This is a genomic window from Streptomyces huiliensis, from assembly GCF_020037025.1.
Lineage (GTDB): Bacteria > Actinomycetota > Actinomycetes > Streptomycetales > Streptomycetaceae > Streptomyces > Streptomyces huiliensis.
The window spans coordinates 1-83,075 of the sequence record NZ_JAIQLH010000006.1 but is presented as its reverse complement, the minus strand read 5'-3'; the positions used below and the strand labels follow the sequence as shown (position 1 = coordinate 83,075).

The window sequence follows — 83,075 nt, the reverse complement described above, 5'->3', positions numbered from 1 at the left end:
GACGGCGGAGCGGGTGGAGGGGCTGCTGAAGAGCCCGTCTGGGGGTACCCCCTCTGGGGGAGTTTGAGGACAACCGCGCGGAGCGCGGTTTCGGGGGGTGCGGGGGCCCTCCCCTGCAAGAAACGGTGAAGGGGCGGGACCGGGGCACCCCCCGCCCCGCCCAGCGCGCAGCGTCAGCGCTTCGCGCCCCGCCCCCGCAGCCCCACCGCCACCAGAACGGCCACTCCCGCCACGACCGCCGCGTCGACCCCGAGCCCCAGCCTGATCCCGCCGAGCGCGGCCCCGACGCCGTCCTCGCCGTCCGCCCGCAGCGCGGCCGTGTGCGCCGAGGCGAGGGCGCTGAGCAGCGGGATGCCGACGGTGATCCCGACCTGCTGGGAGCTGGTGACCAGGCCGGTGGCCAGGCCCTGTTCGCCGTCCGGGAGGCCCGAGGTGGCGGTGACGCCGTAGGCGACGATCGCCCACAGGTGGCCGATGACGCCGAGCGAGATGCCCACCAGCGTCAGCCAGGCGCCCGACGAGCGGCCGACGCCGAGGAGCAGCGCGGTGCAGGCCGCCTGGATCAGCAGGCCGGTGACGAGGGTGGTGCGGGTGCCGAAGCGGGCGATCACCTTGGGCGCCACCGTGCCGGCGAGGACCGCGACGACGCCCTCGACGCCGAAGATGAGGCCGGTGCGGAACGCCGAGAGGTGCAGGACGTCCTGGAGGTAGAGGGTGAGCAGGAAGATCGCCGCGCTCATCGTCGCGAAGGTCGTCAGGCCGGCGAGGTTGCCGAAGGCGACCGTCGGCCGGCGCAGCATCGGCAGGGAGACCAGCGGTTCGGCGGCCCGGGACTCGACGACGGCGAACGCGGCGAGCAGGACGAGTCCGGTGACGAGGGTGACGACGACGTCCGTCCGGCCGAGGCCGCTCTCGGCCGCGGTCGACAGGGCGTAGATCAGGGCCAGCAGCCCGCCGGTGACGGTCACCGCGCCGGGGAGGTCGAGCCGGGGGCGGTCCTTGCGCCGAGACTCGGTGAGCAGGCCGGGGGCGAGCAGCAGCACGCCGACGCCGGCGACGCCGAGCAGGCCCATGGTGGAGCGCCAGCCGAGGCCGTCCGTCATGACGCCGCCGAGCACCATGCCGATGGTGAAGCCGAGTGACAGCAGGGTGCTGCTGATGCCAAGGGCGCGTTCGCGCTGCGGGCCCTCGGGAAAGGTGGTGGTCAGCAGGGACATGCCGGTCGGCACGATGACGGCCGCGCCGAGGCCCTGGAGGGCCCGGCCGGTGAGGAAGGACGCGGGGTCCCAGGCGAGGGTGGCCAGGACCGAGGACGCCGTGAAGAGGGTCAGTCCGGCGAGGAAGAGGCGGCGTCGGCCGTAGAGGTCGGCGATCCGTCCGAAGAGGAGCAGGAAGCCGCCGGAGGGCAGGGCGAACGCGGTGACGGCCCACTGGAGGTCGGAGCGGCCCATGCCGAGGTCGTCGCCGAGGACGGGGAGGGCCACGTTCAGGATGGAGAAGTCGAGCGCGACCATGAACTGCGCGGCACACAGCACCAGCAGGACCAGCTTCGCGCGGGCGGTCATCCGGGAGTCCGCCGGATCGGGGGCGGGGGAGGAGACAGAGGGGGTAGGGGCGGAAGTGACGGTGGGGGAGGGGGACGTTTCGAGCGCCATGTGTCCACCCTCGGGCTTCCGGAATAAGGCCGGGGAGTCGGCACTTATGGTGGTGGCCGCACCACCAGACACAGGGGAATGCGACGAGGGGGAACCGTGACGACACGCACGCGCGCCGCCGGGCCGAACCGCCGCCCGGAACTGCGCGACTTCCTGATGAGCCGGCGGGCCCGGGTGAGCCCGGCGGAGGCGGGCCTGCCGGACGGCGGCGGCCGGCGTCGCACGCCGGGGCTGCGGCGGGAGGAGGTCGCCGTGCTCGCGGGGGTGGGCGCGTCCTGGTACCAGTGGCTGGAGCAGGGGCGGGACATCACCGTCTCCCCGCAGGTGCTCGACGCGGTGGCCCGCGTCCTCCGGCTGACCGGGAGCGAGCGCCGCCACCTGTACGTCCTCGCCGGTCTCAACCCGCCGCTGCCCGACTCCGTCGTCGAGGACCCGGACCATCTGTGCGACGGCCTGATGCGGCTGATCGACGGCTGGCTGCCCAACCCCGCGCACATCATGGACCCCTACTGGAACACGGTCGCCTACAACGAGTCGGCCGCCGTCGTCATGGGCTTCCGCCCGGAGATCCGGCAGAACTGCCTGATCTCCTACTTCACCGACCCCGTCTACCGCTCGCGCGCGGCGAACTGGGAGCGGAACGCCGGGCACGTCGTCGCCCAGTACCGCGCCGCCTGGGCGCAGCGCCCGGACGACGAGGGGTTCGCGTTGATCGTCGAGGAACTGGCGGCGGGGTGCCCGGAGTTCGCCGCGCTGTGGGCGCGCAACGACGTGCAGCCGGCCGGGCAGCTCGGCAAGGAGTACGAGCACCCGGTCGTCGGCACCCTCTCCTTCGAGGTCACGGCGCTCCAGGTGCCGGCCCGGCCGGACCTCACGATCGTGATGCACAACCCGGTGCCGGGCACGAACACGGCCGAGCGGGTGGCCTGGCTGAACTCGCCGGAGGCGCGGCGGGGCGGCCTGCACTCCGTCCCGGTGGCGAGCTGACGGGCGGCGGGCCGAGTGCCGGCGAGCTGAGGGCCGGCGAGCCGACCGGTGGCGGACGCGGGCGGGCGCCTCACTATCCTCGGCCCATGACGGAGATCACCGAGCTCGACCCCGAGGACCGCAAGCTCATCACGCTCGCCCGCGCCACCCGCGCCCGCAACGCCGTGCCGGAGGGCGCGGCCGTACGGGACGAGACCGGCCGTACGTACGTGGCCGGCACCGTCGCCCTCGACTCGCTGCGGCTGAGCGCCCTGGCCACGGCGGTGGCCATGGCCGTGGCCAGTGGTGCGAGGTCCCTGGAGGCGGCGGCGGTCGTCTCCGAGGCGGCGGCCGTTCCGGACGCCGACCGCGCGGCTGTCCGCGACCTCGGCGGACCGGACACCCCGGTCCTGCTCGCGGGCCCGGACGGCGTACCGTCGGTGATCGTGACGGCGGGCTGACGGGCTCCCGGCGGCGGGCCGACCGGCTTCACGCAGCCGCCGACCGGCTCCCCGCGCCCGCTGGTCGGCGAAGGACGGGGGATCGGGGAGAATGAATCCCATGGACAAGGCTTCATCCCCCTCCCAGGCGCCCCACCGCGCGGGCTTCGCGTGCTTCGTCGGCCGCCCCAACGCGGGCAAGTCGACCCTGACCAACGCACTGGTGGGGACGAAGGTCGCCATCACCTCCAACCGGCCGCAGACCACGCGCCACACCGTGCGCGGCATCGTGCACCGCCCCGACGCCCAGCTCGTGCTGGTCGACACCCCGGGCCTGCACAAGCCGCGCACCCTGCTCGGCGAGCGGCTGAACGACGTCGTCCGGACCACCTGGGCCGAGGTCGACGTGATCGGCTTCTGCCTGCCGGCCGACCAGAAGCTCGGCCCCGGCGACCGCTTCATCGCCGGCGAACTGGCCGGGATCAAGAAGACCCCCAAGATCGCCATCGTCACCAAGACGGACCTGGTCGACTCCAAGACGCTCGCCGAGCAGCTGATCGCCATCCAGCGGCTGGGCGAGGAGCTGGGCATCCAGTGGGCGGAGATCGTCCCGGTCTCGGCGGTGGGCGACACTCAGGTCTCCCTGCTGGCGGACCTGATCGCGCCCATGCTGCCGGAGAGCCCGCCGCTCTACCCCGAGGGCGACCTCACCGACGAGCCCGAGCAGGTCATGGTCGCGGAGCTGATCCGCGAGGCCGCTCTGGAGGGCGTCCGCGACGAGCTGCCGCACTCCATCGCCGTCGTCGTCGAGGAGATGCTGCCCCGCGAGGACCGGTCGGCCGACAAGCCGCTGCTCGACATCCACGCCAACGTCTACATCGAGCGCCCCAGCCAGAAGGGCATCATCATCGGCCCCAAGGGCGCCCGCCTGAAGCAGGTCGGCATGAAGTCCCGCAAGCACATCGAGGCCCTGCTCGGCACGCCCGTCTACCTCGACCTGCACGTCAAGGTCGCCAAGGACTGGCAGCGCGACCCGAAGCAGCTCCGCAAGCTCGGCTTCTAGGCCGCCGGGCCGGACGGGGGGCGGGGCCTCAGCCCCCGTCATAACTCACGACCCTGCCGCGCAGCCCCCGCGCGACGGTCCCGCCCAGCCCGTAGTCGCAGAGGTTGACGGTCCAGTTCCCGGCGGCGACGAGGGTCGCCGGGACGCCCTTGTACGCGATGGCCTCCCGCAGCGTGCGGTCGCGGTCCGCGGGGGTGGCGTGCAGCGCGAGGGTGGCGCAGTTGGGGGTGCCGGTCCGCTTCCCGGTGGTACACGTCATCGTCCCTCCGAGCTCCTCCGACCGCTCATCGCACCCGACGACCTCGCCGAGCGCGTCGGCCAGCGCGCCGAGGCTCTTGTACCGGGGCTCGGCGGGAAGGCTCGGCAACGGATAGTCGGGGATCTTCACCTTCTCCGGCGGGAGCACGACGCCGTGCAGGGCCTTGGCGACCCGGGACGCGAAGCGGGGCTCGGTGACGTTGATGTACCAGTTGCCCGCGGCGACGATGGTCTGGCTGAACGGGGCCTTGTGGCGCGCGGCGATCGAGTCGCCGTTCCGGTCCCGGTAGTTCTTCTGCCGCGTGTTGATGACGTCGATCTGATTCTCGAACTTGATGCCGTTCAGTACGGACACGCAGTCCAGCCCGGTACCAAAGTCCGGGTCCGTCCTGCCCCTGCGTACGATCCGGCAGGGGAGCCCGGCCTTGTCCAGGGCGGCCACCACGGCGTCGGCGTCGGCGAAGAGGGGCCCGTCCGGGACCCCACTGGGCATGGGCGTCAGCGCCGGCCGCTTCTCCTCGTCCAGGACCCCACATGAGGTGAGCAGCACGACGCCCAGCGCCGCACTGGCGAACCGTCGCGGTTTCCGCTTCATGAGCGCGCCCGTCACTTGGGGGGCGTGGGCGCGGGACCGGGGGACGGCGAGGGGACGGCGGGAGGCGGGGGTACGTGGAATTTCGGTTTGCCTGTACCGGTCCCCGACGAGGGGCCACCCGTGTCGTAGAGGGGACTGAGGTCGATGTACCGCCCCTTGGGGGCCTGGCTCTCCAACTGCTTGATCGCTCGTTCCCGCTGCGCATCGGAAAGCCCGTCCCAGCGCTGGGCATCCTCGAGGTGGGGTTTCAGCTGGTCCCAGTTGGCCGCGCGGCGGCCGATCGCTCCATCACGTCCCTCGGTGGCGTCGCCGTAGCGCTCGTTGTACTCCCGCACCTGCTGCGTGTCCGCCGCGTACAGCATGAACAAGTGCTTGTCGCTCCGGGCTCCATAGGGGTTCTTTTTGAGGTCTTTGAGGTAGTAGGCGCTCAGCCGGATGTCCTCGTTGGGGTTCTCCTCGATGTACTTGGTGAGTTGGCGGTCGCTGAGTTCGTTCAGGGAGCGGCCCTCAGCCGTGAAACGGTCCGTGTGCGCGGCGATGACTGCACGGGCCGTTTTGAGCTTCATGTGCGCGATGCCGAGCGACTTGTCCGGCTTGATCGTCTCCTCCAGCATGAAGTCCCGCAGCCGTCCGTACGCGGTCCGGGGGCCGCCGTCCGTCTTCTCCTGGTTCTGGTACGCCTGTTGTTCCTGCCAGAGGATCGCCAGGAGCAGTGTCCTGCTCATGCCCGTCTCCTTGGCGGCCCGCTCCATCGCGGCGATCTGTGCGGGCGAGACATTGACCGGGTGCAGACCGTCCTTCTTCACCCGGCCGGCGAGCCGGAGGGCGATGTTGAGCGGGCTGTTCTCGGTCAGACCTTCTTTCACCAGCGCCGGGTCCCTGATCTCGGCCAGCCCCTTGACCGTGCGCATCGCGGCCGCCGCCACCGCGTCGGCCTTGGTCGCCTTGTCCAGGGCGTCCCGGACGATGCCCTCCACGTGCCTGATCCGGTCGGTGTACGTCGTGTCACCCGGGGCGGTGACCACTTGCTTTGCGAGTTGCACGCGGCCGCTCTCGTCCACGTGTAGATCATGCGAACTCGCCCACTCGAGAGCGCTCAACAGATCCCGTTGGGAGCCCTCAACCACCTCGGCGAGATGGTCGTACGCCTTGGTGAGCGCGCGCAGGGACAGGCTCGCGGCCTCGTACTCGTTCGCGTGGTCGACGAAGACGCGGCGGGCCTTTTCACCCGTGTCACCTATCCAGCACTGTTGCAGCGTAGGGGCGACGTGGTCGCGGGCCAGACCGCCGATCTCCTCGCAGTGTTTGGCCGCCCGCAGGACATCGTCGGCGGCGTCGCGCCAGAGCTTCGGCTTGGCGTTCTTGAGTTCGGGTACTGACACCATCAGGCATCCTCCAGAGAACCGCCGGCCTTGCGCAGGCCGTCGGCGATGGAGTGGTCTGTGCCTGAGTAGGCATCCATGGACTCGGTTACCGCCGCGGCGGCGGAGCGGGCGGAATGGCCTAGCTCGTGCAGGCGGCTGCGCCAGGAAGCCACGCACTCGTCACTCGCCGTAGCGGCGGCCCACCCATGGTGAGCGGCGCTCGCGCGTGGGGGGTCGTCGAGCTTGCCGGAGTCCCGGCCGTCGCTGCTCGCGGAGTGGAACTCGGCCGCGGCGGATTTGGGCCGGTGGGCCTGGACTCCCAAGTCCGGACTCGACGGGAACACGGTCTCCCCCCCCTGTTCGATGACGTATTCGAGCAGGGTAACGCCCTGATCCGTTCACACAGGCGGTTTCACGCCCCTTCCCGTAGCACCGTCCTGATCAGTTCGCGCTGGTCCTCGGTGAGGTGGGGGTCGGCGAGGTGGACCTTGCGGTTGTCGACCGTGATTTCGTAGTGGAAGCCGTCGGGGACGCCGCGGGCGGGGGCGTCGCGGCCGGGGGTCAGGGCGCGGTGGGCGAGGGCTTCGAGGTGGGTGGCGTCGGGCCGTCCTGTGGTGTCCAGTTCGGCCCGGCGCTCGATCCCGGCGAAGCCGCCGGTTCGTGTGATGACGATCCGCATGGCGCCATTGTGGCCCGCCGGGCACCGCCTTACGAGGTGGGGACACCCACCTGGGACCAGGCCTTGAGGACCGCGCGGGTCTCGTCGCCCTCGCCGAAGAGGGTGCGGGACGCGGCGGCGCTCAGGCGGGCGAACGTGGCGAAGTCGGCGTCGGAGGCGAGTTCGCCGCCGGTGAGGGTGGCGTACCAGATCTTGCCGGCGCGCTCCCAGGCGTTGCCGCCGAGTGCGGTGGCCAGCAGGTAGAAGGCGTGGTTGGGGATGCCGGAGTTGATGTGCACGCCGCCGTTGTCACGGGAGGTGCGGACGTAGTCGTCCATGACGGCGGGCTGGGGGTCCTTGCCCAGCCTGGGGTCGTCGTAGGCGGTGCCCGGGGCCTTCATGGAGCGCAGGGCGGTGCCGTGGACTTTCGGAGCGAGGAGGCCCTCCCCGATGAGCCAGTCCGCCTGGGCGGTGGTCTGGCCGAGGGCGTACTGCTTGATCAGTGAGCCGAAGACGTCCGACAGGGACTCGTTGAGCGCGCCGGACTGGCCGTAGTACTCCAGGTTGGCGGTGTGCTGGGTGACGCCGTGGGTCAGTTCGTGGCCGATGACGTCGACGGGGAGGGTGAAGTCGAGGAAGATCTCGCCGTCGCCGTCGCCGAAGACCATCTGGTCGCCGTCCCAGAAGGCGTTGTTGTACTCCTGGCCGTAGTGGACGGTCGCGTTCAGCGGCAGGCCGCGGTCGTCGATGGAGCGGCGGCCGTAGACCTTGAAGAAGAGGTCGTAGGTGGCGCCGAGGCCCGCGTGGGCCCGGTTGACGGTGGCGTCCTGGCAGGGGGCGCCGCCCTCGTCGTGCACTTTCTCGCCGGGCAGCCGGGTGCGGTGGCCCGCGTCGTAGATCGTGCGGTTCGGGGTGTCGGTTGTGGCCGCGGCCTCGGCTTCGGCCTCGACGGTGATGCCGCGGATGGCGGTGACACGGCGGCGGGTGCGCAGGGCGCCGTCGTGTTCGAGGGTGCGGCGGGCGGGCTCGAAGTGCCGGGGGTCGTCGGACGTGGCCAGTCGGTCGAGGACGTGTGGGGGGATGATCGTGCAGAAGGGACGGCGCGCGGGCACGGTCCCGGTGGGGTCGCCATTCATGGCCGGAATGTCGCACAGGGTTATGTCGTTGTCACTCCCCGCCGTCATGATTTAACGAAAAAGGGTGCTTGGAGATTCTTTGCCCGGCCGGGGACGTACGGCATCTGGTAACGCATGGTGCCTGCCGCCGCCGACGTTCCGCATGCTGATACGGGCAGCCGCATTCCGCCGCGTTCCGCTACTGTGCGACGCATCATGCGTTGTGGGCTGCTTCTCCTTAGCTGCCGCGGCGAGGGTCTGTAGTCGTCGGCCGACCCCCTCCCCGCGGAGATCGGTGCTGCGGTGCACGGCCCGGAGGACTCCGGGGACACCGCGCGCCCCGTCGGCCCCCCCGGCTCCGTGACGGAGCCCGGGAACCCCGCGTGGAGCACCCGAGGAGACCTGCGCAGATGTCCCAGACGATCCGCACGCCCGAGTCCGTCGAAGTCACCGTCGCCCCCGATTCCGCCCCCGGTCCCGTAGGCCGCCCCACCCCCCTCACCGCGGCCACCCTCACCCAGCGCCCCTCCGGGATGCCGGTGCACAAGTACGGCCGGTACGAGGCCGTGGACCTGCCCGACCGCACCTGGCCGGACCGCCGGATCACCAAGGCCCCGCGCTGGCTCTCCACCGACCTGCGCGACGGCAACCAGGCCCTGATCGACCCCATGTCGCCGGCCCGCAAGCGGGAGATGTTCGACCTGCTGGTCCGCATGGGCTACAAGGAGATCGAGGTCGGCTTCCCCTCCTCCGGCGCCACCGACTTCGCGTTCGTCCGCTCGATCATCGAGGAGAGCGCGATCCCCGAGGACGTGACGATCTCCGTCCTCACCCAGGCCCGCGAGGAACTGATCGAACGGACCGTGGAGTCGCTGCGCGGCGCGCACCGGGCCACCGTGCACCTCTACAACGCCACCGCGCCGGTCTTCCGCCGCGTCGTCTTCCGCGGCTCGCGCGAGCAGGTCAAGCAGATCGCGGTGGACGGGACGCGGCTGGTCATGGAGTACGCCGACAAGATCCTCGGCGACGAGACCGTGTTCGGGTACCAGTACAGCCCGGAGATCTTCACCGACACCGAGCTGGACTTCGCCCTGGAGGTCTGCGAGGGCGTCATGGACGTCTGGCAGCCGGAGGAGGGCCGGGAGATCATCCTCAACCTGCCCGCCACGGTCGAGCGTTCGACCCCCTCCACCCACGCCGACCGCTTCGAGTGGATGGGCCGCCACCTGTCCCGCCGCGAGTTCGTCTGCCTCTCCGCGCACCCGCACAACGACCGAGGCACCGCCGTCGCCGCCGCCGAGCTGGCCGTGATGGCCGGCGCCGACCGCGTCGAGGGCTGCCTGTTCGGCCAGGGCGAGCGGACGGGCAACGTCGACCTGGTCACCCTGGGCATGAACCTGTTCTCCCAGGGCGTCGACCCCGAGATCGACTTCTCCCGGATCGACGACGTCCGCCGCACCGCCGAGTACTGCAACCAGATGGAGGTCCACCCGCGCCACCCCTACGCGGGCGACCTGGTCTACACCGCCTTCTCCGGCTCCCACCAGGACGCCATCAAGAAGGGCTTCGAGGCGATGGAGGCCACCGCCGCCGCCGAGGGCCGCGGCGTGGACGAGATCGAGTGGGCGGTCCCGTACCTGCCCATCGACCCCAAGGACGTCGGACGCTCGTACGAGGCGGTCATTCGCGTCAACTCGCAGTCCGGCAAGGGCGGGATCGCCTACGTCCTGAAGAACGACCACAAGCTGGACCTGCCGCGCCGCATGCAGATCGAGTTCTCGAAGATCATTCAGGCCCGGACCGACGCGGGCGGCGGCGAGGTCACCCCGCAGGAGATCTGGTCCGTCTTCCGCGACGAGTACCTGCCCACCGCCGACAACCCGTGGGGCCGCGTCGAACTGCGCGCCGCCCAGACCACCACCGCCGGCGAGGGCACCGACGTGCTCACCGTCGAGGCCGTCGTGGACGGGACGGAGACGGTCCTGACCGGTACGGGCAACGGCCCGATCTCCGCCTTCTTCGACGCGCTCGCCGCCACCGGCATCGACGCCCGCCTGCTGGACTACACCGAACACACCATGAGCGAGGGCGCCAGCGCCCAGGCCGCCTCGTACATCGAGTGCGTGATCGACGGCAAGGTGCTGTGGGGCATCGGCATCGACCCCAACACCACGCGCGCCTCCATCAAGGCGGTCGTGTCCGCGGTGAACCGGGCATACCGGCCCTGAGTCTCCGCGATCGGCTTTCCCGATCGTCAAGGCGCCCCGATAGTCAAGGGCGCGCCTCCCAAACCACCGCATCCGGTGGGGTCGGGGGCGCGCCCGCCTCCCGGTCACCTCAGACCGGCCCGAGTCTGCGCACGGGGTGCTGACGGCACGTCGACGATGTGGCTAACATCACGTCAACGCGGCGACGAGGCCGTGGCGTTAGGAGGTGTGCGCCGTGAAGCACGCGCAAGGCCGACGGAGCTCCGACCGGTGTGTGCTGGGTGTGCGCACCGTATGGCGCACCATCGGCGACGGCGAGTTCTTCTGCCCCGGCTGCGGCGGCGACCGCAACTACCACCGGCGCACCGGGCGCCGCCGCCTCGTCGTCCTGGGGCTGCCGCTGCTGCCGCGCGGGCCGGTGGGGCCGGTCGTCGAGTGCACGGCCTGCCGCGAGCGGTACCCGATGGACGTCCTCGACCACCCCACGACCACCCGGTTCTCCGCGATGCTGCGGGACGCGGTGCACACGGTCGCGCTCGCCGTGCTCGCGGCGGGCGGCACGGAGGCGCGTACGGTGCGGCGGGCGGCGGTGGGCGCGGTACGGGCGGCCGGCTTCGCCGACTGCAGCGAGGAGCAGCTCGTCACGCTGATCGAGGCGCTGGCCGCCGACACGGGCCGGCTGCCCGGGCCCGGCAGATTCCCCGCCGGGCCTGCCGTGTCCGGGCGTGACGGCTTCGACCCGTGCGGTACGGCGCTCGCCATCGAGCTGCACGAGGCGCTGGAGCCGCTGGCTCCGCATCTCGCGCCCGCCGGGCGGGAGTCCATCCTGCTGCAGGGGGCGCGGATCGCGCTCGCGGACGGGCCTTATCGGCCGGCCGAGCGGGAGGTGCTCGCTACGGTGGGGAGGGCGTTGATGATCTGTCCGGAGGATACGGACCGGTTGTTGGCGGCGGCGGCGCGGATGCCGTCGTAGGACGGCGGGGGTTTCGCCCCAGCCCCGCCCCTTCGCCGTTTCCTGGGGGCGAGCCCCCAGACCCCCTGATCGCGGCTTCGCCGCTCGTCCTCAAACGCCGGACGGGCTGAACCGGTCCCACGCGTGCGGGACAATGGCCCCATGACCCTCTTCCGCGACGACGGCATCGTGCTCCGCACGCAAAAGCTGGGCGAAGCGGACCGCATCATCACCCTCCTCACCCGCACCCACGGCCGCGTCCGCGCCGTGGCCCGGGGCGTGCGCCGGACGAAGTCGAAGTTCGGGGCGCGTCTCGAACCGTTCTCGCACGTGGACGTGCAGTTCTTCGCCCGCGGTGGGGAGCTGGTGGGGCGGAGCCTGCCGCTGTGCACGCAGAGCGAGACGATCGCGGCGTACGGCGGGCCGATCGTCATGGACTACGCGCGGTACACCGCCGGGACGGCCATGCTGGAGACGGCGGAGCGGTTCACGGACCACGAGGGGGAGCCGGCCGTCCAGCAGTACCTGCTGCTGGTGGGCGGGCTGCGGACGCTCGCCGCGGGGGAGCACGCCCCGCACCTGATCCTCGACGCGTTCCTGCTGCGCTCGCTGGCCGTCAACGGGTACGCGCCGAGCTTCGACGCGTGCGCGCGCTGCGGGATGCCGGGCCCCAACCGGTTCTTCTCGACGGCGGCCGGCGGCGTGGTCTGCGGTGACTGCCGGGTGCCCGGAAGCGTCGTACCCTCCTCGGAGGCGATCGGGCTCCTCGCCGCCCTGCTGTCCGGGGACTGGGGCACGGCGGACGCGTGCGAGGCGCGGTACGTCCGGGAGGGCAGCGGGCTCGTCGCCGCATATCTGCACTGGCACCTCGAGCGGGGGCTTCGTTCGCTCCGCTACGTCGAGAAGTAGAGAAGTACATAGGAGTAGTGGCAGCCATGGCACGACGCGGGCTTCTGGGCCGTTCCCGTCGCGAGTACCGCACCCCCGACCCGCACCCCTCGGGCGCGCGGCCGCCGAAGATCCCCGGTGAGCTCGTACCCGAGCACGTCGCGATCGTCATGGACGGCAACGGCCGCTGGGCCAAGGAGCGCGGACTGCCGCGCACCGAGGGGCACAAGGTGGGCGCCGAGCGGGTGCTGGACGTGCTCCAGGGCGCGATCGAGATGGGCGTCGGGAGCATCTCCCTGTACGCCTTCTCCACCGAGAACTGGCGGCGCTCCCCGGACGAGGTGCGCTTCCTGATGAACTTCAACCGGGACTTCATCCGCAAGACCCGCGATCAGCTCGATGAACTCGGCATCCGGGTGCGCTGGGTGGGCCGGATGCCGAAGCTGTGGCGTTCGGTGGCCAAGGAGCTTCAGATCGCCCAGGAGCAGACCAAGGGCAACGACAAGCTGACGCTGTACTTCTGCATGAACTACGGCGGCCGCGCCGAGATCGCGGATGCGGCGCAGGCGCTGGCGGAGGACGTGAAGGCGGGCCGGCTCGACCCGTCGAAGGTCACCGAGAAGACACTCGCGAAGTACCTCTACTACCCGGACATGCCGGACGTGGACCTGTTCCTTCGCCCGTCCGGCGAGCAGCGCACGTCCAACTACCTGCTCTGGCAGAGCGCCTACGCGGAGATGGTGTTCCAGGACGTGCTCTGGCCGGACTTCGACCGCCGCGACCTGTGGCGCGCCTGCCTGGAGTACGCGCAGCGGGACCGGCGGTTCGGCGGGGCGATCCCCAACGCGGTCGAGGAGGGCGCGGCGGAGGGCTGAGCCGGCGCACGCGTGACGAACGCCCGGTCCCCGAGGGGCCGGGCGTTCGTCACGCGGCAGGACTGTTCAGGCGCCCGCCGCGCGGGCGCAGTCGCCGCAGGTGCCGAAGACCTCGACGGTGTGGGCGACGTCCACGAAGCCGTGTTCGGCGGCGATGGAGTCCGCCCACGTCTCCACGGCCGGGCCCTCGACCTCGACCGCCTTGCCGCACATCCGGCACACCAGGTGGTGGTGGTGCCCGCTGGAGCAGCGGCGGTAGACCGCCTCGCCCTCGCTGGTGCGCAGCACGTCGACCTCGCCGGCGTCGGCGAGGGACTGGAGGGTGCGGTAGACCGTGGTCAGCCCCACGGAGGCGCCGCGGTGCCTGAGCATGTCGTGGAGTTCCTGGGCACTGCGGAACTCGTCCACCTCGTCCAGCGCCGCCGCGACGGCGGCGCGCTGCTTGGTGGCTCGGCCGCGTACCGGGGGACCGGCGGTCGCCACAGTTGCCTCCTCAAGCTCGGCTGACACACCCACGCACGGGTTTGTCCGGCGTGCCGGGCCAATTGTGCCAGGCCCCGCGCACCGGCCGGACGCCATGATCCATGCGTTCCGGACGTCCTGCGGAGTACAGGTTTGGTTAGCCTAACCTGCACCCCGCCGTCGCCGCAGTAGTGGTGATCGGTGATGTGATCGCCGTCGCGGAGGGGTGGTGGGGGGTCAGACGCGTACGTCGTCCGGGGCGCCCGGAGCGCCGGGCTCCGCCAGGGTGCAGCGCTCCTCGTCGAGGGCCTTCTGCCGGGCGCGGGATCTGGCCAGCGGCGTGGCGATCAGCGTCAGGGCGACGAAGACGCCGATCGCCATCAGGACGATGGTGGCGCCCGGCGGGACGTCCACGTAGTACGAGGTCGTGGTGCCGGAGAGGGTGACCAGCACCCCGATGCCCACGGACAGCGCCAGCGTGGTGGCGAAGCTGCGGGCGATCTGCTGCGAGGCGGCCACCGGGATCACCATCAGGGCGCTGACCAGCAGCAGTCCGACCACCCGCATGGCGACGGTGACCGTCAGCGCGGCCGTGACGGCGATCAGCAGGTTGAGCAGGCGCACCGGGAGGCCGGTGACGCGGGCGAACTCCTCGTCCTGGCAGATGGCGAAAAGCTGCCGTCGCAGGCCCAGTGTGGCGAGGATCACAAAGGCGGCCAGGATGCAGATCGCGGTGATGTCCTGCTCCGAGACCGTGGTCAGCGAGCCGAAGAGGTAGGTGACCAGGTTGGCGTTGGAGCCGTTGTCCGAGAGGTTGATCAGCATCACGCCGCCGGCCATGCCGCCGTAGAAGAGCATGGCGAGGGCGATGTCGCCGCGGGCCTTGCCGTAGGAGCGGATCAGCTCCATCACGACGGCGCCCACCACGCACACCGTCGCGGCCACCCACACCGGGCTGGTGTTGAGCAGGAAGCCGAGGCCCACGCCGGTGAGGGCGACGTGGCCGATGCCGTCGCCCATCAGCGCCTGGTGGCGCTGGACGAGGTAGATGCCGATCGCGGGGGCGGTGATGCCCACGAGGAGCGCGGCGAGCAGTGCGCGCTGCATGAACGCGGCGTCGAGGATCTCCATCAGCTGAGCAGCCCTGTCCGAGTCGGTTCCGCGGCCGGGTCGGCGTGCGGGTGTACGTGGTCGTGGCCGGGGAGCGCGTGCTGGCCCACGGCCTCGGGCGGCGGCCCGTCGTGGACGACGCAGCCGTCGCGGAGGACGATCGCCCGGTCGATGAGGGGCTCCAGCGGCCCCAGTTCGTGCAGGACGAGGAGGACGGTGGTGCCCCGGGCGACCTCCTCGCGGAGGGCGTTGGCCAGGACTTCCTGGCTGGCGAGGTCCACGCCGGCCATCGGCTCGTCCATGATCAGCAGTTCGGGTTCGACGGCGAGCGCGCGGGCGATCAGCACCCGCTGGTGCTGGCCGCCGGAGAGCGCGTTCACCGAGTCCTTGAGCCGGTCCGCCATGCCGACCAGCTCCAGCGCCTTCACCACGGCGTCGCGGTCGGCGCGGCGGCTGAACCCCAGCTTCGTCCGGGCCAGCCGGCCGGCCGAGACCACCTCGCGCACGGTCGCCGGGACGCCGGCCGCGGCGGTGGTGCGCTGCGGTACGTACCCGATCCGCGCCCAGTCGCGGAACCGGCGCTTCGGCGTGCCGAACAGCTCCAGTTCGCCACCGGTCAGCGGGACCTGGCCGACGATCGCCCGGACCGCCGTGGACTTGCCGGAGCCGTTGGCGCCGAGCAGCGCGACGACCTCACCGCGCCGGACCTCCAGGTCGACGCCGCGCAGCACGGGCCGCGCGCCGAGCGACGCCGTCGCCCCGCGCAGGGATATGACGGGCTGCTCGTCCTCTTTCGCCCGCTCGGGCTGGTTCATGTCCGCCTCCTCAGGCGCGCGCTCGTCCGTGGTCGTTCGCGTGCTCGTCCGCGTGCTCGTCCGCGTGCTCACTTCGCACCGAGCGCTTTCCGCAGGGCCGTCAGATTGGACTCCATGACCTCGAAGTAGTCGTGTCCCTTGGAGTGGTCCGTGATGCCCTCCAGCGGGTCCAGGACGTCGGTCCGCAGGTTGAGGTCGCCCGCGATGGTCTTCGCGGTGGCCGGGCTGGCGATGGTCTCGAAGAAGACCGTGTTGACGTGGTGGTCCTTCGCCAGCTTGTGCAGGTCCTTGATCCGCGCGGCGCTGGGCTCGGCCTCCGGGTCGACGCCGCTGACGGCCTCCTCGGTGAGCCCGTAGCGCTCGGCGAGGTAGCCGAAGGCGGCGTGGGTGGTGATGAAGGTGTCGGAGGCGCGGTTCCGCAGGCCGTCCGCGAACTTGGTGTTCAGCTCCTTGAGGCGGCCCACCAGGATGTCGGTGTTCTTCTGGAAGATCTCCCGGTGGTCCGGGGCGGCCTTGGCGAGGGTCCTGTTGACGCCCTGCGCGACCTCGGCGTACTTCACGGGGTCGAGCCAGATGTGGGGGTCGGCGGCGCCCTCGTGGCCGTGGCCGCCGTGCTCGTCATGGTCCCCGTGATCGCCGTGCTCGTGGCCGTCGACCTCGTCGCCGTGGGTCTCCAGGTGGGTGAGGGAGGCGGCGTCGGCGACGTTCTTCGCGCCGGACTGCTCGATCGCCTCGTCCACGGCGGGCTGGAGCCCCTTGAGGTAGACGATGGCGTCCGCCTTCTCCAGGGAGGCGACCTGCCGGGGCTTGAGCTCCAGGTCGTGCGGTTCCTGTCCGGGCTTGGTGAGGCCGGTGACGTGGACGTGGTCCCCGCCGATCTGCCGGACGAGGAACTCCATCGGATAGAACGACGCCACGACGTCCAGCTTGCCGTCCCCGGCCGTCGACCGCTCGTCGGAACCGCAGGCGGTGAGCGTGCCGAGGCCGAGCGCCGCCGCCAGGGCGACGGCGATCCCGGTTATTCGGGGGGACCGGGAGGCGGGGCGGAGAGGGTTGCCGTTCATGACACTCATTTTCAACAAAAATGGAAACGATTGTCAACAAGAGCGGATGTCGGACGGTCCGAGAGAAAGCGGGGCGACCCGGTGGCCGATCGGCAGCCGGCCGGTGCGGGACCGATTTGATGAGAGGGGGTGTCGCGCCGGTAACCTGAAGCATTCGCTGTTCATCGTCGCAATGAAGAGAGCACCGTGGCCGCCGACAAGATCGACACCATCGTCAGCCTGAGCAAGCGCCGTGGCTTCGTCTATCCGTGCAGTGAGATCTACGGCGGTCAGCGTGCCGCCTGGGACTACGGACCGCTCGGTGTGGAGCTCAAGGAGAACATCAAGCGCCAGTGGTGGCGTTCCATGGTCACCTCGCGCGACGACGTGGTCGGTCTCGACTCGTCGGTGATCCTGGCCCGCGAGGTGTGGGAGGCGTCCGGTCACGTCGCCACCTTCACCGACCCGCTGACCGAGTGCACCTCCTGCCACAAGCGCTTCCGCGCGGACCACCTGGAGGAGGCGTACGAGGCCAAGCACGGCAAGCTCCCCGAGAACGGCCTCGCCGACCTCAACTGCCCGCACTGCGGCAACAAGGGCGGCTTCACCGAGCCCAAGCAGTTCTCCGGCCTGCTCTCCACCCACCTCGGCCCGACGCAGGACAGCGGCTCCGTGAGCTACCTGCGCCCCGAGACCGCGCAGGGCATCTTCACCAACTTCGCCCAGGTGCAGCAGACCTCGCGCCGCAAGCCGCCGTTCGGCATCGCCCAGACCGGCAAGTCGTTCCGCAACGAGATCACGCCGGGCAACTTCATCTTCCGGACCCGCGAGTTCGAGCAGATGGAGATGGAGTTCTTCGTCAAGCCGGGCGAGGACGAGCAGTGGCACGAGTACTGGATGGAGCAGCGCTGGAGCTGGTACACCGGCCTCGGCATGCGCGAGGAGAACATGCGGTGGTACGAGCACGCCGCCGAGAAGCTCTCGCACTACTCCAAGCGCACCGTCGACATCGAGTACCGCTTCAACTTCGGCGGCACCGAGTACTCGGAGCTCGAGGGCCTCGCCAACCGCACGGACTATGACCTGAAGGCGCACTCCGCCGCCTCCGGCCAGGACCTGTCGTACTTCGACCAGGAGGCCGGCGAGCGCTACTTCCCGTACGTCATCGAGCCGGCGGCCGGTCTGAACCGCGCCATGCTCGCCTTCATGCTCGACGCGTACAACGAGGACGAGGCGCCCAACGCCAAGGGCGTCATGGAGAAGCGCGTCGTCATGCGCCTCGACCCGCGCCTGGCCCCGGTCAAGGTCGCCGTCCTGCCGCTGTCCCGCAACCCGCAGCTCTCCCCGAAGGCCAAGGGCCTCGCGGCGGACCTGCGCAAGCACTGGAACATCGACTTCGACGACGCCGGCGCCATCGGCCGCCGCTACCGCCGCCAGGACGAGATCGGCACGCCGTTCTGCGTCACCGTCGACTTCGACACCCTGGACGACAACGCGGTGACCGTGCGCGAGCGCGACACGATGAAGCAGGAGCGCGTCTCCCTCGACCAGATCCAGAGCTACCTGGGCGGCCGCCTGCTCGGCTGCTGAGTCGCTCGTTCCGCATCGGAGGCCCCGGTCCCGCGCTCGGCGCGGGGGCGGGGCCTCCGGGCTGTCCGGGCTCTGTCCTGCTCTGTTCGTGCTCTGTTCTTGCTCTGTCAGAGCTTGGACCGTGCTCTATCGGAGCTTGCGGCGGAGCGTCCCGCGCCAGGTCCAGCCCGCCGCGAGGACGACGTCGCGGAGGGGGTTCTTGAGGACCGAGGTGTCGAAGTCGAACGTCTCGGTCGCCTCCAGGCGACCCGTGGGCCCCCTCCCGAAGGTCCACTGCCGGGAGAGCGTGTTGACGTTGCCCCACGAGTGCGAGGTTTCCGTCGTCAGACGCCCCAGGCGGCCACCGGGCCGCGTGACCTCCCACAGCAGGTCGAGAGCGCGGACCTCGCGGTCGGCCGGGACCAGCTTCATCCGGACCTGGAAGCGGCGGTCGATGTGGCCGTTCCCGCCCGCGCCGACGACGGGTTCCCGGGCGCGCCACTCCGCCACCAGGTGCACGCCTTCCGGCGTGCCGTCGCGTACGACGTACGGGGTGCCGGCCGTGGCGACGGCGAGCAGCGCGGCGCGGACGTCGGCGGCGGGACGCGGGGTGGTGCCCGGGGCGGGGTACCGGGTGCCGTTGAGTCGGTCGAGGAGGCCCATCGGGTCACCGTACGCCGGAACGGATCGCGCCTACTCCGCGCGCCTACTCCGCGGCCAGTTCCTCGTGGAGGCCGGCGAGGGCGGTGCGGTCGTCCTCGGTGCCGGTGTGCGGGGCGGAGAACCAGCGGGCGTACTCGTCGATCTCGGAGAGGCGCCAGTCGAGGGCGAAGAGTTCGAGCATGGCGGGGTCGGCGCCTCCAGGCCCCGCCATGCTCGCGTCGGCGGCCGGCAGATCCGCGTAGTCCCGCTCACGCGGGGCGAGGGCCAGGGATTCCCAGTCGACCAGGCGGAGGCCGAACGCGCCGACGAGCTGGTTGTCGTTGTGCGGCTCGCCGTGGGTCGGCACCCAGCTGTCCCGGCGGGAGCGGGCGAGGTCCGCCAGCGCGTGGTAGCGGTCCGTCCAGCGCGCGATCGCGGCGGCGCGCGCGGCGATCGCGTTCCTGGCCTCCTCCGCGAGCGGCCCGGACGCCCAGGGACGGGCCGTGCGCGCCCGCAGGGCGTCGGCGAACCCGGGCGCCACCCGCGGCGTCCAGGGCCGCAGGCCCTCCGGCGGCGCGGCGGCGTGCAGCGCGGCGAGCGCGTCGACGACCCGTGCGACGTGATCCGGCCGGCCCGCCTCCTCCTCGCCGGGCGACCGGCCGTCCAGCCACGGCGTCACGCTCAGCGCGCCGCCGTCCACGGCCACGGTGAACCGCCCGTTCCGGGCCCGCAGCGGCGCGCACACCGCCTCCAGCCCGCCCGCGGCCAGCGCCGCGGCCCCCGCGTAGGCGGCCTCCAACGACTCCGCGGTGTGCCGCGGCTCCAGCCGGTCCAGCGTGACGAACAGCGCCGCCCCGCCGCCGTCCGCCACCCGCCAGTGGTAGGCGCCGAACCCCCAGGGCAGGTAGGCGACTTCGGTCACTCCGGACAGCGTCCAGTGCGCGGCGACCGTGTCGGTGACGGTCCGGTCGTCGACGAAGGAGGGGCGAGAGAGCACGGCACGTGATCCTAGGCCCGGCCAGGGCCGCCGGCACGGGGTTTTCGCGGGCGGGCGGCGGTCGGCGGCCTTTCGGAGTCCGGGGCCGTCGCGGTCACCACATGGCGGTGTCCACCTCGCAGCCGAAGGGCGCGGGGACGCGCACCTTGTCGCCGAACTTGACCTGGGTGTGGGCCCGGTAGCCCCGGTCGGGGGCGGGGTCGTGGTACACGGTGACCGCCTTGACGGCCATGTCGATCAGAACGTAGACGGGGACGCCGCCCCTGCCGTAGACCTCCACCTTGTCCGTGAGGTCGAATGTCCGCGTCGACGACGACGTCACCTCACCGACCAGGGATAGCGCCTCACCCGGCAGGAAGATGCCCTCCACGTCGACGAGGGCCTCGTCGGCCACGTGAAGGTCGGGCCCGTACCCCCTTTCCTGTGCGGGAAAGCGGAACAGGCAGGGCTCGGTGCCTACTTCATGACCTTCCGGAACGTGCGGCCTGAGCTGGCGCTCCAGACTCCGCATGACGCGGAGGTAGCGGCCCTGCGGCCACGGCGACATGACGATTTTCCCCCCGATGGTCTCCACGCGATAACCGTCGGGCAGGGTGTCGTTGACCTGCTCCAGATCGCGGCAGAGCTGCTCGAAATCGGCCTTCTCCCCCTTCCCGTCCTCGCCGTCTATCGCTTGCGGCGCCTCGCGCGGAATGTCCACCATGACTGCCATCATGCGCCTCCTCCCGTGAGTGAGCCGTGCACTACACACCGTAGCGGTCGCCACTGACAAGAGGGTTCGTCCGGCCGGCCCTCAGCCGCCGCCTCGGCTGATCCCGCCGCCCCCGCCGCCCCCGCCGACCCCGTCGAGCAGCAGCCGCGCCGCCGTCGTCGCGCCGTCGGGGGTGATCGAGGCGGCGATGGTGGCGGCTCGGGTCTGGGTTTCGGGGGTGAGGGCCGCGGCGAGGGCGGAGGTGAGGGACGCGAGCGTCGGGGCCGGGCCGTCGTGGGCCACGCCGATGCCCAGGTCGGCCACGCGGCGCGCCCAGTACGGCTGGTCGGTCGCCTGCGGCACGACCACCTGGGGCACGCCCGCCCGGGCGGCCGTCGCCGTGGTGCCCGCGCCGCCGTGGTGCACGACGGCGGCGACCCGGGGGAACAGCGCCTGCTGGTTGACCTCGCCGACGGCGAAGCAGTCGTCGCGCCCGTCCACGAGGGCGAGTTCGGCCCAGCCGCGCCGGACGAGCGCGCGGCGGCCCTGGGCCCGTACCGCCGCGATGGCCACCTCGGCGGCGTCCGGCGCCGCGTGCAGGGGCATGCTGCCGAAACCGACGTACACCGGCGGGTCGCCGGTGTCCAGGAACGCCATCAGGTCGGCCGGAAGCGGGCGTTCGTCGGGCAGGGCCCACGCCCCGGTCTGGACGACGTCGAGGCCCGGCCACGCGCGCCACGGGTCCAGGACGGGGTCCGACGCCAGCCACGGGCGGTCGCCGACGACGTAGTCGCGGACGCCGTCGACCGGGGGCAGGCCGTTCGCCACCCGGTTGGTGTTGAGCGCCGCCCCGAAGATCGCGTCGACGTTCCGGGCGTCCAGGCCCCACAGCGCCAGGTTGTCGGTCACGTCGGGCGGGAACGGGTGGCCCGGATACGCCAGTGGAGGGTGGTACGGGGACGGCAGGGTGAGCTGCTGGAAGCTGACGGACACGGAGGGGACGCCCAGCTTCTCGGCCACCGACAGCGCCCCGGCCGTCGCCGGCAGCATGCCGGTCGCCACCACCACGTCGCAGCCCTCCGCCGCCGCGGCGACCTTGACGAACTGTTCGGCGATCAGCTCGGCCGCGACCCTGGGGAACGACTCGGGCCCCGGCGCCGCCAGCGTGAGCTCCCGAGCCGACGGCCCGACCGGCACCACCGGCGCCCCGACCCCGGCCAGCCGCTCCACGAACTCCTCGTCCGGCGGCGCGCACACCCGTACCTCGGCGCCCGCTTCGAGGAGCCGCGTGGCGAGCCCCGCCAGCGGTTCCACGTCGCCGCGGGATCCGTATGTCGACAACAGCACGCGCATGTGCGGCACTTCCTTTTCGTGGGGGGTGCTCTTCGTGGGGCCACGGCTTTCGGCTTCGGTGGGTGATTCTGTGGCAGTGTGGGGGGCTTGTGGCAAGGGCCCTGGTGCGCTATAGGTTGATGGTGGCGGGAGGGGTCACGCGCGGGTACCGCCGAGCCGACGTCGGCAGTAGGCGACCGTGACGACGGCGACCAGCGGCCCCCACAGCAGCAGCGGCACGTAGCAGGCGTTCATGACCAAGGCGGCCACACCCTGCGGAGCGTCGGAGCCGCCCGCGTCGGCGGGCATGCCGCCCCAGAACATCGGCAGCGTGACCGCCGCCACCGCGAGCGCCCCCAGCCCCGCCGGAACGGCGGCCGCCCAGACCGGGACCCGCCTGCCGCCGAGGAACGGAAACCAGCGTGGCAGCCGCTCGCCCCACGGTCTGACCAGGCCGAGCGTCAGGAAGGCGAGCGTCTCGGTGACGACGGTCAGCAGGGTGATGTAGAAGAAGTTCTCCGGGCTGGGCTGCCAGTCCTCCGCCAGCTGTCCGCTCCAGCCGACGGGGATGCCCACGGCCATGGCCATCCGCCACAGCCCCGACGGCAACACCGCGAGCGGCACGGCGTGCGCCGCCATAACCGCCCAGCGCGAGCTGGAAGAACCGGAAGAAGGAGCAGGGGACACGACTCCGGTGTTCGCATCGCTGGGCAGCGTCTTCGCCGGATTCACGGCTACCTCCTGAACGGCGTGGGCAACACCTCGAGACTCGCAAAGAGCGGTGCGCCCCACGTCCCCCCGGGGAACCGTCCGCCTCACCCGTCCGGCTGAGCCGCCGTCCGACCGGGGGCGGACAGGGCGCGTCGCGTGTGACAGCCTGCGCACATGCCAGAGTTGCGCGCGTACGGCGGTCGTCACTACGCCGTCCAGTACCACTACGCCCTGCCCGACGACGCGTGGTGCGTCGAACTGAGCGAGGCCGTACCGGCCCCGGCCGCCTGGGCGGACGACCCCACCGCGCAGACGCACCTGCCCGGCCCCGCCTTCCTGGTGGGCGTGATACCCGACGAGGACCCGGCCCTGGAGCCGACCGTCCGCGTTTTCAGTCCGGACGGGCACGTGATCCCCTACGAGATCACGCGCTGGTTCATGGAGCTCGTGGCCGACCAGGTCGAACGCTGCCGCATCGCGTTCGAGCAGGGTGCGGGGAGCGAAACCTGATCGACGGCGGGCCCGGGGCCCGAGCACACTGGCCGAATGCCGCAACTGATCACACCCGATACGCGCGTTCACGCCTCGTTCGTCGAGGCCATGACCGAGTTCCGAGCTGAAGGGCGAGGGGTTCCCGAGGACGACTCGATGGTCGGCAGGGACATCTTGAGCTACCACCCCCGGTGGGCGGACGCGGACGTCTTCGCGGACTACGTGCGGTCGGTGCGCGCCGACGCCCACGAGGACACCCCCCGGCCCGAAGGCCGCGTCCCCGCCACCACCCTCTGGTACGTCGACGGCGACACCTACCTCGGACGGATAGCCGTCCGCCACCGGGCCACCCCGCGCCTGCTGGAGTGGGGCGGCCACATCGGCTACGACGTCCGGCCCTCCGCCCGCCGCCGCGGGCACGCCACGGCGATGCTGCGCGCCGCGCTGCCCGTCGCGGCGGGCCTGGGCATCGACCCGGTCCTGGTCACCTGCGACCCGGACAACGTCGCCTCCCGCAAGGTCATCGAGGCGTGCGGCGGCGCTTATGAGGACGAGCGCTGCGGCAAGCTGCGTTTCTGGATCCGCACCCGACCGGAGTTGATGGTCAGTCAGGTAGGCGGCCGTTCCCTGGGCATCCCCGGCGGGCACGCGAACGTGCACCTGTTCAAGTCGCCTACTGAGTCCGCGCCTTCAGACCCATCGTAAGCACGCCGCGCCGCCGGCGCCGCCGTTTCCGGTGCGCCTCGACCGCGAGCACGGCGGTCGGGGACGTCGCGGCCGCCGTCGTACGCACCCAGCGGTCAGGCGTCCGCCCCCATGCCGCCTTTCGTTCCCGAGTGGCTCGGTCCGGCCGCGTACGCCAGCGGAGGCGCGATCGCCTGCGCATCGGCTCCCTCGCCGACCCACAGGGCGATGAACAGCGCGGCGGTCGCCTCCAGGAGCCCCGCACGTTCGAGACCGCCGCCGGCGACGGGTTCACAGCCCACGTCCCGCACCAGCTCGCGTACTCGCACGAGGGCCGTCTCGTCGTCCCCGCAGACCGGGACGGCCAGCGGCCGCGCGTCGAAGACGGGGGGCCGCATACGCCACACGTCCTCGTGGCAGAGATTGAAAGCCTTGACCACCCGGGCGCCCGGGGCCGCCGCGGCCGCCGCCGCGCGCAGACCGGCAGGCTTCGCACCGCCTCCGATGCGCGTCGCAAGCCGCTCCGCCCGCCGTGTGTCCCGTCCCCCGATGGTCACCTCATGCCCGGCCCGCACCCAGTGGGTGGCGAGCGCGTCAGCCATGTTGCCCGTGCCCAATACGCCGATCCTCATCACGCGCTCCCTCTCCATGCCTGTTACGACCGTTCACACCGAGGCTAGAAGGCGGTTCGGGCACCATTTGGTACGTGACCACCGACGCCTTCCTCGCCGACTGCCGCGCCCGCCTCGCCTTCGACCTGCTCTCCAATACCTGGAACGCCGTGGTGCTCTGGGCGCTGCGCGACGGGCCGAGTCGCCCGGTCGAACTGCGGGAACGGATCGGGGGCATCAGCTCCAAGGTCCTCACCGAGACCCTGCGACGGCTGCAGTTCAACGGGCTGGTCGACCGCCAGGTTCACCCCGACGCACCAAAACGGGTCGAGTACCGACTGACCGCTCTGGGCGGCACCTTGCTGGTGCACATCGACGCCGTCGGCGCATGGGCCTTCGAGTACGGCGACGCGGTGTTGGCCGCCCAGGAAGCAGCATCTCCACCCGGTCCGCAGTCCCTTTCCTCCTGCTCGCAGGACCGGCCGATGGCGTGAGCGCGGGTGCCGCCGGAGGTGTCAGTAGACGATCGAGACGATGCGGCAGGCGGCCTCGGCCAGGGCGGGGTCGCCTTCGACGTGCGCGCGGGGCAGGGCCGTGGCGGGCTCGATGCCGCGTGTGCAAAGACGCCAGGCGGTCTCCGTGTCCAGGCGGAGGAGCGCGGCGGGGCGCTCGGCGGCCGGTTCGGACAGGGACCAGCGGGTGCCGGTGGCCGTCGCCGTCCAGGTGCCGCCGGCCGGGCCGTCGATCCTGACCCGGACCTGCGTGCCGGGCGGTGCGTCGACCGTACGCAGGGTGTGCGGCAGCGCCCGCAGGAACGTGTCCAGGACGACGGACAGGAGCCGCGGGTCCGGGTCCGTCGGCAGGCCGACGGCGTGGCGGATCTGCTGGCGGTGGGTCCAGAACTCGGTGAGGTCCCGGGCGCTGTCCAGCCACGTCGGCGCCGGGTCGATCCCCGCCCACGACACCCCCAGCGACGGCGCGTTCGGGTCCGTGGCCTCGAAGAAGCGGGCCGTCTGCGCGCCGATCAGGTCCAGGGTGTCGGCGAGCGCGGCGGGGCTGACCCGGGCGAAGGCCCTCACCCACTCCTCGTTGATCCGGTGGATGAACGTTTCGAGGGTCTCGCCCGGTGCGAAGACCGGTCCTTCCCCGTGCCGGTCGCGGTCGCGGGCCAGGCGCCCGTAGCAGTCGCCCAGCACGTGCGCCGCCACGTCGCGCACGGTCCAGCCCGGCACGGCCTCCTTGCCCCAGTCGGCGGGCGCCAGGCCGCGCAGAGTGGTCATGAGCGCGGCGTGTTCGGGAGCGAACAGGGGGCGGGCGTCGATCGGCGTGCCGAGCCATGCGTGACCCGGTACTTCGCGGGGGCGGAACTCCATGACCGAAGCCTGGCAAGAGGCCGGCCGTTCGGCCACCGTTTAACGTGTCCCGCGCTTGACGCGTCCGGCCGCGCTCCAGGCGGGGCTTTTCAGGCTCCGTGCGGTGAGTTCGGATTCGACGAGCGTGGTCCTTGTCGCGGGGGAGCCTCCCAGGCGGCGGTGATGTGGCGGGCGACATCGCGCAGGAGGCCGATGAGCATGTCCGCGAGTGGTGTGAGGCCGGCGTCCGTCCTGGTCACGGCGTAGATCTGGCGGTAGGGCCTGGGGTGGGCCAGTTCGCGGTGGGTGGTGCCCGGCGCATGGGTCAGGGCCAGGCGCGAGACCAGGGCCACCGCGATGCCTGTGCCGACGAGTGCCTGGGCGACGTCGTAGGACTCGGTCTCGAACCGCACGGCAGGAGTGAAACCGGCCTCGCGGGCGGCGTCGTGGAACTGTTCGCGGGCCGCATGGCCGGCCAGGATGGAAACCCACGATTCGTCGCGCAGTTGTTCCAGGTGCAGTTCGGCGTCCGCGGGCTGCCCGGTGGCCAGCGGATGGTCGTCGGGGAGGACCACGACCATCGGGTCCAGGAGGAGCGGATGGGCCCGTATGTGCGGGGGCGGCACGAGCGGCATGCCCCAGGACGCGACGATCACCACGTCCAGGCGCCCCGCGCCGATCTCGTCCGTTCCGCGTCCGGACACCACGTCCACGACCGAGACGTCGGCGTCCGGGTGGCGGTGGCGCAGCGCCGTCAGGGCGGGTGGCAGCAGGTGCAGGGCGGCTGCCTGGAACGTTCCGATCCGCAGCCGTAGGGAGAGGTGGCCGAGCAGCGCGGCCAGTTCCGCCTCGGCCCGGTCCGCGGCCTCCTCGACGGTTCGGCCGTGAGAGGCCAGCAGCGCGCCGGCCGCGGTGAGCGTCGCCCCGCGAGGGCCACGGATGACCAGCGGCACCTGCCAGTCGCGCTCGGCCTTGACCACCTGCTGGGTGATCGCCGCGGGCGTGAGGTGGAGGGCGCGGGCCGCCGCCGTCAGGGAGCCGTGCCGCTCGATCAACGCGAGAAGTCGGAGCTGCCCCGGGTCCATCACCATTCACTAATTTTAACGCTACAGCCCTCTCTTTTAACTTCTCTTAGGGGCGCGGGGCGGGAAGCCTGGTGGTGCATCCATCGGCCCGTATCCCCGGAAGGGGTTCTTTCGCCATGCCCACGCATGTGCCCGTTTTCATCGCCACCACCTTGCTGCTGGCGATGCTGCCAGGCGCGAGTCAAGCCCTGTTGATCCGGCAGGTCCTGGAAGGCGGCCAACGCACCGTCCGGGGCACGCTCGCGGGCAACGCCACCGGCTTCCTGCTGTGGTCCACGGCCGCCGCGGCCGGGCTGTCCGCCGTCCTGCTGGCCAGCCCCACCGCGTACGCGGCGCTCCGGATCGCGGGCGGCATCGTGCTGATGTACCTCGGCGTGAAGACGCTGCGGACCGCGCTCACCACCGTCTCCGCCTCTCCGTCCCGCGAGGGCGGGCGCCGCTCCGGCTTCGCGGGCGGGTACCTCACCGGCCTGAGCACCAACCTCGGCAACCCGAAGGCCGGCGTGTTCGCCGTCTCGGTGCTGCCCCAGTTCGTGACGGCGAAGGGCCCGGTGTTCCTGTCGACCGTCGCCCTGGGAGCTTTGTGGGCGCTCGTCAGCGCCTCCTGGTACATGCTGCTCACCTGGGCCGTCGGCCGGGGGCGCGCCTTGATATCGCGGCCGACGGTCCTGCGGGGGCTCAGCGTGACGACCGGTGTCGTCCTGCTGGGGCTGGGCGCGGCGGTGGCGGCGGGTGTCTGAGGGGCGGGGCGGGGCCCTGTCGGAAGTCTGACGATGGTGGCCCGGGCGAGTGGTGAGTGACTCGTGAAGCGAGTCACCCAGCAAGTGCGCATGTCAGGCGCGCTTGGACGTGGGCCGCCACGTCGCGTACGGTCCAGCCCGGCACCGCCTCCTTGCTCCAGTCGGAGCGCGCCAGGCCGCGCAGGGTGGCCATCAGCGCGGCGTGTTCCGGAGCGAACAGAGCACGGGCGTCGATCGGCGTGCCGAGCCACGCGTGGCCCGGCACGCCGCTGGGACGGAACTCCATGACCGAAGCCTGGCAAGCAGCCGTCCGTTCGGCCACCGTTTAACGCGTTCGGCCTCGCGACCGCGCCACCAGGCGGACGTCCGGGCCCGAGCGCGCCACGTCGACCAGCTCGCAGCGGAGGGTGTCGCCGATCGTGTCGATCGTGCCGCCTTGGAGGGCGCTCTTGCCTCGGCCGAGGAGGGCCGGAGCGATGTACGCGATCACGCGGTCCACCAGCCCGGCCGACACGAACGACGCGGCGAGGGTCGGTCCGCCTTCCAGGAACATGCCGCGCACGTCCCGCTCGCGCAGTTCACGTAGCAACGACGTGATGTCCAGGCCCGTTCCGTCGTCGGCCTTCGGGATCCGGACGATGATGGCCCGGCCCTCCAGGTGCGCGGCGTCCGCCTCCTCGGACACGGCGATCAGCGTCGGTGCGGCATCGTCCAGGACGCGGGCGTCCCTCGGCGTACGGGCGTGGGTGTCCACGACCACCCGCCACGGCTTGGTGCTCAGCGGGCACCGCCGTGACCTTGAGGCGGGGGTCGTCCTTCACCGAGCGCACAGCCAGGTGCGGGTCGTCCGCTCGCCGCGTGCCCGCGCTCACCACGGCCGCCTGGCAGGCGGCGCGCGGTGCGTGGACCTCGACGCGGGACTCCGCACTGGTGATCCACTGACTGGTCCCGTCCGCCGCGGCGATTCGGCCGTCCAGGGTGGCGGCGTACTTGTAGACGACGTAGGGGCGTCCGCTGACGGTGTGCCACTCGTCGGCGCCGACGAGCTCGCTCGGGTGCATCGAGACACCTTTCGGAAGGAGAGAGGTAAGGAGGGAAGTGGTGCCGAGTCCGAACGTCATTCTTCGCGACGAGCCGTGCCGGAGTCCCCTGACTGAGCCGTGTCGGGCAGGCAAGTGTCGAGTGGCTCGTGAAGCGGTTCGTCGGGCAAGTGCGATGGAACGGCGGCCCCTTGGCCGCGCCGTCCCGGGGTGCCCCTGGGGAAGCCGGTGCGCGCGTGGCCTCGGATGCGGGAGCAGCGAACACGGGTCCGCCGGGAGCGGCGCGGGTATCGTCCTGGTGTCGAGCAGATCGGAGTTCAGCATGTCGGAGCACACCGGTGCGCGGATCGCGAGGACGCGGAAGCGTCGCCGACTGACTCAGCGCGAACTGGCCCACCGGAGCAACGTCTCGTACAGCACTCTCACGAAGGTCGAGCAGGGGCAGATGCCCGCCAGCCCTTCCGTGATCGGCGCCCTCGCGCGCGCCCTGTCGGTACCCGTGGACGAGCTGACGGGACAGCCGTATCTCGAAGAGCTGCGGCAGGACCGCCTCGACGGGCTGATCAACCCGATCCGCGAGGCGCTCAACGTGTACGACCTCGGCGTGGACCCGGACCTCGCCCCGCGCGGCGCGGCCGAGCTGGCGGCGGAAGCCGAGGAGTTGTGCCTGCTGATGCGGGCCACCGACATCAAGCGGGTGGCGGTCGCGCTGCCCTCCCTGATCCGCGAGGCGACCACGGTCGCGCACGCGGAGGGGACGACCGAGGCGTGGCGGACTCTGGCGAGCGGTTACCGCACCGCGTACGACGTCGCGACGAAGCTGGGGTTCGTCGACCTGGCGGCGATCGCCCTCGACCGGCTGGAGTGGGCCGCGGAGCGCGCCTCCGACCCGTTGCTGGGCGGCATGCGGCAGTACCTGCGGGCCCTGGCCTACCTCCGGGCCAGTGACTACCGCACGGGCGAGCGGCTGGTCCGCCTCGGGATGGCCAGGTTGGAACAGGCGGCTCCAGGCCGTGAACGCGATGTCCTCACCGGGCAGCTCCACTTGGGCGCCGCGGTGCTGGCCGGCCGCGCCAAGGACGGCGACACGGCCGAGAGCCACCTGGCCGAGGCCGGCCGGATAGCCGATCGCACGGGCCCGGCCGAGAAGGTCCACTGGCTGGCGTTCGGTCCGGCCAACGTCGGTGTGCACCGGGTGAGCGTGCTGGCCGAGTTGGACGAGTACGGCGCGGCCGTCGACATGGCACGCGACGTCCGGCTGCCCGCCGACTGGCCGCGGTCCCGGATGTCCCACCACTACGCGGAGGTGGCGCGCGCCCAGATGTGGACCGGCCGCACCGAAGCGGCCTTCGGCAACCTGCTGGAAGCGCGCAGGCTGGCACCACAGCAGACCCGCTACCACCCGATCGTGCGGGAGACGTACTCCGGCCTGGAGTCGGCGAAGCGGCGCATGCCGGACGACTTCATCAGCTTCGGCGCCTGGCTGAGCGCGTAGCCGAGCGTCAGGTCATGGCCCGGGCTGTCAGCGGGCTCTGACAGTTCCGGCCCTTGCGCGCCAGCACGATGTGACGGTCAGCACATCGTCTGCGCGTGGAGTCGTACATGCCACACCAACGAACACCCCAGGACCGCGCCCGCCGCGCCGCGCTGGCCGATGCCGCCGTGGGCAGCGCCCCGGCGGAGCCGTACCGTAACGCGCCCGCTCCCGCGCCCGGTTGCGACGTCTGTGAAGCGCTCGCGCGGTAGCGGGCCGTGGCGCGGCGGGACGGGGACTTCTCGCGGGTCGTCGACTGCGACGTCGAGCTGCGGCGGCACCCGCACGGGAGGCGGCGGTGAGGGCGGCCGACAGCGTGGCGGAGGCGCGGGCGCTGGTACTGGCGCGGGACGGTGGGCCGGGCCTTCCGGGCGAGCCCGTGCACCAGTTCCAGTGCAGGGACTGCCGGAAGACGTCCCGGGCGAGCGAGGGCGACCCGCTGCTCGCCGAGGTCTGGGCGCTGAAGCACACGCGGCTGCATCCGGCGCACCGGGCGTACTGCGCGGTGACCACCTCGTTCTGGCGGGTGGACCCGGATCCCGGAGCCGGCGAGGAGGCGGGCCGATGAGCGACTACCCGCCGCTTCCCGTCACGTACCCCACCCAGCGCCACCCCGGCGCGTTGTGGCTGGTCTCCCGGGTTCCGCGGCCGCGGGAGATCCACGAGGCGTGGGCGGACGGCAGGTCGCCCGCGATCGAGATCGGGCGGCGCTTCGACGTCGTCCACCTCGCGGCGGAGGCGGTGGAGGGCGGCATCGCCGGGGTACGGACGGACGACGTGGTCGAGGCGGCGTTCCGGGAGGCGGGGATCGGGTACGGCGTGGTGGTGACCCGCCGGCGGGACGTCTACAGCGTCCTCGTGCGGGCGGGCACGGCGCGGACGTGGACCGCCGGGAACGGGACGCGGGCCGTCGGCATCGACGACCACCTGCGCTATCTGCGCACACCACACCCCGGACGGCGGGAGGGGCCGGGCGACTTCTGGCTGCTTCCCGTGCCGCATGAGGAGGAGGTGCTGGCCGGGGCGGTGGAGGTGCGTGCGCTGCTCGCGCGATCGGGGTGGCGGTCGGGAAGGGCGGGAACGTGCGTGACGTGGGGGATGCGGCCGGGATCGGCGTAGGGTGGGCCGATGCCGCTTGTGGAGATCACTTACGCGCCTCGCGTTCCCGAGGACGTCCTTCGTGAACTGCGCGGAGCGCTGCCGCACTTGGTGTCCCTCGCCGTCGAGTGCCCCGAGGAGCCCTACGACGGCGCGCTGCGGCCCGGTGACATCGAGCTGCGCTTCCGGCCGCTCGGGCCGCTGGACAGCAGTGGTGTGGACCTCGTCGTCGAGGTGCGGTCGAAGTGGTTCGAGAGCCGGGCCGCCGACCGTCAGGAGCGGGCTGACCGGCTGTGCGCCGGGATCCGTGCGGTGGCCGGGTCGCACGACGTGGGGGTGTACCTGTCGTTGCCCATGGCCGCGTGGGCACAGGGGGACTGAGAAGCGTGTGGCGGGCGGCGGCCCCGGCCAGCCCCGTGACGGTCCTCGCGGAGTGCCGTCCGTCGGCCCGGAAAAGCCAACCGCGCGGACGGCGGCGTACGTTCGGACGCGGGGCACGTGCGTGCTGTTCGCGTGGCGCGGCGGTGTCGTACGGGCCGGGCCGTACCCGCCGGTCTCACTAGTCCCGCTGGTCCCGCCGTACCCGCCGGTCCAGCTGCCGAGGTGCGCCACCTCAGGGCGCCTGCCCCTCACCCTCCGGCCGGCGGGCGTACGACGCCAGGCGCTCGGCGAACGCCGCGAGGCGGTCGCGTAGTTCGTCGGGGCGCTCGACGACGAACGGCCGGTCGAGCGCGGCGAGGAGCGGAGGCAGCCAGTCGAGTCGCTCCACGCGTAGCTCGACGCGCCGCCAGCGCTCGGCCGCCGGGTTCTGGTCCCGGTCCTGGTCCCGGCCTTGGTCTTGGTCCGCCCAGGGCTCGTGCCCGTCCAGGCGGGCGACGGAGGCGGGGAGGTGGGCGCGGATGCGCTCGACCGTCCCGTGGATCCGCAAGGTCACCTCGTGCCGGTACCCGGCCGTGGCGAACCCCGACAGGACGCGCTGTGCCGGGCCGGGCTCCGCGGGCGGCGGTGCGAACGAGCCGGGCAGGGCCCGCGCGTCCGTGACGCGGTCGAGCCGGAGGGTCCGGTCCTCGCCGATGCCGGCGTCCTCGCCCGTGACGTACCACCGGCCCGCGTGGGCGACGATCCCGTACGCGTGCAGCGTGCGGTCGCTGCGCCGCCCGTCGCGGTCGGTGTAGCGGAGGGAGACCGGCCGGCGGTGGCGCACCGCGTCGGCGAGGGTGAGCAGGACCTCCGCGTTCGGGGTGTCGAACTCGCCGGGCCGGTCCGTGAAGTCGAGTGCTCCCAAGAGGGCGTCGAGCCGGCGGGCGAGGTGCCGGGGGAGCACCCGCCGGATCTTCGCCGCCGCCGTCTCGTTCGCCGCGCGCTCGGCGGTCGTCAGTCCGGTGCGGCGGCCGGCGACCAGGCCGAGGAGCACGGCCAGCGCCTCGTCGTCGCCGAGCATGAGCGGGGGCAGGCGGTGGCCGGGGGCGAGGCGGTAGCCGCCGTAGCGGCCGCGCACCGATTCCACGGGCACGTCCAGGTCGATCAGCTGGGACACGTACCGCCGCACGGTGCGCCCCTCGACGCCGAGCCGGTCGGCGAGTTCGGCCACGGTCCGGGTGCCGCCCGACTGCAGGAGTTCCAGGAGGGTCAGCACGCGGCCGGTGGGACGGGACATGTGGGCAATCTACTGCGCATACCGGACCGATTCTGTCCGCTATTGCTCCTAGCCTGCGCGGTGCACCCCTTCAGCACAGCACAGCACAGCACAACCACAGCCAAGGAGCTTTCCGTGGACTTCGTCTCGATCCGCATCATCACCGGCGACGTGGCGCGTCTCGCCGCCTTCTACGAGCGGGCCACGGGGGCGCGAGTGACCTGGTTCACCGAGGACTTCGCCGAGCTCAGGACCTCGGGCGCGACCCTCGCCATCGCCGGGACGCGTACCGTCCCGCTGTTCGCCCCGGGCTCCGCCCGGCCGGCGGACAACCACAGCGTGATCACCGAGTTCCTCGTCGACGACGTGGACCGCGTGCACCGGGAGCTGACCGGCTCCGGTTCCGACGCTGGCTTCGTCACCGATGTCGTCAGCGGGCCCACCACGATGCCCTGGGGCAACCGGTCGCTGCTGTTCCGCGATCCCGACGGCAACCTGGTCAACTTCTTCACTCCCGTCACCCCGGAGGCGAAGAAGAAGTTCTTCGGTGGGTGAAGGCAGACATCAGGCGCAGAGGTGGTCGATCGAGTCCTCGAAGTCCGGGAACTCCCGTGCCGCCTCGTCCATGACGGTCCGCGCGGACTGCCGCCGCTCCGGGGCGAACCGCTCGGCGAGCGCGACGAGTTCGGGGACGCGGTGCGCGGGCCGGTTCCGTTCGCGCGGGTCGACGGCCTCCCACGGACCGAAACCGTCGGCCAGGAGCCAGAGGAAGGCCGGCAGGTCGCGGGCGACGACGCCCATCTCGCCCTCCGATCCGAGGTGGACGACCGGCTGATCGGCCAGGGGAGCGTCCGGCCGCGCGATCCACAAGGCCGTAAGGCCACCGGCGCCGTCCTCGCCGAAGACGCGGAACGCGTCCCCGGTCACCGTGCCGTTGCCCGTCCAGGCCCGGAACCACGCGGTGGTCTCCTCGGTGGGGAGGAAGGTGGGGTAGGGCTCGAACTCGATCCCGCCCTCGTCGACCGCGCGGGGGAACTCGACGCTCGCCAAGGCGTGGAGGGGAGCGGGGAGGCGGCGGTCGTCCGTCGGCGTCATGAGCGCAGATTACGTGCTGGTCCGGTGACCGCCGGAGCCGTGGTGACCGCCGGAGCCGCGGTGGCCACCGGAGCCGCGGTGGCCGCGGACCGCTGCCACGGCGCACACCGCCGCCAGCGGCAGTTCCGCCGCGGCGGCCATGACCAGGGCCGAGGCCAGGTCGCCGCCCGGGGCGGCCGTCATCACGTCGAACCAGGCGTCCACGACCAGCAGCGCGGAGGTCGCCGCGGCCGTGAGCGTGTGGAGCGGGCGGTGGCGGACGGCCAGGACGCCCGTCGTGATGAGCGCGAGTGCCTCCAGGGCGTCCAGCCCGACCCAGGCGGCCGACCACCTGGAGGCGGTCGCCTCCGCCGGGAGGCTCGTGGCGAGGACGAACAGCCAGGGGAGCAGGGCGATTCCGCAGGCGGCCAGGGCGTAGCCGAGGAGGCGGGGGCGCGGGCGGGGGCGGGGCGCGGGGGGCTCGGGCTCAGTAGCGTGGAGCGGGATGACCTCGGCCACGCCGTCCCGATGCGCGTCGCCCCCGTGCGCGTCGTTCCCGTGCGCGCCGCCCCGGTGCGCGACGCCGCTCGGGGACGGTGCGCGGTAGGGGAGTTCGAGGACGGTCATCGGGGCGGCTCCTTCGACGGGTCCGACGGGACGGGGCGGCGTGTTCCACGACGCCGACCCACGTGCTCCACGATCGCGTCGTGAGAGGCCCGGGTCACTGGCGGTGCTGTCCGTTCCGGGGTGGTACTGGTTGCACCCTCAGGGCGGACGACAGCGCCATGGCCGCGGGCCGGCCGGCCGCATACGGTTCCGACCATGCGCACCTCCGTCCTGCACCGGCCTCTCCTGCGTCCTTTCGAGGGCGCGGGCCGGTCCGCCGTCTTCCACCTCCACGGCGCCCTGATCCAGTGCTGCTCCCTGCTGGTGCTCGCGGTGCCGTGGGTGGACGGCGGGCCGACGCGGGTCCTGGCCATCCTGGCGGCGGTGTTCGGGATGGCGGCCGTGGTGGCGGTGCTGTCGCCGGTGCTGACGGTGCTGCAGCGGACGCGGTTCCGGGACCGGCTGGGAGTGGACATACCGGATGTCACCCGTCCCGGGGACGGGCAGGCGACGCTGTGGGAACAACTGCGGGCGGGGCCGCGCGCGGAGCGCTTCTGGCCGCAGGCGCGGTACCACCTGGTGTTCGGGCCGCTGGTCGGCTTCGCCGCGCTGGGGGCGCTGATCGTCGCGGTGGCGTCCGTGGCGGCCGTCACGGTCTACGTGTGGATCTGGGCGCTGCCGGTCGACGTCCGGCTGTCGCAGGCCGGCTACTCGACCCAGGCCGCGTACCTGACCGCCGCCGGTGCGGGCGGGCTGTACGGGGCGGTCTGGCTGCTGAAGGCCCTCGCCCGGCTCGACACCCGCAGCGCCCTGAACCGCCTCGGCCCCACTCCCGCCGAGCGGTTGGCGCGCCGGGTCGAGGAGGTCACGGAGAGCCGGGCGGGCGTCGTGGACGCGGCCGACGCGGAACGCCGGCGCATCGAGCGGGACCTGCACGACGGCGCCCAGCAGCGGCTGGTGTCGATGGCGGTCAACCTGGGGCTGGCGAAGGTCACGCTGACCGATCTGCCCGAGGAGGCGCGGAAGGTCATCGACGAGGCGCACCGCGAGGCGAAGGCGGCGATCCAGGAGCTGAGCGACCTCGTCCGGGGCCTGCACCCGGCGGTCCTGGAGGACCGCGGCCTGGACGCGGCCCTGTCCGGGATCGCCGACCGCGCCCCGCTGCCCGTCCGCGTCCGGGTGGACCTGGCGTCCCGGCCCGCGCCCGCGATCGAGGCCGTCGCGTACTTCGTCGTCTCGGAGGCGCTCGCCAACGTCGTCAAGCACGCGCAGGCGTCCAGGGCGGAGGTCACGGTCGAACGGTTCGGGGGGATACTGCTCGTGGTCGTCTCCGACGACGGCGTGGGCGGGGCGGACGAGGCGGGCGGTACGGGCCTGTCGGGGCTGGCCAAGCGGGTCGCGTCGGTGGACGGCACGCTTTCGATCAGCAGCCCCGTGGGGGGCCCGACCGTCGTGACCGTGGAGCTGCCGTGCGCGCTGTGATCGCCGAGGATTCCGTTCTGCTGCGGGTGGGGCTGGTGAAGGTCCTGGAAGCGGCGGGATTCGAGGTGGCGGCCGAGGCGGGTGACGCGGAGGCGCTGCTCGTGGCGGTCGAGGAGCAGCGGCCGGACCTGGTCGTCAGCGACGTCCGGATGCCGCCCGGCTTCACGGACGAGGGCGTCCGCGCGGCGCTCGTCATCCGCCGGCAGTGGCCGGGGACCGCCGTGCTGCTGCTGTCCCAGTACGTCGAGGAGCGGTACGCGGCGGATCTGCTGACGGGGGACACGCGGGGCGTCGGCTACCTGCTCAAGCAGCGGGTCGCCGACGTCGAGGAGTTCATCGACGCGCTCCGGCGGGTGGCGGCGGGCGGCGCGGCCCTCGACCCCCAGGTCGTCTCCCAACTCCTCCTCCGCCGGCACAGCGACCCCCTCGACCGGCTCACCCCGCGCGAGCGCGAGGTGCTTGAGCTGATGGCGTCCGGCCGCTCCAACGCGGGCATCGCCGCCCAACTCGTCGTCAGCGAGAGCGCGGTGGCGAAGCACATCAACAACATCCTCGCCAAGCTGGACCTGCCGAGAGCGGACGCGGACCACCGGCGGGTGCTCGCCGTCCTGCGGTTCCTGGGCGTGGGCTGAGGCACCCGTCCGGCGCGACTCAGGAGCCGTGCCCGGATTACCGGCGGTGCTCCTGCTCAACGGCGGTGCTTCCGCTCACCGCGGTGCTCCCGCTCGCCGAGGGCATAGCGCCCGAGGCTGCGGATGAAGTGGGGGAAGACGAAGCAGAAGAGGATGGGAGAAAGCGCCACTTCGAGCGTTCCGAGCAAGGCGAGGGCCACGGCCAGGACGACAGCCACGATGAGCAGCAGGTGCTCCGTATCCGCGCTCATCCGCAGGAGCCGGCTCTCCGGTACGTCCTCCCCGTCGGCGCGGCGGATCTCCAGAATGGTCAGATGAGCGGTGACGCCGCCCAGGGTGACGACGACGGGCGCGGTGATCGCCAGGGCGAGGGGGCCTTCCTCGGCGATGCCCCACAGGAAACCGGCTCCCATGACACCCGAGACCAGGCTCAGGAACAGCCAGAACAGCGTCCACTTGGCCCTGCGCCACCAGTAGGGCGCACCCCGGTCCACCCAGGTGGTGCCGTAGCCGGGGAGGGGCTCCGGCGCTGAAGGCCGGTTGTGCCTGCGCGGGCGCTTCTTCTTCGTCATAGGGCCGCGTCCGGATGGTGATGCCGCGCTCCCGGCGTCCCCTGAAGAGAAGGCGACCGGGTCGGCCGGCGGACCGCCGGCGGCAGGCCACCATGTGGCCACGCGAGCCGCGTGAGCCGCGTGAGCTCGGCGTACCCGTTCACAGCGCGTAGCGCAGGACCACGAACAGCGCCAGGAAGCCGAGGGACGTCCAGAAGAGGCCCTTGACCAGGCGCCATTGGATCGCGCGTGGCCGGTCGTACCGTTCCGTCCGCCAGGCCGCGCCGTGGACGACTCCCGGTCCGCCGATGCACAGCAGCACCAGGGCGGCCAGAAGCCCGGAGAACCAGCCGCACGCGTTCACCCGGTCCACCTTGTAGCAGGTGCCGAAGAAGTCGCAGGAGGCGGTGACGCGGCGCCCCGCCTCGTATTCGCGGTCGATGTCGAGGCCGCTCCGTGCCGGACCGCCGTCCGAGGGGCGGAAGGTGCCCGAGCAGTGGACGGTGTCCGCCGCGCGGCCACCGCCGCGCTGCGTGTTCGACAGGTGCTCGCACTGCTCGACGGCGAAGGTCCCGCGGGTTCCCCACACCCCCGACGCATGACCGGAGATACCGAGGGCGAACGTCCCGAACACCAGACCCGCCACGACGAACAGGAGACCGCCGAGGCGGACCGCCGCGCCCGACAGGCCCGGTCGGCCAGGCGCCACCACGGGCGGGCGGCGTCGTTTCGTCTTGGACATCTCCGTCATCAACCTTCCAGGCCGAAACGTCTGCGCTCATAGCGCTCGCCGGGAGCGTAACGACCGCAGCTGCGAACGAGGTAAGGGAGGGCCGCGCCGAGGCCGACCGGGAAGGAGAAGATGACGGAGACACCTACGAGCACCATGGCCACAGTCGCGGCCTTGTCCCACCGCTTGCCGAAGCGTGCATTCCCGCCGCCCATGACACCGAAGCGATCGATGGTTCGGATGTGCCGCGTGACCACGTAGGCGGTGCCGCCGCAGAGCACGGCGTAGAGGCTCACCAGGACGGCCAGGACGGTGCCGTCGGAGGCCGCCGCTACGCCGACCGCCACCGTCATCGCAGCCGTCAGCGCGGTGATCAGGAGCCATGCCAGCGTCATCCTGATGCGGCGTGACCAGTAGAGAGCCCCCCGACGAAGCCAGGTGGTCCCGACGAACTGAAGCTCTCGGGGCGTTCCGCCCGGGGCCCGACCACGGCGGCGGCCGTCAGCCGAAGATGCCATGCCAGGCTTTCTTCACGCCGCTCGAGCCCTTGTGCCAGGCGGCCTTCGCGGTGTCCTCACCCTTGTGCCACATGGCCTTGACGTCGTTGTCGACCCACGCCTTGCCCGCGTCGGCGAAGCTGTGGCCGATGCCGTTCACGACACCGTACTTGTGGATGTTGCTGCCCCAGTGGGCGTTGTGGGTCAGTTCGTAGCCAAAGGTGCCCACGCCGTAGCCGACGCCGACGGCGGCCACCACGCCGGCGGCGACCGCGGGGTTGGTGGTGGCCATGCCGACGAGCGCGCCCTCGGCGTAGGTGCCGGCGGCCATGCCCACGGCCGCGGGGGCCGCGTCCCGGGCGAACGCCTCCTTGTACGACCAGCCCCGGGTCCGGTGGTCGTCGTACATCTGGAAACCGACCATGGCGCCGGTCAGTCCGGTGCTCACCGCACCGAACTTGCCCATCGGGCCGGCTCCCCGCACGCGGTAGTTCTCCGCGATCTCGCCGATCGTGACGCGCGCCGCGCCGCTGCCCTTGACCTTGCTCTGCCAGCCTTCGACGGAGGCGGTCCGGAGGCGCTGGTCGCTGAGCGCGGCCCTGGCGGCCCGTCGCTGCTGCAGTTTCTCGTTCCACTCGGCGCCGCCCTTGGGCAGCTTCCGCGCCTCGCGCTTCAGGTCCTTGGCGTTCTGCTTGAGCGCCTCCAGCTTCTTCGTGCTCTCCTGGGTCAGCGCGGCCGGCGTCGTGTACAGCCCCCGCAGGACCTCCGACAGCGTGCAGTAGTCGGCGCCGTTGTACTGGTTCGGGTTGCCCTTGCCGAGCATCTGGTCGAGTACGGAGTTCAGGCTCCCCGTCGCCAGCTGACGTGCGTCCTGCGCCCGCTTCAGCGCCGCGTCCCGTCCCTTCTGGTACGCGTCCAGTTCCGCCTTCTGGTCCGCCTTGCCCGTGGCGCCGCCCTGGCTGTCGAGGGTCAGGCCGGCCGCGCGGGCCGTGTCCTGGACGTCGCCCAGGTCGCTCTTCGCCTTCGCCAGCTCCTCGGAGAGGACGGTGACCACGTCCGACACCTGCGACATGGCCTCGGCCAGCGCCGCGCCGATGGTGCTGTCGTGGCCCCACACCGTCTGGAAGGCGTCCGCGCCGTCGCCGGTCCAGCCGGCCTCGTGGACGACGCTGCTGACCTTCTTGTCGAGGACCTTGGAGGTGGTGTCGTACTTCTCGGTGGCCGACGTGTAGTCCGTGGCGACCTTCTTGAGGCCGGCGAGGTCGTCGTCGATCACTTCGACACCTTGCCCATCAGGTCGTTGAGGATCTTCCCGGTGTCGATGTCCTGGTTCTGGTAATCGCTCGCGGCGGACTGCAGGTTGCCGCCGTGCTTGGTCACCAGGTTCGTCAGCAGCTCGTGGCCGATGCCGAACGCCTCACTGAGCTGCAGCAGGGCCGAACTCAGGGCGGCGTCGCCGACGCCCGGAGTCGGCGGGGAGGCGAGGTGCTTGAACTCGCCGAGGTGCAGGGCCTCCCGATGGAACCCCCTGCCCGCGTCGTCGATGTGCTCGACCGTGGCCTTGAGCCGGTCAGCCATGGAGGGCCTCCCGCTCGTCCCGGGGGGACAGTCCCGCCGAGGCGGGGGCGGTCGGCGGATCCACGATCACGCGGGGTACGCCCGCCTCGCCGCACAGGAGGCGTAGCGCGCCGAGCGGCAGGGCCACCCACGGCTGGTCGGGGCCGAGGCAGGAGACGAGCCGTTCGGCGGAGGTGAACGCCATCCCGCAGTCGGTCCCGTCGGCGGCGCGCCGCGTCTCGAACTCGACCTTGTCCTCGGTCTGCTGCCGGCCGTCCGCCGGGCGGGGGCGCGCCGGCGCGAGGACTATGTCGTCATCGGCGGGCGTGGGCGTACTCACGGTGTAACTCTCCTGCCGGGAGGGTGAATTGAGGCAGAAGATCAGCCTAGGAAGGCGAGTGGCGCAGGTCTATCAAGGGCGCGTCATCGAGGCGTCAGGGAATCGTCAAGATTGGTGTATTACCCACGCACCTGTTACCCACGTACCTATTACCCGAGCAACCTGGTACCTCCGCGACCTATGACCCGCGCAACCCGTGCAGCACCAGGCCGCAGACCGTGTCGAAGGCGGTGTCGATGTCCGGGTCGGACCATTCGGGTGCGTAGGCGGGGTCGTGGAAGCGGTTGGTGGCGTCCCAGACGGCGCGGGCGGTGCGGTCGGGGTCGGGGAGGGTGAACTCGCCGCGCTCCGTGCCGTCGCGGAGGATGCCGGCGAGCTGGCCGACCATCGTCGCGACGTGCCGTTCGACCGTGGTGCTGTTCTCGCCGACCAGGACCATGTAGGTGGCGAACAGCTCGGGGTCGTCGCCCGCCTTGCGGCGCTTGGCGGTGAAGAGGGCGGTCAGCCAGTCGCGCAGGCGGCGCTCGGCGGGGGTGTCGGCGGAGGCGATCGCGGACAGGGCCGCGTGGGACTGGTCGAGCCAGCGCTCCGTGACGGCCTCGCGGAGGGCGGCCTTGCTGCCGAAGTGCCGGTAGACGCTGCCGTGACTGACGCCGAGCGCGCGGGCGACGTCGACGACGGTGGCCTTGGCCGGGCCGAAGCGGCGCAGGACCTCCTCGGTGGCTTCGAGGATGCGGTCTTGGGTCAGGGGCTCGGGCGGCATGTCGGTACGGGTCCTTTCCTCAGGCGCCGGCGCGCCTGGGACGACCGTACCCGGCCGGGGACGCGTCCGGGACGTGCGGGGCGCAGTCCCGGGAGGCGGCACCGGGCCGCCGGTCCCCGGTGCCGGGCGGCCCCCCGCCCCCGGCTCACCGCTCGCTGTCCAAGTGCGCCATCTGGTCCGCCGGGTAGCGCTCGCCCGCCGCCGCGTCGGCGGGGACGGCCGCCTCGATGGCGGCGAGGTCATCGGCGCCCAGGGTGACGTCCAGCGCGCCGAGCGCCTCGGTGAGCCGCTCCCTGGTGCGGGCGCCGACCAGGGGGACGATGTCGGCGCCCTGGGCCAGGACCCAGGCGATGGCCGTCTGGGCGACGGTGGCGCCCCGCTGCTCGGCGACCTTGCGGAGGGCGTCGACCAGGTCCAGGTTGCGCTGGAGGTTCTCGCCCTGGAAGCGCGGGCTCACGCCGCGGAAGTCATTGGCGGCGAGCTTGCGGTCGCGGCCGAAGTGGCCGCTGATCAGGCCGCGGGAGAGGACGCCGTAGGCGGTCACGCCGATGCCCAGCTCGCGGGCGGTCGGGAGGATGAGGTCCTCGATGCCGCGCGAGATCAGCGAGTACTCGATCTGGAGGTCGGAGATCGGGGCGACGGCGGCGGCCCGGCGCAGGGTGTCCGCGTTCACCTCGGACAGGCCGATGTGGCGGACGTGGCCGGCCTCGACGAGCTCGGCGATGGCGCCGACGGTCTCCTCGATCGGCACGTCGGGGTCGACGCGGGCGATCCGGTAGATGTCGATGTGGTCGACGCCCAGGCGCTGGAGGGAGTACGCGGCGAAGTTCCTCACCGCCGCCGGGCGGCCGTCGTAGCCGGACCAGCCGCCGTCCGGGTCGCGCAGGGCGCCGAACTTGACGCTGGTGAGCGCCCGTTCGCGGTGGGCGGCGGGGGCGGTGCGCAGCGCCTCGCCGATCAGCAGCTCGTTGTGGCCCATGGCGTAGAAGTCGCCGGTGTCGAGCAGGGTGACGCCCGCGTCCAGGGCGGCGTGGATGGTGGCGATCGACTCGGTCCGGTCGGCCTCGCCGTAGAGGGCGGACATGCCCATGCAGCCGAGGCCGAGGGCGGAGACCTGGGGGCCGGCGGTGCCGAGGGTGCGGTGCAGCACGGGGACTCCTTCACGAGGGAGAGGGGCGGGAGGAGGACACCATCAGAGTGGCACATCGAATGACAGATTTCAATATCTGTCATTCGATGCGTGTCATCCTGCCTCCCGTGACGGCGTGCGCGCCGCCACCCCGCCCCCTCAGCGCATCGTCCTCGGCAGCCGCGTACTCAGCACCACGGTCGCCGCCACCGCCACCAGCTGCACCCCGAACGTCGTCACCACCGCGTCCCGCACGCCCATCGACGTCGACAGCGAGAGGAACAGCGAGCCGAGCGTCGCCACGCCCAGCGCCATGAACGACTGCTGCGTGGTGACCATGACCCCGCTGCCCACCCCCGCCTGCGCGGCCGGCACCTCGCTCAGCACCGCCCGCAGCGTGGGCGGCAGCAGCAGGCCCTGGCCCAGTCCCTGCACCGCGAGGGCCGGCATCGGGCCCCAGACGCCGAGGCCGTCCCAGCCCCAGGAGAAGGTCAGGGCCATCCCCAGCAGGCCCGCCCCCTGCACCAGCGTTCCGGCGGTCACCGCGGCGCGTCCGTACCGGGCCCCCAGCCGGGGGCCCAGCAGCGAGCCCACGAAGAAGGCCACGCACATCGGCGCCAGGGCGATCCCCGCCTCGGTGGGGTTCAGCCGCAGCCCCTCCTGGAACACCACGGCCAGCACGAACATGTAGCCGCCCCAGCCCAGCGAGAAGGGCACCAGGACCGCCAGGCCGCTGCGGACCGAGCGGACCCGCAGCAGCGACGGCGGCACCAGCGGGGTCCGTCCGGCGGCCTCCAGCCGCCGTTCCACCGTCCAGAACGCCGCCGCGGCGAACGGGAACAGGCCCAGCAGCACCCAGGACCACACCGGCCACCCGGTCGAGCGCCCCTCCGTGAGCGGCAGCAGCAGCGAGGCCAGGGCCACCGACAGCAGGACGGTGCCCGCGCCGTCCACCCGGGTCGGCCGGTCCGACCGGGTCTCGGGGATCAGCCGCGCCGCCATCAGCAGCGCCAGCACCGAGAGCGGGGCGTTGACCAGGAAGATCGGGCGCCAGCCGGAACCGGCGATGTCGGCCGAGACCAGGAAGCCGCCGAGCATCTGGCCGATCACGCTCGACACGCCGGCGGTGGCGCTGTAGAGGCTCATCGCGCGGGTGCGCCGCTCGCCGTGCGTCGCCGCCTGGATCGTGGCCAGGGCCTGCGGCAGCAGCAGCGCCGAAGCGGCGCCCTGGGCGACGCGGGCGGCCACCAGGCTCCAGGCGTCCGGCGCCAGACCGCACGCCACGGAGGTCACGCCGAACGCGGCCGTTCCCCAGAGGAACATCCGCCGCCGGCCCACCATGTCACCCAGCCGTCCGCCGAGCACCAGCAGCACGGCGTACGCGATGCCGTACCCGCCGACGACCATCTCCAGGACGGCCGGGCCGGCGTGCAGATCGCGGTCGATGGCGGGCAGGGCGACGTTGACGATGAAGAAGTCCACCAGCGGTAGGGCGGCGCCGAGGAGCACCGTGACGAGGCCGCCGGTGCCGAGCGCCGCGGCGCCCGTGGCGGAGGGAGCGGAAGAGGTCGAGGGGGAGGCAGAGGGTGTCGGAGTCGGGGCGGGTATCTCATCGGCTGCGCGTGCTTCGTTCACACGACGACGATGGCGCAATCCGCACCCTGGTACCAGAGAGCTTTTATCCTGGTACAAGGACTACCCGGTGACGGGCCTGACAGCGGTCCGCCCGTACCGCAGGCTGGAGGCATGACCACGATGGTGCCGGAGTCGCCGGCCGCCGCCCTCGACGACGGACCCCGCGGCATCGACGACGCGGCCCGCCGCGCCGAGCTCGCGGCCTTCCTCCGCAGCCGCCGCGAGCGCATCACCCCCGAACAGGTCGGCCTGCCGCGCGGCCGCCGCCGGCGGACGCCCGGGCTCCGTAGGGAGGAGGTCGCCCTGCGCGCCGCCGTGGGCGTCACCTGGTACACCTGGCTCGAACAGGGCCGGGACATCCAGGTCTCCGCCCAGGTCCTCGACGCCGTCGCCCGCGCGCTGCTGCTCGACCGCGCCGAGCGCGCGCACCTCTTCGCCCTCGGCAACGTCTCGGACCCGGCCCCCAACGCCGAGCCCACCGGCGTCCCGCCCGGGCTGCGCCTGATGCTGGAGCGGCTGGAGCCGTTCCCCGCCTGCGTGCAGAACGCGCGCTACGACATCCTGGCGTACAACCGCACGTACCGGCAGCTCATCTGCGACCTCGACGCCCTGCCGCCCGAGGACCGCAACTGCCTCTGGCTGCACTTCACCAACGAGACCTGGTACGCCGACGCGCTCGACCGGGACGACGCGAAGCGGGCCATGGCGGCGAAGTTCCGCGCCGCGATGGCCGACCACCTCGCGGAACCGGCCTGGAAGTGCCTGCTCAAGCGGCTGCGGGACGCGTCGCCCGAGTTCCGGGAGCTGTGGGAGCGGCATGAGGTGATCCCGCCCACCGCCAACCGGAAGCGCACCTTCCGGCAGGCCAGGGTGGGGCTGCTCAACCTCGACCACACCAACCTGTGGACCGGGCCGCACCCCGGCACCCGGGTGCTCGTCTTCACCCCGGCCGACGAGGAGACGCACGAGCGGCTGGGGCGGCTGCTGGAGCTGGTGCGGGCCGACGAGGAGGGGTGAGGCGCGCGATCAGCGGGCCGCGGGCCGGAGTGACCGGAGCCACGGGATCCGGTCCGCCGGATGAGGGACAATGGACGGTCGCCCCACCGGCCCGGTACGCCCGTGAGGCGGCCGGACGACGCCCATCCCGCACGAACGAGGACGCCCCTCCATGACGCAGCTCCAGATCGGTCCGCACACCGTGCAGCCGCCGGTGGTCCTGGCCCCGATGGCCGGGATCACGAACGCGCCCTTCCGCACGCTGTGCCGCGAGTTCTCGGGCGGCAAGGGGCTGTTCGTCAGCGAGATGATCACCACCCGGGCGCTGGTCGAGCGGGACGCCAAGACCATGCGGCTGATCCACTTCGACGGCACCGAGAAGCCGCGCTCGATCCAGCTCTACGGCGTGGACCCGTTCTACGTCGGCCGCGCCGTCCGCATGATCGTGGACGAGGACCTGGCCGACCACATCGACCTCAACTTCGGCTGCCCCGTCCCCAAGGTCACCCGCAAGGGCGGCGGCTCCGCCCTCCCCTACAAGCGGAACCTGCTGCGCGCCATCCTCCGCGAGGCCGTCGGCAACGCCGGGTCGCTGCCCGTCACCATGAAGATGCGCAAGGGCATCGACGACGACCACATCACCTTCCTCGACGCCGGCCGGATCGCCGTCGAGGAGGGCGTCACCGCCATCGCCCTGCACGGCCGCACCGCCGCCCAGCACTACGGCGGCACCGCCGACTGGGAGTCCATCGCCCGGCTGAAGGAGGCCGTCCCGGAGATCCCCGTGCTCGGGAACGGCGACATCTGGTCGGCCGATGACGCCGTGCGGATGATGCGCGAGACCGGGTGCGACGGCGTCGTGGTCGGGCGCGGCTGCCTCGGGCGGCCCTGGCTCTTCGGCGACCTGGTCGCCGCCTTCGACCCCGACGGGCCGCGCGAGCCCGCCGCGCCCACGCTGCGGGAGGTGGCGCGGGTGATGCTGCGCCACGCGGAGCTGCTGGGGGAGTGGCTGGAGAGCGAGGAGCGCGGCGTCATCGACTTCCGCAAGCACGTCGCCTGGTACACGAAGGGGTTCTCGATCGGGTCCGAGCTGCGGCGGCAGCTCGCCGTGACGTCGTCGCTGGCCGAGCTGGACGCTCTTCTGAGCGGGCTCGACCTGGATCAGGCGTGGCCCGCGGGGGCGGACGGGCCTCGGGGGCGGACGTCGGGGCGGAGCCGGGTCGTGCTGCCTGAGGGGTGGCTGGATGATCCGTATGACTGTGCGGTCGTTGGGGCGGACGCGGAGCTCGACACTTCGGGTGGGTGAGGGCGCCTCGCCCCGGCGGGGGGCGCCTGCGGCGGGCTGTGCCCCGGTCCCGCCCTTTCACCGTTTCGTGCGGGGGCTCCGCCCCCGCACCCCCGAAACCGCGCGTCGCGCGGTTGTCCTCAAACGCCGGACGGGCTAGTACTACGGCGTGATTCTCGCCACCTCTGATAGGGGGTGCGCTCACATGAGCGCGAAATCAGGGCGTGCATCTTCCTAAGGGTGGCACTCAGTGCCACCCACTCTGGCTTCAGGAAGTGACGGCCGAATGGCCGAAATCTCGACACAGCGTGTCGTCTCGTCACTCCACCATGACATCGCGTTCAAGATGTGAAGGGATCATCCGTAAACCCCGGCCGGGCAGGCGACTTTCGATCTGCTGGCAGACGGGCGGTTACGGCCTCATGTCGTTGGAGTAGACCTCCTCAGACGCCTTCGATCTGGGTACGCTCCCCGCCGTCAGGGCAACCCTCCCCACTGCGGCAGCGCTTTTCCCCGGGAGGTCCAGTGAAGGAGTCGAGTTCCGTGCCGGTATCCGAAGATCAGCAGAAGTTCGTCTACGACTTCACCGAGGGCAACAAGGACCTCAAGGACCTGCTCGGCGGCAAGGGTGCCAACCTCGCCGAGATGACCAACCTCGGTCTTCCGGTGCCGCCCGGGTTCACGATCACCACCGAGGCGTGCAAGGTCTACCTGGCCGAGGGGCAGGAGCCGCCGGCGATGCGGGACGAGGTCACGGCGCACCTGGACGCGCTGGAGGCCCGGATGGGCAAGAAGCTCGGGCAGGCCGACGACCCGCTGCTGGTCTCCGTCCGCTCCGGCGCCAAGTTCTCGATGCCCGGCATGATGGACACCGTCCTCAACATCGGGCTCTCCGACGCGTCCGTGACGGGCCTCGCCGCCCAGGCCGGGGACGAGCGGTTCGCGTGGGACTCGTACCGCCGCCTCATCCAGATGTTCGGCAAGACGGTGCTGGGCGTCGACGGCGACCTCTTCGAGGAGGCGCTGGAGGAGGCCAAGGAGGCCAAGGGCGTCTCGACCGACGTCGAGCTGGACGCCGACGACCTCCGGGCGCTCGTCGAGCAGTTCAAGGGGATCGTCGCCGAGCGGACCGGGCGGGAGTTCCCGCAGGACCCGCGCGAGCAGATGGACCTGGCCATAAGGGCCGTCTTCGACTCCTGGAACGGCGACCGCGCCAAGCTCTACCGCCGCCAGGAGCGCATCCCCGGCGACCTGGGCACCGCCGTCAACGTCTGCTCCATGGTCTTCGGCAACCTCGGCCCCGACTCCGGCACCGGCGTCGCCTTCACCCGCGACCCCGCCAGCGGCCACCAGGGCGTCTACGGCGACTACCTGCAGAACGCGCAGGGCGAGGACGTCGTCGCCGGCATCCGCAACACCATGCAGCTCGCCGAGCTGGAGCAGCTGGACAAGGCGTCGTACGACCAGCTGATGCAGATCATGGAGACGCTGGAGACGCACTACCGCGACCTGTGCGACATCGAGTTCACGATCGAGCGCGGCAAGCTGTGGATGCTCCAGACCCGCGTCGGCAAGCGCACCGCCGGTGCCGCCTTCCGCATCGCCACGCAGCTGGTCGACCAGGGCCTGATCAGCGAGGCCGAGGCGCTCCAGCGGGTGACGGGCAGCCAGCTCGCGCAGCTGATGTTCCCGCGCTTCGACGAGAAGGCGAAGACCGAGTTCCTCGGCCGGGGCATCGCCGCCTCGCCGGGTGCCGCGGTCGGCAAGGCGGTCTTCGACTCGTACACCGCCGTCAAGTGGTCGCGCTCGGGTGAGAAGGTCATCCTCATCCGCCGCGAGACCAACCCCGACGACCTCGACGGCATGATCGCCGCCGAGGGCATCCTGACCTCGCGCGGCGGCAAGACCTCGCACGCGGCCGTCGTCGCCCGCGGTATGGGCAAGACCTGCGTCTGCGGCGCGGAGGAGCTCGAAGTCGACACCAAGCGGCGGCGGATGACCGCTCCGGGCGGTGTGGTGATCGAGGAGGGCGACGTCGTCTCCATCGACGGCTCGTCCGGCAAGGTCTACCTCGGCGAGGTCCCCGTCGTCCCGTCTCCGGTCGTCGAGTACTTCGAGGGCCGGATGCACGCGGGCGCCGACGACGCCGACGGGCTCGTCCAGGCCGTGCACCGGATGATGGCCTACGCGGACCGGATGCGCCGGCTGAGCGTCCGCGCCAACGCCGACAACGCCGAGGACGCCCTGCGCGCCCGCCGGTTCGGCGCCCAGGGCATCGGCCTCTGCCGCACCGAGCACATGTTCCTCGGCGAGCGGCGAGAGCTGGTCGAGCGGCTGATCCTGGCCGACACCGAGACCGAGCGCGAGGAGGCCCTCGGCGCCCTGCTGCCGCTCCAGAAGGCCGACTTCGTCGAGCTGTTCGAGGCCATGGACGGTCTCCCGGTCACCGTCCGCCTCCTCGACCCGCCGCTGCACGAGTTCCTCCCGGACATCACCGAGCTCTCCGTGCGCGTCGCGCTCGCCGAGGCCCGCCAGGAGGCGCACGAGAACGAACTGCGCCTGCTCCAGGCCGTGCACAAGCTGCACGAGCAGAACCCGATGCTCGGTCTGCGCGGCGTCCGCCTCGGGCTCGTCATCCCCGGCCTGTTCGCCATGCAGGTCCGGGCCATCGCCGAGGCCGCGGCCGCGCGGCGGAACGCCAAGGGCGACCCGCGCGCCGAGATCATGATCCCGCTCGTGGGCACCGTCCAGGAGCTGGAGATCGTCCGCGAGGAGGCCGAGCGCGTCATCGCCGAGGTCGAGGCCGCCACCGGCACCAGCCTCAAGCTCACCCTGGGCACCATGATCGAGCTGCCCCGCGCCGCCCTGACGGCCGGTCAGATCGCCGAGGCCGCCGAGTTCTTCTCCTTCGGCACCAACGACCTGACGCAGACGGTCTGGGGCTTCTCCCGGGACGACGTGGAGGCCAGCTTCTTCACCGCGTACCTGGAGAAGGGCATCTTCGGCGTCAGCCCGTTCGAGACGATCGACAAGGACGGCGTCGGCTCCCTGGTGCGGGCCGCGGCCGAGGCCGGCCGGGCCACCCGGCCCGACCTCAAGCTCGGCGTCTGCGGCGAGCACGGCGGCGACCCGGAGTCGGTGCACTTCTTCCACGAGGTGGGCCTGGACTACGTCTCCTGCTCCCCGTTCCGCATCCCCGTCGCCCGCCTGGAGGCCGGCCGCGCCGCGGCCCTCACCGGGGCGGTGAGCGACAGCCGGTGACACGGGCCGGATGAACTCCGGAGCCGCTGATGGGATGACCTCGACCCTCAGACCTGCCGCGGCTCCGGTACCGGGAAGGGGCGGTCTCGCGCACGGGGCCGCCCCTTCCGCTTGCCGTGAACGGATCGACGAGCGGTGCGGCGTGTCCGGTACGTGGTTAACCCGGGCGTAACGCGGCGTCCACCGGAAGATCATCGCAGCGGAACCGGCATGTGACAGCGCGTGTCCCGCGGGCCCGCCCGGGAGCCCGGAGCACGGCGGAGGGGCGGCGCTCGTGCGGGAGCGCCGCCCCTCGTTTACTCCCCCACCGGGAGTTGTTGCCGCCCGCATCGGCTCGGGCGGCAACTCGCATACTCAGCGACCGCTTTTTCGCTCGCCACCCCCCACGGGAACGAGCTGGGGCGGCCCTGAGTGCGTGAATAGGATTTCGCTCCGGGGGTGTTCGCCGCGAGTCCTTTCAACTGTGGCCAAAAGGGCGTGGTAACAGCACGTATCGGTGTGCATACTCAGTGGGCGGGGGGTGACGGCGGATGTCTCATGTGGGGGTTTGGTGCTGCGTGTCCATTTCACTGGACTCGATCTGGCCCGGTTGCGCCTGGCCGGCGACCCGGACGTGCTCTGGGAAACCGTATTGAGCTTGCACCGGCTGCGGGACAAACAAGGCGAGTCGATCTACGGCGATTGGCGCACCGAAACCCGTGCTCGGTTGAATAGTGAAACTCGGCTGCTGGCCCCGCTGGTTCCGCCCCGGGGCTATTTCCCGGACTTCCTGACACCGGCCGAAGGCGTACTCGGACTGGAGACCGGCGTGGAGGCGCTGCGCGCGACTCCGGCCGAGCGGATCCACGACGAGCTGGGCCGGCTGTCCACCGTCCGCACCCTGCCCGCTTGGATACGATCGCTGGCCGAGGGCGACGCCCGGGCGTTCGGCAAACTGATCAGCGCCCTGCACGACTACCACGAGGCGGCCATCGCACCGTACTGGGCGCACATCCAGGCGCGGATCGAGGCCGACCGCGCCGTACGCGGCCGGGCCCTCCTCGACGGCGGGGCGGACGCCCTGCTGTCCTCGCTGCCGCCCACGATGCGCTGGCACGCGCCCGTGCTGGAGTGCGACTACCCGGTCGACCGTGAGCTGCACCTCGACGGGCGCGGCCTGCTGCTGGTGCCGTCCTTCTTCTGCCGCGGCAACCCCGTCACCCTGCGGAACCCGGACCTGGCGCCCGTCCTCGTCTACCCGGCCCGGCACTGCGCGGAGTCCGCGCCGCCGGTGCAGGACGCGCCGCGCTCGCTGGGCAAGCTGGTGGGGCAGACCCGGTCGGCGGTGCTCGGCTCCATCGGCGGCGGCTGCACCACCAGCGAACTCGCCCGCCGCGTCGGGGTGTCGGCCGCCTCGGCCAGCCAGCACGCGGGCGTCCTGCGCGAGGCCGGCCTGGTGCTCACACTGCGGCACGGCAGCGCCGTCCTGCACACCCTCACGCCGCTCGGCGCGGCCCTGCTGCGCGGCGGCCACCGGCCGCAGCCGCGCCGGGACCGGCCGGCGTTCCAGGAGCGGTCGCCCTGGGCCGTGTAGCCCGGTGCCGGCCGGGGCCCGGCTGCCCACGCGGTGGGCGCTTCTCGCTTCCGTGGCCGCCTTGAGCGTGGCCGTCTTGAGCGTGGCCGTCTTGAGCGTGTCCGGTGAACCGACGCTCCCGGCACGCCGCCGGACACGCTCCGCGGTGCGACGCGCACGGTCACTGGAACGTGAGCGTGCTGACCCCCTCCACGCTGGGCACGCCCGGTCCCGCGCAGGCCAGGGGGTTCGGGTTGAGCAGGGTGATCGTCTCGGTGGCCGTGTCGTTCCGGCCGTACCCGTCGGTGACCGCTCCCGTCTTGACCACCTCGCTGGTGCTCGTCAGTCTCGTCACCACGACACTGGTCCAGTGCACGGTGGACTTCCGGCCGTTGTTCCACCTGTACTCCACGGTGGACGGCGGTCCGAAGCCGAGGGACTGGCACGACGAGGGGACGGTCACCCGGAGGGAGCCGTGGCCGGACGTGATGCCGGCCGGGTCCGCGCAGGTGGTCCACGTTTCGCGGATTGTCACGTCGGTGGTCGTGGTGGCGTTGGTCAGCGGCGGATCGAAGGTGGTCCTCTGCGTCCCCTGGCAGACCAGGTCTCCGACAGCGGCACGGGCTGTCGAGGGGACGAGGAGACCGCTGCTCGCGAGTGTGAGCGCGAGGGCGGTGCCGCATATCCGGGCGCGTGCGTCAGCGAACACGATGCCTCCAGTGACAGTTCGGAACCGTTGTTCACGGTGGAGCCATTAGGGCAGAGCAACCGGCCACTTGGCCAGATTCATGCGTCGCCTGGCCGCGGAGCACTGGCGCGCGAGCAGACCCTGCCGCACCTCCGCACACCCCCCGTCACCCCAATGGGCCGGGGCGGTGCTCAAGCGTGACGGAACCGGCAGCAGACCCGTCGGGGACGGCCCAGTCGCCTCAGTCGTCGATCCCCGAACGCTCGACGCCCGCCACGATGTACCGCTGGAGGAACAGGAACACCACCAGCAGCGGAACGATCGAGACGGCCGCCGCGACGAACAGCTCGTGCAGGTTGACCGTCTGCGCGGTGCTGAACGCCGACAGCGCCACCTGGACCGTCCACGCGTCCCGGTCCTGGCCGATGACCAGGGGCCACAGGAAGGCGTTCCAGGCGCCGATGAAGACGATCGTGCCGACGGCGGCGAAGACCGGCAGCGAGTTGGGGACGACGACGCGCCAGTACGTCCGCCAGTACCCCAGCCCGTCCACCTGCGCCGCGTCCTCCAACTCCCTTGGAAACCCCAGGAAGTACTGCCGGAAGACGAAGCACGCGAAGGCGCTGAACAGGGTGGGCACGATCAGGCCGCGCAGCGTGGAGACCCAGCCCAGCGACGACACCAGCACGAACGAGGGCACGAAGGTGACGGCCGCGGGGACCATCAGGGTGCCCAGGATCGCGTAGAAGACGGCGTTCGCGTGCCGGTACGGGATGCGGGCCAGGCCGTAGCCGGCGAGTGAGGCGAGGACGAGGGTGCCGGCGGTCGTGGCGACGGCGATCAGCGTGGAGTTGAGGAGCGCGTGCGCCATCGGCACGTCCGGGTCGTCGAACAGCTCGCGGACGTTCGACCAGTGCAGCTCGCGGGGGAAGAAGGTCCAGTCGGCGGCGGTGATGTCGCTCTCGGCGGCGAGCCCGTTGCGCAGCAGCAGGTAGAAGGGGATCAGGAACAGCGCGGCCAGCGCGATGAGCAGGACCAGCCGGAGGGCGCGGCCGGCGCGGGCGAGCGCGTCGTGCGCGGGGTTTTCAGTGGACCTCTTCCGGGACGGGGTCACGGTGTCACTCCTCCTTCCGGCCGAGGCCGGACCAGCGTGCCTGGACGACCGTCACCACCGCGATCACCAGCGCCAGCACGACCGCCCCCGCGCTGCCCAGGCCCAGGTCCTGCCCCTGGCCGAGCGCGGTGTAGTACAGGTAGACCAGCGGCGGCCGGGCGTACGGCGGGTAGCCGCGCGCGTCCGACAGCAGGTTGAAGAACTCGTCGAACGCCTGGAAGGCGTTGATGACGAGCAGCAGCGCCACCGCCACCGAGGTGGCGCGCAGCGCGGGGAACGTGATGTGGCGGAAGGTCTGCCAGCCGGGGCGGGCCCCGTCGAGCGCCGCCGCCTCGTACAGCCGGACGGGGATGCGCTGCAGCCCGGCCAGGAACAGGATCATGTAGAAGCCGGTCTGGAGCCAGAGCCGTACCGTGCCGATGACCAGCCAGTACCAGGGTGGCTGGGTGGTCGCCAACCAGGCGACGGGCTCGGCGCCGAACCAGCCGAGGACGGTGTTGGCCAGCCCGAAGCGCACCCCGTTGAAGATCGACATCTTCCAGACGAGGGCGGCGACCACGTAGGAGCAGGCGGTCGGCAGGAAGAAGACCGAGCGGAAGAACGCCTGTGCCCACCGCAGCCGGTTGACCGCCAGCGCCAGCGCGAGGGAGAGCGCGAAGGTGGCGGGGACGATGATCGCGGTGAAGACCGCGAAGGTGGTGAGGGAGGAGCGGAACTCCGGGTCGGACAGGATCCGGCGGTAGTTGCCGAAGCCGGTGAAGTCGGTGGGCGTGACCGTGTTGTGCGCGTCGAAGAAGCTGAGGAAGACGCTCCAGCCGAGCGGGACGTAGGTGAACAGGGCCAGGCCGACGGCGAAGGGGCCGACGAAGACCCAGAACCAGAGGGTACGGTTCCGCTGCCGGCGGGTGGTATTCGAGGTGAGGGGACGGAGCGCGGCCGGCGGCATTCAGGACCTCTTCCGGACGCGCGCGAGCTCCGCCTCCGTCGTCCGCACCACCGCCTTCAGCTGCCCCTCCGGATCGGCGCCGTCCTTGATGATCCGGCTCAGCGCGTCCTGGTAGGCGACCTTGCTCGCGACCGTCCACAGCAGCGGGTCGGCGTGGCCGTGCTCGGCCGCGAACCGGGACGCCTCGGCGGCGGGCCCCTGCCGGAGCCGGTCCGCCTTCCGGGCGAGGGAGGTGCGGGCCGGGAGATGCAGGCCGTAGGAGAGCGCGAAGTCCTCCTGATAGCCGGTCTGTTCGACCCACAGCCAGCGGACGTACGCCTTGGCCTCCGCCTTCCGGTCGCTCCGCGCGCTGACCGCCGCCGCGTACGCGCCGACCGGGACCGCGGGCTTCCCCGCCGGGCCGTCGGCGGGGAACGGCAGCACCCCCACGTCGTCGCCGAGCGCCTTGGTGATCTGCGGCAGCGCCCAGAGCCCGGACCACTGCATGGCGGTGAGGCCCTGGACGAAGGCGGACGGGTCGGACCAGTCGGCGGGCGCGCCCAGCAGCAGCGCCTTGTCCTCGTACAGCTTGCGGATCTTGGCGAGGGTACGGGCGGCGGCCGGGTCGTCGAAGCCGACCTTGCCGTCGGCGGTGACGGGGGAGAGGCCGGCGGCGTGCAGCGGGGTCGCGCCGAGGACGCCCGCGCCACCGTCGTTGCCGAGGAAGAGGCCCTTGGTCCGGCGGTCGGTGAGCCGGCGGGCGGCGTCGACGAGCTCGTCGAGCGTGCGCGGGGGGCGCACGCCCGCCTTGTCGAGGAGGCTCTTGCGGTAGTAGAGGAGCTGGGTGTCGACGGTCTGGGGGATGCCCCAGATCCGGCCGTCGTGGGTCTTGGGCGCCAGGACGGCCTGCTGGAAGTCGTCCTTGACGTCCTTGAGGAGGTCGGTGAGGTCGACGACCTGCCCGCCGAGGATCTGGTCGAGGGTCGGGCCGTTGACCTCGAACACGTCCGGGCCGGAGCCGGAGAGCAGGGCGGCGGCGGTCTGCTGGTCGAAGTTGCCGCCCGGGCGCCACTGGACGGAGATCCGGGTCTTCTTGTACGCGGCGGCGTAGCGCCGGACGGCCTGCTCGGTACCCGGCTCCCCGTACTGGTGGTACCAGTGCGACAGGCTGCCGCCGGAACCGCCGCCTCCGCGCCCGGTGTTGGAGCCGCAGGCGGCGGCGGTCGCGCCGGCGAGCGCGAGGCCGCCGCCGGCGGTGAGGAGTCGTCTGCGGGTGATCGGCATGGTGCTGTCCCCCTTGGGTGCGTCGGCTGTGCTGTGGCGTGCTTCGACGTGCTTCGACGTGCTGCGACGTGCTGCGACGTGCTGCGACGTGCTGCGACGTGCTGCGACGTGCTGCGACGTGCTGCGACGTGCTGCGACGTGCTGCGACGTGCTGCGACGTACTGGTGCGCGCGGTCTTCCGTGGTCCTCCGTGGTCCTCCGTGGTCCTCCGTGGTCCTCCGTGGTCCTCCGTGGTCCTCCGTGGTCCTCCGTGGTCCTCCGTGGTCCTCCGTGGTCCTCCGTGGTCCTCCGTGGTCCTCCGGGTGGTCAACGAGCGGGCTCGCGGGCCGGTGGTCGTCGCCGGAGGCGCCGGATTCCCGGTGGGCGGGGCCGGGTGGCGGCCCGACAGGTCAACGATCAACGATGCGGCGCGATCACGACAGGGGTGTTGCACCGGCATGTCGATCGTTCCGGCCACGGAAGCGGCCCTGCCGCAAGGCGGCGGCGGTCGATTTTCGGACAGTCGTTCGGGATATCACCCTCGTATACCCTGAAATGGCCCGCGCCGGGGACCCGGCCGGCACCGACCAGCCCACCCCCGGCCGGGAGCCACGCCCCGACCGCAGGAACGGAGCGCGCACCCATGCCCGGCCCGGACGTCACGGTCATCATCGCCTCGTACAACGCCATGCCGTACGTGACCCGCAGTGTCACGTCCGTGCTCGACCAGACCCTCGGGGCCGACCGGATCGAGCTGATCGTCGTGAACGACGGCTCCACCGACGGCACCGCCGCCGAGCTGGACCGGCTCGCGGCCGGGGCGCCCTGCATGCGCGTGATCCACCAGGAGAACTCGGGCGGCCCCGCCGGCCCGCGCAACCTCGGCCTGGACCGGGCCACCGGCCGGCACGTCTTCTTCCTGGACGCCGACGACCACCTCGGGCCCGAGGCCCTGGAGCGCATGGTCGCCGCCGCCGACAAGAACGGCTCCGACGTCGTCCTCGGCCGGATCGTCGGCGAGGGCGGGCGCCGGGCGCCCTCGTCCATGTTCGGCCGGAACCAGCCGAAGACCGACGTGTTCTCGTCCCGCGTCTACTGGACGCTCAACCCGATGAAGCTGTTCCGGCGCGCGCTCATCGACCGGCTCGGGCTGCGGTTCGAGACCGGCCTGTCGATCGGCGAGGACCAGCCGTTCACCGCGACCGCCTACCTGGAGGCCGCCGCGATCTCCGTCGTCGCCGACTACGACTGCCTGTACTGGGTGGCCCGCGAGGACGGCAACAACATCACCGCGCAGCCGCACGGCACCCGGATGCGCATGGACCTGTTCCGGATGATGACCGAACTGGTCGCCCGGCACACCGAACCGGGCGACCAGCGTGACGTCCTGATGCACCGTCACTTCGCGGTAGAGCTGCGCGACGCCGTCCTCCAGCTGTGCCGCGAGCCCTACCGCGACACCCAGGACAAGCTCCTCAAGGAACTGGGCGAGCTCATCGAGCCGTACTACCACGAGGGCCTGGCCGCCCGGCTGCCCGCCATGGTCCGGCTGCGCTGCCACCTCATCCGGGAGGGGCTGCTCGACGAGCTCCTCACCGTGGTCCGCTGGGAGCTGGACCGGGGCGCCGCCAGCTACGGCATCACCACCCTGGCCGCCTCCGCCGCCCAGGGGCCCGACATCGTCACCGAGGACGGGCGCGCGTACGCGGAGTACCCCTACTTCCGCGACTCCACGCTCAACATCCCCGACGACTGCTACGACATCACGTCCGAGCTGCGCGTCCGCCACTTCCTGGAGACCGCCGAGCTGGACGGCGGTTCGCTGCGGCTGGCCGGGCACGCGTACGTGCACCGAATATCCGGCGAGGCGGACGTCGAGCTGCTGCTGCGCAAGCGGGGCGGTTCCGTCGAGCACCGGCTTCCCGTGCGGCGCGTTCCCACGCCGGACTTGGGCGCGGACGAGGACGGCGGGCAGTTCCGCTACCCGGATGCGGGCTTCGACGTGACCGTGGACCTCGCCACGGCGGCCGGCGGGGCGCCGCTGGGCCCGGGCCTGTGGGACTTCACCCTCGCGGTCGACGCCCGGGGCGTCACCAAGGAGGCGCGGCTCGGGAGCCGCCGCGCGTCGTCCGTGACCGACGAGACGGTGACGGTGGTGACGGGGGAGGGGACGGCGGCCGCTCTGTTCACCACGAAGCCGTACCGGAACCTCTCGCTTGATGTGGGGGAGACGCGGCATCGTGTGCTGCCGCACTTGGGTGTGGAGGGGGCGGACTGGGCCTCGGAGGGCCCGGCCACCCTGTCCGTGACCGGCCGTTGCACTCTTTCCGGCTGGCCTTCCGGCGCTTTGGTGTTGCGGGCCACCGAGGTGTCGACCGGCGCCGTGCGCTCGGCGCCTGTCGTGCCGGAATCGGACGGCGCTTTCTCCGTGCGGTACGACTGCGCCGCCGCGCCGGGGGAGTGGCGCTTCGAGCTGCGGCTCTCGGCCGGGGCCGGGGAGTGGACCGTTCCTGTGCCGCCGCGGGCGCGGCTTGCTGCCGCGAAGTGGCAGCGGTTCGGGTTGCCTTGGTACGCGAAGGTGGTTGAGGGGCGGGATGTGCTGGTGATTCGGACTGGGCGGGTGGAGTTGCTGAAGGGGGTGCGGGGGCGGTTGAAGCGGCGGTAGCCGCTTCGGGTGGGGTGCCCCAGTCCCTCCCCTTCGCCGATTCCTGGGGCTGCGCCCCAGACCCCGCTTATCGCGGCTTCGCCGCTCGTCCTCAAGCGCCGGACGGGCTGAATTGCCCGGCCGGGGGGGCGGGGGCTTGCCCCCGCAAGAAACGGTGAAATGGGGGTGCCCCCTCTGGGGCAGGGACCGGGGCACCCTCACTCCAGCCCCGACGCCCGCAGGACCTCCCGCGCCCCCTCCCCGTCGATCCGGCTCGCCAGAGCCGCAAGCACGGGAGCGCCCTCCCGAAGCAACCCCCGCTCCAAGGCCCTCCGGGCCCCCCGCTCCACCTCGTGCCACAGCAGCGGATTCGCCCGCAGTACGCGCGGGTCGAGCTCCACCCGCCCCCCGCCCACGTCCCGGAGGACGAGCCGGGGTGCGACGCCGTCCAACTGCCGGACGCGGGTGAGGAGATCGGTCCGTACGCGCCGTTCGCGGAGCAGGCCGCGGGAGGCGAGCCAGCCGTCGCCGGCGGTGACGCGGGGCGGTCGCAGGACCGCGACGAGAGTCGAGCCGAGCGCGATCCAGCAGCAGGTCCGTACCGCGTCGAGTTCGCCGCGCAACAGGTCGACGAGGGTGAGGAGGGCGCCGAGCGCCGTTCCCCAGCACCACGCCTCGCGGGCCTCGCGCCGCCAGCCGCGGTCCCGGGCGAGTACGCCGTCGGTGGCCGTGGTGGCGGGGGGCCCGGAGCGGGGCCCGTGTCTGCGCGTCCTTACGGTCGGTCGCCGTCCCATGGCGCGAGGTTAGGGCCGTCCGCGCGGTGATCCCGCGCCCGTTGACGCCAAGCTGACGGAAACGTGTCCGAACCTGACGGTCCCCTGACGCCCTCTTGACATCCCTTCGGTCAACATCCGTTAAAGAAGCGCCAAGATGGCAACGGGAGGCGACAAGAGGCCGCCAAGAAGCAGCGCCTTCCGGTCGCCTCCGGCGCAGGCTGAGCCTCCCACGTCACGGAGGTACGAACAGAGATGTCCACGCCGGCCCACACGGAAGAACGGCTCGACGGGACCGGCGAGGAACCGCCGGATACCGTGCCCGAGCCGGCGGGAGAGGAACGGCACCGGCTCACGGCCGTCCAGGGCCTGGCCGCGCTGTCGCTCGACGCGATGGCCTCCGTCGCGTACGGCCCCGAGTCGATCGTCCTCGTGCTGGCCGCGGCCGGCGCCCACGGTCTCGGCTGCACCCTGCCCGTCACCCTCGCCATCGCGGCCCTGCTCGCCGTGCTCGTCGCCTCCTACCGGCAGGTCATCGCCGCCTTCCCGGACGGCGGCGGCTCCTACGCGGTGGCCAAGCGCCACCTCGGCCGTCGCACCTCCCTCGTCACGGCCGCCTCACTGGTCCTGGACTACGTCCTGAACGTGGCGGTCTCCGTCACCGCCGGCGTCGCCGCCCTCACTTCCGCCTTCCCCGCCCTCCACGCCGACCGGCTGTGGATCTGCCTCGGCGTGCTGGCGCTGGTCACCGGGGTGAACCTGCGGGGCATCGCCGAGTCGGCGAAGGCGTTCGTCGTCCCGACCGCCGTGTTCGTCGGCTCGATCCTCACCATGATCGTCGTCGGACTGTTCCGGGACGCGCCCGCGAGCACCGAGGCCGCCGCCGGGCACGCGTCCGCGCTGAGCTCCGACGCGACCTCGGTCGGCGCCCTGCTGCTGCTCAAGGCGTTCGCCGCCGGCTGCTCCGCCCTCACCGGCGTCGAGGCCGTGGCCAACGCCGTCCCCGCCTTCCGCGCCCCGCGCGCCCGCCGCGCCCAGCGCACGGAGGTGGCCCTCGGCGCGCTGCTGGGCGCCATGCTCATCGGCCTCTCCGTGCTCATCGGCCGCTTCCACCTCCAGCCGGTGGAGGGCGTCACCGTCCTGGCACAGCTGGCGGACGCCTCGCTCGGCCACAACTGGGCCTTCTACGTCGTGCAGTTCGCGACCGTCGTGCTGCTGGCGCTGGCCGCCAACACCTCCTTCGGCGGGCTTCCCGTCCTGATGAGCCTGCTCGCCCGGGACAACTACCTCCCCCACGTCTTCGCCCTCAAGGCCGACCGCCAGGTGCACCGGCACGGCGTCCTCGCGCTGGCCGCCGTCTCGGCACTGCTGCTCGTCTGCTCCGGCGGTGACGTCAACACGCTGGTGCCGCTCTTCGCGATCGGGGTGTTCGTCGGGTTCACCATCTGCCAGGTCGGGATGGTGCGGCACTGGTGTCGGGAGGGCGCGTCCGGGTGGCGGGGCAAGGCGCTGCTGAACGGCTTCGGTGCGCTGCTCACCGGAGTGTCGGCGGTGGTCGTCACGGCGACGAAGTTCGCGGAGGGTGCCTGGCTCATCGTCCTCGCTCTTCCGCTGATGGTGCTGGCCTTCGAGGCCGTTCATCGTGCTTACAGCCGGATCGGCGGCCGGCTGGAGCTCGGGCGGGTGCCGGAGCCGCCCCGCCGCTGCCACTCCGTGGTCGTCGTGCCGGTCTCCTCTCTGTCCCGGCTGACCAGCAAGGCGCTGACCGCCGCCGTCTCCCTCGGCGACGAGGTCGTCGCCGTCACCGTCGCCCAGCCCGACGCGGAGGGGCGGCGGGCGGCGGAGTCGTTGCGGCGGGACTGGGAGCTCTGGAATCCGGGGGTCGATCTCGTCGAACTTCCGGCTCCTGCACGGACGTTGGGGCGTCCCATCGTCGACTACGTCCAGGAGATCAGTGGTCGCCATCCCGAGAACCGGGTCACCGTTCTCATTCCGGAGGTCGAGCCTGCTCGGCTGTGGCAGCGGTTGCTGCAGAATCAGCGGGGGGCGGTGGTGGCGCATGCGGTGCGGCGGGATACGGATGCGGTGATCTGTCGATTGCGGTTCCGGGTGGGCTGAGGTCGCGCCTGCGGCGGGCTGTGCCCCGGTCCCGCCCCTTCGCCGATTCCTGGGGCTGCGCCCCAGACCCCGCTTGTCGCGGCTTCGCCGCTCGTCCTCAAACGCCGGACGGGCTGGATGGGGCCTGGGCGCGCACTTCAGCCCGTCCGGCGTTTGAGGACAACCGCGCGGAGCGCGGTTTCGGGGGGTCTGGGGGCTCGCCCCCAGGAATCGGCGAAGGGGCGGGACCGGGGCTCAAACCCCCGCCGGCCACCCCCACCGCACCCCCGTCAGCCGCTCCGACATCCGCCACAACCCCTCCGCCGCCCGATCGTCCCGGGCCCAGGGAGCACGCGGCGACCGCGCGGGAGCGCCCCGCATCAGCGGTCCGCCAGGCCCGATGAAGTCGTCCTGGCGGACGTCGGGAGCAGTCGCGGCGTAAAGAGTCGGGAGAGCACCCGCCTCCGCGCTCGTCGCGATCAGGCGGGTGGCCGCCGCGACGACGCGCTCGGCGCGCCGCCGGCCCTCCATCCGGACGCCGGCGGTCTGGAGGCCGGTGGCAGCGAAGCCGGGGTGGGCCGCCGCGGCGACCAGGGGGGAGCCGTCGGCGGCGAGGCGGCGGGCGAGTTCGTGGACGAAGAGGAGGTTGGCGCTCTTGGAGCGGGCGTAGGCGGTCCACCGGCGGTAGCCGCGGTCCATCTGCGGGTCGCGCGGGTCGACCGTGCCCGCGAAGTGCATCCCGCTGGACACGGTGACCACCCGAGCCCCGTACCCCGCGTCCCGCATCCGCGGCAGCAGCAGCCCGGTCAGGGCGAAGTGCCCCAGGTGGTTGGTGCCGAACTGGGCCTCGAAGCCGTCGGCCGTGCGCCGTCGCGGCAGGGCCATCACCCCGGCGTTGTTCACCAGCAGGTCCAGCCGCTCCTCGGGCAGTTCCGCGGCGAAGGACCGTATGGACTCCAGGTCGGCCAGGTCGAGCCGGGCCAGGCGGACGTCCGCGCCGGGCACCTGCCGTCGCAGCAGGTCCTCGGCGGCCCTGCCGCGCGTCGCGTCCCGGCAGGCCAGCACCACCCGCGCGCCGCGCCGGGCCAGTTCCCGCGAGGTGACGTAGCCGATGCCGCTGTTGGCACCGGTCACCACCGCCGTCCGGCCCTTCTGTTCGGGCATGTCGTCCAGCGTCCAGCCGTTCGTCACGTGCTCCTCCGCCCTGCCTCACCAGGCACATCAGGGGTCACCGGCACCTGCCGCGGACAGCCTAGCCGGGGCGGGGTGCGCGGCAGGAAGCCGCCGGTGAAACGGAGTTGGGGCGTCCCCTGCCCCGTACGATCCCGAGGTGACCCACGACATATCCCTGACCACACTGCTTCTGCTCTGTCTCGCCGCGGCCGCCGCCGGCTGGATCGACGCCGTCGTGGGCGGCGGCGGCCTCCTCCAACTCCCCGCCCTGCTGGTCGGCCTGCCGCACGCCGCCCCCGCGCACGTGCTCGGCACCAACAAGGCCGTGGCCATCTGGGGCACCGCCGCCGCCGCGGTCTCCTACGCCCGTCGGGCCCCCCTCGACCTGCGCACCGCCTTCCGGACCGGTCTCGCCGCGCTCGGCGGCTCGCTGGCCGGGGCGGTTTTCGCCGCCGGCATCGACAGCGCGGTCCTCCGGCCGCTGATCATGGTGATCCTGGTCGTGGTGCTCGCCTTCGTCCTGCTCCGCCCGGGCTTCGGCGCCGCCACCGCGGCCTCCGGCCCGGTGAGCCGGCGGCGGGTGTGGACGGCGATCCTCGTCGCCGGTCTGGGCATCGGCTTCTACGACGGCCTGATCGGCCCCGGGACCGGCACCTTCCTCGTCCTCGCGCTGGCCGGGATCCTCCACATGGACCTGGTGGCCGCCTCCGGCACCGCCAAGATCGTGAACGTCTGCACCAACGTCGGTGCCCTGGTCACCTTCTCGCTCCAGGGCGCGGTGCTCTGGTGGCTGGCCCTGCCCATGGCCGTCTTCAACCTGGCGGGCGGGACGCTGGGCGCCCGGATGGCGCTCAAGCGGGGGAGCGGTTTCGTCCGCGGGGTGCTGGTCGTGGTGGTGCTGGGGCTGCTCTGCAAGCTCGGCTACGACCAGTGGGCCGCGTAGGCCGCGTAGGCCGCGTAGGCCGCGTAGGCCGCGTAGGCCGCGTAGGACGGGTACGGCCGGTGTGCCGCGTAGGACGGGTACGACCGATGGGGCACGCAGGGCGGACGCCGTTCGTGTGATCGGGGCAGGCGGGACGAGACTTCCCGTACCGGATGTGGTGGATGGTTGACGATCATTCGTACGCTGGTCATACACCGGATCGTCGGTCGTCCGACGGTACGGAAAACCGTCCGGTGCGCCGCCCGTGCCGGACGATGCGGTTAGCCTGTGAACGACCTTCCGAACGTGGTGGGGGTGCCTGTGCGTTTTCCCCGGTGGAGCCGGGCCCGATGGGGCCGGGCCACGCTGGCGGGGCTCTATGTCGTCGTCCTGGCGGCGGCCGTCCCGCAGGCCGGCGGCCACGGGAAGGACCGCAGCTGGACCAGCGAGCAGGCGAAGCGGTTCTGGAGCTCCGACCTGACCGCGCCCTCCGCCGCCGCGGTCACGGACGACGCGGGGGACGGCGACGCCCGCGGCGAGGCGCAGCGCATCACGGGCAACGCGCGGCACTTCGGCGGCGTGCCCTCGGTAGGCGTCCTCTTCTACACCGGCGAGGACATGAAGAGCCATCACTGCACGGCCAGCGTCGTGCACAGCCCCAAGGGGAACCTGCTGGTGACGGCCGGGCACTGTTCGATCGGCGAGGACGCCGCGTTCGTGCCGGACTATCAGGCCGGCGCCAAGGAGCAGCCGTACGGCGTGTGGAGAGTGGACCGCACCTTCACCGACCCCAGACGCACCGACACCGGCGAGGGATCCGACTACGACTTCGCCTTCGCCACCGTCCGGCCCGACGCGAAAGGCCGTCAGATCGAGCAGGTCACCGGCGCCAACCGGCTGGCCCGCACCCCCGGCTACGTCAACCGGGTGACCGTCATCGGCTACCCCAGCGCCGACGACGACCCCGCCGACGAGGCCATCCGCTGCACCGCCCTCACCGGCAAGCTGGAGCACCACAACCAGCTGAAGATGCGCTGCGAGGGCTTCTTCTCCGGCACTTCGGGCAGCCCCTGGCTGGTGCACTTCAACGAGCGGACGCGCACCGGCGACCTGGTGGGCGTCCTGGGCGGGCTCAACGGCGGCGGCCCGGACGGCGACCGCTCGTCGCAGGTGTCGTACAGCCCCCTGAACGACGACGAGATCTTCCGGCTGTACGTCGACGCCATAAACAACCGCGAGCCCAAGCGGTAGCTCAAAGGGGTTCAGCGCTCCGCGGCCGCCAGCGCCCGGTCCACCCCCGGCTCGCGCGGGCCCAGGAACCTCGGCCCGGGCCGCACGGCGGCCTCCACCGCCGCCTTCCCGGCCGCCACGATCTCCCGGGCGCCCGCCGCGTACCAGGTGCGGTCGCGCTTCGCCTCCACCGGCACGCCGTACGCGTCGATCCCGGCCGCGTCGCACAGCGCCACCGCCCGGCGGATGTGGAAGTCCTGGGTGACCAGCACCGCCTTGCGCACCCCGAAGACGCGGCGGGCGCGGGTGCAGGAGTCCCAGGTGTCGAAGCCGGCGTAGTCGGCGACGACCCGGTCGTCCGGGACGCCGTGCGCGTGGAGGTAGGCGCGCATGGCGTCCGGCTCGTTGTACTGCCGGCGGCCGTTGTCGCCGGTGACCAGCACGACGCGGACCTTGCCCGCCCGGTAGAGGTCGACCGCGGTGTCGAGCCGGTGCGCCAGGTAGGGGGAGGGCTCGCCCTGCCACAGGCCGGCGCCGAAGACGATGGCCACCGGCGCCGGCGGCACGTCCGCGACCTGCCGCAGCCGGGCCTCGGCGGCGGCGTGCACCCAGGTCACGGGCAGCAGCGCCAGCACGCAGGCCGCCATCACCGCCTGGACGGTCCGGCGCCGGCCCTTGCGGGTGGCGGGCAGCCAACGGAGCGGCCGGATGTTCAGCGGCCGGATTTTCAGACGCATGTTCGCCTCCCCCTTTCCGGACGGAAAGAACGCGGGGCGGGGCCGCGCGGTTCCCCGCGATCGCCGGGAAACCGCCGGGGCCGGGCCGGCCGGACCGACGCGAACGGGCCGAGGGACCCCATGCCCTTGTCCGACCCGGGGACTACCGTCGGGGGTATGAACGGCTCAGCAGCGACCACCCGCGGGGAAGCGCCCGCCCTCGACGGATACGACGCCCCGGACCTGGAGCGCTGGGCCCCCGAGCCCGACAAGCGGCCCGGCCGCACCGCCTTCCAGCGCGACCGCGCCCGCGTCCTGCACTCCGCCGCGCTGCGCCGGCTCGCCGGGAAGACACAGGTCGTCACCCCCGGTGCCAGCGGCCAGGTGTGGGACGCCAGCCCGCGCACCCGGCTCACCCACTCCCTGGAGTGCGCCCAGGTCGGCCGGGAGCTCGGCGCCGCCCTCGGCTGCGACCCCGACCTCGTCGAGACCGCCTGCCTCGCGCACGACCTCGGCCACCCGCCGTTCGGGCACAACGGCGAACAGGCGCTCGACGAAGTCGCCGCGTCCTGCGGCGGTTTCGAGGGCAACGCCCAGTCCCTGCGGCTGCTGACCCGGCTGGAGCCCAAGCGCTTCGTCACCGACCCCGAGACCGGCGAGCCCGCCAGCGTCGGCCTCAACCTCACCCGCGCCGCGCTCGACGCCGCCACCAAGTACCCCTGGCCGCGCGCCGGCCACCCCACCGACCCGGACTCGGCCAAGTTCGGCGTCTACCCCGACGACCTGCCGGTCTTCCACTGGCTGCGGCAGGGCGCGCCCCCGCACCGCAGGAGCTTCGAGGCCCAGGTCATGGACTGGGCCGACGACGTCGCCTACTCCGTCCACGACGTCGAGGACGGCCTGCACGCCGGCCACCTCGACCCCAACGTCCTCGCCGCCGAACCCGAACGGCGCGAGATCTTCGCCGTCGCCGCCCGCCGCTACGCCCCCGGCGCGGACCCCGAGGAGCTGGCCGAGGCCCTCGACCGGCTGCTCGACCAGGAGTGGTGGCCGCACGGCTACGACGGCTCGGCCGTCTCCCAGGCCCGCCTGAAGGACGCCACCAGCCAGCTCATCGGCCGGTTCTGCCTCGCCGCCGAGACCGCCACCCGGGAGGCGTGGGGCCCCGGCCGGCTCACCCGGCACCGCGCCGGCCTCGTCGTCCCGCACGGCACCCGGCTGGAGTGCGCCGTCCTCAAGGCCGTCGCCGACCGGTACGTCATCCAGCGCGAGGACCAGGAGAAGCTCCGCGCCGACCAGCGCGTCGTCCTCGCCGAGCTGGCCGAGGCGCTCGTCGCCCGCGCGCCCGACGGCCTCGACCCGCAGTTCCGGACCCTGTACACCGCCGCGGCCGACGACTCGGGCCGGCTGCGCGCCGTCGTCGACCAGATCGCCGCCCTCACCGACGCCTCCGCGCGCACCCTGCACGCCCGGCTCACCGGAGGCCGCCCGCCGTCCGTCGGCTGATCGGAAGAGGGAAGCGAAGGGCCCGGGCCGCGGACGGTCCCCGGCGCGGCCCTCTTCCGGCGGCCCGCCGCGTGCGGGACGCTCGCACTGGCCGTTCCGGCGAACGCACCGGGGACTCGAAGCACATCGAGCGAGGAGGCAGCAAGTGGTGGACGCGAACCAGACGTTCGTCATCGTCGGAGGGGGACTCGCCGGCGCCAAGGCGGCCGAGACCCTCCGCACGGAGGGATTCACCGGGCGGGTGATCCTCATCAGCGACGAACGCGACCACCCCTACGAGCGCCCGCCGCTCTCCAAGGGGTACCTCATGGGCAAGGACGAGCGGGACAGCGTCTTCGTCCACGAGCCCGCCTGGTACGCCCAGGCCGACGTCGAGCTCCACCTCGGCCTGCCCGCCGTCCACCTCGACCGCGCCGCCCGCACGGTCCGGCTGGGCGACGGCACGTGCGTCCACTACGACCGGCTGCTGCTCGCCACCGGCGCCGAACCGCGCCGCCTCGACATCCCCGGCACCGGCCTGGCCGGCGTCCACCACCTGCGCCGCCTCGCCCACGCCGAGCGGCTGCGCGGCGTCCTGGCCTCCCTCGGCCGGGACAACGGCCACCTCGTCATCGCCGGCGCCGGCTGGATCGGCCTGGAGGTGGCCGCCGCCGCCCGCGGCTACGGCGCCGAGGTGACCGTCGTCGAGCCCGACCCCACCCCGCTGCACCGGGTCCTCGGCCCCGAGCTCGGGCAGGTCTTCACCGACCTGCACGCCGAGCACGGCGTCCGCTTCCACTTCGGCGCCCGCCTCACCGAGATCACCGGCCAGGACGGCATGGTGCTCGCCGTGCGCACCGACGACGGCGAGGAGCACCCCGCGCACAGCGTCCTCGCCGCCATCGGCGCGGCCCCGCGCACCGCCCTCGCCGAGGCCGCCGGGCTCGCCCTCGTCGACCGCGAGGACGGCGGCGGTGTCGCCGTCGACGCGTCCCTGCGCACCTCCGACCCGGACGTCTTCGCCGCCGGCGACGTCGCCGCGGTCGAGCGGCCGGACGCCGCCGGCCGGCTCCGCGTCGAGCACTGGGCCAACGCCCTGCACAGCGGCCCGGCGGCGGCCCGCGCCATGCTGGGCAAGGAGGTCGTCTACGACCGGGTCCCCTACTTCTTCTCCGACCAGTACGACGTCGGCATGGAGTACTCCGGCTACGCGCCGCCCGGCTCCTACGACCAGGTGGTGTGCCGGGGGGACGTCGGGAAGCGCGAGTTCATCGCCTTCTGGCTGCGGGAGGGCCGGGTGCTGGCGGGGATGAACGTCAACGTGTGGGACGTCACGGAGTCCGTCCAGCGGCTCATCCGGGCCGGCGCGCGCCCGGATCCCGAGGCGCTGGCCGACCCAGGGGTCCCGCTGGACGGGCTGCTCCCCTGAGATTCCCCTGATCCTCCGGACCGCGGGCCGGCGTGTCGGCGGCCGCCAGTAGACTTCACGCGTGGCAGGCAGGATCAACGATGACGATGTGAAGGCGGTCCGGGACGCCGTCCCGATCGACGCCGTCGTGTCCGAATACCTCCAGCTGCGCAACGCCGGCGGCGGCAACCTCAAGGGCCTCTGCCCGTTCCACGACGAGAAGTCCCCGTCCTTCCACGTCAGCCCGGCCAAGGGGCTGTACCACTGCTTCGGCTGCCAGGAGGGCGGGGACACGGTCGACTTCGTGATGAAGATCGACCACCTGTCGTTCACCGAGACCATCGAGCGGCTCGCCGCCCAGGCCGGCATCACCCTGCGCTACGAGGAGGGCGGCTACACGCCCGGCCGCCAGCAGGGCGAGCGCACCCGGCTGGTCGAGGCGCACAAGGTCGCGGCGCAGTTCTACGCCGAGCAGCTGGACGGCGCCGAGGCCGAGATCGGCCGGGCCTTCCTGGCCGGCCGCGGCTTCGACCAGGCCGCCGCCCGGCACTTCGGCGTCGGCTACAGCCCGGCCGGCTGGGACCACCTCACCCGGTTCCTGCGCGGCCGCGGCTTCACCGACAAGGAGCTGATCCTCTCCGGCCTCTCCCAGGACGGCCGGCGCGGGCCCATCGACCGCTTCCGCGGCCGCCTGATGTGGCCCATCCGGGACATCACCGGCGACGTCGTCGGCTTCGGCGCGCGCAAGCTCCGCGACGACGACAACGGCCCCAAGTACCTCAACACCCCCGAGACGCCGATCTACCGCAAGTCCCACGTCCTCTACGGCATCGACCTCGCCAAGAAGGACATCGCCAAGGGCAACCGCGCGGTCGTCGTCGAGGGCTACACCGACGTGATGGCCTGCCACCTGGCCGGCGTCACCACCGCCATCGCCACCTGCGGCACCGCCTTCGCCGGCGAGCACGTCAAGATCCTCCGCCGGCTGCTGATGGACAACTCGCGGGCCAAGGTGATCTTCACTTTCGACGGCGACGCGGCCGGGCAGCGGGCCGCCCTGCGCGCCTTCGAGGACGACCAGAAGTTCGCCGCCCACACCAACATCGCGGTCACCCCCGGCGGGATGGACCCCTGCGAGCTCCGGCTCGACAAGGGCGACGACGCGGTGCGGCAGCTGATCGAGGAGAGCACGCCGCTCTTCGAGTTCGCCCTCCGCTCCGTCGTCGCCCGGCACGACGTGGACGCCCCCGAGGGGCAGGCGGCGGCCCTGGAGGAAGCCGCCCCCATCGTCGCGGGGATCAAGGACAGCTCCATCCGCCACCAGTACGCCGTGCGGCTGGCCGGGCTGCTGGGGATTCTCGACACGCAGTTCGTCGTGCTGAGGGTGGGGCAGCTCGCGCGGTGGGCTCGTGAGCGGGAGGCGCGCGGCGACGGGCGCTCCCGCCCTGCCGCTCGCGCGGCGGCCCCGGCTCCCGCCGCCGGGCCGGCCGCGCCCCCGGCATCCCGCGGGCCCGCCCTCAACCTCCGCAGCCCCGCCCACCGCACGGAGCGCGAGCTCCTCAAGCTCGCCCTCCAGCGGCCGGACCTGGTCGCCCCCGCCTTCGACGCCTACGGCGAGGACGAGTTCACCGCTCCGCCGTACGCGGTGGTCCGCCGGGCGATCGAGACGGCCGGGGGCGTCGCTCTGGCCGACGGCGACTACCTCACTCGTGTGCGGGACGCCGCTCCCGACGACACCGTCCGCTCCATGATCACCGAGCTCGCCGTCGAGTCGATCCACGCCAAGACGGTGGACGAGATCTATGCCGGGCAGCAGCTGGTGCAGGTGCGGCTGCGGGCCGTGGAGCGGCGGGTGCGGGAGGTTCAGGGGAGTCTGGTGCGGCTCGGCGCGCAGTCGGCGCCGGATCATCTCGCCGCGGTGCAGAACGAGTTGTGGGTGCTCCAGCAGTACGGGAAGGCGCTGCAGGAGCGGGGGGCTGCGGCGCTTTAGCCCTGACGGGCGGGGTTTCGCCCCGGTCCCGCCCTTTCACCGTTTCTTGCGGGGGCAAGCCCCCGCGCCCCCAAAGCGCCCATCGGGCGCTGTCCTCAATCGCCGGACGGGCTGATTCAGCCCGTCCGGCGATTGAGGACAACCGCGCGGAGCGCGGTTTCGGGGGGCTGGGGGCTTGCCCCCAGGAATCGGCGAAGGGGCGGGACCGGGGCACAGCCCCCGCAGGGTCACCCTCCGACCACAGAAAGTGGCCGCACGACCCTCGTGGCGGAGCCACGTCGTGCCCCACACTGGTGGGCGGTGCCGCCGCCGCGCCGAGCCTCTGCCCAGAGCAGCGATCACCCTGGAGGTCGCCCCCGTGCAGACCCGGACCCCTACCCTCCCCGAGGCCCTGGCCGACCCCGTAGGGGCCGTTCCGCGGCAGCCCGGACCACCACCACCCGAGAGCCTGGCCGACGAGCCGGGGCCGGGCCCCGAGCCGGTGCCGGACCGCGACCGCGACCGCGACCGGCGCGCAGCCGAGTCGGGCGGCCCCTCCTCGGACCTCTTCCGCCAGTACCTCCGCGAGATCGGCCGCATCCCGCTGCTCACCGCGGCCGAGGAGGTGGAGCTGGCCCGCCGGGTGGAGGCCGGGCTGTTCGCCGAGGAGAAGCTGTCGAACGACCCCGACCTGGACACCTGCCTGGCGCTCGACCTCGACCGGCTCGTGGTCCTGGGCCGGATGGCCAAGCGCCGCCTCATCGAGGCCAACCTGCGCCTGGTCGTCTCCGTCGCCAAGCGCTACATCGGACGCGGCCTGACCATGCTCGACCTCGTCCAGGAGGGCAACCTCGGCCTCATCAGGGCGGTCGAGAAGTTCGACTACGCGCGGGGCTACAAGTTCTCGACGTACGCGACGTGGTGGATCCGCCAGGCCATGTCCCGGGCCCTGGCCGACCAGGCGCGGACGATCCGCGTCCCGGTGCACGTCGTCGAGCTGATCAACCGCGTCGTCCGGGTGCAGCGCCGCATGCTCCAGGAGCGCGGCAGCGAGCCGACGGCCGAGGAGGTCGCCGTCTACCTCGACCTCTCCGAGGAGCGGGTCAGCGAGGTGCTGCGGCTGGCCCAGGAGCCGGTGTCCCTGCACGCGCCGGTCGGCGAGGAGGACGACGTCGCGCTCGGCGACCTCATCGAGGACGGGGACGCCGCCTCGCCCGTCGAGTCCGCGGCCTTCCTCCTGCTGCGCGAGCACCTGGAGGCGGTCCTGTCCACGCTGGGCGAGCGCGAGCGCAAGGTGGTGCAGCTGCGCTACGGGCTGGTGGACGGCAGGCCGCGGACGCTGGAGGAGATCGGCCGGATATTCGGCGTCACCCGGGAGCGGATCCGGCAGATCGAGTCCAAGACCCTCAACAAGCTCCGGGACCACGCCTTCGCCGACCAGCTGCGCGGCTACCTGGACTGATACCGCGCGCTACTGTCCGAACGCCCCCGGATGCGTCTGCTCGCGCACCGTCGCGTACTGCTGCCGCACCGCCTGGCCCGACGGCAGGTCCTCACCCGGATCGAACGCCTGCCCGGCCCCCTGCGGCCAGCGCGGCGGCTCCTGCGGGGACAGCACGCCGTTCCGCACCCCCAGCGCCCAGGCGGCCTGCCGGGCCGCGCCCAGCGCCGCGTAGTCGGCCGGCTGGGGCACGACGACCTGCGCCCCGAACAGGGCGGGCGCCAGCGCCTGCACGGCCGGCAGCTCCGCCGCCGCGCCCAGCAGGAACACCCGGCGCACCACGACACCGCGCCCGCGCAGCACGTCCAGCGCGTCCGCGAGCCCGCACAGCATCCCCTCGAAGGCGGCCCGTGCCAGGTGCTCGGGCTTCATGCTCTCGCGCCGCAGCCCGGCCAGCGTCCCGGCGGTGTGCGGCAGGTGCGGGGTGCGTTCGCCCTCCAGGTACGGCAGCAGCACCAGCCCGTACGAGCCCCAGGACGAGAGCAGTGCCCGCTCCGAGAGCCCGGCCAGGTCGGTGCCCAGCAGCTCGGCCGTGCCGCGCAGCACCCGGACGGCGTTGAGGGTGTGGACGACGGGCAGGTGCATGCCGGTGGCGTCGGCGAACGAGGTGATGGTGCCGGAGGGGTCGCTCAGCGCCTGGTGGTGGACGGCGAAGACGGAGCCGGAGGCGCCCAGCGAGATCACCGCGTCGCCCGGGCCCACGCCGAGGCCGAAGGCGGCGGCCATGGTCTCGCCGGTGCCGGCGGAGATCAGCAGGCCCTCGGGGGTGTGCCCGGCCGGTTCGGCGGGCGCGAGGACGTCGGGGAGCGCCGCCTGGTGGCCCAGCGCCAGTTCGACCAGGTCGGGGCGCCACTGGCCGGTGGCGGCGGACCAGTAGCCGGTGGCCGAGGCGGCCCCCCGGTCGGTGGTCCGGCGCGCCGGCCGGCCCAGCAGCTGCCACACCAGCCACTCGTGCGGCTGGAGCAGCATGGCGGTGCGGGTGGCCGACTCGGGCTCGTTCCTGGCCAGCCAGCGGAGCTTGGCGACGGACATGGCGGACTGCGGCACCGTTCCGACGGCCTCCGCCCAGGCGGCCCGGCCGCCCAGCGCGTCGGTCAGGTCGGCGGCGGCCGGCTGCGCCCGCTTGTCGTTGCCCAGCAGCGCCGGGCGGACGAGGACGCCGCCGGCGTCCAGCGTGAGCAGCCCGTGCTGCTGCGCCGAGACGCCGATGGCCTGGACGCCCTCCAGCAGCCCGCCGGCGGCGGCCTCGCCGAGTGAGATCAGCCACGCCTGGGGATCGCCCTCGGCGGCGGACGGGGGATGCGGCGCGTACCCCTGCCGGAGCACGGCCCCCGTGTCCGCGTCGCAGACGACGATCCGTGTGCTCTCGGTGGAACTGTCCAGCCCCGCGACTATGCCCATGCCGAGGATGATGCCAAACCGCCGCCGCCGGCCCGCATCCGGTCAGGTGTTGCTGGTGCCCCACTCGTCCTCGTCGGGACTCCGCTGCTCGCGCAGCGAGCGGACCCGCTCCTTCACCGAGCCGGGGACCCGGTCGCCCACCTTGCCCAGCGCACGGCCGGCCAGGGACCTGCCGTTCACCGCCGCCGTCTCCGCGGTGTTGCGCACGGCCGGATTCTGCGCGATCCGCCGCACCCCCTTGCGCAGCTCCTCGTACCGCTCGCGGCCCGCCCGCGCGCCGAGCACGTAGCCCGTGGCGGCGCCGGCGAGGAACGTCAGCCGGTAGCGCATCGCACCCCATCCTTCCCTCGGATCCCGTGGAACCCGCGGCCTCGCGGGCCCCTGCCGGGCTGTGTCCGCCGCCTACCCTGCGTACCCGGAGGTCACTCCGGGAGTACCGATTGGCGGAGCACCCCCCTGCTTGCGCTAATGTATGTCTCGCAGCGAGCGCACGCCGCCCGGGAGACCGGACGAAGACGCATTCGAGGCACGCCACAGTCCCCTGTAGCTCAATTGGCAGAGCAGCCGGCTGTTAACCGGCAGGTTACTGGTTCGAGTCCAGTCGGGGGAGCTCGATCCTCTGTAGCTCAATTGGCAGAGCAGCCGGCTGTTAACCGGCAGGTTACTGGTTCGAGTCCAGTCGGGGGAGCTCGATCCTCTGTAGCTCAATTGGCAGAGCAGCCGGCTGTTAACCGGCAGGTTACTGGTTCGAGTCCAGTCGGGGGAGCTCGATCCTCTGTAGCTCAATTGGCAGAGCAGCCGGCTGTTAACCGGCAGGTTACTGGTTCGAGTCCAGTCGGGGGAGCTCGATCCTCTGTAGCTCAATTGGCAGAGCAGCCGGCTGTTAACCGGCAGGTTACTGGTTCGAGTCCAGTCGGAGGAGCCATCGGGAAGAGGACCCCTGCGGGGGTCCTTTTTTCATGCCGGGATTTCCCGCCGGACGGGAACCATCGCGCCCCGCCCGAAGTCCTCAAGGTCAGGCTGGTCACACGATGTGCCCCCACCGGGGCAACAGATCGTATGAGCGGCTATGCTGCGGCAGACGGCGCGCACAGATGTGCGCGACGCGCCGTGAACGGGGCGGTAGCTCAGCCGGTTAGAGCAGCGGACTCATAATCCGTCGGTCGTGGGTTCGAGTCCCACCCGCCCCACTTCGCGGTAGGAGTGAACAAACGTTCTGGCCTGCGATTTCACGCTCTGAAGGGTCGCCACCTCGTCGGTGGCGGCCCTTTGTCGTCCCCGGGGACGGGGCGGGGACGGGGCGGGGACGGAACGCCGTCCGAGTCGCCCGTATGTGCATGCACAAGATCTAGTTGATCGATCTGGGGCGCATGTAGTGGTTTGTGTGGCTGAATTGCGATCTCAGGATGTGGCCGGTGCGGATTGTTCGGCCGGAGCGGCATGTTGGCGATGTATCTTGGATGCATACATAGAGTTGGTTGCTGAGTGAGGTGGTCAGCATGTCCGTAACCCAGATCGACCTCGACGACGAAGCCCTGGCCGAAGCCATGCGGCTGATGGGCGCATCCACCAAGAAGGAGACCGTCAACGCGGCCCTGCGCGACTACGTGGCCCGCGTCAAGAGGCTCGACGCCGCCGAAAAGCTGGCCGCACGGGGTGAGCAAGGCGAGTTCGAGGCGGCAGTAGCTGCGCACGCGGCAGCCAAGCGGGCTCGGCAGGCGGCTTTCGAGTGATCACCTATCTCCTCGACACCTCCGCCCTCTGGCACCTCTTCCGCACCCCGGGAGCGTTGCGCCCCTGGGAAGGGCACATCGCCGCCGGGGTGTTCCACATCTGCGAGCCCACGAGAGTCGAGTTCCTGTACTCGGCCACCGGCCCAGTGCACCGCGACGAACTGGCCGAAGAGCTGGACGCCCTGTGCCGGCTCTCACCCGTCCCGAAGAACGCCTGGCGCTGGGTCGACACCGCCCAGTACAAACTCACGCAGCACGGGCAGCACCGGTCCGCGGCCGCCATCGACCTGCTGGTGTGCGCAACGGCGGTGCATCACGGTCACACCGTCCTCCATGTGGACAACGACTTCGTGACCGTGGCGAACGTGCTCAAGGAAGTGCAGCAGCGGGACGTTCGCACCTGACCGGAGACCGCCGTTGCGCCGGCTGCCTCTGATCCCACCCGCCCCACACGAGCGATCCGTCGAAAAAACGATCTAGCCCGCCACGCCGCGGGCGTCAGGGCCGCCCGCTGGACGAGGCGGCCCTTTCCCGTACCCGGGACCGCCGTCAGCCCAGCGCCGCCGCCGCCGAGACGTTCGTCCGCTCCACCGCGGCGCGCAGCCCGCGGGCCAGGCGGACGCCGTCGCCGACGCCCCAGAAGTGCAGGAAGAACAGGCGGGGATCGTCGGTCAGCATGTGGCTGTGGATGGAGACGATGTCGATCCCGCCGCGCCGCAGGGCCCTGACCACGTCCTGGACCTCGTGGGCGGTCATCACGAAGTCGCCGTTGATGATCGCCTTCCGCTGCCCGACCGGCTGGAAGGAGATCGCGGTGGTGGAGCCGGTCATCCGGGGCAGCACCCGGTCGTGGTCGACGATCGTCTCGTTGCGGGCGAAGACGATCTTGTAGATCTCGCCCTCGGTGTCGCCCCGGGCGCCGAGCGCCCGGTCGATGCCCGCGGTGTCCAGGTCCAGCTGCTTCTTGACGGGCAGTCCGGTGCCGGGCGGGGTCCCGGTGGCCCGCAGGGCCGAACGGAGCGCCTCGGCCAGGTACGTGGCGTCGTCGTGCATCCCGTGGACGTGCATCCACCAGACCGCCGGCTCGTGGGCCAGCAGGTGCTTGTGGATCGCGGTCTGCGTGATGCCGCGCGCGTCGAGGATGTCGATGACGCGTTGCATCTCCCGCTCGGTGACCGCCATGTCGCCCATCATCATCGTCTTGCCGTCCTCGTAGCGGAGGAAGGAGACGAAGGAGCCGACGCCCAGGCTCGGCTGGAGGGGGTAGCCGTACGAGGAGACCTTCAGGTCGTGGCGGAGGAAGCCCATGCGGTAGACCTGGTTGCCGGCCAGCCGGCCCCGGTGCTCCAGGACGTCGATGACGTCCTCCCAGTCCGACTCGCTGGTGGCCGCCGGGTGGATCAGCGCGCGGCGCCGGCAGGGGTCGGTGGTCAGCTCCCGCGCGGCGGTCCCGGCCCGGGCGGGGCCGGCGGCGGCCAGTATGGGGACCAGCGCGGCGGTGGCCAGCACCAGGCGCCGTCGTGATGTCGTCGTCCGTACCTGCTCGTCGTCAGGTCTGCCACCGCTCTGTGGGCTGTCGCCGGTCATATAAAAGCACCTCCGGCGACGATGTAACCACGGTCACACCGGTTCGCCGCGGAGGCGGCTGTAGGCCATCCGGTGGCTGCGGAATAGGGCGCGCCGCTCCCGGGTTGCCGCTTCCGGGCCCATCACCGACCGGGCCTGCCACCGGGCCGACCGAAGGGAAGCGGGTAGACGCGCATGAGCAGCACCGTGGAGCTCACCAAGGAGAACTTCGACGGGACGGTCTCGGAGCACGGGTTCGTCCTGATCGACTTCTGGGCCGCCTGGTGCGGCCCCTGCCGGCAGTTCGCCCCCGTCTACGAGCGGGCGGCCGAACGCCACGAGGACCTGCTGTTCGCCAAGGTGGACACCGAGGCCCAGCCCGAGCTCGCCGCGACCTTCCAGATCACCTCGATCCCCACCCTGATGATCGTCCGCGACAACATCGCCGTCTACGCGCAGCCCGGGGCGCTCCCCGAGGCCGCGCTGGAGGACGTCATCCGGCAGGCCCGCGCGCTCGACATGGACGAGGTGCGCGCCGCGGTGGCCAAGGAGCAGAAGGACCAGCAGGAGCGCGGCGCCGGTGAGTGAGCTGCTCCTCGTCCGGCACGGTGAGACCGAGTGGAGCCGCGACGGCCTCCACACCAGCTGGACCGACCTGCCGCTGACCGCCCGCGGCGAGCGGCAGGCGGCGGCCCTCCGCCCGCTGCTCGCCGAGCGCCGGGTGGCGCACGTCCTGGCCAGCCCGCGCGCCCGCGCGCTGCGCACCGCGGAACTGGCCGGCCTGCGGGACGTCCGCGTCGAACCCGACCTGCGGGAGTGGGACTACGGCGGCTACGAGGGGATCACCACCGCCGAGATCCACAAGGAGCGTCCGGACTGGTTCCTCTTCGACGACGGCGTGGTCCCCGGCCCGGACGGGCACCCGGGGGAGACGCCCGCCGAGGTCGGCGCGCGGGCCGACCGGGTGCTGGCCCGGATCGCGCCCTGGCTGGCGGCGGACGACGGGGACGTGGTGCTCGTCGCGCACGCCCATTTCCTGCGGGTCCTGACGGCCCGCAGGCTCGGCCTGCCGCCCTCGGCGGGCGCGCTGTTCCGGCTGGACACCGGGACCGTCAGCCGGATCGGCACCGAGCACGACAGGCCGGCCCTGGTGGCCTGGAACACACCGGCGCCGGACGGGCGTGTCGGAGCCGGGCGGCCGGGGAACGGAACCGGATGATCGGACGGGGTATCGCCCCGATGGCCGTACGGCCGTACCGTCCGATCGCTCAGCACACGTTCCGGGGCCGGCGCCCCGGCCGGTTCCGTCACCCCCTGGAGGACCGCATGGCCACCACCCGTACCGCGCACACCGTCTGGGAGGGCGAGCTGCTCAAGGGCAGCGGCACCGTCACCTTCGACTCCTCCGGCATCGGCTCGCAGCCGGTCTCCTGGCCGTCCCGCGCCGAACAGGCCAACGGGAAGACCAGCCCGGAGGAGCTGATCGCCGCCGCCCACTCCAGCTGCTTCAGCATGGCGCTCTCGCACGGTCTGACCGGCGCGGGCACCCCGCCCACCCGCCTGGAGACCAAGGCCGACGTCACCTTCCAGCCGGGCGAGGGCATCACCGGCATCCACCTCTGGGTCCGCGGCGAGGTGCCCGGCCTGGACGAGGCCGGCTTCGCCGCGGCGGCCGAGGACGCCAAGAAGAACTGCCCGGTCAGCCAGGCGCTCGCCGGGACGACGATCACCCTCTCCGCCGAGCTCGCCTGACGCCCCGGCCGGTCCGCGGGCCGGTGCCGGGCGTCCGTCCGGTGCCGGCCGCCAGGCAGCCGGCGGCGAGCAGTGCCACGCAGCAGGACGCGAGGGCCAGCGGCCACACCGGGCCGTGGTGGAGCAGCAGCCAGCCGCCCGCCGTCGCGCCGAGGGCCATGGCCAGCACCGAGCCCACCCGCCGGCCGAGCCGGGTGTCGGAGCCCCCGGCGAGCCGGGAGTCGGCGGCGATGCCGGTGAGGACGCGGGTGAGGATCGTCGTCATCATGTCCGGCACGGCCAGCGCGCGGACGGTCGCGACGCGGACGCCCATCGCCACGGCGAGCACGGTGATCACGGTGAAGCGGCGGCCCTCTCCGCCCGGGACGCCGGCCACCAGCCCCGCCGCGACGCCGGTGAGCAGCGCCTCGGCCGCGAGCGCCCCGCCCAGCCACAGCCGCCGGGACCGGCCCGCCATCGCCGTACCGAACCGGCCGCCGAGCAGCGCCCCGAACAGGAACCCGGCCAGGGCCAGCGACGACGCGGGGGCCGAGAAGCCGGCCGCGCCCGTGGCGGAGAAGCCGAGGATGACGACGTTGCCCGTCATGTTGGCCGTGAAGACGTGCCCCAGGCCCAGGTAGCTGACGGCGTCGAGCACCCCGCCCACCACGGTGAGCGCGAGCAGCGCGGCGAGCAGGGGCCGGGGCGTCACGCCCTCATGGTCGGCGGCGGGCCGTCATGATCGCAGGGCCGTGTCGACGACGAGGACGCGGTGCCCGGAGCCCCGGCCGGGGTCGTCGCCCACGCAGGTCACGAGCCGCAGGGCCCGCTCCCCCGGGCCGGTGGAGCCGGCGGCGGGGTGCTCCTTCCGGGTGGCGAACGCCTCTTCGCGGTCCATGGTCCGGACGGCCGTCACCGTGAACCGCAGCGTCTTGCCGTCGCCGCGTTCGATCTCCACCGCCGCGCCCTCGCGCAGGCTGCCGAGCTTCCGGAAGACGCCGCCCCCGGCGCCGCCGTCCTCCCGGTGGCCGACGAGGACGGCGGTGCCGGGGCGGCCGGGCAGGGCGCTGCCGGTGCACCAGCCCGCGGTGTCGCTGTGCTCCTTCGGCGGCTGCCGCACCGGCCGGCCGGTGTGCGGGTCGGTGCGGAGGCGGATCAGGGGGCTGTCCACGCCGAGGGAGGGGATCCGCACCCGCTGGGGTTCGTCGGGGGAGGCCGGGGTGCCGACGGCCTTGGAGTCGTCGATCCCGCCCCAGGAGCAGCCGGTCAGCCCGGCGAACAGGGCCGCCGGCAGCACCAGGGCGGCCAGCAGCAGCGCGGTCCTGGCCAGGGCGGGGCGGTGGGAGGGGAACATGGGACGCCGTCCGGGACGGGGGCAGGGGACGCGCCCACGCTACGGACGCCGGGCGGGGGCCCGCCTCGGTTAAAAGGCCGGTCCGCGGGCGCCCGCCTCGGCCGAAAGGACGAGACGGCGGCGTCAGCGCACCATCCGCTGGAAGAGTCCCCAGGTGAACTCGGCCACGTGCTCCCGCCGTGCCCCGGAGGCGTCGGGGGCGGTGAAGGCGAGCTGCCAGCGGGTCGGCGCGGTGCCCTCCATCGGGCGGGCGGGGGCGAACGCGCGGGCCACCTCGTCGACCGTGCACGACCAGGGCCGCAACTCCTCGACGGTGCGTGGGACGGGGGAGGCGGCGCCGGGCGCCCGGACCAGCCACTCGTTCCAGACGGCGCCGCCGGGCGCGCTGAGCACCTCGAACCGCAGGTCGGGCCAGAGCGGCACGGGCCAGATGGCGGCCTCCGCGGTGAGGTCGCCGATCCGGCGCTCGGTGACGCTCTCCGGCGGCCCGAGGACGGAGCGGTAGCGGGCGCCGGCGCCACGCCCGCGGGGGGAGCGCACCATGGCCTGCCAGCGCCGGTTGGCCTCGCGCATGGCGGCGCGGCCGGTGTCCAGCGTCCGCAGGGCCTCCTCCACCAGGCCCGGCTGGTGGTCGGCCATCCGGCGCAGGAGGACGAGCTGGAAGTCCAGCGGAGTGAAGGGCGGCGCGGGGTCGGCGGTCATGGGGTCCATCGTGCCCTGAGGGCGCTCGCGCCGGGCGGGATCGCTCAGTGCGGGTCCCGGTGCGGGTCCCCGTGCGGGTCCGGGCCGTCCTCGCCGTCCGGGATCCCGCCCACCACGCGGCGCAGCAGGTCGCGCAGCAGCTCCCGCTCGGCCGCGGAGAGCCCGGCCAGCGGCTCCCGGGCGAAGTCCAGCTCCTCCCGCAGCTGCCGCGCGGTCTCCCGGCCCTCCGCGGTGACGGCGGCCAGTTTGACGCGGCGGTCCGCCGGGTCGGGCCGGCGCTCGACGAGGCCGCGGGCGGCGAGCCGGTCGACGATGCCGGTGACGTTGGACGGCTCGCACTTCAGCTTGCGGGCGATCCGGCGCATGGGCAGGGGTTCGCGGGACAGCAGGGCGAGGAGGCGGGCCTGGGCGCCGGTGAGGGCGTGCCGGCCGGCCGCCTCGTCGTACTCCTCGTGGTAGCGCGTGACGACGGTCGCGATGAGTTCGACCACCTCGACGGTCACTGGGTCGGGGCGGGATGTCGGCGGGGCCATACGGGAAGAGTACCCATTTGCTTGACAACCTAAAATATCTAGGTGAACTATTGTTTCACTACCTGAAGCAACATGGCATCACCTGAAACAACGCAGGAGGCCCACCGATGTCCGCCCAGCTCCCGACCACCACCCGCGCCTGGCACCTCGTCTCCTACCCCCAGGGCACCCCCACCGCCGCCGACTTCGCCCTCCGCGAGACCCCGCTCGCCGAGCCCGCCGAGGGCCAGATCGCCGTCCGCAACCTGCACCTGTCGGTGGACCCGTACATGCGCGGCCGGATGAGCGGCCGGAAGACGTACGTCGAGCCCTTCGCGCTGGACAAGCCGATGACCGGCGGGGCCGTCGGCGAGGTCGTCGCCTCCCGCGCCGAGGGCTTCGCCGTCGGCGACCACGTCCTGCACGACCTCGGCTGGCGCGAGCACGCCGTCCTCGACGCCAAGTACGCCGTCAAGGCCGACGCCGGCGACGTCCCCCTCTCCGCCTACCTCGGCGCGCTCGGCATGCCGGGCATGACCGCCTACGCGGGCCTGCTGGAGGTCGCCTCCTTCAAGGAGGGCGACGCCGTCTTCGTCTCCGGCGCGGCCGGCGCCGTCGGCAGCCAGGTCGGGCAGATCGCCAAGCTCAAGGGCGCCTCACGGGTCATCGGCAGCGCCGGCTCGGACGAGAAGGTGCGCCGCCTCGTCGAGGAGTACGGCTTCGACGCCGCCTTCAACTACAAGAACGGCCCGGTCGCCGAGCAGCTCGCCAAGGCCGCGCCCGACGGCATCGACGTCTACTTCGACAACGTCGGCGGCGAGCACCTGGAGGCGGCCATCGGCGCCCTCAGGCTGCACGGCCGCGCCACCATCTGCGGCGCCATCTCGCAGTACAACGCCACCGAGCCGGCGCCCGGCCCGCGCAACCTCGGCCTGCTCATCCAGAACCGGATCCGCCTCCAGGGCATGATCGTCATGGACCACGACCACCTGCGGCCGCAGTTCTTCCAGGAGGTCGGCGGCTGGATCCGGTCCGGCGCCCTCAAGCGGGACGAGACCGTCGTGCACGGCATCGAGAACACCGCCGACGCCTTCCTCGGCATGCTGCGCGGCGAGAACACCGGCAAGATGATCGTCTCCCTCGCCGGCTGAACTCCCTTCACCCCCTCTGTCTCCAGGAGCACCCCCATGAGCATCCAGCCCGTCGACGTCGCCTACACCGCCGTCGCCACCGCCGAGAACGGCCGCGACGGCCGCGTCGCCAGCGATGACGGCAACCTCGACGTCGTCGTCAACCCGCCCAAGGAGCTGGGCGGCAGCGGCGCCGGCACCAACCCCGAGCAGCTGTTCGCCGCCGGCTACAGCGCCTGCTTCCAGGGCGCGCTGGGCGTCGTCGCCCGCCAGGAGAAGGCCGACATCTCCGGCTCGACCGTCACCGCCGAGGTCGGCATCGGCAAGACGCCCGAGGGCGGCTTCGGCCTGAAGGTCGCCATCTCGGCGCACATCCCGAACGTGGACCAGGCCACCGCCCTCGCGCTCGTCGAGAAGGCGCACCAGGTCTGCCCGTACTCGAACGCGACGCGCGGCAACATCGAGGTCACCCTCTCCGTCCGCTGACGCCCCGCGCGGGGGCCGGACGCCGTCAGAGCGGCACGTCCGCCGTCACCACGCCCGCCGCCGCCTCCGGCGCCGCGGCGAGGAGACCGCCGTCCGGCCCCCACACCCCGCTGCCGCCGCAGCCGACGTAATCGCCCGCGGGGCCCACGTGGTTGGCGAGCAGCACGTGCAGCCCGTGGTCCCGGGCCAGCGCCGGGAACAGCCGCTCCCGCTCCTCCCGGCCGCCGTCGCTGCCGTAGAGCGAGGTGGCGACCAGCAGCGCGCAGCCGTCCGCCGCGGCGCGCGCGGAGATGTCGGGGAAGTCGACGTCGTAGCAGATCGCGAGGCCGATCCGGACGCCGTCCAGGACGAACCGGCCGCCGTCCTCGGTGCCGGCCGCGAAGCCGGCGGCGGTCTCCTTCTCCGTCACGTGCCGCTTGTCGTAGCGGGTGACCGGCGCGCCGTCCGGCCCGTACACGAACGCGCTGATCGTCGGCCCGGCCCCGGCCTCCCGGGGCGTCCCGGCGCAGTTGACGACGGCCGCCGTGCCGGTCTCCCGGCAGGCCGCGCGCAGCGGGCCGAGCCGCGGGTCGCCGGGCTCCAGCGCGAGCCGGCCGGGGTCGGCGGTGACCGCGGCCAACTCGTAGCCGGTGACGGCCAGCTCGGGGAAGGCGACCAGCGAGGCGCCCTTCCCGGCCGCCTCGCGGACCAGCCCGGCCATGGTCCCGACGTTCGCCTCGATGTCGCCCGGCCGGGCCGTGAACTGCGCACTTGCGATGATCATGCACCCATCATGACCGCCGGAGCGTCCCCGCGGCCACCCCGAGCAGCGCCCGGACCTGCGCGGTGATCCGCTGCCGGTTCCGCTCGAACTCCGGGTCCGTGACGCGGCCGTCCGGCGACCCGTTGTCCGCGCCGAACCGCAGGACCGGCGTGTGCAGATGGCCGCCCGGCACCGTGAGCCGCGTCGCGTCGCGCAGCAGCGTCGCCCGGTAGGCGATCTCGTTGGACAGGTAGTCGCCCCCGCCGCCCGCGCGCGCCGCCGACCCCGGCGTCGGGCCGTCCGGCCGGTCGACGGGCGTGTCCGAGCCCGCCGGGACCTCGGTGACCTCGGTGTTGTCGTGGACGGCGAACGGGCCTGTGGCGGCGGACGTCAGCGCGGCGTACGGCAGGGTGGTCCGCGTCCACTGCGGCTGCGGGCGCGTGGTCGGGATCCCGGCCGGTACGGGGACCGGGCCCGGGCCGCCGCGCAGGCCCTCGTTGTCCGTGCCGGAGCCGCGCCAGGCGCCGTTGGTCCGCTCCACGTCGAAGCGGTCCGGGCGGCCCTGGCTGATGGTGGTGAACAGGTCCACCCGGCGGGGTCCCGGCCTGAAGTGGGGGAGCAGCGTCCGCTCCACCGTGCCCCGCGCGAAGTCCTCCCAGCGCACCGGGAAGACGGCCGCCTCCACGCGGGCCGGGCCCGACGGCGTGTCGATCACCGTGCCGTCCAGGGCGAGCGCCGCCGCGCCCGACGGGTTGGAGCGGCGTATGTCGGAGTCGAGCTGGAACGGGTCGAAGCCGGTGACCAGCACCCGCTTCACCTTGTGCCCGGCCGGGAAGTCGAGGGAGTCCTGGCCGCGCGAGCCGCGCTCCAGGGCGTCCAGCAGGGCCGCCCGCCGCTCGCCGGACAGCGTGAACGTGGGCTTCCACTGCCGGAGTTCCCTGGTCAGGCTCAGCCGCGCCCAGTACAGCGGCCGGTCGTCGTCGCGCGGCAGGTCGCCGGTGGCGGGCCCGCGGCCCTGGGCCCGGGCCACCGCGCGCCGC

At 72.5% G+C, this 83,075-nt stretch carries 84 protein-coding genes, 6 tRNA genes and 2 pseudogenes; 44 read left to right on the top strand and 48 right to left on the bottom strand.

Annotated elements, in window-relative coordinates; genetic code table 11:
• Positions 1–173: 173 nt before the first annotated feature.
• On the bottom strand, positions 174–1,655 hold the full coding sequence (locus JNW98_RS01825; protein WP_223766254.1) for an MFS transporter: 1,482 nt from the start codon (positions 1,653–1,655) through the stop codon (positions 174–176).
• Positions 1,656–1,751: 96 nt separating this feature from the next.
• On the opposite strand from JNW98_RS01825, the gene JNW98_RS01820 reads away from it, so the two are divergent.
• The 3 genes from JNW98_RS01820 (at position 1,752) to era (ending at position 4,124) form a co-directional block, all read left to right on the top strand.
• A complete protein-coding gene (locus JNW98_RS01820; protein ID WP_372459139.1) occupies positions 1,752–2,642 on the top strand; it encodes a helix-turn-helix transcriptional regulator in 891 nt (296 codons plus the stop codon).
• Positions 2,643–2,728: 86 nt separating this feature from the next.
• Positions 2,729–3,082 (top strand): cytidine deaminase-like protein, encoded by a 354-nt coding sequence (locus JNW98_RS01815; protein ID WP_223766253.1) that lies wholly within the window; start codon positions 2,729–2,731, stop codon positions 3,080–3,082.
• A gap of 100 nt (positions 3,083–3,182) precedes the next feature.
• A complete protein-coding gene (era, locus tag JNW98_RS01810; RefSeq protein WP_223766252.1) occupies positions 3,183–4,124 on the top strand; it encodes a GTPase Era in 942 nt (313 codons plus the stop codon).
• A 28-nt stretch (positions 4,125–4,152) separates the two neighbouring features.
• On the opposite strand, the gene JNW98_RS01805 is transcribed toward era, so the two are convergent.
• From JNW98_RS01805 to JNW98_RS01790, 4 genes are all read right to left on the bottom strand, one after another.
• On the bottom strand, positions 4,153–4,977 hold the full coding sequence (locus JNW98_RS01805) for a hypothetical protein (protein WP_223766251.1): 825 nt from the start codon (positions 4,975–4,977) through the stop codon (positions 4,153–4,155).
• A gap of 11 nt (positions 4,978–4,988) precedes the next feature.
• A complete protein-coding gene (locus tag JNW98_RS01800) occupies positions 4,989–6,362 on the bottom strand; it encodes a hypothetical protein (RefSeq protein ID WP_223766250.1) in 1,374 nt (457 codons plus the stop codon).
• Between the two features lie 391 nt (positions 6,363–6,753).
• Positions 6,754–7,020: a protealysin inhibitor emfourin gene (locus tag JNW98_RS01795; protein WP_223766249.1), complete on the bottom strand. Its 267-nt coding sequence runs from the start codon at positions 7,018–7,020 to the stop codon at positions 6,754–6,756.
• A gap of 29 nt (positions 7,021–7,049) precedes the next feature.
• Positions 7,050–8,135, bottom strand: coding sequence for a M4 family metallopeptidase (locus JNW98_RS01790; RefSeq protein ID WP_223766248.1), 1,086 nt, complete (start codon positions 8,133–8,135; stop codon positions 7,050–7,052).
• A gap of 389 nt (positions 8,136–8,524) precedes the next feature.
• On the opposite strand from JNW98_RS01790, the gene leuA reads away from it, so the two are divergent.
• The 4 genes from leuA (at position 8,525) to JNW98_RS01770 (ending at position 13,036) form a co-directional block, all read left to right on the top strand.
• Complete coding sequence (leuA, locus tag JNW98_RS01785) at positions 8,525–10,342, top strand: 2-isopropylmalate synthase (protein ID WP_223766247.1); 1,818 nt, start codon at positions 8,525–8,527, stop codon at positions 10,340–10,342.
• A 214-nt stretch (positions 10,343–10,556) separates the two neighbouring features.
• Complete coding sequence (locus JNW98_RS01780; RefSeq protein ID WP_223766246.1) at positions 10,557–11,294, top strand: tellurite resistance TerB family protein; 738 nt, start codon at positions 10,557–10,559, stop codon at positions 11,292–11,294.
• Between the two features lie 141 nt (positions 11,295–11,435).
• A complete protein-coding gene (recO, locus tag JNW98_RS01775; protein WP_223766245.1) occupies positions 11,436–12,182 on the top strand; it encodes a DNA repair protein RecO in 747 nt (248 codons plus the stop codon).
• Positions 12,183–12,208: 26 nt separating this feature from the next.
• The gene (locus JNW98_RS01770; protein WP_223766244.1) at positions 12,209–13,036 is read left to right on the top strand and encodes an isoprenyl transferase; all 828 of its coding nucleotides are present in this window, start codon (positions 12,209–12,211) and stop codon (positions 13,034–13,036) included.
• A gap of 66 nt (positions 13,037–13,102) precedes the next feature.
• Here the strand turns inward: JNW98_RS01770 and JNW98_RS01765 are convergent, their stop codons facing one another.
• The 4 genes from JNW98_RS01765 to JNW98_RS01750 form a co-directional block, all read right to left on the bottom strand.
• On the bottom strand, positions 13,103–13,519 hold the full coding sequence (locus JNW98_RS01765) for a Fur family transcriptional regulator (protein WP_223766243.1): 417 nt from the start codon (positions 13,517–13,519) through the stop codon (positions 13,103–13,105).
• 216 nt (positions 13,520–13,735) lie between these two features.
• Complete coding sequence (locus JNW98_RS01760; protein ID WP_223766242.1) at positions 13,736–14,629, bottom strand: metal ABC transporter permease; 894 nt, start codon at positions 14,627–14,629, stop codon at positions 13,736–13,738.
• On the bottom strand, positions 14,629–15,423 hold the full coding sequence (locus JNW98_RS01755; protein ID WP_223766241.1) for a metal ABC transporter ATP-binding protein: 795 nt from the start codon (positions 15,421–15,423) through the stop codon (positions 14,629–14,631). The genes JNW98_RS01760 and JNW98_RS01755 overlap by 1 nt, the downstream gene beginning before the upstream one ends.
• A 68-nt stretch (positions 15,424–15,491) precedes the next feature.
• Entirely contained in the window at positions 15,492–16,487 is a 996-nt protein-coding gene (locus JNW98_RS01750) for a metal ABC transporter substrate-binding protein (RefSeq protein ID WP_223766240.1), read from the bottom strand.
• A 186-nt stretch (positions 16,488–16,673) separates the two neighbouring features.
• On the opposite strand from JNW98_RS01750, the gene JNW98_RS01745 reads away from it, so the two are divergent.
• Positions 16,674–18,056: a glycine--tRNA ligase gene (locus JNW98_RS01745; RefSeq protein WP_223766239.1), complete on the top strand. Its 1,383-nt coding sequence runs from the start codon at positions 16,674–16,676 to the stop codon at positions 18,054–18,056.
• 126 nt (positions 18,057–18,182) lie between these two features.
• Here JNW98_RS01745 and JNW98_RS01740 read toward each other — a convergent pair whose 3' ends face one another.
• The 5 genes from JNW98_RS01740 to JNW98_RS01720 all read right to left on the bottom strand — a co-directional run bounded on the left by JNW98_RS01740 (position 18,183) and on the right by JNW98_RS01720 (position 22,336).
• Entirely contained in the window at positions 18,183–18,698 is a 516-nt protein-coding gene (locus JNW98_RS01740; RefSeq protein ID WP_223766238.1) for a hypothetical protein, read from the bottom strand.
• 43 nt (positions 18,699–18,741) lie between these two features.
• Complete coding sequence (locus tag JNW98_RS01735; protein WP_223766237.1) at positions 18,742–19,674, bottom strand: phosphotransferase; 933 nt, start codon at positions 19,672–19,674, stop codon at positions 18,742–18,744.
• 94 nt (positions 19,675–19,768) lie between these two features.
• Positions 19,769–20,377 (bottom strand): Uma2 family endonuclease, encoded by a 609-nt coding sequence (locus JNW98_RS01730; RefSeq protein ID WP_223766236.1) that lies wholly within the window; start codon positions 20,375–20,377, stop codon positions 19,769–19,771.
• Positions 20,378–20,467: 90 nt separating this feature from the next.
• Positions 20,468–21,718, bottom strand: coding sequence for a glycosyltransferase (locus JNW98_RS01725; RefSeq protein ID WP_223766235.1), 1,251 nt, complete (start codon positions 21,716–21,718; stop codon positions 20,468–20,470).
• A gap of 135 nt (positions 21,719–21,853) precedes the next feature.
• Entirely contained in the window at positions 21,854–22,336 is a 483-nt protein-coding gene (locus tag JNW98_RS01720) for a hypothetical protein (protein ID WP_223766234.1), read from the bottom strand.
• Positions 22,337–22,582: 246 nt separating this feature from the next.
• On the opposite strand from JNW98_RS01720, the gene JNW98_RS01715 reads away from it, so the two are divergent.
• Together JNW98_RS01715 and JNW98_RS01710 are read left to right on the top strand one after the other, a co-directional pair.
• Positions 22,583–22,918 carry a hypothetical protein gene (locus JNW98_RS01715; protein ID WP_223766233.1) on the top strand — a complete coding sequence of 112 codons (336 nt, stop codon included), beginning with the start codon at positions 22,583–22,585 and terminating at the stop codon, positions 22,916–22,918.
• Positions 22,919–22,954: 36 nt separating this feature from the next.
• The gene (locus tag JNW98_RS01710) at positions 22,955–23,605 is read left to right on the top strand and encodes a GNAT family N-acetyltransferase (RefSeq protein WP_223766232.1); all 651 of its coding nucleotides are present in this window, start codon (positions 22,955–22,957) and stop codon (positions 23,603–23,605) included.
• Positions 23,606–23,700: 95 nt separating this feature from the next.
• On the opposite strand, the gene JNW98_RS01705 is transcribed toward JNW98_RS01710, so the two are convergent.
• The gene (locus tag JNW98_RS01705; RefSeq protein ID WP_223766231.1) at positions 23,701–24,216 is read right to left on the bottom strand and encodes an NADPH-dependent F420 reductase; all 516 of its coding nucleotides are present in this window, start codon (positions 24,214–24,216) and stop codon (positions 23,701–23,703) included.
• A 74-nt stretch (positions 24,217–24,290) separates the two neighbouring features.
• Here JNW98_RS01705 and JNW98_RS01700 point away from each other — a divergent pair, with 74 nt between their 5' ends.
• A complete protein-coding gene (locus tag JNW98_RS01700) occupies positions 24,291–24,689 on the top strand; it encodes a winged helix-turn-helix transcriptional regulator (RefSeq protein ID WP_223766230.1) in 399 nt (132 codons plus the stop codon).
• A gap of 21 nt (positions 24,690–24,710) precedes the next feature.
• Here the strand turns inward: JNW98_RS01700 and JNW98_RS01695 are convergent, their stop codons facing one another.
• Positions 24,711–25,568, bottom strand: coding sequence for a maleylpyruvate isomerase family mycothiol-dependent enzyme (locus JNW98_RS01695; RefSeq protein WP_223766229.1), 858 nt, complete (start codon positions 25,566–25,568; stop codon positions 24,711–24,713).
• Positions 25,569–25,657: 89 nt separating this feature from the next.
• Complete coding sequence (locus JNW98_RS01690) at positions 25,658–26,638, bottom strand: LysR family transcriptional regulator (protein WP_223766228.1); 981 nt, start codon at positions 26,636–26,638, stop codon at positions 25,658–25,660.
• A 110-nt stretch (positions 26,639–26,748) separates the two neighbouring features.
• Here JNW98_RS01690 and JNW98_RS01685 point away from each other — a divergent pair, with 110 nt between their 5' ends.
• Positions 26,749–27,372 carry a LysE family translocator gene (locus tag JNW98_RS01685; protein WP_223766227.1) on the top strand — a complete coding sequence of 208 codons (624 nt, stop codon included), beginning with the start codon at positions 26,749–26,751 and terminating at the stop codon, positions 27,370–27,372.
• 106 nt (positions 27,373–27,478) lie between these two features.
• Here JNW98_RS01685 and JNW98_RS01680 read toward each other — a convergent pair.
• The 3 genes and pseudogenes from JNW98_RS01680 to JNW98_RS36020 form a co-directional block, all read right to left on the bottom strand.
• Positions 27,479–27,658 (bottom strand): annotated as a pseudogene (locus JNW98_RS01680) (maleylpyruvate isomerase N-terminal domain-containing protein); the annotation flags it as partial.
• Between the two features lie 39 nt (positions 27,659–27,697).
• The gene (locus tag JNW98_RS36025; protein WP_308015445.1) at positions 27,698–28,126 is read right to left on the bottom strand and encodes a RibD family protein; all 429 of its coding nucleotides are present in this window, start codon (positions 28,124–28,126) and stop codon (positions 27,698–27,700) included.
• 109 nt (positions 28,127–28,235) lie between these two features.
• Positions 28,236–28,433: pseudogene (locus tag JNW98_RS36020) on the bottom strand (RibD family protein); the annotation flags it as partial.
• A 301-nt stretch (positions 28,434–28,734) separates the two neighbouring features.
• Here JNW98_RS36020 and JNW98_RS01670 point away from each other — a divergent pair.
• The 4 genes from JNW98_RS01670 (at position 28,735) to JNW98_RS01655 (ending at position 31,425) form a co-directional block, all read left to right on the top strand.
• Positions 28,735–29,907 (top strand): helix-turn-helix domain-containing protein, encoded by a 1,173-nt coding sequence (locus JNW98_RS01670; protein ID WP_223766226.1) that lies wholly within the window; start codon positions 28,735–28,737, stop codon positions 29,905–29,907.
• Between the two features lie 337 nt (positions 29,908–30,244).
• Positions 30,245–30,514 carry a DUF7848 domain-containing protein gene (locus tag JNW98_RS01665; RefSeq protein WP_223766225.1) on the top strand — a complete coding sequence of 90 codons (270 nt, stop codon included), beginning with the start codon at positions 30,245–30,247 and terminating at the stop codon, positions 30,512–30,514.
• Positions 30,511–31,065, top strand: a complete 555-nt coding sequence (locus tag JNW98_RS01660) for a hypothetical protein (protein WP_223766224.1) — start codon at positions 30,511–30,513, stop codon at positions 31,063–31,065. The genes JNW98_RS01665 and JNW98_RS01660 overlap by 4 nt, the downstream gene beginning before the upstream one ends.
• 9 nt (positions 31,066–31,074) lie before the next feature.
• Complete coding sequence (locus JNW98_RS01655) at positions 31,075–31,425, top strand: hypothetical protein (protein WP_223766223.1); 351 nt, start codon at positions 31,075–31,077, stop codon at positions 31,423–31,425.
• Between the two features lie 232 nt (positions 31,426–31,657).
• On the opposite strand, the gene JNW98_RS01650 is transcribed toward JNW98_RS01655, so the two are convergent.
• Positions 31,658–32,701 (bottom strand): helix-turn-helix transcriptional regulator, encoded by a 1,044-nt coding sequence (locus tag JNW98_RS01650; protein WP_223766222.1) that lies wholly within the window; start codon positions 32,699–32,701, stop codon positions 31,658–31,660.
• A gap of 114 nt (positions 32,702–32,815) precedes the next feature.
• Here JNW98_RS01650 and JNW98_RS01645 point away from each other — a divergent pair, with 114 nt between their 5' ends.
• Entirely contained in the window at positions 32,816–33,235 is a 420-nt protein-coding gene (locus JNW98_RS01645) for a VOC family protein (protein ID WP_223766221.1), read from the top strand.
• A gap of 9 nt (positions 33,236–33,244) precedes the next feature.
• Here the strand turns inward: JNW98_RS01645 and JNW98_RS01640 are convergent, their stop codons facing one another.
• Both JNW98_RS01640 and JNW98_RS01635 read right to left on the bottom strand, forming a co-directional pair.
• Positions 33,245–33,775 carry an SMI1/KNR4 family protein gene (locus tag JNW98_RS01640; RefSeq protein WP_223766220.1) on the bottom strand — a complete coding sequence of 177 codons (531 nt, stop codon included), beginning with the start codon at positions 33,773–33,775 and terminating at the stop codon, positions 33,245–33,247.
• 9 nt (positions 33,776–33,784) lie between these two features.
• Complete coding sequence (locus JNW98_RS01635; protein ID WP_223766219.1) at positions 33,785–34,381, bottom strand: hypothetical protein; 597 nt, start codon at positions 34,379–34,381, stop codon at positions 33,785–33,787.
• 195 nt (positions 34,382–34,576) lie between these two features.
• Between JNW98_RS01635 and JNW98_RS01630 the strand changes: the two genes are divergently transcribed.
• Complete coding sequence (locus JNW98_RS01630; protein WP_223766218.1) at positions 34,577–35,842, top strand: sensor histidine kinase; 1,266 nt, start codon at positions 34,577–34,579, stop codon at positions 35,840–35,842.
• On the top strand, positions 35,830–36,474 hold the full coding sequence (locus tag JNW98_RS01625; protein ID WP_223766217.1) for a response regulator: 645 nt from the start codon (positions 35,830–35,832) through the stop codon (positions 36,472–36,474). The genes JNW98_RS01630 and JNW98_RS01625 overlap by 13 nt, the downstream gene beginning before the upstream one ends.
• A gap of 56 nt (positions 36,475–36,530) precedes the next feature.
• On the opposite strand, the gene JNW98_RS01620 is transcribed toward JNW98_RS01625, so the two are convergent.
• The 9 genes from JNW98_RS01620 to JNW98_RS01580 form a co-directional block, all read right to left on the bottom strand.
• Entirely contained in the window at positions 36,531–37,046 is a 516-nt protein-coding gene (locus JNW98_RS01620) for a hypothetical protein (RefSeq protein WP_223766216.1), read from the bottom strand.
• Positions 37,047–37,185: 139 nt separating this feature from the next.
• Positions 37,186–37,767, bottom strand: a complete 582-nt coding sequence (locus JNW98_RS01615) for a hypothetical protein (RefSeq protein WP_223766215.1) — start codon at positions 37,765–37,767, stop codon at positions 37,186–37,188.
• An 8-nt stretch (positions 37,768–37,775) separates the two neighbouring features.
• Positions 37,776–38,150, bottom strand: a complete 375-nt coding sequence (locus tag JNW98_RS01610) for a hypothetical protein (protein ID WP_223766214.1) — start codon at positions 38,148–38,150, stop codon at positions 37,776–37,778.
• 106 nt (positions 38,151–38,256) lie between these two features.
• The gene (locus JNW98_RS01605; RefSeq protein ID WP_223766213.1) at positions 38,257–39,528 is read right to left on the bottom strand and encodes a GumC domain-containing protein; all 1,272 of its coding nucleotides are present in this window, start codon (positions 39,526–39,528) and stop codon (positions 38,257–38,259) included.
• On the bottom strand, positions 39,525–39,830 hold the full coding sequence (locus JNW98_RS01600) for a DUF6317 family protein (RefSeq protein WP_223766212.1): 306 nt from the start codon (positions 39,828–39,830) through the stop codon (positions 39,525–39,527). The genes JNW98_RS01605 and JNW98_RS01600 overlap by 4 nt, the downstream gene beginning before the upstream one ends.
• Complete coding sequence (locus JNW98_RS01595; RefSeq protein WP_223766211.1) at positions 39,823–40,149, bottom strand: SAV_915 family protein; 327 nt, start codon at positions 40,147–40,149, stop codon at positions 39,823–39,825. Before JNW98_RS01595 ends, JNW98_RS01600 begins: the two co-directional genes overlap by 8 nt.
• Positions 40,150–40,327: 178 nt before the next feature.
• Complete coding sequence (locus tag JNW98_RS01590; RefSeq protein WP_223766210.1) at positions 40,328–40,912, bottom strand: TetR/AcrR family transcriptional regulator; 585 nt, start codon at positions 40,910–40,912, stop codon at positions 40,328–40,330.
• Positions 40,913–41,057: 145 nt separating this feature from the next.
• The gene (locus tag JNW98_RS01585; RefSeq protein ID WP_223766209.1) at positions 41,058–42,062 is read right to left on the bottom strand and encodes an aldo/keto reductase; all 1,005 of its coding nucleotides are present in this window, start codon (positions 42,060–42,062) and stop codon (positions 41,058–41,060) included.
• 138 nt (positions 42,063–42,200) lie between these two features.
• Positions 42,201–43,676 (bottom strand): MFS transporter, encoded by a 1,476-nt coding sequence (locus JNW98_RS01580; RefSeq protein ID WP_223766208.1) that lies wholly within the window; start codon positions 43,674–43,676, stop codon positions 42,201–42,203.
• Between the two features lie 111 nt (positions 43,677–43,787).
• Here JNW98_RS01580 and JNW98_RS01575 point away from each other — a divergent pair, with 111 nt between their 5' ends.
• The 4 genes from JNW98_RS01575 (at position 43,788) to JNW98_RS01560 (ending at position 50,791) form a co-directional block, all read left to right on the top strand.
• The gene (locus tag JNW98_RS01575) at positions 43,788–44,693 is read left to right on the top strand and encodes a helix-turn-helix transcriptional regulator (RefSeq protein ID WP_372459138.1); all 906 of its coding nucleotides are present in this window, start codon (positions 43,788–43,790) and stop codon (positions 44,691–44,693) included.
• A 151-nt stretch (positions 44,694–44,844) separates the two neighbouring features.
• The gene (gene dusB / locus JNW98_RS01570) at positions 44,845–45,978 is read left to right on the top strand and encodes a tRNA dihydrouridine synthase DusB (RefSeq protein WP_223766207.1); all 1,134 of its coding nucleotides are present in this window, start codon (positions 44,845–44,847) and stop codon (positions 45,976–45,978) included.
• 522 nt (positions 45,979–46,500) lie between these two features.
• Complete coding sequence (ppdK, locus tag JNW98_RS01565; RefSeq protein WP_223766206.1) at positions 46,501–49,218, top strand: pyruvate, phosphate dikinase; 2,718 nt, start codon at positions 46,501–46,503, stop codon at positions 49,216–49,218.
• 550 nt (positions 49,219–49,768) lie between these two features.
• Positions 49,769–50,791 carry an ArsR/SmtB family transcription factor gene (locus JNW98_RS01560; protein WP_223766205.1) on the top strand — a complete coding sequence of 341 codons (1,023 nt, stop codon included), beginning with the start codon at positions 49,769–49,771 and terminating at the stop codon, positions 50,789–50,791.
• A 160-nt stretch (positions 50,792–50,951) separates the two neighbouring features.
• Here the strand turns inward: JNW98_RS01560 and JNW98_RS01555 are convergent, their stop codons facing one another.
• From JNW98_RS01555 to JNW98_RS01540, 4 genes are all read right to left on the bottom strand, one after another.
• Complete coding sequence (locus JNW98_RS01555) at positions 50,952–51,479, bottom strand: hypothetical protein (RefSeq protein WP_223766204.1); 528 nt, start codon at positions 51,477–51,479, stop codon at positions 50,952–50,954.
• A 220-nt stretch (positions 51,480–51,699) separates the two neighbouring features.
• Complete coding sequence (locus JNW98_RS01550) at positions 51,700–52,572, bottom strand: carbohydrate ABC transporter permease (protein ID WP_223766203.1); 873 nt, start codon at positions 52,570–52,572, stop codon at positions 51,700–51,702.
• A 4-nt stretch (positions 52,573–52,576) separates the two neighbouring features.
• Positions 52,577–53,518 (bottom strand): carbohydrate ABC transporter permease, encoded by a 942-nt coding sequence (locus JNW98_RS01545; RefSeq protein ID WP_223766202.1) that lies wholly within the window; start codon positions 53,516–53,518, stop codon positions 52,577–52,579.
• A complete protein-coding gene (locus JNW98_RS01540) occupies positions 53,519–54,781 on the bottom strand; it encodes an ABC transporter substrate-binding protein (RefSeq protein WP_223766201.1) in 1,263 nt (420 codons plus the stop codon). It abuts the gene before it with no gap.
• 622 nt (positions 54,782–55,403) lie between these two features.
• Between JNW98_RS01540 and JNW98_RS01535 the strand changes: the two genes are divergently transcribed.
• Complete coding sequence (locus JNW98_RS01535; RefSeq protein ID WP_223766200.1) at positions 55,404–57,425, top strand: glycosyltransferase family 2 protein; 2,022 nt, start codon at positions 55,404–55,406, stop codon at positions 57,423–57,425.
• Between the two features lie 197 nt (positions 57,426–57,622).
• Here the strand turns inward: JNW98_RS01535 and JNW98_RS01530 are convergent, their stop codons facing one another.
• On the bottom strand, positions 57,623–58,198 hold the full coding sequence (locus JNW98_RS01530) for a hypothetical protein (RefSeq protein WP_223766199.1): 576 nt from the start codon (positions 58,196–58,198) through the stop codon (positions 57,623–57,625).
• A 234-nt stretch (positions 58,199–58,432) separates the two neighbouring features.
• On the opposite strand from JNW98_RS01530, the gene JNW98_RS01525 reads away from it, so the two are divergent.
• A complete protein-coding gene (locus tag JNW98_RS01525; RefSeq protein WP_223766198.1) occupies positions 58,433–60,295 on the top strand; it encodes an APC family permease in 1,863 nt (620 codons plus the stop codon).
• A 234-nt stretch (positions 60,296–60,529) separates the two neighbouring features.
• On the opposite strand, the gene JNW98_RS01520 is transcribed toward JNW98_RS01525, so the two are convergent.
• Entirely contained in the window at positions 60,530–61,465 is a 936-nt protein-coding gene (locus JNW98_RS01520) for an oxidoreductase (protein ID WP_223766197.1), read from the bottom strand.
• 139 nt (positions 61,466–61,604) lie between these two features.
• On the opposite strand from JNW98_RS01520, the gene JNW98_RS01515 reads away from it, so the two are divergent.
• Complete coding sequence (locus JNW98_RS01515) at positions 61,605–62,390, top strand: TSUP family transporter (protein ID WP_223766196.1); 786 nt, start codon at positions 61,605–61,607, stop codon at positions 62,388–62,390.
• A 294-nt stretch (positions 62,391–62,684) separates the two neighbouring features.
• Positions 62,685–63,620, top strand: a complete 936-nt coding sequence (locus JNW98_RS01510) for a trypsin-like serine peptidase (protein ID WP_223766195.1) — start codon at positions 62,685–62,687, stop codon at positions 63,618–63,620.
• An 11-nt stretch (positions 63,621–63,631) separates the two neighbouring features.
• Here the strand turns inward: JNW98_RS01510 and JNW98_RS01505 are convergent, their stop codons facing one another.
• Complete coding sequence (locus JNW98_RS01505) at positions 63,632–64,336, bottom strand: SanA/YdcF family protein (protein WP_223766194.1); 705 nt, start codon at positions 64,334–64,336, stop codon at positions 63,632–63,634.
• Between the two features lie 156 nt (positions 64,337–64,492).
• On the opposite strand from JNW98_RS01505, the gene JNW98_RS01500 reads away from it, so the two are divergent.
• From JNW98_RS01500 to JNW98_RS01485, 4 genes are all read left to right on the top strand, one after another.
• Positions 64,493–65,821 (top strand): deoxyguanosinetriphosphate triphosphohydrolase, encoded by a 1,329-nt coding sequence (locus JNW98_RS01500; RefSeq protein WP_223766193.1) that lies wholly within the window; start codon positions 64,493–64,495, stop codon positions 65,819–65,821.
• 145 nt (positions 65,822–65,966) lie between these two features.
• Positions 65,967–67,229 (top strand): NAD(P)/FAD-dependent oxidoreductase, encoded by a 1,263-nt coding sequence (locus JNW98_RS01495; RefSeq protein WP_223766192.1) that lies wholly within the window; start codon positions 65,967–65,969, stop codon positions 67,227–67,229.
• Positions 67,230–67,290: 61 nt separating this feature from the next.
• Positions 67,291–69,198, top strand: a complete 1,908-nt coding sequence (gene dnaG / locus JNW98_RS01490; RefSeq protein WP_223766191.1) for a DNA primase — start codon at positions 67,291–67,293, stop codon at positions 69,196–69,198.
• 280 nt (positions 69,199–69,478) lie between these two features.
• Positions 69,479–70,639: an RNA polymerase sigma factor gene (locus tag JNW98_RS01485; protein ID WP_223766190.1), complete on the top strand. Its 1,161-nt coding sequence runs from the start codon at positions 69,479–69,481 to the stop codon at positions 70,637–70,639.
• A 9-nt stretch (positions 70,640–70,648) separates the two neighbouring features.
• Here the strand turns inward: JNW98_RS01485 and JNW98_RS01480 are convergent, their stop codons facing one another.
• Both JNW98_RS01480 and JNW98_RS01475 read right to left on the bottom strand, forming a co-directional pair.
• On the bottom strand, positions 70,649–72,079 hold the full coding sequence (locus JNW98_RS01480) for an FGGY family carbohydrate kinase (protein ID WP_223766189.1): 1,431 nt from the start codon (positions 72,077–72,079) through the stop codon (positions 70,649–70,651).
• Positions 72,080–72,121: 42 nt separating this feature from the next.
• Positions 72,122–72,409: a YtxH domain-containing protein gene (locus JNW98_RS01475; RefSeq protein ID WP_223766188.1), complete on the bottom strand. Its 288-nt coding sequence runs from the start codon at positions 72,407–72,409 to the stop codon at positions 72,122–72,124.
• A 207-nt stretch (positions 72,410–72,616) separates the two neighbouring features.
• Here JNW98_RS01475 and JNW98_RS01470 point away from each other — a divergent pair.
• The 8 genes from JNW98_RS01470 to JNW98_RS01435 all read left to right on the top strand — a co-directional run bounded on the left by JNW98_RS01470 (position 72,617) and on the right by JNW98_RS01435 (position 74,216).
• Positions 72,617–72,689 (top strand) — tRNA-Asn (locus JNW98_RS01470).
• Between the two features lie 5 nt (positions 72,690–72,694).
• Positions 72,695–72,767 (top strand) — tRNA-Asn (locus tag JNW98_RS01465).
• A gap of 5 nt (positions 72,768–72,772) precedes the next feature.
• Positions 72,773–72,845: transfer RNA gene (locus JNW98_RS01460), tRNA-Asn, on the top strand.
• A gap of 5 nt (positions 72,846–72,850) precedes the next feature.
• A tRNA-Asn gene (locus tag JNW98_RS01455) sits at positions 72,851–72,923 on the top strand.
• A 5-nt stretch (positions 72,924–72,928) separates the two neighbouring features.
• Positions 72,929–73,004 (top strand) — tRNA-Asn (locus tag JNW98_RS01450).
• Between the two features lie 191 nt (positions 73,005–73,195).
• Positions 73,196–73,269 (top strand) — tRNA-Ile (locus tag JNW98_RS01445).
• Positions 73,270–73,578: 309 nt separating this feature from the next.
• A complete protein-coding gene (locus JNW98_RS01440; protein ID WP_223766187.1) occupies positions 73,579–73,812 on the top strand; it encodes a type II toxin-antitoxin system VapB family antitoxin in 234 nt (77 codons plus the stop codon).
• Positions 73,809–74,216 carry a PIN domain nuclease gene (locus JNW98_RS01435; RefSeq protein ID WP_223766186.1) on the top strand — a complete coding sequence of 136 codons (408 nt, stop codon included), beginning with the start codon at positions 73,809–73,811 and terminating at the stop codon, positions 74,214–74,216. Before JNW98_RS01440 ends, JNW98_RS01435 begins: the two co-directional genes overlap by 4 nt.
• Positions 74,217–74,361: 145 nt before the next feature.
• Here the strand turns inward: JNW98_RS01435 and JNW98_RS01430 are convergent, their stop codons facing one another.
• A complete protein-coding gene (locus JNW98_RS01430; protein WP_223766185.1) occupies positions 74,362–75,399 on the bottom strand; it encodes a DUF1259 domain-containing protein in 1,038 nt (345 codons plus the stop codon).
• Between the two features lie 174 nt (positions 75,400–75,573).
• Here JNW98_RS01430 and trxA point away from each other — a divergent pair, with 174 nt between their 5' ends.
• The 3 genes from trxA to JNW98_RS01415 all read left to right on the top strand — a co-directional run bounded on the left by trxA (position 75,574) and on the right by JNW98_RS01415 (position 77,130).
• Positions 75,574–75,966, top strand: coding sequence for a thioredoxin (gene trxA / locus JNW98_RS01425; RefSeq protein ID WP_223766184.1), 393 nt, complete (start codon positions 75,574–75,576; stop codon positions 75,964–75,966).
• Positions 75,959–76,597 carry a histidine phosphatase family protein gene (locus JNW98_RS01420; RefSeq protein ID WP_223766183.1) on the top strand — a complete coding sequence of 213 codons (639 nt, stop codon included), beginning with the start codon at positions 75,959–75,961 and terminating at the stop codon, positions 76,595–76,597. Before trxA ends, JNW98_RS01420 begins: the two co-directional genes overlap by 8 nt.
• Positions 76,598–76,704: 107 nt before the next feature.
• Entirely contained in the window at positions 76,705–77,130 is a 426-nt protein-coding gene (locus tag JNW98_RS01415; RefSeq protein WP_223766182.1) for an OsmC family peroxiredoxin, read from the top strand.
• On the opposite strand, the gene JNW98_RS01410 is transcribed toward JNW98_RS01415, so the two are convergent.
• The 4 genes from JNW98_RS01410 to JNW98_RS01395 form a co-directional block, all read right to left on the bottom strand.
• A complete protein-coding gene (locus JNW98_RS01410; protein ID WP_223766181.1) occupies positions 77,105–77,821 on the bottom strand; it encodes a YoaK family protein in 717 nt (238 codons plus the stop codon). The genes JNW98_RS01415 and JNW98_RS01410 overlap by 26 nt on opposite strands.
• 24 nt (positions 77,822–77,845) lie before the next feature.
• Entirely contained in the window at positions 77,846–78,463 is a 618-nt protein-coding gene (locus tag JNW98_RS01405; RefSeq protein WP_223766180.1) for a sortase domain-containing protein, read from the bottom strand.
• A 123-nt stretch (positions 78,464–78,586) separates the two neighbouring features.
• A complete protein-coding gene (locus tag JNW98_RS01400) occupies positions 78,587–79,174 on the bottom strand; it encodes a hypothetical protein (protein ID WP_223766179.1) in 588 nt (195 codons plus the stop codon).
• A gap of 35 nt (positions 79,175–79,209) precedes the next feature.
• The gene (locus JNW98_RS01395; RefSeq protein WP_223766178.1) at positions 79,210–79,698 is read right to left on the bottom strand and encodes a MarR family winged helix-turn-helix transcriptional regulator; all 489 of its coding nucleotides are present in this window, start codon (positions 79,696–79,698) and stop codon (positions 79,210–79,212) included.
• A 107-nt stretch (positions 79,699–79,805) separates the two neighbouring features.
• Between JNW98_RS01395 and JNW98_RS01390 the strand changes: the two genes are divergently transcribed.
• Together JNW98_RS01390 and JNW98_RS01385 are read left to right on the top strand one after the other, a co-directional pair.
• Positions 79,806–80,828, top strand: a complete 1,023-nt coding sequence (locus tag JNW98_RS01390) for an NADP-dependent oxidoreductase (protein ID WP_223766177.1) — start codon at positions 79,806–79,808, stop codon at positions 80,826–80,828.
• Positions 80,829–80,864: 36 nt separating this feature from the next.
• The gene (locus tag JNW98_RS01385; protein WP_223766176.1) at positions 80,865–81,293 is read left to right on the top strand and encodes an organic hydroperoxide resistance protein; all 429 of its coding nucleotides are present in this window, start codon (positions 80,865–80,867) and stop codon (positions 81,291–81,293) included.
• A 25-nt stretch (positions 81,294–81,318) separates the two neighbouring features.
• On the opposite strand, the gene JNW98_RS01380 is transcribed toward JNW98_RS01385, so the two are convergent.
• Together JNW98_RS01380 and JNW98_RS01375 are read right to left on the bottom strand one after the other, a co-directional pair.
• The gene (locus JNW98_RS01380; protein WP_223766175.1) at positions 81,319–82,056 is read right to left on the bottom strand and encodes a carbon-nitrogen hydrolase family protein; all 738 of its coding nucleotides are present in this window, start codon (positions 82,054–82,056) and stop codon (positions 81,319–81,321) included.
• Between the two features lie 7 nt (positions 82,057–82,063).
• A partial coding sequence (locus JNW98_RS01375; RefSeq protein WP_223766174.1) for a pyroglutamyl-peptidase I occupies positions 82,064–83,075 on the bottom strand: 1,012 nt, incomplete at its 5' end.

What these genes read in the sequence shown, in the direction of transcription:
- JNW98_RS01825 (WP_223766254.1), bottom strand. Translation starts at nt 1,655, where the DNA reads ATGGCGCTCGAAACGTCCCCCTCCCCCACCGTCACTTCCGCCCCTACC.
- JNW98_RS01815 (WP_223766253.1), top strand. Translation starts at nt 2,729, where the DNA reads ATGACGGAGATCACCGAGCTCGACCCCGAGGACCGCAAGCTCATCACG.
- era (WP_223766252.1), top strand. Translation starts at nt 3,183, where the DNA reads ATGGACAAGGCTTCATCCCCCTCCCAGGCGCCCCACCGCGCGGGCTTC.
- JNW98_RS01805 (WP_223766251.1), bottom strand. Translation starts at nt 4,977, where the DNA reads ATGAAGCGGAAACCGCGACGGTTCGCCAGTGCGGCGCTGGGCGTCGTG.
- JNW98_RS01800 (WP_223766250.1), bottom strand. Translation starts at nt 6,362, where the DNA reads ATGGTGTCAGTACCCGAACTCAAGAACGCCAAGCCGAAGCTCTGGCGC.
- JNW98_RS01795 (WP_223766249.1), bottom strand. Translation starts at nt 7,020, where the DNA reads ATGCGGATCGTCATCACACGAACCGGCGGCTTCGCCGGGATCGAGCGC.
- JNW98_RS01790 (WP_223766248.1), bottom strand. Translation starts at nt 8,135, where the DNA reads ATGAATGGCGACCCCACCGGGACCGTGCCCGCGCGCCGTCCCTTCTGC.
- leuA (WP_223766247.1), top strand. Translation starts at nt 8,525, where the DNA reads ATGTCCCAGACGATCCGCACGCCCGAGTCCGTCGAAGTCACCGTCGCC.
- recO (WP_223766245.1), top strand. Translation starts at nt 11,436, where the DNA reads ATGACCCTCTTCCGCGACGACGGCATCGTGCTCCGCACGCAAAAGCTG.
- JNW98_RS01770 (WP_223766244.1), top strand. Translation starts at nt 12,209, where the DNA reads ATGGCACGACGCGGGCTTCTGGGCCGTTCCCGTCGCGAGTACCGCACC.
- JNW98_RS01760 (WP_223766242.1), bottom strand. Translation starts at nt 14,629, where the DNA reads ATGGAGATCCTCGACGCCGCGTTCATGCAGCGCGCACTGCTCGCCGCG.
- JNW98_RS01755 (WP_223766241.1), bottom strand. Translation starts at nt 15,423, where the DNA reads ATGAACCAGCCCGAGCGGGCGAAAGAGGACGAGCAGCCCGTCATATCC.
- JNW98_RS01750 (WP_223766240.1), bottom strand. Translation starts at nt 16,487, where the DNA reads ATGAACGGCAACCCTCTCCGCCCCGCCTCCCGGTCCCCCCGAATAACC.
- JNW98_RS01740 (WP_223766238.1), bottom strand. Translation starts at nt 18,698, where the DNA reads ATGGGCCTCCTCGACCGACTCAACGGCACCCGGTACCCCGCCCCGGGC.
- JNW98_RS01730 (WP_223766236.1), bottom strand. Translation starts at nt 20,377, where the DNA reads ATGGTGGACATTCCGCGCGAGGCGCCGCAAGCGATAGACGGCGAGGAC.
- JNW98_RS01725 (WP_223766235.1), bottom strand. Translation starts at nt 21,718, where the DNA reads ATGCGCGTGCTGTTGTCGACATACGGATCCCGCGGCGACGTGGAACCG.
- JNW98_RS01720 (WP_223766234.1), bottom strand. Translation starts at nt 22,336, where the DNA reads ATGGCGGCGCACGCCGTGCCGCTCGCGGTGTTGCCGTCGGGGCTGTGG.
- JNW98_RS01715 (WP_223766233.1), top strand. Translation starts at nt 22,583, where the DNA reads ATGCCAGAGTTGCGCGCGTACGGCGGTCGTCACTACGCCGTCCAGTAC.
- JNW98_RS01710 (WP_223766232.1), top strand. Translation starts at nt 22,955, where the DNA reads ATGCCGCAACTGATCACACCCGATACGCGCGTTCACGCCTCGTTCGTC.
- JNW98_RS01705 (WP_223766231.1), bottom strand. Translation starts at nt 24,216, where the DNA reads ATGAGGATCGGCGTATTGGGCACGGGCAACATGGCTGACGCGCTCGCC.
- JNW98_RS01695 (WP_223766229.1), bottom strand. Translation starts at nt 25,568, where the DNA reads ATGGAGTTCCGCCCCCGCGAAGTACCGGGTCACGCATGGCTCGGCACG.
- JNW98_RS01690 (WP_223766228.1), bottom strand. Translation starts at nt 26,638, where the DNA reads ATGGTGATGGACCCGGGGCAGCTCCGACTTCTCGCGTTGATCGAGCGG.
- JNW98_RS01685 (WP_223766227.1), top strand. Translation starts at nt 26,749, where the DNA reads ATGCCCACGCATGTGCCCGTTTTCATCGCCACCACCTTGCTGCTGGCG.
- JNW98_RS01670 (WP_223766226.1), top strand. Translation starts at nt 28,735, where the DNA reads ATGTCGGAGCACACCGGTGCGCGGATCGCGAGGACGCGGAAGCGTCGC.
- JNW98_RS01660 (WP_223766224.1), top strand. Translation starts at nt 30,511, where the DNA reads ATGAGCGACTACCCGCCGCTTCCCGTCACGTACCCCACCCAGCGCCAC.
- JNW98_RS01655 (WP_223766223.1), top strand. Translation starts at nt 31,075, where the DNA reads ATGCCGCTTGTGGAGATCACTTACGCGCCTCGCGTTCCCGAGGACGTC.
- JNW98_RS01650 (WP_223766222.1), bottom strand. Translation starts at nt 32,701, where the DNA reads ATGTCCCGTCCCACCGGCCGCGTGCTGACCCTCCTGGAACTCCTGCAG.
- JNW98_RS01640 (WP_223766220.1), bottom strand. Translation starts at nt 33,775, where the DNA reads ATGACGCCGACGGACGACCGCCGCCTCCCCGCTCCCCTCCACGCCTTG.
- JNW98_RS01635 (WP_223766219.1), bottom strand. Translation starts at nt 34,381, where the DNA reads ATGACCGTCCTCGAACTCCCCTACCGCGCACCGTCCCCGAGCGGCGTC.
- JNW98_RS01630 (WP_223766218.1), top strand. Translation starts at nt 34,577, where the DNA reads ATGCGCACCTCCGTCCTGCACCGGCCTCTCCTGCGTCCTTTCGAGGGC.
- JNW98_RS01620 (WP_223766216.1), bottom strand. Translation starts at nt 37,046, where the DNA reads ATGACGAAGAAGAAGCGCCCGCGCAGGCACAACCGGCCTTCAGCGCCG.
- JNW98_RS01615 (WP_223766215.1), bottom strand. Translation starts at nt 37,767, where the DNA reads ATGTCCAAGACGAAACGACGCCGCCCGCCCGTGGTGGCGCCTGGCCGA.
- JNW98_RS01610 (WP_223766214.1), bottom strand. Translation starts at nt 38,150, where the DNA reads ATGACGCTGGCATGGCTCCTGATCACCGCGCTGACGGCTGCGATGACG.
- JNW98_RS01600 (WP_223766212.1), bottom strand. Translation starts at nt 39,830, where the DNA reads ATGGCTGACCGGCTCAAGGCCACGGTCGAGCACATCGACGACGCGGGC.
- JNW98_RS01590 (WP_223766210.1), bottom strand. Translation starts at nt 40,912, where the DNA reads ATGCCGCCCGAGCCCCTGACCCAAGACCGCATCCTCGAAGCCACCGAG.
- JNW98_RS01575 (WP_372459138.1), top strand. Translation starts at nt 43,788, where the DNA reads ATGACCACGATGGTGCCGGAGTCGCCGGCCGCCGCCCTCGACGACGGA.
- dusB (WP_223766207.1), top strand. Translation starts at nt 44,845, where the DNA reads ATGACGCAGCTCCAGATCGGTCCGCACACCGTGCAGCCGCCGGTGGTC.
- JNW98_RS01545 (WP_223766202.1), bottom strand. Translation starts at nt 53,518, where the DNA reads ATGCCGCCGGCCGCGCTCCGTCCCCTCACCTCGAATACCACCCGCCGG.
- JNW98_RS01540 (WP_223766201.1), bottom strand. Translation starts at nt 54,781, where the DNA reads ATGCCGATCACCCGCAGACGACTCCTCACCGCCGGCGGCGGCCTCGCG.
- JNW98_RS01535 (WP_223766200.1), top strand. Translation starts at nt 55,404, where the DNA reads ATGCCCGGCCCGGACGTCACGGTCATCATCGCCTCGTACAACGCCATG.
- JNW98_RS01530 (WP_223766199.1), bottom strand. Translation starts at nt 58,198, where the DNA reads ATGGGACGGCGACCGACCGTAAGGACGCGCAGACACGGGCCCCGCTCC.
- JNW98_RS01525 (WP_223766198.1), top strand. Translation starts at nt 58,433, where the DNA reads ATGTCCACGCCGGCCCACACGGAAGAACGGCTCGACGGGACCGGCGAG.
- JNW98_RS01505 (WP_223766194.1), bottom strand. Translation starts at nt 64,336, where the DNA reads ATGCGTCTGAAAATCCGGCCGCTGAACATCCGGCCGCTCCGTTGGCTG.
- JNW98_RS01500 (WP_223766193.1), top strand. Translation starts at nt 64,493, where the DNA reads ATGAACGGCTCAGCAGCGACCACCCGCGGGGAAGCGCCCGCCCTCGAC.
- JNW98_RS01480 (WP_223766189.1), bottom strand. Translation starts at nt 72,079, where the DNA reads ATGGGCATAGTCGCGGGGCTGGACAGTTCCACCGAGAGCACACGGATC.
- JNW98_RS01475 (WP_223766188.1), bottom strand. Translation starts at nt 72,409, where the DNA reads ATGCGCTACCGGCTGACGTTCCTCGCCGGCGCCGCCACGGGCTACGTG.
- JNW98_RS01440 (WP_223766187.1), top strand. Translation starts at nt 73,579, where the DNA reads ATGTCCGTAACCCAGATCGACCTCGACGACGAAGCCCTGGCCGAAGCC.
- JNW98_RS01430 (WP_223766185.1), bottom strand. Translation starts at nt 75,399, where the DNA reads ATGACCGGCGACAGCCCACAGAGCGGTGGCAGACCTGACGACGAGCAG.
- trxA (WP_223766184.1), top strand. Translation starts at nt 75,574, where the DNA reads ATGAGCAGCACCGTGGAGCTCACCAAGGAGAACTTCGACGGGACGGTC.
- JNW98_RS01415 (WP_223766182.1), top strand. Translation starts at nt 76,705, where the DNA reads ATGGCCACCACCCGTACCGCGCACACCGTCTGGGAGGGCGAGCTGCTC.
- JNW98_RS01405 (WP_223766180.1), bottom strand. Translation starts at nt 78,463, where the DNA reads ATGTTCCCCTCCCACCGCCCCGCCCTGGCCAGGACCGCGCTGCTGCTG.
- JNW98_RS01400 (WP_223766179.1), bottom strand. Translation starts at nt 79,174, where the DNA reads ATGGACCCCATGACCGCCGACCCCGCGCCGCCCTTCACTCCGCTGGAC.
- JNW98_RS01395 (WP_223766178.1), bottom strand. Translation starts at nt 79,698, where the DNA reads ATGGCCCCGCCGACATCCCGCCCCGACCCAGTGACCGTCGAGGTGGTC.
- JNW98_RS01390 (WP_223766177.1), top strand. Translation starts at nt 79,806, where the DNA reads ATGTCCGCCCAGCTCCCGACCACCACCCGCGCCTGGCACCTCGTCTCC.
- JNW98_RS01385 (WP_223766176.1), top strand. Translation starts at nt 80,865, where the DNA reads ATGAGCATCCAGCCCGTCGACGTCGCCTACACCGCCGTCGCCACCGCC.
- JNW98_RS01380 (WP_223766175.1), bottom strand. Translation starts at nt 82,056, where the DNA reads ATGATCATCGCAAGTGCGCAGTTCACGGCCCGGCCGGGCGACATCGAG.